This is a genomic window from Halopelagius fulvigenes (assembly GCF_055398025.1).
Genome location: NZ_AP043843.1, coordinates 113,987 through 196,528, shown reverse-complemented (window position 1 = coordinate 196,528; position 82,542 = coordinate 113,987). Strand labels below are relative to the sequence as shown.

Below are 82,542 nucleotides of genomic sequence, written 5' to 3'. Positions count from 1 at the left end.
AATCAGTCCAATCGAATAAGTAGCTAATTTCTAAGTGTTCCCACTATAATAGTATTCAGACATAAAATTTCGCTTTGGTAGTATGTCTGGGCCCTCGGTATCGGGATTAACGCGGCAGTAAACGAGTCGGGGGCGGTGAGAGAGTTGCGAGACACGGCCGTTCTTGGGGGAATACTCAACGGACCTCGTCGAGAGTCGAGAGGCCGTCGCCCAGCGAGACGGTCGGTTCGTATCCGAGTTTCCGCCTCGCTCGACCGATGTCGGCGCAACTGCGCCGGATGTCTCCGTCGCGGGAGTCGGTGTGGACGACGGGCGAGTCGGACCCGACGGTGGCTCTGACCTCCTCGGCGAGTTCGTTTATCGTGACGGAGGTGCCGGTGCCGACGTTGTACGCCTCGCCGACCTCGTCCGTCGTCGCGGCCAGCAGGTTCGCCTGCACGATATCGTCCACATGGACGAAGTCCCGCGTCTGTTCGCCGTCGCCGTGGATAGTCAGTTCCTCGCCCGCGCGCGCCTGTTCGAAGAACACGTCGATGACGCCCGAGTAGTCGCCCGCCGACTGCCCGGGCCCGTAGGCGTTGAAGTACCGGAGCGCGACCGTATCGAGCCCGTACAGGTCGTGGTATCGGCGCGTGTAGTAGTCCACCGCGAGTTTGTCGATGCCGTACGGGGACGCGGGGTCGGTCGGTTCGGACTCGCCTATCGGCGTACTTGTCGGCGCGCCGTATATCGCCGCACTCGACGCGACGACCGCCCGAGCGTCGTGTTCGCGCGCCGCCTCCAACACGTTCAGCGTCCCGTCCACGTTCACCTCGTGGCACGGACGTGGCGTCTCGACGGACTGGGCGACGTCTACGATGGCCGCCTCGTGGAACACCACGTCGCGTCCCGCGACGGCGTCTGCGACGGCGTCGGCGTCTCGAACGTCGGCCTCGTGAACTTCGACGGACGCCGGAACCGTCTCCTTCGTACCAGTCGAGAAGTCGTCGAGGACGGCGACGTCGGCCCGGTCAGCCAGCGTTTCCGCGATGTGGCCGCCAATAAACCCCGCGCCGCCGGTGACGAGAACGGACGCACCCTCCAACTTCGATTCAAGCATCGTATCGGACGGACAAATCAGCGACACTTGCTTCTTCGGGCCACCCGCCGACGCTGCGAGGTGTCCCCAATTCGGTGAGTCGAGACTCGGTCCCTCCGGTCGAAGCGAGGAGTCCGAGGTTCGTACGAGCAGAAGGGGTTCGAGCAGGCGCGCCGTATCCCGTACGCGCCTGACGCCGTCGACGATGCTCTCGGTGTCGAGACTGGTGTTGAAGTTCGCAGCAGAGCGCTAGGAGGAGATTAACAGGCTATTAATCGACGCTCCATGCGCTCAGCATTACCGGGAGGTGTTCCGATTCGACGTCAGACAGGCCATCAATGCGATGGGCTACGCACAGGTTCTCGTTGAGAACCCGGGGATAGCGAACATCGCGGAGTCACGTCACCACGGCCCGTTCAACATGGTCATGTTCCCCTACGCGGACATCAACCTGATGGGGACGTCACAGTTCGACCGAAGCGAACTCGGCGAACTTCGGCACCTGCTCTTAGACCTACAGCGGATGACCCGTATCGGAAACTGGGTAACCACCTGGGAACGGGAACTCGTCGAGGGCGACGACACGGCGGGCGTCGTCGTCGACGCACTCGAACAAGGCATAATCTCCCTCGAAGACGATTCCGAGACGGCCATCGATGTAATTCGTGACCACGGGATACGAGAGCAGTTCGAGGCCGAGTGGGAGTCGAGTACAGCGAGGCTCTCGGCCGAGAGTACGACATAGAGAGCCTCGAGGTGAACGAGTTGGTAGCGGGGATGCGGACGGTCATGGAGTACCACCTCGCGAGTTACGGCCAGAAGTAACGGAGCGGGGACTTCGGATACCCCTCTGCTCGTTCAGCGTTCGAGATCGGGTGTGGAAGCGGCCATCGGTCAGTCTCACTAGCCCTATCCTGCAGTTCAAGTAGGAGGAGTGCAAATCTGCGTTTATGCCCGTTGTCGAAGTGTCGCTCCCCGACGAACTGCTCAGCGAATTCGAACACCTCGTCGACGAGGAGTTCGTGACAGAGGAACAAGCGGTAGAGGAACTGATAAGCATGGGTATCGACGCCTACAACGTCGACGTCGTCGACGACTCGCCCCCCGGTGACGACTTCATGGAGGGAGCGGAGAACAACCTGTTCGACACCGCCGACGACCCCGGAAACATCGAAGACGACCGCCTCTGAGGCGTCACGACGGCGGCGGCGGTTCCGCCGATTCCGGCGAACTCCCTTCGCCGTCGGCCGGTTCGGGGTGAGCGACGGACGCGGCGCGGCCGGCGGCGTCCGGAACGCGGACACCCGACTCAGGGAGACTTACACCCGTCCCTGAATGTAACTGAGAGGCGACTTTTCTCCGCCGTTTCCGGCAGATTCGATTATATAAGACATAACAATCGCCCTCGCGAGGGCTACGTGATACTCACTACCTCTATGCGCGACAGAGTGCGAGTCACCGTCCGGCGGGTCGATGGGTCGGGAGACCGGTCGGTGAACCGTGCGCCGACGAAACGTCCGGAGACGGGTCGGGGGCACGCGACGTGAGTCGGAGCATCGTCAAGGGCTTCCTGTCGATTTTCAGCGGGAAGATGCTCACGTCCTTTATCTCCATCGTCACCCTCCCCTTCGTCGTCCGCGTTCTCGGCCCCAAGGGGTACGGCGATTACGCCTTCTTGCTCTCCGTGTTCTCCATGATGATGATATTCTTCAGTTCGGGCGTCACCGAAGGGGTACAGAAGTTCGTCGCTGAGGAGAGAAGTTTCGATGGGTGGCGGTCGAACGTCGTCGGATTCTACCTCAAACTGGCCACCGGACTGGCCGCCCTCGGCGTCGTCTGCGTCGTCGGCGTCACGCAACTCGGCATCGTCGAACGGCGACTGGGCGCGCGCTTTGACCTGTACTTCTACCTCCTCGCGGGGTTGGTCGTCGCGGCACAGTACCGCGCGTTCGCGCGGCGAACCCTCATGGGACTCGGCTTGGAGGAGTACTCCGAACCCCTCCGCGTCGTCGGAAAGATACTGCTCTTTGGCATCGGATTGGGACTGGGCTACTTCTTCGGGTTCGGCGTCGAGGGGTTCCTCCTCGGCAACATCGTCGGCGACGCCGTCGTCGCCGTCGTCGGACTCTGGATAATCTTCAACCGGGTGTCGCTCCGGGAAGTCCTCACGCGAACCGCCGAGTCGGTATCTCAGAACGAACTTCTGACCTTCAACGTCCTGAACATCGCACTCGTCCTGTTGGTGATGTCGCTGTACCACACGGACATCATCATGATGCGGATGTTCCTCGGGAGCGAACAAACCGGGTACTACCGCGCGGCCCTCTCCGTCGCCGAGTACATCTGGTTCGTCCCCATTGCGTTGCAGGCGCTGTTGCTCCACTCCGCGTCGACGCTCTGGTCGAACGAAGAGCACGCCCGAATCAGCTCTCTGACCACGCGCATCATCCGGTACACGGCGCTTTTGACCGTCGTGATGGCCATCGGCGTCGCCGTCCTCGCGGACCGATTCGTACCCTACTACTACGGCGAGGACTTCGTGCCGATGATTCGACCGCTCCTGTTTCTGCTTCCGGGTGTCGTCGGGTTCGCCCTCGCGCGGCCGATTTACGCCGTCAGTCAGGGGAACGGCGACCTGAAGCCCATCATCGTCGCAACCTCCGGATCGGCGGTGCTGAACCTCGTGTTGAACTACCTGCTCATCCCCCGGTTCGGGATGATAGGCGCGGCGACGGCGACGAGCATCGGGTACGGGTCGATGCTCGTCATGCACGTCGGATGCGCCCGCCACCTCGGCTACTATCCACTCCAGGACTTCCGCGCGGCGCGCATCCTCGCCGCGGGCGCTATCGCCGCGCCGGTCATTTATTTCGCCGACCAACTACTCACGGGCGACGTGGTGGCACTCGTCGTCGTTCCCGTCCTCGGGTTTGTCGTCTACGCCTTCGCAGCACTCGGCGTCGGCGCGGCAAGCGTCGCCGAGGTACTGAACATCCTCTCGTACTTCCCCTCGCCCATCGACAACTGGTCCCAAAGCGTCCAACAGTGGCGACAGGAGTGAACAGGTTATTTAACCGACTAGTAAAGTCGTTACAGCGAGAAAAACCATGTGTCTGTCGAAATAAGCGTAGGTCACTTCCGAGGAACGTTCGGCGCGTGTCGGTCCGAACCCCTCGAAAATTGATATAATGTTCGTGCCTACCGAACCGACTGTTCGTCTCCGTTGGCTCGACGGACGCGACCCGGGGCTACCGCCCTGGTTCGCCGACGACGAGTGGATCCCGCAGGGCCGGAAGGAACTGTACGCGTACGGGCGAACGGGCGTGTACGCCTTTTTAGAGAATCTCGACCTGAACGACGGGGCGGCTCTCGTCCCGGCGTACGTCCCGGAAAGCGCGGTCTGGCCGTTCCGGAAGGCGGGACTGGACATCGAGTACTACCCGATTTCGGAGTCGCTCTCGTACCCGTTCGACGAGGTGTCCGACAGAATCCGGGAGGTGCGGCCGGAAGTCGTCCTCTTTACCCACTACCTCGGCTTCGCCGACCCGAACTTCCGGCGACTCGTAGACGTCGCCCGAGAGGAGGGAGCGACCGTTATCGAGGACTGCTCGCGGGCCGCGTTCAGTCGGGACGCCGACGGACGACTGCTCGGCTCTACGGGCGACGCGGCGCTCTACAGCCTCCACAAGACGCTTCCGGCACCGAACGGGGGCCTCCTCGTGACGCGCGGTACTGCGCCGGTGCCGCCGGTAGAGCAGGTGTCGGAGACGTCGGACCTGCTGACGCTGGCGGCGACGACACTCATCGACAGCGTAGACGCCCGGCCGTTCGTCAGGTCGCTCAACGGAAACGGTTCGTACCACTCCTTCGAGTACCACTACGACAGGATATCCGACCCGCCGGCGGGGGCGTGGCCGCCGAAGCTGCCGGGGTGGATATCGAACGTCGGCTTCTCCCACACCTCGCCTCGGGAGGTGCAGCGGACGCGACGCGACCTATACGAACGACTCAGGACCCGTCTGGAGAGCATAGAGGAGCTGACCGTCCTGACGCCCGAAGCGCACGAAGGTGCCTGCCCCTATGGCGTCGCGGTTCGACTGCCGGGCGGACACAAGCGTCGAGAGACGCTGTATCAGGCGCTTCGGAAACGGGGGTTACCCGTCACTCGGTACATTTGGCCGCTCGAAGAAGGAAAGCGCGTTCTGGAAGCGTACTCAGCAACGAGCGTCCTCCGCACCTCGACGCTCGTGTTCCCCGTCCACCACCAGATGCCCGACGGAACCGTTGACTGCCTCGTTTCGGCTATCGAATCCGAACTGTCCGCCGTTGGTCGGTCGGACGTCGGTTCGAGTGCCGTCGACTACCTGTAAGCGGTGTTACCGCGGGTGGCCGACGTCGGACGCCGGTTCGTCGGAGCCGTAGTGGTTGTTGTTGAACTCGACGTTCTGCCAGCTGTCCGTGTGGACCTGGATGATGGCCTCGTCGGTCCACCCGCTCGGACTGCTGCGCGGTTGCTTGTCGTTGTAGAACCAGTTGTCGTGAATCTCCGCGACGTCGCTCGGGGTGCCTCGGATGGCGACAGCCGGCGCGTTGCCGCCGCCGCCGTCGCGCCCGCCTTTGTCCTTGGCCACGCGAACCGTGTTGTGGTGAATCTTCATCGTCTTGCCGCCGGGGCGGTGCTGGTCGAATACGTGGCTGATGCCCGGCACGTCGACGACGTTGTACCGGATTTCGTAGCCGCCGCCGTTCCCCTGGACGCTGTGGCGGTTGTGCTCGAACCGGTTGTACTCGATGATGGGGTAGTCGCTCCCTTCGGTCGCGATCCCGTAGCCGTGACCCATCCGAGAGCAGTGGTGGAGGTGACAGTGATGGACGTGCGTGTCGTCCGCGGTTCGGGCGACGGCGTAGCCCCATCCGTACCCTTCGATGTTGTCGATTTCAACCCCGGAGCCCGACGCGTCGAGGCCCAGTTCCGTGGTCTCCGTCTCGTCGACCCAGTCCCACCGGGGACCGGCGATGCGGAGCCCGGTCACGCGGACGTTCGACTCGAGGGTGAGCATCCCCCACGGGTGGCCCTTGGTGTAGAGTCGGCCGCCTTTCGCGCCGCCGATACCGCGGTTCGAGGCCAACGTGACGCCGCTCGGGACGGTGAGCTGCGATTCACCCAGGTTGATTTCGGCGTCGCCCGCGACGTAGACGATGTCGCCGCTGGACGCGCCGTTGAGCGCACTTTTGAGCTCCGAGAGGCTCGAAGCGACCGTCGTCGCCTCGGACTCGGGGACGACGTTCGAGTAGCCCTCGCCGCCGCCGATGTGGGACTCGTTACTTCCGCTGGAACTGCTGCTGCTGCTGCTGGAGTCGGAGTCGGAGTCGGAGCTGGAATCGCTCGAAACGTCGCCGAAGTCATCAGGCGAGACCTCCTTCCCGTTGAGGAGGAGCTTCAAGTCGCCGGAGTTCGGGGTGAACGCCTTCAGTTCGCCCTCGAACTCGAAGCCATCGCCGTAGCCGTTACCGGTGAAGCCCGACGCGGACCACGTTCCGTCGTCGTTCTCCGTGACCGAGTCGTTCCCCTCCTCCGCGCTCTTCTTCCCGTTTTCGAAGAGTTTGGTTATCTTTCCGGAGGTGGTGAACTCGTACTTTATCGAGCCGTCGCTGACGACTTCGATCTTGTTCTTGCTCGTCTCCTCAGGTACGAGGTCCGACGAGACGTCCTTCAGCGTCGGCTTGGTGGTCACCCTCGCCGAACCGTCGAAGTCGAAGTCAACGACGTGACCCGTGTACTCGTAGGCGTCGACGCCGTCGGCGATGCTCCCCTCGACCCGAGTGTCCGAGACCGAGTCCGACAGCGTGTCTGCGATAGAAGTGTTGATTTTCTTTATCGAATCGCTCACTTCGATGACATAGTCAGTTTTATCGGTTCCCCCTCGTCCATCGACGACGACAACGGACGTCTCTGCCGCACTTGCACTCGAACTCCCGAGGGCAATAGCCCCGACCGCCGCACCCGCGAGTTTGAGATAGGGTCGACGGCCCATGAAAGAGCCACCCTCTGTGTCGTCCGTGCTTCGCGCCGCGTCGGTTTCACGCCTCATTACACCCGATTAGGATGAGCATTAGCTTATAAATTTTCTCATCCACAAATAGTTCAGAATCTAGTATAGTGACTAAAAGTAGGCAAAGGATCAAATAAATTTTCTTAATATAGTTAAAATATTAAAGTATGAATTTGGTGCTTTAAGACTCGGCGGAGAGCTCTTAACAGAGACTTATCGGGGGACCCGAGCGCCCCGACCCGTCCATATCCGCACGGATTGTATCGAGACTACATATTCGATAAACTGAACACACTTAACACATTAATTACCATTTCCTGTCAGATGGTCTACTTCACCTGACGGCCGCGCAGAACCCGTTCACACTCGGAAATATTTGCCAGTAAGTAAAGTTTGCTTGACAGTAAAGGGAGGATTAGAACCGAAAACGGGGGCGAAGACGCGGGCCGAACCGGGCGCGCGGGCCGGTGCGAACCGAGGGCTAGGCGAACCGCCGGTAGAGGTCGACGAGCATCGTCGCCGGCGCGGACCCGTGTTCGATGTCGTAGAACAGCTCGAGCTCGGGTCCGAACTTGGATTTGTACTCGTTGAGTCGCGGGTTCCCCGCGCCGACCAGGTCGTACTGGTCGAGGCCCCGGTCCATCGCGTCGCTCATGATGTGCCAATCGAGCAGGTCGTTCGTGGGGATGTCCACGTCGAAGTCCGGCTTGACGCCCCCCTGCCAGCGGTGGGTTCGCCCGTCGTACTCGAACGCGAGGATGCCCGTGAGGTACTCGCCGTCGGAGCGGCAGACGTAGGGTCGAACCTGTCCGTCCGGAAGCGCCTCGTACAGGCTCCGACCGAACCCGCGGGCCATGTTGAACGCCTTCCCCTGCGCCTCGTACCGGTCGCGCACCTGTTCGAGGATCCGGTCTACGTCCTCGACGGTCCCCTCTTCGACGGTGTAGGAGTCCTCGTCGGTGTTACGGATGTTGCTCCGGGCGTCGCTGCTGAACTGCCCCATCAGCTCGTCCTCGTCGACGGTCAGGTCCACGACGTAGGTGTACTCCGGGGTGACCTCGCTCCCGTTCCACTTGAACGGGCGGGCGTCGTGGTAGTCGCCCGCGGTTCGAATCTCCGCGTAGTCGTGGCCCACGTTCTCGTCGAGCCACTCCACGCAGCCGTCGATGAACCGCTTGAGGCGGCGTTCCCGCTTCCGGCGCTTCAGTTTCTGCATGTTCAGAAGCGCCGGCCCCTGCCGGGGTATCCACAGCTTCGGCGGCGGCGAGAACACCGCGGTGAACGGCCCCTTCTCCATCTCGAAGAGGGGGAACAGCCCGACAGGTTCCTGCCCCTTGTACCCGACGAGGGGGTGTACCTCCGCGCCGGAGAACTCCGCTTGGAGCTCCAGCGCCTTCGACTGGTGAAACAGGTTCGAGTTCGGCGACTGTTCGACGTAGCTATCCCACGTATCGTACTCGTCTCGGCCTATCTCTTCGATTTCGATGCTCATTGTCAGTAGACCTTCTTCCGGTAGGCGCTCCGAGCCAGCTTGTACGCGCCCCACAGCAGCGGCGACTGTCCCTTCTCCCACTGGAGCGTCGGAATCGGTCTGCCGCCGTACTTCTCCTTGTACCTGAACACACCGTCTTTGAACGTCGAGCCGGTGCTCCCGAAGTCGTAGTAGTTGTACCCCTGCTCTTTCCCCCACTTGATGGCGTGTTCGTGCAGGAGTTCGGAGGGGTAGTGCTCGAAGTTCGACTCGTCGCCGATGGCCGGGAAGTAGTAGTGGAGCGTGTCGCGTTCGTCGTCGAGGAAGTAGACGTACCGGCCCACGTCCTCCCCGTCGGCCTCGGCGGCGAATATCTTCGTCCGGTCGGGGATCTCCTCGGCCAGTCGCTCGAAGAACTCGAAGGGGTAGACGTGGCCGCGGACGCGCGTCATGTTCGCCCGGTACTGGCGGTACGTCTCTCGAAGTTCGTCCGTCGTCAGGTCCACCTCGCGGACGGTCGTCTCCGACTTCCGGCCCTTTCTGATCGCCTTGCGCCGTTCCTTGGCCATGTTCGCCTCGATGTCGTCCCAGTCGTACGTGAGGTCGATCTCGAAGCGACAGTCGGTCAGTTTGGGCTGGTACCCCTGCTTTGCGAGGTACTTCCCGTACCGCATGTACTCCGTCTCTTTCGCCTTGATGACGTGATTGAGCACGTTACCGTCGCAGATTTCGTCGACGCTCTCCATCAGGAGGTCGAGAACCTCCTCCTCGTTCGTCGTTATCGCCGGGCCGCCGTACCCCGGCGTCGCGGAGATGACACGCCTGAGCGGTACCTCGCCGAGCGACGGTACCGACGCGGCGTCTCCCACCGCCGAGAGGGGCGTGTTCTCCAACAGCGACGAGACGGACGGGAGGTCGATGTCCGTGACGAAGTTCGGAAACACCGCGACCGGGTTCCCCTTCTTCTCGACGGTGACGTGCTTCGGATCGTAGCTGAGACTCTCCTCCACCGCTTTCAGCCACTCGTAGCGGTGGAAGACGCTCCCGTTCGTCGAGTGTTCGACGACGTGATTCCACTGATTTTCGTTCACCGCGTCGATGCTGTCGTGTACTCGAAACGCTAAGTCTGCCATTGTTCTGTTAGTTGTCGAGGTACCCCAAATCGGAGAGACGCTGCTCCACCGCGTCGTCGTCCGTTTCGACGGTCTCGCCGGAGTCGAAGTCGGGGTACTCCGTCTCGCCGGCGGCCTCCACCGCGTCCAACGGGTCGCCGTCCATCCGTTCGTCCGCCGGGAGCCCGAACGTCGCCAGAACCGTCGGCGCGACGTCGAAGAGGTGCGCTCCGCGGACGCCGGCCGACTCGTCTATCGCGTCGCCCCGCGCGGCGACGATGCCGAACCGCTTGTGGTTCCACGGTTCGGTCGGTTCGCCGAACTGTTCGCCGTAGAGCTGCGCGCTGAGGTAGTGGTCGAAGTTCGACGGGACGGTCACCACGTCCACCGCGTTCTCCGCCTCCGGGCCGTAGAAGTACTTCTCGCGGCGGGCCACGTCCTCGAAGACGGGGTCGCCGTCCGGCGTCCGAACCGACCGGAGGGCCTCGATGAGTTCGTCCCGGACGTCCTCGTACTTCGCCTGCGGAACCGTCCCGTCGGGCTCCCGCCCTTCGAGGTTGATTCTGACGCCGAGTTCGATCAGGTCGCGCATGTACGCCTTCGACTCCGGAAAGGAGACGCGGGACATCCCGGCGCTCTGGACGTTCTCCGGGACGACGCGCGCGACGGCGGCGTCGAGGCCGACTTTGCGGAGGGCGGCGGCGACGCGTTCCGTCGTGAGTCCGAACCTCGCCGCCGTCGAAACCGCGGTTTCGAGCGGACTTCCGCGGCCCGCGTCCGTGTCCGCGTCCGCGTCCGGGGGTTGGTCGCCCGCGTCGCCCTCGTGGAGTCGGTTTTCGCGTATCTTCACCCACGAGGGCATCCCCTCACCGCCCTGCGTCGCCTCGACGTAGCCCTCGTCGCGGAGGAACTCGTTGACGCGGAACTCGTAGCGGTCGTACGGTCCCATCCCGTGGTCGCTGGCCACCACGACGTTGGCCGGGTCGTGTTCGTCGAGGATGCGACCGACCTGTTCGTCCACCTCGCGGTACACCGCCCGAACCAGTTCGTCGTCCCCCGGGTGTTCGTGGAACACGGAGTCGGTCTGTTGGAACTCGACGAAGCCGAAGTCGGGGTCGAACCGGTCAGCGAGGTAGCGGAACGCCTCGCCGCGCGACCGGACGAGAGAACGGTACGTCGCTTCGTCTTTCGTCTCGTCGATGTCCGCGTACACCCGGTACTCGCCGAGTTCGTCGCGGACGTCTTCGAGGAGGCCATCGGGGTGACACGGCGGGTTCTCGGGCGCGACGTAGCCCGGAACGAGGGCCCCGTCGAACGACTTCGGAGGGGAGGTCACCGGAACGTTGACGACGACGCTCGTCAGGCCGTGATAGTCGAGGAGTTCCCACAGGGACGGCTCCCGAACCCGAGTCGCGTTGACGACGTCCTCCTCGTAGCCGTCGAAGTGGAGAAATCCGAAGACGCCGTGTTTGCCCGGGTTCTTCCCCGTGTACATCGAGGGCCACGCGCTGGCCGTCCACGGCGGAATCTGCGATTCAAGCGGTCCGCTGACGCCCCCCTGAAACACCGACCGGAGGTTCGGAAGTTCGTCGGCCTCGAAGAGGGGCTCTAACACGGACTGACAGCCCGCATCGATTCCGACCAAGAGCGTCGTCAGGTCAGTTCCGTGGCTCCCGTCCATCACTCCTTTCCATTCCCGTATTTCGCTTTGTTATACCGTTCCTATGGGCGAGATGGAATATTCATGCCAGCCAAACCGAGCGTCGCTCGGCCGAGTCTCGGAAAAGCGGCGGTGACGAATCGAGCCGACTTTCGAGGGATGGTCGCGCTGATGCCGTAGGTGTGGGACGCGACGTTCGCACCGACGCCGACAATCGGCTCAGAGTGACTCACAGTCGCCGAGACGGGTTTTTGAGTCTATTCAGGAGACTGTAACTGGGATCGTTCGCCGTCGAGCGGCTACTATGAGACGGCTAACAAAACACCGTCGCGGGGAAGGCACGATATCAATCGAGCGATGTCGCGCAACCGAAGAAGCGTCTGATACCTATGTTTACCCACCCATGAGCGAGCGCAACGGCCGAAACGTCGATTCGGAACCGGTAGCGGAGAGCGACGCGTCGCAGTCCGGAGACGGCGGTGCGACGGACCCCACCGTCTCCGTCGTCGTCGTCACGTACAACGAGGCGGACCGCATCGGCCGGTGTCTCGACTCGGTGTTCGAACTGTGCGAGGAGGTGCCGAGCTTCGAGGTCATCCTCGTGGACTCGAACTCGTCGGACGACACCGTCGATATCGCGCGCGAGTACCCCATCACGGTGTTACGGATACCCTCGGACGACCTCTCGACGCCCTCCGCGGGGAGGTACGTCGGCACGAACGTCGCGGACGGCGAGTTCGTCCTGTTCGTCGACGGCGACATGGACGTGACCGACGGCTGGTTACGGCGGGCATGCGATCTCCTCCGGGAGTACCCCGACGTGGCCGCGGTGGACGGCCACCTCAACGAGAACCGCGACCACGACGAGATAGTGACCGTGGGCGCGGTTCGGGGCGTGGCCCTCTACGACGCCCAGAAGCTTCGGGCCGTCGGCGGGTTCGATCCGTTCCTCCGGTCCCTCGAAGATATCGACCTCGGCTTCCGACTCGGCGAGTCAGGGTACCGCCTCTGTCGCCTCCCCGTCGTCGTCGCGGAACACCCGGTCGCGTCCGGGCCGACGGAACCCTTCCGGAGGCTTCGGAACGGGTACGTCACGGGGGCGGGACAGGCGATTCGAAAGTCGATAGACTCGCCGCGGCGATTCGTGCGCCACCTCTATCGGATGCGGAACAAGCTGTTCGTCGGGGCGTGGGGTGTGCTCGGCGCGTTCTCGCTCCTCTCGCCGATACTCCTCGTCGGGTGGCTCGGAATGACGGCGGCGGGGTTCTACGTACTCGCCTCGGAGAGAGGACTCACCGAAGCCGTGACCCTCATCCTCGGACAGATGCTGACGCTGTGCGGAATGATCTGGGGATTCCGCGACCCGGCGCGCCCGGCGAGCGAGTATCCGATCGACCGAATCGAGACGGTTCAGGTCGCGGAACCGCCGGTCCACACGTCCGCGAGCGAGTAAACGGGGCAGCGAACGCGGGGTCAGCGAACGTCCTCCGCGACGGAGCGCATCGTCTCGACGGTCAGCGCGGAGTCCCGACGGCGTTCGTCCAGATACTCCAGGATCGCTCGCACGCGCTCTCTGGTGTACTCGCGCCAGACGTTGTTCGGGTGGAGCCAGACGTGAAAGACGCCGTCTCGTTCGGCCGCCTGGTCGATTCCGCGCCTCGCCGCCCGGACGATGGGGTCGCCCACCACCGGTTCGGCGATTCGCTGGGCCGTCCCCTCGAAACTGAACAGGTACAGCGACGCGGGGACGTTCACGAGTCCGCGTTCGTCGACGCGCGGCGCGACGAGCAACGACCGCCGGTCGAGGGCCGTCCCGCCGGTCAGCGTCCGGAGGGGTTTCAGCGGCGAGTCGGCGTCGGTGACGGGCGAGACGCCCCGGTAACAGGTGAATCCGTGCTCCGCGAGTACGTCCCTGTGTCCGACGCTGTTTCGGGGGAAGGCGAACGAGTCGAGGTCGTAGCCGCGTTCGCGCGCGAGTTCGACGCACCGCCGCAGTTCCGCGTCCGCCCACGCGCGGTCGATTCGGTCGAACTCCGGGTGCGAGAAGGAGTGCGAGCCGAGTTCGTGGTCCGCCGACGCGTCCTCGACTGCCTCGACGAGGCCGTACCCGAACCGCTGGTCGGGGCCGAACCGCCCGGAGTCGCGTTCCTTCAAGAACCACCCGTCCGAGGCGGGGACGTCCGCGTGTTCGCCGTCGCAGTCGTCGAGCATGAGGTGACCGACGACGGCCCACGTCGCGGGGATATCGTACTCGTCGAACATCGAGAGGAGCGTTCGCCACCCGGAACGCGCGTGCCGGACGCGGTCGGGAGGGTCGTCGTAATCGACGTAGCCCCATCCGAGTTCGGCGTCGAGGGAGATGACGACGGAACCCATAGTACGTTCTCACCCAATCGAGAGATTGTTATTGGGCGCGTATTCGGCTAAATATACAACATTATTGAAACGACGAATCGCCCGCATCGAAGCGCTACCGGCCGCTGCGCCCGTCTCGCGGCACGGAGGATCTACCCATTGTATAACAAAGGCCGCCGGCCGACACCGAGTTTACGAGCGCGCCGTAACGCGCACCAGGAGAGACACATGATTCAACGAACGGACGTCGGGCGAGAGTCTCCTCCCGCGGACGGACCGCTCGCAACCGGACGAGGGAGCCGCCTCGCCGGGGCGAGCGGTCGAAACGACTGCGCAGGGAGCGTTCGCCGACGACGACGAGAACGGTCGGAGGGAGCGTATCGCGTGGTGAGCGACCGATGATGGGGGAGTTCACCTTCGAGAAGTACGAGGCACTCCTGCGGGCGAGCCTCGACGCCGGGTACGACCACCTCACCGTCCGCCAGTACCTCACGCGGAAGCGGGCGGACGAACTGCCGGAACGGTTCGTCGTCCACCGCCACGACGTGGACCGGAAGCCGGAGAACGCGCTGGCGATGGCGCGTCTTGAGGCCCGACTCGACGTTCCGAGCACCTACTACTTCCGGACGATAGAGAAGGTGTTCCGCCCGGAGTTGATACGCCAAATCGACGCTCTCGGCCACGAAATCGGCTACCACTACGAGGACATGGACCGGGCGGAGGGCGACGTGACGGCGGCCCACGAGAGCTTCGGCACCGAACTCGAACGCCTCCGCGAACTCGCGGAGGTTCGGACGGCGTGCATGCACGGCAATCCGCTCACGTCGTACGACAACCGCGACATGTGGGCCGCGGACCCCGAGGGGCAGTTCGAGGAGTACGGCCTCCTCGGGGAGGCGTACCTCTCGATGGACTTCGCCGACGTCATCTACTTCTCCGACACGGGCCGGACGTGGGAGGACGGCGCGTTGAAGATAAAGGACCACACCGTGGGCGAGGACGGAAAGCGACGGCAGGTCGGAGAGACGAGCGAACTGATTCGCCTCCTCGAAGACAGGGAGATTCCCCGCCTCTGTCTCCTCAGCCACCCGAACCGGTGGGCGAAGGACTCCACCGAGATGGTCGTCGAGAACGCGAAGGACTTCACGATGAACGCCGGCAAGCGCGTGCTCAACTTGGTGAGATGAGATGAGGGTACTGTTCGACGTCAACCACCCGGCGCAGGTTCACCTATTCAAGAACGCGTACTGGGAACTAGAAGCCGACGGACACGGCGTCCACGTCACCTCCCGCGAGAAGGAGATTACGACCGACTTGCTCGACGAGTACGGCATCGACCACACGCCCCTCACCGCCGAACGCGACGGCGGCGCGCCCGCACTCGCCGCCGAGTGGGCGAAGCGAGAGGCGAAGATGCTGTCTCTGGCCCGATCGTTCGACCCGGACGTGGTGGTGAGTCGCCTCAACCCGCCCGCGGTGCACGTCTCGCGGATGACCGGGAGCCGGAACGTCATCTTCAAGGACACCATCCTGCGCTCGCGGGTGATACGAGCGCTCTACCACGGCGCGACGTGCCCCTTCGTGGACAAGATATGCACGCCGCCGGGGTTCGACGTGCCCGTCCCCGCGCGGAAACACGACATCGTCGGCTTTCAGGAACTGTCGTACCTCCACCCCGACTGGTTCGAACCCGACGCCGACGTGCTCAGGGAGTACGGCGTCGAACCGGACGACCCCTTCTTCGTCCTCCGCTTCGCGGGGTGGGACGCCTACCACGACGTGGGGAGTCAGGGACTCTCGCCGGACGGGAAGCGAGAACTCGTCGAGTACCTCTCGGACCGGGGCGACGTGTACATCACGAGCGAGGAGGAACTCCCCCCGGAGTTCGAGGAGTACCGCATCTCCGTCCCCGCGCACCGGATTCACGACCTGTTGTACTACGCGGACCTGTACGTCGGCGACTCCCAGACGATGCCCACGGAGGCCGCACTCCTCGGCACGCCCGCGATACGCGCGAACTCCGTCGTCGGCGACGGCGACATGAACAACTTCGTCGAGTTAGAGGAGGAGTACGGACTCCTGTTCTCCTACGCCGACGAGGACGCGGCGATGCGGAAGATAGCCGAGATCGTCGAGAACCCCGAGAGCGACGACGCGTGGAAGGAGCGCCGACGACGACTCGTCGAGGACAAACCGGACGTGACGAACACGATGTTGGACCTCATCTACGACGCCGCCCACCGATGAGCGAGAGTACCGCACCGACGGACGAGACGGCCGAACCGTCGCACGAAACGAGCGAACCGCCGGAGCCAGACTCGCCGCCGACGGTGATGATTCTCGGTCGGCACCACGTGTACGCGCTGCAGATAGCCGCCGAACTCTCCCGCGACTTGGACGCGAGAATCGTCGGCGTCGGCGAGGAGCGGACGAACCCCATCGTGCAGTCGCGGTACTGCGACCAAAGCGTCGTCGTGCCGCCGGCGGAGGAGGACAGAGAGAGGCACGCGGCGTCCGTCCTCCGGGCGATAGAGCGATTCCGCCCCGACGCGGTCCTGCCCGTCGGCCACCTCACCGTCGAGGTGTTGGACGAGATTCGAGACGAGATTCCCGACGGCGTGGCGTTCCGCCTCCCGTCTTCGGACGCGTTGGAGACGGCCTTCGACAAGGGCGACACCGCCGCCGTCGGCGAGAGCGTCGGCATCCGGACGCCCGAGGAGTACGGCCGCCTGCCGACCGGTCCCGACGCCGACCCGCAGTTGGACGCGAGCGAACTGTCGTACCCCGTGTTCCTGAAGGCCGAGAAGGAGGCCGGCCGGAACATCGTCTCGAAAGTCGAGAGCGAGGCGGAACTGTGGGAGGCGTACGAGGAACTTCGCCACCGCGAGGAGGGCGGCGACATCATCGTCCAAGAGTACGTGGAGGGCGACGGCCACACCTACGCGATAGGGTTGCTGTTCGACGACGGGACGCCGGAGTTGGAGTTCGGACAGGACGAGGTGCGCTCCATCCCCCGCGAGGGCGGCACCGGAACCAGAGTGCGCGTCCTGCGCGACGAGGAACTCGCCGCGAAGTCGAAGGCACTCCTCGAAGCGCTAGAGTGGGACGGCGTCGCGCTGGTCGAGTACAAGCGCGCGGAGAACGGTGAGTGGGTGCTGATGGAGATAAACCCCAAGTTCTGGGCCTCCTACGCCCTCGCGAGTCGGTACGGCTACCGCTTCGCGAGCACCCTCGTGGCGAGCAGTCTCGGCCTCTCGCGGGAGTCGTTCGACGGGTCGCCGTCGGAGACGGGCGAGATGGTGTTCCCGCTTCGCGAGGTGTACTTCTCGCTGAAACACGACGAGGAGTCGCTTCCCCGGTCGCTCGCGTCGTTGGCGTGGCCGCCCGCGCGCGTTGATATCGACCCGAGGGACCTGCGCGCGTGGATCGCCCCGGGCGGACTGGCGACGTCGATGGGGTGGGCGCTGGACCTCTGGAGGGGCGGCGATGACCCGTTCTGACGCCCGAACCGACGGCGGGGACGGGGACGAGAGCGAGTTCGGCGGCGAAGGAGAGTCCGACCGTCGAACGCTCGTGCTCCTGATGCCCGCGGACGCGGTGAAAGCGACGGTCACGTTGCAGAGTCTCCTGTCGAGTGCGTCGTTCAGAGAGCGGTACGACCCGCGGGTGGTCGTGGACGGCGCCTCCGGGCGACTTGTCGATGCTCTCCGGCGGCGCGGCGTCCGGTACGCCGTCGCCGACGACCCGAGTTCGCCCGCCGGAGACGTGGCGGCGGTGACCGACGACGAGGAGTCGTTCGCGTATCTCGTCTCCTGCGGGTGGACGAAGCTGATTCCGGGCGACGTGATAGAGATGCCCGAGGTGGCGGCGCTGAACTGCCACGGGTCGTACCTCCCGGACTACCGCGGGCCCGCGATGCACCGCGTCCAGTGGGCCAACGGGAAGCGGTGGGGCGGCGCGTCCGTCCACTTCCTCACCGAGGAGTTCGACGATGGCCGCATCCTCTGTCGCGACAGGTTCAAAATCGGGCTGTTCGACACGCCGAAGGACATCCTCTGGCGGTCCGCGGAGACGACGGCGACGTTGCTCCGTGAGGCCCTGCTCTTGGTCGAAGACGGCTACGAGGGCATCGAGAACGCCTCGGGCAGTTACTACTCGCTGGCGGAGTGGCGAACGGTCCTCGTCCGCGGCGCGGTCAACCGAGCGCTCTGGGCCCTCGGGTCGGACGCGCGGTGGGAAATCCCGCCGGAGTGAGCGGCGGACCCCTCGTTATCGCGGACGGTCACGGGACGAGAACTGTTATCCGGCCGTTAGTGCGGGGGTGACGGTGTAGTCCGCTATTAACAAAACATCCCGAAGCCGCTACCTTCGGATATGTTTAGAGAAGTCTCCGCCGCTCACCGCCTCCCCAGGGCGGGTGAGAACGTGATGTCCCCGGTTCGTCACCAGCGCCGCGTGTCCGGAAAGCGCGAAACGACGGTCGAGTCCCCCCGTTCGCCGACACACCACAGATGATACGAACGTTGCAACTCGTCACGACGCGGAGGCCGTTCTTCGAACAGCAGGTGGACGTGTTGGAGGACGAGGGCGTCGTCTGCGACGTGGTGACGGTGCCGCGCCCGCCGGAGGGCACCCGGTCGCTCCGGCAGTACGCCTCGTTCTACCGCGACACGCTCCGAGAGGCGTGGAACGGCGACTACGACATCGTACACGCGAACTACGGGCTGACCGCCCCCGCCGCCCTCGCCCAACCGACCCGTCCGGTCGTCCTCTCGCTTTGGGGATCGGACGTGATGGGACAGTACGGCGCGCTCAGCGAGTGGTGCGCGCAGTTGGCCGACGCCGTCATCGTGATGTCCGAGGAGATGCGCGACGAACTCGGCGTCGAGTGCACCGTCGTCCCGCACGGCATCGACATGGACCTCTTCTCGCCCGCGCCCAAGGGACGGGCGCGCGAGGAACTCGGGTGGGCGCGCGACGGGAACCACGTGCTGTTCCCGTACGACACGACGCGCGACGCGAAAGATTACCCCCGGGCGAAGCGCGTCGTCGAACGCGCCGAGGAGCGACTCGGCGAGGACATCGAACTCCAGACGATTTCGGGCGTCCCGCACGACCGGATGCCGACGTACATGAACGCCGCCGACGCCCTCCTTCTCACCTCCAAGTGGGAAGGGTCGCCGAACTCCGTGCGTGAGGCACTCGCCTGTAACTGCCCCGTCGTCACGACGGACGTGGGCGACATCGCGGAGTACGCCGACGAGATACCGGGCGCCGTCGTCAGCGACGACGACGAGGAGTTGGCCCGCGGCGTCGCCGACGCGGCGGCCGGCGGCGAGGAGTTCGACGGGCGGGAGTACGTACAGGAGTACAGCCTCGAACGGATGGGCGAGAACATCCTCTCGGTGTACGAGAGCGTTCTCGACGCCCCGAGAGCGGGGGCGGGGGTGAGCGCATGAAGCACACCCACGACCTGCTGAGCCGCCAACTCGACGTTCTCGCGGCGGCAGTCGGACTGATACTCGCCTTCCTCCTGTTCTTCCTGCGGTTCTACTCCTCGCAGATATACATCACGACGATTCCGGTCCTCCTCGGCGTGGCGTGCCTGCTCTACCTGTTCATCGCGTGGTACGACAGGCAGGAGACAGAGCTGCCGCGCCTCGGCGTCGCGTTCACGAAACTCTCCGTCGCGGCGGTCGCGGTCGGCATCGCCGGCTTGCTCCTCATCGCGCTTCAGGCGGGGACGCGGACGCCCCTGTTCCTCCTTTCGAGCGGCGTCGTCGCCTCGCTCATCCTCTTTCAGGCGCTCTTCACCGACGAAGCCGAGTTCAGGCCGTGGCTGTTGCTCGCGGAGATAACGGCGCTCGCCGTTGTCGTCCGGTTCGTCGGACTGTACACCACGCCGGGGTTCATCGGCATCGACAGCTGGACGCACATCGGCGAGTACGCCGCCTCGATTCTCCGGGCGGGGTCGCTGTCGGCCATCTCGGACGTGAAGTACGTCGCCGCGCCGTTGTACCACCTCCTCGTCGTCGTCGCCACCGAGTTCCTCGGCGTCTCGATGCGGCAGGCCCTGTTCCTCACCGTCGGCACGGTCATGTCCGTCTTCTTCCTTCTCGTCTACAGCATCGCGCGGTTCTTCGTCACGCCGCGGTGGGCGGTGTTCGCGGTCGGACTGTTCGCCGTCGGCGACCACATCGTCCGGTGGGGACTGCACCTCATCCCGACCAGCCTCGGTCTGGCGCTGTTCCTCGGCGTCGTGTACGCGTTGGTCCGCGTCTTCCACCTCGACGCGACGGCGCGCGACTACGCGGCGGTGCTGTTCTTCGGTATCGGCGTCATCCTCACCCACCAGGTGTCTGCGTTCGTGACGCTCGTCCTCCTCCTGTCCGCGGGGGTGGCGACGCTCCTCTTCGCGTTCGACGTGATGCCGCGGACGGGGTGGTCGAGCGTCCGCGCGACGGACCCGAAGAAACTCCTCGGCGTCGTCGGCGTCTACACCGTCGCGCTCGCGGTCAACTGGATGTTGACGCCGATAAGCGGAACGTCGTTCGTCACGCGGATGCTCGTCCTCGTGCAGGTGACGCTCGCTCGCTCCGCGGGCTTTCTCAACCTCGCCGGCGGGAGCAGTTCGGCCGCGGCCGGGGCGCAGGGTCCGCTCGCGCCGTACATCCCCTACATCAACGAGCTCGGCTTCTTCCTCCTGTTCTTCCTCACGGTGTTCGGCTCGCTGGTCGTCCTCAACCGCAACCGCCTGCGCGAGTCGGGCGTGACGCTCATCGTCGCCACCGTCGGGATGATGGTCTTCGCGTACATCCTGCCGGTGTTCGGCATCCGGACGTTCCTCCCCGGACGCTGGATAGCGTTCATGTACGTCCCGATGGTCGTCATCGGGACGGTCGGACTGTACGCGCTCTCGCGGAATCTCCCGTCGAGGGGCATCGTCGCCGCCGTCGTGGTGTTCGCGTTGGTGTTCCCGGGCGCGATGCTCGTCGCGGACAAGGCGACGATAGACGACCCCGTGTTCGACAACTACACCCCCCGGTACTCGAACACGGAGTCCGAACTGGCGGCGATAAACACCATCCAGGCGACGAACCCGTCGCCGAGCGCACCCATCTACACGGACCACCCCTACCGAGCGATGATAACGCGCGCCGGGGGACACTTGGCGGTGCCGATAGAGTTGAACGACAGGGGTGAACCCGTCGCGCAGGGCGTCACCGTCTACAGGGAGTACCAGTCCTCCGGCGCGTCGATGTACGCGACGGGCGAAGGGGACGCGGTGGTGATACGCGACTTCTCGGCCCGAGAGATCTGTCCGTCGGACCAGAACCTGCTGTACGACAACGGCGACGTGCTGATGTGTTCGGTCGCGACGGGGTGACGCCCCCCTCGAACGCGGTTTCGCGGGCGCGACGGCGTCGACGTCCGGCGCTATGCGTCGTATAACAAAGCCTCCTCCCCCATCACGCCGTGCTATGGCAGAGAAGCGAACGTCGCAGACGTCGCGCGCTGGCCGCCCGTGGGACTTGGTCGTCGTCGTACTGGCGACGCTACTCGCCGCCGCGATGGTCTTCGTCCCATTCTTCTCGGGGTCCCTGATTCAGATCGTCTTCGTACTACCGCTCCTCATCTTCTTGCCGGGGTACGCCTTCGTATCCGCACTCTACGTCAGGCAGGCCGCGGTGCGGGAGACGACGGACGAAGAGACGACGGACGAGGAGACGACGGACGAAGAGGTGATTCCGCGGTTGGCGCGTGGACTCGACTCGCCGGCGAGGGTCGTCCTCTCGGTTCTCGCCAGCGTGATACTCGTCCCGATGACCGCCCTCCTGTTGAACTTCACGCCGTTCGGCGTTCGGCGCATCCCGGTTCTCGTCGCGGTGACGGCGCTCACGCTGGCGTTCGCGATAATCGCCGTCGCGCGCCGGTCGTCCGTCCCCCGACGGGAGCGATTCGCTCCCGCCGTCCCGTCAGTCGGCGCGGGCGGGTGGTCGTTCCGCGGCGACTCCGCCGTCGGAACGGCCCTGAACGTCGTCGTGGTGGCGAGCCTCTTTCTCGCACTCGCCACGACGGCGTACGCCCTCGCCGCGCCGCCGGCCCCGCAGGGGGAGTCGTTCACCGAGTTCTACATCCTCTCGGAGAACGAGACCGGAGAACTCGTCGCGAACGACTACCCGAAGGACCTCACCGTCGGCGAACCGACGCAACTGACCGCGGCGGTGGAGAACCGCGAGGAGCACTCCCAGCAGTACACCGTCGTCGTCCTCGAACAGCGCGTCGAATCGAACGGGACCGGAAACGATACGCGGGTGGTCGAGAGCGAGGAGTTACGGCGTCTGAACGCCAGCGTCGAGAGCGGCGAGACGGCGTACCTTAACCACTCGGTGACGCCGACGATGAGCGGAGACGACGTCCGCCTGACGTACCTGCTGTACCGCGGCGACGCGCCGGCGAACCCGACGGCGGAGAACGCCTACCGGAACCTCAGGCTGTACGTGGACGTCACCGGGGGTAGTTCCGGTTCCGGTTCCAGTTCCAGTTCTGGCTCCGGTTCCGGTTCCTGACTCCCCGAACGACCCTCGCCGCCGAACGTCGTATTCTCACCCCTGTTAACGCCAGGTTAGCGACGGAGCGATGCGCCGAAATCCCGGACGCGGGTTGTATGTAGAGAATAACAATGCCCTGAGGAGGGGTACGCTGACCGTATATGGGACACCGCCGCGGTCGGACGCAGTTCGCGGCGCGTACTTTCACCACAATGTACAAGGAACACGCAGTTGGCGTCGTCGTACCAGCGTACAACGAAGAACCGTTCGTCTACGACGTTCTCGCGACGGTTCCCTCGTTCGTAGATAGGGTGTACGTCATCGACGACGACTCCACCGACGGGACGTGGGACGAGATTCGGCGGTTCGTCGAGGAGGACGACGAGGGGCGAGTCGTGCCGATTCGACACGAGGAGAACCGCGGCGTCGGGGGTGCCATCAAGACGGGCTATCTCCGGGCGAGAGACGACGAGATGGACGTGACGACGGTGATGGGCGCGGACGGGCAGATGGACCCCGACCAGTTGAGCACCGTCATCGAACCGATAATCGAGGGCGACGCCGACTACGCGAAGGGGAACCGACTGCTGGACGCCGAGGACAGGGAGGATATGCCCACGTTCCGGTTCGTCGGCAATGTCATCCTCACGTACCTCACGAAGATATCGAGCGGGTACTGGGGCATCGGCGACCCACAGAACGGCTACACGGCCATCTCGCTGCGGGCTCTCGAAGCCGTCGACGTAGAGGAGATGTACGAGTTCTACGGCTACTGCAACGACCTGCTCGTGAAACTCAACGTCGCGGGGATGCGCGTCGTGGACGTGCCGGTGCCCGGGATATACGAGGACGAGGAGAGTCACATCCGGTACTCGACGTACATCCCGAACGTCTCGCGGATGCTGTTCCGAAACTTCCTGTGGCGCATCACCGTCCAGTACCTCCCGGCGGGCGTCTACGCTCCGGCGGCGCTGTACGGACTGAGCCTGTTCGCCGGACTCGCCGGAGTCGCGAGCGTCGCGCGTTCCGCCGTCGAACGCGACGGTAAGTCGAACGGCGGCGTCGTCAGGTTCGCGCTCAGCGCCGCGTTCGTCCTCGTGGCGATGGTGGCAGACAAGCGCATCAACGACCACCTCGACTCGCGCTACGACCGCGAGGAGGAGGCCTAGCGGCCGGCGCTGTCACTCCTCGGTATCGTCCGCGAACGACGACGCGTCGGGCAGGTCGGCCACGTCGTCCTCCACGCCGACGTACGTCGCGTCCGCCACGCCGTCGTCGAACGCCTCGCCGTTCGGGTACTCTTTGACCGTCAGGATGCGCCCGTCCGCCAGGGCGAAGACGACTTCGCGCGTCCCGTCGGTGTGGCGGTACTCGTCACCCTTCGAGGTGTCCTCCGGCTCGTACGTCATACGAACTATTAGAGTTCTGAAATATATAGTCTTTTGTGCCGCGAGATTCGGCTTCGGTCGGTCGAACAACACCTTCCGTGCGGCGACAGTCCGGAGAAGCTGACGGCGAGCGGGCCGTTCGCCGGAATGGTCAAAAACCCGAAGCTAATCGCCGAAACGTCTTGTTTTTCCGACCGGAAGAGGAGTCATAACGATTGGCCTCGTAGGGGAGAGTACAGACAATGTTGGAGCCGCAGGTACGTACTGGCGTCGAGACGAGTTCTGTGCACGGGGAGGACGCGGCATGAACCGCCGCCAGTTCCTGAAATACGGCGGGCTGTCCGCCCTCGGCGTCGCTGTGGCCGGATGCGGCGGAAAGCAGGAGACCGGGACGACGGAGGGACCGCAGAGTCCGGTCAGCGTCGAACCTGACGTCGAGAACCCCAGTTCGTTCCGCAGTCGGTTCAGTACGGTCAAGAACGTCATAGACGCCGGAATCGATCCGAGTGCCGACGGTCCCATCGACGGTGAGTTGAACGAACTCCTGGGGGACGACACGCTGCTCATCTTCCCCAAGGGCGAGTACACGCTGAAGAAACTCCGCGTCAGCGGCTACAACAATCTCGGCCTCGTCTCGAAGAAGGGAGCGACGCCGACCATCGTTCCGGCCGCCCCGTCGGACGAGATAAACAACCAACTCGTCCAGTTTCTCGACGTCAAGCGGTTCTACATGGACGGGTTCGACTTCGACTTCACGAAGGACGGGTTCGGCGGCGTCGTCCGCGTCCGCGGGGAGGGGAACTTCGTCGCGCGGAACCTCACGATACGGGGGAAGATGCCGGACAAGGACCTCCCGAGCAACCCGGCGGCGTTCCACTTCGAGCAGTTCGACAGGTCCAGTCGCGGCGTCGTCGAGAACGCCGTCGCGAAGGACGGCGGCCACCAAGGCGGGAACGCCATCGGAATCTACGTGGGGAAGGACCACTCGGGCGAACTCGTCCTGCGGGACTGCGACATCCGGCAGTTCCCGAACAACGGACTCTACGCCTCCGCGCCCGGCCGAAACGAACCAAACTTCGTGGGCAAAGACGGCCCCGTCCACGTCGAGGGCGGACTGTACAAGAACAACAACATCGCCAACATCCGCATCGGTTCGACCAACTCGACGGTCAAGAACGCTCGCGTCGTCGCCGACAAGGAACCGCCGTACCCCGAGGGGTCGCTGAACGTGCGGGGAATCCGCCTCAGGGGAAAGCACGGACAGGTCGTCGAGAACTGCGACATAAAGTTCGGCAAGAACGGCGGCAGGGGGTTCGGCGCACTCGTCTTCCACCCCGATGCGGGACGTGCGACGGTTCGGAACACGAAGATAGAGGTGAACAGGGACGACATCCCCGCCATCAACGCGCTTCCGCTTCAACGGTCCGGCGCGCCCACCGGTTCGACGTTCAAGAACGTCGAGGTCACCGGCACCGCCGCGAACGGCCGCGCCGTCTCCATCGAGAGTCGCGACGGCGTCTCCTTCGAGAACTGTCGCGTCGTCCAGCGCGGACGGAAGCGGACGGGATTCTCCTTCTTCGACTCGGACAACTGTTCGGTCACCGGGACGACGATAAAGGTGACCGGAAAGCCGATACTGAAGGTGAACTCCTCTATCAACACGAAGGACCTCTCCATCGAACGGATTCGGTTCAGCGCGTAACGCCGGCGGCGCGTCGTCAGTCGAAGTTCCGTCGGAGGGTCTCCTCCGACGGCGTCATCCGCTTCCGATGGTGTAGACTCTGTGCCCCGTCTCTGTCCCGGCGAGGGCGTCCCGTCCGTCGATTATCACGAGGTCGTCGAAGGCGTCCCAATCGAGCGTCAGGAACTCCTCGTGGGGCGTGACGAGGACGACGGCGTCGGGGTCGGTCCCCGTCACCTCGTCGCTCTCGACGGGCGTCGCGTCGAACTCCTCGAAGTCAGACCCCGAGAGCATCGGGTCCGAAGCGAGGACGTTCGCGCCGAGGCCGGAGAGCCGTTCGATGATGGGTTTCGCGGGCGTCGCCGCCGTCTCAGCGACGCCGGGACGGTAGGTGAGACCCAACACGAGGACGGTTGCGTCGGACGCGTCCCGACCGGTCGCGTCGAGTTCCTCGCGGACCTTCCGGACCGTGAACTCGGGCATGCTGTCGTTGACCTCCCGAGCGGTGTGGATGAGCGGCGTCTCGCTCTCCACCCGGCTGGTGACGAAGTACGGGTAGTAGGGGATGCAGTGACCGCCGACGCCCGGTCCGGGGTCGTGGATGTCGCAGAACGGTTGCGTGTTGGCCGTCTCGATGGCCTCGTTCACGTCGATGTCGAGTTCGTCGCGGATGCGGGCCAGTTCGTTCGCCAGCGCGATGTTCACGTCACGGTAGAGCCCCTCGAACAGTTTGACGGACTCCGCCGTCGTCGCGTCCGAGACGGGGAGCACCTCGTTTGAGGTTATCTCGCCGTAGACGACCTCCGCCACGCGGGTGCTCTCGTCGTCGATGCCGCCGACGACTTTCGGGTGCGACCCGCGGATGTCCTCCAGCGCTCGTCCGCTGGAGGTCCGTTCCGGGCAGAACGCGACGCCGTACTCGCCGGGTTCGAGGCCGCTCTCCTCGCGGACGAGGGAGGTGACCATCTCCTCGCACGTCCCCGGCGGGACGGTGCACTCCACCACGACGGTGTCGCCGGGGTCGATGCCCGCCCCAATGCCGCGGACCACCGCCTCCAACGCCGAGAGGTCCGGCGTCCGGTCGTCCGTCAACGGCGTCGGGACGATGACGACGTGGTGGGCGGCGTCGGCCGCCGCCTCGTCGATGGCCGTCGTCGCGCGGAGGTGGCCGCGTTCGACCTGTTCGGCGACGAGTTCGTCCAGTCCGGGTTCCCGGTCCACGTGGCACTCCCCGCGGTTGATTCCCTCGACGACGTCCTCGTCGATGTCCACGCCGACGACGTTGCCCGTCGTCTCCGCGTAGACGCCCGCGAGGGGGAGTCCCATCTTCCCGAGTCCGTAGACGGCGACCGGAACCGACCCGTCGAGGAACGCCTCGCGCCGTTCCGCCTCCGAGAGGGGGGCGTCGTAGAGTCCCGTCACGCTACCACCGCGCCTCTATCTGTTCGGGGCGCTTCCCGGTCGCCTCGTCTCGAATCCGCTGTGCGACTTCGATGGCGCGGATGCCGTCTTCGGCGGTGACGACGGGTTCCTCGCCGTGTTTCACCGCCTCAACGAACGACTGGAGTTCGCGCTTCAGCGGTTCGCCCGTGTTCACCATCGGCCGTTCGGTGACGCTCTCATGTCGGTAGCGGATGGTGCCGTCGTCGCGCCTGTACTCGGGGTGCGACTGGCGGTGGATGCGAACCGACTGGTCGATGTAGTCGATGTTGACGAGGCAGTCCTCCGCCGTGATTTCGAGCGTCCGAATCTTCCGCTGCGTGATTCGGCTCGCCCGGAGCGTGCTGACGAGTCCGTCCTCGAACGCTATCTGGGCCGTCGCGTACCGTTTGTCCTCCGTTCCGGTGGCCGACAGCGACTCTATCTCCGACCCGGCCATCGCCAACAGCACGTCGATGTCGTGGATCATCAGGTCCATCACGACGTCGTCGCCGCTCTGACGACCCTCCACCGGCGGACCGAGGCGGTTCGCCGTGACGGCGACGGGTTCGATGTCCGACAGCAGGTCGAACAACGCCGAGACGGCGGGGTTGAACCGCTCGATGTGTCCCACCTGCAGCACCACGTCCCGTTCGTCGGCGAGGGCGGCGAGTTCCCTCCCGACCTCCACGTCATCCACGAACGGCTTCTCCACGAGGACGTGCACGCCGGCCTCGATGCAGTCGCGGACGATCTCCGCGTGGTACTTCGTCGGGACGGCGACGGACACCACGTCCGCGCGTTCCAACAGTTCCGCTCGGGAGAGCGCCGACGTGCCGTACTCCTCCGCGACGGACCACGCCCGTTCCTCGTCCGCGTCCGCCACGCCCACGAGGTCGGTGCTCGCGAGTCCGGAGTACACCTGCACGTGGTTCTGCCCCATCGACCCGACGCCGACGACGCCGGCGGTGACGTCCGGGTCTCTCATCGAACCACCTCCCGAACCGCGCCGGCGATGTCGCGGGCGTCGTCGGACGAGACGCCCGGATGCACGGGTAAGGAGAGAACCTCCTCGGCCGCCCTCTCGCTCTCGGGGGCGTCGGCGGTGGCGTCCTCGTAGGCCTCCTGTCGGTGGATCGGAACCGGGTAGTAGACGGCGGCGTCGATGTCGCGTTCGGCGAGCGCCGACTTGAGGCCGTCCCGGTCCTCGTACCGAATCGTGTACTGGTGGAAGACGTGCGTACGGCCGTCCGGAACCGTCGGCGTCCGAACCGGCGTATCGGCCAGTTCCTCCGTGAGAGTCTCGGCGTTCGACTGGCGACGCTCCGTGTACGTCGGCAGGCGGTCGAGTTGGACGCGCCCGATGGCGGCGGCGATGCTCGTCATCCGGAAGTTGTGACCCACCTCCGCGTGCTCGTAGCCCTCCGTGCGCCCGTGGTCCACGAACTGGGCGGCGTTGGCGGCGACGTCGGGGTCGTCGGTCGTTATCATGCCGCCCTCGCCGGTGGTCATGTTCTTCGTCGGGTAGAAGGAGAAGCAGGCGGCGTCGCCGAAGGTACCGACGCGTTCGCCGTCCACCGTCGCGCCGTGCGCCTGCGCGGCGTCCTCGACCAGCGCGAAGTCGTACTCGTTGGCGAGTTCCCGGAGTCGCTTCACGTCCGCCGGGAGGCCGTACAGGTGAACCGCCACCACGGCGTCCACCCGGTCGCCGTCGCGGAGGCGTTCCTCCAGTCGATCGGGGTCGATGTTGTACGTCTCAGGGTCGATGTCGACGAACGCCGGTTCCGCGCCGGCGAGGGTGATGGCGTTGGCGGTGGCGATGAACGTGAAGGGCGTCGTCACGACTCGGTCGCCGGGACCGACGTCGAGCGCTTCGAGCGCGGCGTGGAGCGCCGTTGTCCCGTTCGCGGTCGCTACCGCGTACTCCGCACCACAGTACGAGGCGAACTCGTCCTCGAAGGCCCGGACTTCCGGGCCGTCCGCAAGCATACCGCCCTCGATGACCTCTGTTACGCGCTCTATCTCGTCTTGCCCGAGTTGCGGGTTGGAGATTGATATCGTCATTACCGGATGTGGTTTTCTTCGTCGAGTGGTTCTGGGAGCGGACGGTGCTCGGCGGGGACACCGATGGCCAACGTCTCGGGGGGTACGTCCTCGGTGACGACGGCCCCCGCGGAGACGAACGACCCCTCGCCGACGGTCACGCCGGGGAGAATCGTCGCGTTCGCGCCGACCGAAACGTCGTCTTCCAACGTCGGCCCGACCAACTCCACGTCCTGTCGAACCGGGTAGGGGTCGTTCGTCAACACCGCGCCGGGGCCGACGAACACGTCGTCGCCTATCGTCGTCTCCGCCGGGACGTAGACGCGGGTTTGGAGGCTCACGCCGGAACCGATGGTCGTCCGGCCGTCCACGACGGTAGCTGTCCCAACCAACACGTCGTCGCCGATAGTAGTCTCTTCACGGATGAGGACGTTGTGGCCGGTCGTGAACCGGTCCCCGATCTCGACGTCCGAGTAGACGATGCTCCCGGAGCGAATCGTCGCTTCGTCGCCGATTATCGGGTCGGCTCCGTCTCCCTCCCCGATCGTCACACCGTCGTGTATGTCTGAATCCCTACCTAATTGATTAGTCATCTATCGCTACTCTCAGGACCGGAATTCGGGGTCTTTTGGCCGTGATTCATTCATTTCTAAATTTCTCTGAGTCCGCAACGTCTTCTGAAGTGATATTGTTCTGACAGACATACAAATACACAAGTCCGATCCGCTTAGTTACCCCGAATGTAATGGGTGAGACGGAGGGCGGCCCCGGAAGCCCCTACATTCGCCGCCGTAGGGCGCGTACCGCGTCGTCTCCGACAATAAACGGAGATGTACCTTATTTAAAACGTGAATTTAATGCGGTAGAGTGAAAGACCCCCGAACGGCCGACTGAGGGACGTTTCGGGACTCGTAACGTTCTTTTCCTGCGGTCGCTCAGTCAACGGGCGTGGAAGTTACTATTCGGTGTTACGGGGGGGTCGCGGAGGCGGTGGGGGAGCGTTCGCTCTCCCGCGTCCTCGAACCCTCGTCCACCGTCGGCGACGTGGTCGACGGCCTCGCCGCCGAGTTCGACGGCTTCGAACCCCGGACGTTCTCGGACGGGTTGACCTACCGGGTGAACGGGGGGCACGCGGACCGTGCAACGGGTCTCAGCGACGGCGACGCCGTCGTCCTCTCGGAGGCGCCGCGGGAGGAGTGACCGGCGGACGGGCCGAGGTAACGTCACCTTATGCGACGATAGTCGAAAAATTCCGAGTATCTGTTTAAATTCTTCGTTCTATAAGAAATAATCGAGGTAAATGTCAAATAACAAACCCACCCCGGTACATGGACACGGTGTGGAATACGACCAAAACGAGGACCGAGAACGGGCGGACGGCGCGGAAACTAACGACAGTCGCAGGCGATTTCTCGCGGGATCCGCGGGCGCGCTTGGAGCAGTGGCGCTCGGCGGTGCGTTCGGCACCGGGTCGGCGCTGGCCACCGACAACGAGAGCGACGAATCGGCACCGCAGGAGCCGATGGACGACGTCTTCGAGGACGACATCGCCGTCCTCAACTACGCGCTGACCCTCGAATATCTGGAGGCCGCCTTCTACCGGCGGGCTCTGGAGAAGATGGACCAAAACGAGTTGCTGTGCAACTACCTTGATGTACTGCCCGAGTCGGTCCGAGAGCGGATCTACGACGAACTCACCGTCATCCGGGACCACGAGGAGACCCACGTGGAGTACCTCACCGAGGTCATCAATGACTTGGGCGGCGAACCCGTCGAAGAGCCAGAGTTCGACTTCGGGTCAACCGTCGAAGACCCGGTCGAGTTCATCCAGACCGCTGCGGTACTCGAGGACACGGGCGTCGGGGCGTACGCGGGCGCCGCGCCGTCCATCGAGAACCAGGACCTCGTCCCGCCGGCACTCAGTATTCTCAGCGTCGAGGCCCGCCACGCCTCGTTCGTGCGCGAACTCGCCGGTGAGATAGGGTTCCCCGAAGCGTTCGACGACCCCCTCCCGAAGGACGTGGTTCTCGAACGGGCGAGCCAGTTCATCGTAGAAGAGTAGACCGGACGCGACGGCGAGTACCGCAACGACCCTCGGACCCTCCTCGTCCCCGTTTTACCGAACCCTCTTCTCGGATAGCGGAACGCCCGTCGAAAAATCGGAGTGGGTCGGAGACGTGGCCTCGCATCGAACGCGCCCTCGAAGCGGTGCGTTACTCCTCGTCTTCCTCGTCGTCGCGCATCTCACCGAGTCGGCTCACGAGGTCGTCGGTCGAAACGTCGGACTCGACGCTGACGGAGCCGTCGTGGTCGTTCTCGTGGACGCTGACGCCCTCACCTTCGTCCTCGTCGTCGTCGGTCGGTTGCTGTTGCTCGGACTCGTCGTAGCTTCCAAAACCCATACAACAACATCGCGGGGCACACAAAAAAGCAGTCCGGTACGACGGCGACGGAGCGTCCTCAGTCGTCCGCCGGCGCCGGACGGGTGAGAGATCCCTCCTGCCACGTCCCCCGCCGGTACCACGCGACGGCGATGACCGCGCCGATGGCGTTCGAGACGGCGAAGGCGAGCCAGATACCCGACGAACCGAACTCCTGAGCGCCGAACCACGCCACAGGGAGGCGGATGAGGCCGAGCATCGTGATGGAGATGGCCGCCGCGGTGAGCGTCTCGCCCGCGCCGCGGAAACTCCCCGTGTACGAGCGCATGATGCCGATGAAGCCGAACGTCGGCGCGACGTAGCGGAGGAACGACGCGCCCACGTCTACGACCGCCGGGTCGGTGGTGAAGACGGCGATGACCGGCCGCGCGCCGAACCACGCGACGACGCCGAGCAGGCTCAACACGACGAACATCACCTTCGCCGCGAAGTTCGCGCTCTGTGCGGCCCGGTGCTCCTTCCCCGCGCCGATGTTCTGACCGGTCATCGTCTCGACGCCGCGGGCGACGGCTATCGCGGGCAGGAAGATGACCGAGAACACCCGCGTCCCGATGCCGTACGCGGCGACAACGGTGGGCGGGAACATCGCGACGATGATCAAGAGCAGGTTGATAGAGAGCGCCCGCCCCGTCACTTCGACGGAGGCGGGGACGCCGATATCGACGAGTTTCCGCGCGAACGCGACGTCCGGGCGCATCTGCGAGAGGCGAATCTGGACGCCGCGGACGCCCCGAAACATGATAGCGAGGCCGACGATGAGCGCCAACGCGCGCGAGAACACCGTGGCGATGGCCGCCCCTTCGATACCCGACCCGGTGAATCCGGTCATCGCCAGCAGTTGCGACTCGACGCCGCGGAGTCCGAGCATGCCGAACAGGGGGTTGTTCTCGAACCCGAAGATGAGAAACGGGTCGAGGAAGATGTTCAGCACCACCGACCCGAACATCACGAGCATCGGCGTGATGGTGTCGCCGTACCCCCGCATCAGCGATATGAACACGAGGAAACCGAACATGAACGGCAACCCGAGCGAGATGACCTCCATGTAGTCCGTCGCGAGGGGGAGCACCTCTGGCGACGCGCCGAGAACGTCGAGGAACGTCTCGACGGCGAAGAAGCCGCCGACGCCGAGGAACACCGACCCGACGAGCGTGATGACTACCGTCTGCGAGGCGGCGTACTCGGCCTCCTCCTCCTCGTCTGCGCCCGTGTGCTGGGCGACGAGAACGCTCCCGGCGACGGAGAGCCCCATCCCGAGCGCGATGAGCAGAAACACCATCGGGAAGCCGAAACTGATGGCCGCCAAGGCGTTCGTGCTGTACTGGCCGAGCCAGAACGTGTCCGCGAGGTTGTACGCCGTCTGGAGGAGGTTCGTGATGACGATGGGGAGCGAGAGGTAGAAGAGCGGCCAGCCGATGCCGCCCTCGGTGAGGTCGAACTCCTCTCGCCCCTTGAACACGCTCCCGAGGCGGTCTCTGAGGGTCATTCGAGGGTCACCACCGTCGTCTCTCCGGCGACGAGTCGTTCGTCGATGTGGCGGTGGATGACGGCCGCGCTCCGTTCGAGGGAGTGACCGGCGGCGACGTGCCGCATCTGGACGCCCTTGAGGTACGTCGCCAGCAGCGACGCCGCTTCGTCGGGGTCCACGTCGGCGCGGAACGTGCCGTCTTCGACGCCCGCGGCGACGAGCGACCGAAGCCGCGAGACGAACGCCTCGTCGAAGCGTTCGAGCCGTTCGCGGTAGTCCTCGTCGTGGGGGGCCTGCGCCTGAATTTCGAGCAGCGCCGTCTGGAAGCCGTCGCTCCGCGGTTCCGGCGGCGTCACCATCGTATCGACGAGAGAGTGGAGACGCTCGGCCGGGTCCTCGCCGTCGGGGGCGGCGATTCGTTCCTCGAACCGGTCGAGGAGGTGTTCGAGAAAGGAGACCAACAGGTCGTGTTTGCCGTCGAAGTGGTAGTGGAGCGCCGACTTGCTCAGTTCCGACTCGTCCGCGATGTCCTGCATCGTCAGCTCCGCGTACCCGCGTTTGCAGAGCGCGCTGTGCGTCGCAGCCATGATTTCGTCAACGGCGTCTGTCGTCATTCTGTCTCTGACTGACCGGTTAGTCAGTGTCTGTGCTAACTGACTGGCCGGTCAGTGAAAAGCCTTGCACCTTCGGACGAACGGTCGGCGGGCCGCCGACGCGCCCGCCGAACGGTCTGCCCCTTCGTCAAGCGTTTTGGTGACGGCCCGCACACCGAGTTCGCATGGACCTTCGACTCGACGGAAACGCGGCGCTGGTGACGGCATCGAGCAGCGGCCTCGGAAAGGCGGCGGCGCGGGCACTCGCCGCGGAGGGCGCGAACGTCGTGATGAACGGGCGCGACGAGGACCGACTGGACGACGCCGTCGCGGACGTCCGAGCGGACGCCGCCGAGGGCGCGACGGTGGTCGGCCAACCCGGCGACCTGACCGTCCCCGAGGACATCGAGGCGTTGGTGGACCGGACCGTCGAGGAGTTCGGCGGCATCGACCACCTCGTCACCTCCGCGGGCGGCCCGCCCAGCGGACCGTTCCTCGAGACGACGGACGAGGACTGGTACGACGCGTTCGACCTCCTCGTGATGAGCGTCGTCCGCCTCGTCCGCGAGTCGGCGGACCACCTGCGCGCCGACGGCGGCGGAACCATCGTCAACATCACCTCCCGAAGCGTCAAGGAGGCCATCGACGGCCTCGTCCTCTCGAACTCGGTTCGGATGGGCGTCATCGGACTGGAGAAGACGCTCTCGAAGGAGCTCGCCCCCGAGGTTCGTGCCAACGCCGTCCTGCCGGGGTCCCACGAGACGCCGCGCATCGAGGAACTCATCGAACAAGGCGTCGAACGCGGCGACTACGACTCCTACGAGGAGGGATTGGACGACTGGGGCGACGACGTTCCCCTCGGTCACATCGGCGACCCGATGGACCTCGGCCGGACCGTCGCGTTCCTCTCGTCTCCGCTCTCGGAGTACCTCAACGGCGTGGCCGTTCCCATCGACGGCGGGGCCGGGGCTTCGAACCTCTGAGCGGCCGAAAATCGTCGGACGCGGCGCAGGGATCCTACGGCGTCACTGCACGCCGCGGACCTTGTCGCCGAACTTCTCTTTGACCTTCTCCAGTTTCGGCGGAATCTGCACCGCGCAGTAGGGCTGGTTGGGGTTCTTCTCGTAGTAGTCCTGGTGGTGCTCCTCGGCCTCGTAGAACGCGTCCAACGGTTCGACTTCGGTGACGATGCCGTCGTAGACGCCCTCGGATTCGAGTTCCTCGATGGTCTCCTCGGCGACGCGCCGTTGCTCGTCGTCGTGGTAGAATATCGCAGAGCGGTACTGCGACCCCACGTCCGGCCCCTGCCGGTTCTCCGTCGTCGGGTTGTGGACGGCGAAGAACACGTCGAGCAGTTCCCGGAAGGAGATGGTGTCGGGATCGAACTCGACCTGTACGACCTCCGCGTGACCGGTCGTCTCCGAGCAGACCTCCTCGTAGGAGGGGTTCTCCACGTGACCGCCCGCGTACCCCGAGGTGACCGACTCGACGCCCTCCAACTCCTTCATGGGGGCTTCGACGCACCAGAAGCATCCGCCCGCCAGCGTGGCGGTTTGAGTCTCGCTCATACCCGTTAATTGGTCTCTGAAGCGAAAAGCCCCGCGACACCGGAAGGCGCGGTCGACGGCCGACGGGCGGACAGCCGTCGCGCGCGTTCCGCGGACGACCGCCTACCATCCCACGTCGTCCAACGCGTCGAGGAGGAGGTCGACGTCCTCCTCGGTGTTGTAGACGTGCAGTGACGCTCGTATCGCACCCTCGGGGAACGGGAGCGACCGGAGGACGAAGCCGCGCTCCTTCAGGCTCTCGACCGTGCGTTCGGGCTCTGCGACGGTGAACGAGACGAGTCCCGACTCGGGGGACGCCGGACTGACGAGGCGGCCCTCGGGGACGCCCGTGGCGAGTCGCCCGGCCAGCTCTTCGACTCTGCGTTCGACGGTGTCCAGCCCCACGTCCTCCATCGTCCGAATCGCCTCCCGAAGCGCCGCGTAGGGGGCGAGGTTCGTCGTCCCGACTTCGAACCGGGGCGCGCCCCGCTTGAACTCGTACCCGTCGTCGGTCGGCGTCTCGACGCTCCGGTAGCCGACCGCGCCGGGGTGGAGGTCGTTCGCCACCGACTCCTCGACGTAGAGGAAGCCCGCCCCCCACGTCCCGAGAAGCCACTTGTGCCCCGCGGCGGCGACGGCGTCCGCGCCCCAGTCGGTCACGTCGAACCGGGCGTGGCCGGGCACCTGCACGGCGTCCACGAGGACGAACGCACCGGCGTCGTGGGCGATATCGACCAGTTCCGAGACGGGGAGGTGGGTGCCGTAGTTCCACGTGAGCGCGCTCAGACAGACGAGTTTCGCGCCGCGAACCGCCTCGGCGTACGCCTCGCGGTCGATCCGGCCGTCCTCGCTCTCGACGACGCAGACGTCGACGCCCTCGCGTTCGAGGGCCGCCCACGGCAGGATGCCCGCCGGGTGTTCGAGGTCGGTTCGAACAACCGTATCGCCGGGTTCCCACTCGATGGCGGAGGCGATTCGGGTGATGCCGTCGGCGGTGCTCTGCGTCAGCGCGATTTCCGAATCGTCCGCGCCGAGGAACTCCGCGACGACCCCCCGAACGTCGTCGTACGTCTCGGACGCCAACGGGTACGGCCCCTCCTCGGCGTGGGAGTCGAACTCGTGTCGCCGGAGCATCGACTCCGCGGCTTCCACGACGGGTTTCGGACTCGGTCCGCTCGCGCCGGCGTTCATGTACCGAACTCGGTCGAGCGTCGGAATCTGCGCGCGGAGGTCGGCGGGCGAGGTCATGGCCGCCCGTTCGTCGCCTTCAGTTATAGGTCCCCGCGCGAGTGTCGGAACTCGTCGGTCCGGCGGTCCCTCTCGTCCGATCCGACGCGACGGCAGCCGTCGAAGGGTGCACCTCGGAGGAGAGCGTCGCCACTCGGAGTCGTTGGTCCATGAAATTAGGGGCGGGCGGCGGACACGTTCGCACTAAGTACCCCTACCCGTGCGCCCGACGACCGACGCCCGAAACCGTAGGAGAATGGTACGTGAGGTTGAATAAAAGTCTTGTGTCGTTGTCCGCCGTTCGTCAGACGTTCAGGCGGTACGTACGCGGTAACTGTTGTCGTGGCACGAGGACGAGATCGGACGTCGAGTCGGACCCGTCTCGGCCGGGACAACTCGTCGGTTCCCCACACACCATCCACTGCCCAACCGTTTAGGGAAACCCGGCCCGTCGGGGGAGCCATGACGCTTCGCAACGAGAGCGACACCTTCGATATCGGCGGCGAACTGACCGTCCACCGCCTCGGTTTCGGCGCGATGCGACTCACCGGCGAGAACATCATCGGCAGACCGGACGACGAGGAGGAGGCGAAGCGAGTCCTCCAGACGGCGGTGAATCTCGGTGTCGACCTCATCGACACCGCCGACTCCTACGGGCCGGGCGTCAGCGAACGCCTCATCCGCGAATCGCTCGCGCCGTATCCGGACGACCTCGTGGTGGCGACGAAGGGCGGCCTCCTTCGGAACCGCGACGGCGATTGGCTCCCCCGCGGCGACCCGGACTACCTCCGCAACGCGCACCTCGCAAGCGCGGACCGACTCGGCGTGGACGCCATCGACCTCTATCAACTCCACCGGCCGGACCCCGACGTGGACTTCGAGGAGTCCGTGACCGCGCTTGCGGAACTGAAAGACGAGGGGGTGATACGGCACGTCGGCCTGAGCAACGTCTCCGTAGAGCAGTTGGAGACGGCGCGCGACATCGTCGAGATAGCGACCGTACAGAACCGCTACAACATCGCCGACAGGGAGTCGCAGGACGTACTCGACGCCTGCGAGGACTACGGCATCGGCTTCATCCCGTGGTCGCCCATCGCCGCGACGGAGTTCGAGGACAAGGAGGCGGCGTTGGTCGAGGTGGCGAGCGAACATGACGAGAACGAGTACCAGATAGCGCTGGCGTGGTTGCTCGAGCAGTCGCCGGTGATGCTCCCGATTCCGGGCACGTCGAGCGTCGAACACCTCAGGCAGAACGTCGCCGCGACGCAGGTCGAACTGCGCGAAGACGAGATGGCGCGACTGAACGAGTGACCGACGGAGCCGGAGCGACGAACGCGACGCCGGCGGCGAACGACGGATAGTCGGCGCGAGACGGCACCGCAGGTCCGTCTGCGCTCGTTTTTCGGATCACTCGCTACGGACGACTACGCGCGTTAGAACGGAGAGACGCATCTACGGGGTTGTATCGTTACTCTACAGTTGTACTGTCACTCTAAAGGGTGGGATTGCCCGCACATACGTGACGGGCAGGGGGTTCGGTCCGAGGTGGGGGACCTCGGATAGATGGCAGGGAGGCGACGACCCACCGGGGAGCGTAGCCTTCCACAGGGGGCGCCGGGACACGGATGGGGGAGTCGTGCGGCCGGTGCCCGCGTTCGCCGTCGGCGCGACCGACGAGGGTGAACGGCGCGATGGGGGGCGCGCCGAACGAATCGGTGGGTGCTGGGGTGGGATGTGACGGGATTCTACCGTCGTTCGCGCCGCGCGGTGGCGGTGAATTTGGCTCGCTCGGATGCGATGACTGACATTCGCGTGCTGGGGATGGGACGAGGCTCCCGCCGAACGCGGGCACCACTGTGGGCCAGCGAACTGGGGGGTTCCTCTCCGGTGGGTCTGCTCGTCGTCTCGATGGCGGCCGACTGCGTCGTCGTCGTAGCCTGCGTGGTCGTCTCATTCGGGCGCGTGCCCACACCATCGAGGTCCGCGCGGGCGTCCCCGAAGGGAGCGCACGCGGAGCCTACGAACGGTGTTCGTCGCAGTGCCATCGATTAGTAGCAAGAACGCTAGACGTATAATGCCGGACAGCCGTTGCAGTTTGTTGCACTGTTTCACTACTGTTTCACCTTCTGACCGGTCGTTAATCGGTCATGAAGCCGGAAACCGGCTCAGAACACCTCTCCTGCTCCCGAAGAATGCGTCCGATATCGACTCGAAGAGAAGTAGGGACCACATACAGTGGCTTTATCTAACTAGTATGAATAACATACATTCTTCGTAAAACGAATGAATTATGCTCACGTTATTGTGAGAAGCCCCGTAAAGCCAGTAAGTTTTTGAATCATTCACACCGTGGATACTCACGATAGGGACGACACCCATATGACCCACACCATTCTCCGCTTCGTGTTCGCGTGTGCGGTCCTCATAGCCGGGATATCCGGTGCCCTCGTCGGGCCTGCGGCGGGCGCGGCGGCGGAGGGGACAGTAACGGTCACCAACGGGACCGTGGCGACGGCCGACGGAACGTCGTACGTCTGGCGCACGTCCGCGACCGACGTGCGCGTCGAGACGGCGGCCCCGATTCCGTCGTCGTCGTCGATATGCATCGCGCCGACCGGACAGAACACGACCGCCGTAAAGTGCGTTCCCGGCGACGGAACCAACAACGTCACGCTCAGCGTCCAGTCGTGGTCGACGGACGCCGCGGGGACGTACACGGTCTACGAACAGACCAAGAACGGCCGGAACGTCATCGAACGCGAGGCGATACACGTGATGTCGCAGTCCGGCGACATCGACAACGACGGCCTCTCGAACGCCGACGAAGTGAGCGGCGACACCAAGTTCCGAACCGCCGACACGGACGGTGACGGACTCAACGACGGCAAGGAGGTCAACACCCACGGGACCAACCCCACGAAGTCCGACACGGACGGCGACGGACTCTCCGACTCGATGGAGGTCAACACCTACGAGACGAACCCCACGAAACCCGACACCGACGACGACAGTCTCCCCGACGGCAAGGAGGTCAACCAACACGAGACCGATCCGACGAAGGGCGACACCGACGGCGACGGGTTGGACGACGCCCCGGAGTTGGAAACCTACGGGACGAACCCGAACAAGCCCGACACCGACGGTGACGGCCTCGAAGACGGCGCGGAGATAAACCAGTACGAGACGAACCCGAACAACCCCGACTCCGACAAGGACGGACTCGACGACGCCGCGGAGGTCAAGGAGCACCAGACGAACCCGAACAAGCCCGACACGGACGGCGACGGCCTCAACGACAGCCAAGAGGTCAACGTCCACGGGACCGACCCGACCGACCCCGACACCGACGACGACGGGCGGGACGACCAACTCGAAGTAGAGGAGGGAACCGACCCGGTGGAGTCCTCGCGGGCGGCCAACATTCCCGACGAGGCCCTCGCGGGCGCGGGCGTCATCATCGCCGCAATCGCCGTCGGCGGGTACTACTGGCGGCGGCGCGGCGGGGCCACCCTCCCCGAGGACGACGGCGACGACGGCGACGGCCCGCAGGCGGCCGTCACCCCGACGCCGCCCCTCGAGGAGGACCCCGACGCCGAGGGTACGGGGTGGATGGAGGCCCCCGCGAAGCGCACGCTCGGCGCGTCCGAGGACGAACAGGCGGGCGACGGCGAGTCGAGGGTCCCGCGACCCCTCACTCGGGAGGACGAGGTAGTGATGCTCCTCGAAGAGGCCGGCGGGCAGATGGAGCAGAGCGAAATCGTAGACCACACCGACTGGTCGAAGGCGACGGTGAGTCGCGTCCTCTCTTCGATGGCGGACGACGGCAGAATCACCAAGATATCGCTCGGTCGCAGGAACCTCATCACCCTCCCCGGCGAGGAACCCGAGGGCGCGAAGTCGCCGTTCGAGCGAGAAGCGTAACCGCTCCGAGACGACCCGAACCGCCACAATTTTTACAAATTCTGCAAATTCTGGAGTGGCGACTCCCGTCGCCACCTTGAGGGACGGCGGGGCGAATCCGAACCCATGGGACGCATCAGCGCGGACTTCTCCGGCGAGACGGTCGTCGTAACGGGTGGGAGTTCCGGCATCGGCCGCGCGGTCGCACTCGCGTTCGGCGACGCGGGGGCGACCGTCGTAAACGCCGACGTGGAGGAACGCCCGAAGGACGTAGACGCGGAGACGCCGACGCACAAACTCGTCCGCGAACGGGGTGGTGAAGCGGCGTACGCGGAGGTAGACGTGTCCGACCCCGCGGAGGTCGAGGCCCTCGTTGAGTACGCCCGGGAGTTCGGCGGGGTGGACGTGATGGTGAACAACGCCGGCGTCTACACGAAGTCCCGGTTCCGGGACGTGACGCCCGAGGAGTTCGACCGGGTGTACGGGGTCAACGCCCGCGGGGCGTTCTTCGGGACGCAGTACGCCGCCGAGGACATGATAGAGAGGGGCGTCGAGGGCGTCGTCGTCAACACCACCTCGGACACGCAGGGGCGGGCGTCGTGGGACCACTCTCACTACGCCGCGACGAAGGGCGCGGTCAGGATGGTGACTCGAAGCGCCGCCCTCGAACTCGCCCCCGAGGGCGTCCGCGTCAACGCCGTCGCGCCGGGGCCGGTGGCGACGGAGATACGCGAGGGGTGGTCCGAGGAGGCGTCGGCGTTCGGTCCCGACGGCGAGACGCCCTCCCTCCCCCTCCGCGCGGCGACGCCGGACGAACTGGCGGACGCGTACCTCTATCTGGCAAGCGACGGCGCGTCGTACGTCACCGGCGAAACCCTGTGGGTGGACGGCGGCGGGCACGTCTGTTGAACGGGCGGCGACGATTGCGGAGCGTCGAACGAACCCGTTCGTCCTCTTCACGAGTCGCGGCAGCGAGGAGGTGACGAGCGAAGCCGTCTCGGCGGGCATGGCCGACTACATCCGAAACGCCGTCGAACACTACCGGACCGAACGCACCTGTCGGTTGACGGGGTACGACATGGCGGAACTTCCGGAGACGAACATCTGGTCGCTCGTCCACCCGGCGTACGCGACGGCGACCGCGCGGTGCGGCGGGGCAGGGCGGGGCGGCGACCGTGAGGGGGTCGGGAGGGGGAGCGCGAGGGGGAGGGAAGGGGGAGCGTCCGCCCACTGCCAAAAACGTAAGAGAAGAGTAGGTTAACGAATAGAAAACTATTCAAATAGAATTACACACAGATGGGACGCTGGTCGAACGCGCCATGGGCAGGGCCGTTTACGAGAACACCAGCACCGGCACCGAGCGGGCGAGAGTTAGGGGGCTCGCCCCCGGTGCCACGCTCGCCGCGTCCGACGCGGCGGCGCCCTACCGGCGGCGGAACGGATTCCGCCGCCACGACGGGTGAAGCGGTTCGACCGCGAACCGTTCTCTTTCGTTCGAAGCCGAGAGCGTCGGCGACGCGTCCGCGACCGAACCTGTTTTGATACGTACATTAACTGGTAGAACACAGCCACAAACTGTATAGAGTGATAGTATACACAGGAAGATAGTGTTCGAAAGAGGACTATACGGGAAACCATCTGACGAGTTCGGAGGCGGCTCGTCGGAGGCGGGAACCGCGAGGAAGGCGTGATTTCGGGGTGGCGTGAGTGGGTAGCCGTCACGTTGGTTACACTCGTCGTGCTGGCGGGCGTCGCCGCTCCCGTCCTCGGTGCCGGTAATGACGGGTACGAGGTAGGTAGTGCGGCCGACCGCTCCCTCGACGGGGCGGGAGGGATCACCGCCACGCAGACGACGCAGACCACGGAATCCGCGACGCCGACACCGACCGAGTCGGCGACGCAGACCGTCACGTCGACGCCGACGGGGGGCAGTTCAACCGACGGGGGGACGAACGGGTCGGCGGAGATCGATCCGGAGGCGAAGATGGATTCGTCGCTCGGAACCGCCGGCGGAACGACGCGGTCCGACGGAGGCGACGGAGGCGGTGCCGTCGTCGCCGCGGCGTCGAGCGACGACGCCGAGCGACTGGAGGTGGTCGTCGAACTCGACCCGAACGCGACCGGCGCGGGACGCGACGCCGTGCGCCGCGTCCTCGGTTCCGGGGCGATTCGCGGTGGCCACGGGCGGTACGTCGAGGTGACGGCGACGGAAGCGCAGATTCGCGCCCTCGCGAACGAGTCGAGCGTCTCGTACCTCCGCGCGCCCGCCCGCCCCGTCTCCTTCGCGGGGTCCGACGGGACGACGGGGGCCGTCGAGACGATGAACGTGAGCGGACTTCACGAGGCGGGGTACACCGGCGAGAACGTGACCGTCGCCATCATCGACGTTCAGCAGTTCGACCTGAACCATCCGGCGTACGCCGACCGAATCGTGGCGACGAAAGACTTCACGAGGAGGGGTATCGGCGGACGCGGCGGCCACGGGACGGCGACGGCGGAACTCGTCGGGGAGACGGCCCCGAACGCGTCGATCGTCCTCGTCCGCGTCAACCGCCTCTGGCAGTTCTACGAGGCCGTCGAGTGGTTGGAGAGGAACACCTCGACCGACGTGGTGTCGATGTCGCTCGGGTGGTACAACGCGGGCGCGTTGGACGGCACCTCGGAGATGGGCGACGCGATAGACCGAAGCGTCGCGAACGGGACGGTGTGGACCGTCTCGGCGGGGAACTCGGCGAACGGGGAACACTGGAACGGGACGTGGAACGACCCCGACGGCAACGGCCGGTTGAACGTCTCCGGGCCGCGCGAGTACTTCACGCTCGACGCGCGGTCCTCCGGCGACCGGATACCCCTCGGAATCTACGCGTCGTGGAACGACTGGCCGGGGACCGACCAAGACTACAAGATCTGTCTGTACCAGACGTCCGACCTCGACGCCGCGGGGCGTCTCAGGTGCGCGGACGGAACGCAGAGCGGGAGACAACGACCGACGGAGTCCATCGGCGGGGCGGTCGACGACACCACCGCGAACAGGACGCTGTACCTGACCGTCGAGAACGTGAGCGCGACCGAACGGGCCGACTTCGACATCTTCCTCGGAAACTACCTCACGTTCCGCGAGTCGTGGACGAGAACGCGGAGCCTCACCCTCCCCGCGACGGAACCGAACCTGCTGTCGGTCGGCGCGGTGGACGTGACGACCGGGAGACTCGAACGGTACTCCTCGCGCGGGCCGACCATCGACGGGCGGCGGAAACCCGACCTCGTCGCCCCGGACAACGTCACCTCCAGCGCCTACTACCCGACGTTCCGGGGAACGTCCGCCGCGGCCCCCCACGTCGCGGGCGTCCTCGCGACCCTCATCGACGCGAACTCGCGTCTCTCGCCCGCGGACCAGCAGGCTCGACTGCGCGAGAGCGCGCGCCTCGTCGGGGCCGAACCGAACAACGGCACCGGGTACGGGGCCGTGGACGCGACGCGCGCCGTCGCCGGACTCGGGTCGTACGACCTGCCGCCGGACGGCCGCCTCGCGTGGAACGGGACGTACCGACTCGACACCGGCGGCGGCCCCGCGCCGGACGCCCTCATCGTCTCCGCGCCGAACGCGACGCTCGACGGTGAGGGTATGACGTTCGACGCCGGGCACGCGGGCGGAACCGCACTCTCCGCCACCGACAACGTGGCGACGCTGACGGTGCGGAACCTGACGGTTCGGGGCGGGACGGGCGGCATCGACGTGTCGAACGCCACCGTCGTCCGCCTGTCGAACGCCTCCGTGGACGGCGACGCGACGGTTCGCTCGGCGACGACGGTGAACGCGACGCGCGTCCGATTCGGCGCGAACGCGTCGCTCGTCGGTCGAACCGGCATCGACGTGCGAGACGCCGCACTCGGCGCGGAGACGACGCTGGACGCGCGAACGGGGAACGTCACCGTCGTCAACGGCAGCGCAACGGGAGACGTGACGCTGGACGCCCGAAACGGCACGGCGAACGTCACGAACCTCTCCGTCGCCGGGATGCCGTCCGTGGACGCCTCCGGGCGGAACATGACGCTCGCCCTCGGTGACGCCGCGGGAGCGCCGAGTTCGAGCCTCGCTCGACTCTCGGCCGCCGCCGCGACGACGTACCGGACGAACGAGACGGCGAACCTCACCCTGCGCTACGACGACGAGTACGTGAACGAGTCCGTCCTCGGCGTGTGGGTCCGTTCGTCGGGCGAGTGGACGGAACTGAACGCCTCCATCGATTCGGATGCGAACGTCGCGACCCTCGAAGCGGCCGAGAACGGGACGTACGCCGTGTTCGGACGCGGCATCCCGGCGGTGTCCGCGCCGGACGGTGTGGCCGTCGAGTCGGAAGTCGAGTCCGAGACGACGGCGAACGTCGCCGTCGAGAACGTCGGCAAGGCTACCTTCACCGTCCTCGGTTCGGACGTGGAGGGGCCGGACGCCGACCAGTTCTCCCTCGCCGACGACGGTGCGGGGAACGTCACGCCGGGCGGGGCCGCGACGGTGTCCGTCTCGTTCGCGCCGAACCGAACCGGGGCGGCGAACGCGACGCTGTTCGTCTCGACGGACGAGTTCGGCGTCCTCGAAGTCCAGTTGAACGGGACGGCGACGGAGAAATCGACGCCGACACCCACGCCGACTCCGACTCCCACGCCCACGCCGACTCCGACGCCGAAACCGACGGAGGAACCGGACGACGGCGGTAGTAGCGGTGGCGGCGCACCCGCACCCGCGCCGACGCCGAAACCGACACCGACGCCCACGCCGACTCCGACGCCGACTGCGACACCGACACCCACGCCGACGGCGACACCGACACCCATGCCGACTCAGACGACGACGGAGAAGAAGACGCCCGTCGCGAACCCGACGATAACGCCCGTTCCGGAGCGAACGGACGCCGCGAACGGGACTCGGACCGACGGAACGGCGGCGCGACCGACCTCCGCCTCCCCGGACTCGTCGGGCGGCGAGTCCGCTGACGACGGGAGGACGGACACGAGAGCACCGGGGTTCACGCCGTTGACGGGCGTGGCCGCGGTACTACTCGCGACGCTCGCACTCGTCGGGCGGCGCGACTAACTACTCGGCGACCGAGGAGTTCGCGTCCAGCGTCGCCGGAGAGGTGCCGTTGGCGCCGGCGAACTGCGAGAGGGGCGCGTCGACGACGATGGCATCCTCGATGGAGCGAAGCGAATCGAACGGCACGCGGACGCCCTTCCGTCCCGCGTCGAGGTTGGGGAACCTGTCCGTGTCCACGTCTCCGACGAGTATCTCGGTGACGCGGTCCGCCTCGAAGTCGAGGACGAAATCGACCGCAGTGCCGAGTTGGTATCCCTCACACCCGTACACCGGCTTTCCCGAGATGGCGGGGAGGGGGGTCACGTCGTTCGAACTGTCGTAGGGGGCAGGGCCGAAAGGCATACCTGTCATTCTGACCCCCGAGAGACAATAAAACGTCGGTCGTTCGAGGGGAACGTTCAAAAGGTGGTCCGTCCAACCGCCGGCATGGACGTACAACGGGCCGCCTCCACGTGCGACGACGTCGTCGCCGCCGTCGGCGAGGCGGTCGTCGCCGACCGCTCGTTCCTCGAAACCGTACTGACCGGCGTTCTCGCCCGGGGGCACGTGCTCTTGGAGGACGTGCCGGGGACGGGCAAGACGCTCACCGCCCGAAGCGTCGCCGCCGCACTCGGCCTCTCCTTCTCGCGCATCCAGTTCACGCCGGACCTCCTGCCCTCCGACATCACCGGTTCGACCGTCTACGACGAATCGACGGGGACGTTCGAGTTCTCGCGCGGCCCCGTCTTCGCGAACGTCGTCCTCGCCGACGAGATAAACCGCGCGCCGCCGAAGACGCAGGCCGCGTTGCTGGAGGCGATGGGCGAGAGTCAGGTGACGGTGGACGGCGAGACGTACGAACTCCCGGACCCCTTCTTCGTCATCGCGACGCAGAACCCCGTCGAGCAGGAGGGGACGTTCCGCCTCCCCGAGGCCCAACGGGACCGCTTCGTCGTCAAGACGCGACTCGGCTACCCCGACCGGGCGGGCGAACGCGAACTCGTGGACCGCCGGGCCGACCGGACGGCGCGGTCGCCCAGCGTCGAACGCGTGGTCGAGGGCGACGACGTGGCCGCACTCCGCCGCGTCCCCGAGACCGTCCGCGTGGACGAGAAACTCCGTGACTACGTGGTGGATCTCGGGCGCGCGACGCGCGGCGACGACCGAATCGAGGTGGGCGTCTCCCCGCGCGGTGTCCAACGCCTCTTCGAGGCGGCCCGCGCCCGCGCCGTCGTGCAGGGGCGCGACTACGTCGTCCCCGACGACGTGAAGACGGTGGCGGGGCCGGTGTTCGGACACCGCCTCGTCCTCAGTTCCGCCGCGCGCGTCCGCGGCACCGATTCGGTCGAAGTCGTCGAGGACGTCCTCGACGAGGTTCCGGTTCCGTCGGTCGAGGCGCAGCGACGCTGAGGAGGCGCTTCCGCCCGCCGTTCTCCGCTCACCTGAGCGCCGCGGCGAACAGGAGGACGCCGAGGAACGCCGCGCCGAGTGCGACGGAGACGACGCCGGTCGGGACGGACGGGACGCTCCCGACGACGCCGAGGAGGCCCACCGCGGCCGCCGCACCGACGACGCCGATCGAGAGCGACGCGCCGAGGTGGACGAGTTCGGGGCGTCTCGTCGGCGCTGTTCGACCGACTTCGGTCCCGAGCGTCGAACCGTGCGCGCCGGCGTCGCGGACGACCAGACCGGCGACGAGACCGGCGAGAACGAGCGCAGTGCCGGCACCGAGCGTGCTCGCGACGGCCGCGGCGACGAAGACGCCGCCGCCCGCGAACGCCGCGCCGGTCGCCCGGTCGGTCACCGCACCCGCGGCGACGGCGACGTACACCGCCGTGACGGCGACGGACGCCGCGAGGAGGAGTGCGACGGCGACGCCGAGGAGGACCACCTCCGCCCCGTAGAACTCGGCGACGGCGACCGTCTGCGTCCGGAACGTCGCCGCGAGTTCGCCGGGGAGAACGTCGACGACGGCCGAAACGAGCGTCGAGAGGAGGGGGCCGCGGAAGGCGAAGACGCCGGCCACGACGGCGAGGGACGTGGCGAACGGCGCGCCCGTCTCCGCCGCGTCGCGCGCCGTCGCGGCGTGCAGTCGGCGGACGGACCACGACCCCGCCGCGAGGATGAGACAGACGCCGCCCCCGACGAAGAGGAGAGCGCGGAGGGCAGAGACGGACGCGAGGTCTGCCACCGTTCTGCGAACCGCGGCGGGGAGGAAGTCGAACCCGTCGGGGTCGAGCGTGAGAATCGCGAGTGCGAACAGAACGGCGGGACCCCACCGCGAACAGACGCCCGCAAACGCCCGAATCGGGTCCACGACGCGCCGCGCGGAGTCGGGGTCGCCCGGCGAGAGGAGGTCGGAGACGGGGTACGTCCGGAGCGCCGACCAGAGGCCGAGGGCGGCGACGTAGCAGACCAGACCGAACGAGAACAGGTGCGGCCCCTCGTGGGTCGGGTCGAGGAGGAACCGGACCGCGCCCGCGAGGAGTGCGCCGGGGAACTCGGCGGCGGGAACCGGGTCGGGGACGAGAACCGGGAGGTACAACATCTGCGCGAACTCCCCGACGACGGGAGCGACGGCAAGCGGAACGAACACCGCCGCCGTGAACGCGGTGACGACGATTCCGACCGACGCGGCCGCGCCGAGGGCGTCGGCGGAGACGGTGGCGCGGACGGCCGCCGCCGCGCCGAACGCTGCGACGGCGAGTGCGGCGACGACGAAGACGGACCCCACGGGGAGCGTTCCGCTGACCTGCTTCGAGAGCGCGTAGCCGACGCCCGCGACGAGGCCCGCGCCCGCCGGGAGGAAGAGGGCCGCGGCGACGGCGCGGGTTAGCGGTCGGTAAGCGTCGGCCTCCGCGAGAACGACCGCCGCCGCGAGGACGCCCGCGCCGACGACGGCCGGCAGGACAGCCTTCCAGAGGCCCGTCGACGCGGTGAGCGCCGCACCGACCAGCGCCGTCGCGAGTGCGACGAACGCGACGCTCGTTCGCGTCGGTCGCCAGTTCGAACGGGGCGGTGCGGCGTCGGTCGGTGCGAGTTCGGTCGCGTCTGCGTCTCTCGTTCGTTCCTCCATCATCGCCGCTCCAGTGCGCGGCCGAGCGATTCCGAGAGCGGTTCGGTCGGGTCCCAATCGACGACGCTCGCGCCGGCGTCGCGGAGGGCGGAGCGCCGGAGTCGGCGTTCGAGACTGGCCACCGCGACTCCGGGCGTCTCCGCACCGGTCACGTCCGGCGAGAGCAGGGTGACGCGGCGTCCGCGGCGGCCGAGCGCGCGACAGAGCGCCACCGGAACGCCGTCCAACAGCGGCGAGAACAGCACGACGCTGGCGTCGCCGGGGAATCGGGCGTCCATCGACGCCGCGATGTTCTCGACGGCCGCCGCGTCCGCCGCGTCGGACCCCGAACCCGCCGAACCACCGTCCGGGGCCGCGTCCCGCGCCCACTCCGACGCGTCGCCGGCGCGGGCGTCCCCGTCTCGGCCCGTTTGGGCGTCGTCGCCGTCCGCGCCGGTCCGTTCCGGTTCCGCGCCCGCGACGACGGACGCGACTTCCAGAACCGCCTCCGCCGCGTGCGGGCCGTCGGGCCACGGGAGTCCCTCGGGGCCGACGGCGGCGCTCTCGGGGATATACGCGGCGTTCAGACCGATGACCGTCACGTCGGCGTCATCGTTCGCGGCGAGGAGGGCGCGGTGCGTCCGTCCGGCGGCGTGCGCGCACAACTCCGCCGCCGTCGGGTGCCCCGGGCGCGCGACGACCCTCGATTCGGGCCGGACGTCGGCGACGAGAGCGACCCGCGTCGCCCGTTGCTCGCGGAACTCGACGGTGGTGAGTTCGCCCGTCTTCGCGAGGTGCCGCCAATCGACGCGGGAGAGGGGGTCGCCGCGTCGGTACTCCCGCGTCGAGTGGAACTCGATGCCGGGCCCGCCCGAGTCGGCGGCGAGGGGCCCGGCGCGGACCGGGGCGGCGTCCGGCGCGGGCCGCGAATCGAGCGCGTTCGTGCAGGAGAGCGTCGCCTCGCCGCCGACGGGGACGGACGCCGTGGCGACGCGAACCCCCGAGAGCGAGCGCAGGCGCACGAGGGCGTCGTCGAACGCGTGGTCGCCGCGCGTGCCAACGACGGCGTACTCGACGGTCCGTTCGTCGCCCGGCGCGAGGGAGAGGGCGGCGCGCGGCGACCCCTCCGTGACCGCCAACGCGTCGGGCACGCCGTCGACGACCCGGAGGTCGGCGAGCGTCGAATCGCCCGCGTTCCGGACGGCGAGCGTGACCGTCGTCGTCTCGCCCGGCGCGGGCGCGTCCGGGTCGAGTTCGCGTTCGAGTTCGAGCGTCGCGTCGGCGGGGAGCGACGAGAGCAACCCGTAGAAGACGTACGCGAGGGGAACGGCGGCCGCGGCGACGAGTTCCGCCGACGCGTACGCGAGGCCGAGGCCGACCAGAGAGAGCGTCCCGACGAGGCCGGCGTTCCACCGCGGGTCCCGACGGACGTTCATTCGCCCCCTCCCGTCTCGCGGAGTTCCCGAACGGCGTCGAGCGTCCGTTCCACCCGGCGGCGGCGTTCCCGCGCCGGGTCGAGCCACAGTCGGAGGCGGGAGACGAACGGGTACGACGCGCCGTCTCCCTCGGCCGCCGTCGCCGCCGCGAGTTCGTCGTCGGTCCACTCGCCGGACTCGACGGCCCGCGTCGCCTCGGCGACGGTAGCGTTCCGAACGTCGGCGTACGTCTCTGCCGCGAGCGTCCGGAGTCGGTCGCGGACGGCCCGCATCGACCCCTCGGAGCGTCCGTCCGTCGCCGCCGCGAGGAGTCCGTCGAACCGACCGCCCGGACGGGGGGCGGTCGAACCGGTCGCGGCCTCCGGCGGCGCGTCGCGGAGCGATTCGAACCGCGCCTCGGCGTCCGTTCGGGGGAGAGGGGCGGGGCGACGCCGAGAGAACCACGCCCCCGAGAGCACCGCGACGGTTGCGAGGACGAGCAGGTACGTCCCGGTATCGACCGACGAGACGGCGCTCTCGACGGGTGCGAACGCTCCGTCGGGGACGACGCCGGCGACGAACGCGCCCGCGACGGCCACCGCGGCGACGCCGAGGAGGCCGGCGAACCCGCGAAGTCGGTTCACGCCTCGTGACCCCCGTTCGGTCGTTCCCCGACGGTCCCCGCCGCTTCCGCCTCCTCGCGGTCGGCGAGCGTCTCGCGTATCTCCCTCGCGGCGGCCTCCATCTCCGCGGACCGGTCGGCGGGGGAGCGTCCGCCGTACTCGACCTCGCGGAACCCGTCGCGGAGCGTCCGAACCGGACCGGCCGGGAGGCGGTCCACCTCGACGGCGTGGGTCGCGACTTCGCCCGGCGTTCGGGACGCCTGTCGGGGGACGCTCACGCGTCCGCGGAACTCGTCCCAGCACTCCCGGACCGTCCGGGCGTCCGGGTTGCCGCGAGCGTCGGCGTCGGCGTCGCCCGCAGTTCCGACGGTCCGACGCCGAACCTCCCGTCCGCGTTCTCTGACGTCTGCGAACCGCGCGGCCGCCCACGCGAGGAGCATCGCCCGAACCTCGGTCGGCGAGTGCGTTCGGGCGACGAGGCCCCGGGCGACGGCGACGACTCGGCGGCGGAGGCCGCGGAGGCGGGCGAGAACCGCGTCTACGACGCTCGCCCCCGAGAGGAGGGTCGCGAGGAAGCGGTCGAACAGGCGGGGGACGCCGCGCGCGAGTGCGAGAGCGAGCGTCCGCGGCGTGAGTCCGCGCCGGTACGCGCCGCCGCCGACGGCGACGAGGCCGACGAGACCGACGCCGAGGAGTGTGAGACCGTTCGCGAGCATCCCGGAGACGGTCGTGCTGCGCGACTGGCCGTAGCGTTCGACCGCGACCGTCGCCGTCCGCGAGAACGGGAGCGAGACGGTCGCCGTGCCGTCCGGGCCGGTCGTGCCGACCGCCCGTCCGTTCATCGTGACGGGGACGCCCGTCGCGTTCTCGTCGCCGAGCGTCGTCCGCACCGTCGCCGTCGTGAACGGGAGCGAGAGGGGGAGCGACCGTTCGACGCTCACGTTCAGTTCGGGGAGCGAGAGCGTCTCGCTCCCGCGGACCGGGCCGCGGGAGACGTTCACCGTCACCTCGCCGGGGTCGGACGGGAGCGTCACCGCGACGCGCCCGCGGTCGTTCGTCCTGCCGGCGGCGTCGCCGCCGACGGTGACCGCCGCGTCGCGGACGGGAATCCCGTCTACGGTCGCGACGAGGAGCACTTCGCCCCCGGTCACAGCGTCGCCGACGACGGAGAGCGTCGCGTTCGTCTCCAACTCGTAGGAGGTCGAGTCCTCGGCGGCCACCTGCGCGATGATCGGCGCGCGGACGGCGTACGCGGCGTCGCCTCTCGTCCCGCTGGTCGGCGGAAGGCCGCCCGCACTCGTCCGGAGCGACGTTCGCCCGTCGCCGTCGGAGTCGGCGAGTTCGACGGTCAGCGTCTCCGCGTACGGCACCTCGCCGACGACTCTCCCCTCGGCGTCCGTCGTCCCGACGGGGCGGCCGTTGAACGTCACGACGCGGCCGGAGACGGGGTCGTCGCCGCGCGTGACCGTCACTTCGACCGTCGCGCCGGGCGCGGGCGTCCGATTCGTCTCGAACGTCACGGACCGCGGGGCGGTCATCTCCCCCGTCGTTCCGCCGTCCGGGGACACCTCCCCGTCCGCCGTTCCCGGAGACTGCGACCCGTCGGGCGACGCCGCGTCGTCGGTCGATTCCGAACCGTTCGGCGTCTCCGCAGTCGGTTCGGGGGCGGCGGTTTCGTTCTCGCCCGCCGCGTCGTACGTACCGTCCTCGCGTTCCTCGTAGGCCCGTCGCTCGGAGTCGATTCGGTCCTGCCCCGGCGTCGGGTCGAATCGCACCCACCCCGTCTCGGGGAAGTACACCTCGACCCACGCGTGGGCGTTCATGTTGCGGACGGTGTAGGTGTCCGGTCCGGTCCGTTCGCCCGTCGAGTATCCGACGACGTAGCGGGCCGGAACGTCCTGCGACCGGAGCATCACGGCCATGGAACTGGCGAAGTACTCGCAGTAGCCCTCGTCCATGTCGAAGACGAACTCCTCGACGACGGTTCCGCCGTCGTCGTCGTGCGAGGCGGACAGCGAGTACTCCTTGTTCGATTCGAGCCATCGCTCTATCGCGACTGCCTTCTCGTACGGCGTGGAGGCGTTCGCCGTGATGTCCGCCGCCAGTCGGGCGACTCGCGGCGACGCGTCGTCCGGGAGACTCGTGTATCGGGATTCGACGGCGTCGGGGTAGTCGGTGCCCGCGGTTCGGAGGACTTCGGGGTTACGCGTCTGCACGGTGCTCTCGCCGACGTAGGAGGTACCCTCCGGGAGAGCCGTCTCCGCGACGACTGCGCGCCCGTCGGTGACGCGCAACGAGGGAGACGCCCCCGAGACGGAGACGGTGTTCGGCCGCCAGACGGTCGGAAGCGCCGTCGCGGAGCGATTCAGCGTCACAGAGTAGGAGACGCGTTCCCCGCGGGCGTCGGGGGAGACGTCGCCGTCGTACGGCCGGCCGTCCCCCGCTTGCGTCCACCCGTCGCCGATGTACGTCGCGTACGCGCCGGTTCGCCAGTAACTCGGAGTCTTGCTTCGGACGGTGAAGTGGACTTCCGTGTCGAGGGAGCGGTACGGGCTCTCCCCGTCGACGACTGCACCCCCGACGTTCGTCGAGGACGCGGGGTCGAGTGCGCCGAGTCCGCCGCCCGCGCCGTCGTCGGTCCCCTCGCCGAACACGAGATGCGAGTGTACGGGAGAGGAACCGAGCGACGCTGAGGCGGGGCCGAGGAGGGCGGCCGAGAGGACGACGGCCACGACGCAACAGCACGCGAGGAAAATTCGACCGAGGCTCGGGCTGTCCGAACCGGAGAGCAGCGTTCGAGAGTCGTCTGGCATCGTTGGAGGGTGGGTAGACGGGCGGCGTTCAGGTATTCGAACTCGTCGTACCGACGAGTCTCGTCTCCCGATATAAATACTCTCGTCTGCGTTCGGGACGAAAATCCGAGACGGCGCGAACATCTCGCACAACGTCGGCTGCGTGCCGAGTCTGCAATCCGTGAACATTGCAGGACGTTGTGGAAGTTGGGGCATTTCAGACATTCTATAAATTTTAAAATTTGTGCAGTTCGTGGGGGCCGAGTTAGTTCCGGATGGTTTAGAAAGTTATAAAATTCTAGAAATTGTGGGAATTCCACGCTGTCCGGGAAGTCTTAGAATTGCGCGAATCGGTCCTGAGGTGAAGCCTTCACAAAATCCGGTCGTGTCGAGATAGAGCAGCGAAATTAGAGAGGGAGATGCCGAACATCCCACATTCTGTGTGCTGTTTAGAATTCTTACAAATTGTAGAAATTGTGGAATTTCCCAAAACTGTCGCCGAGTTCGAATATCCGGGGAGGAATTATATGGGAAGACGCGGAAGGGGAGAACGATTCGCGGACGGTAACGCCGTTCACAAATTTCACAATGTCTACGATGTGTGCAAGGTCCGAACGCGCTGGAACGGGAGGAAAGTAGGATGGCGAGGGCAGTGAGCGTCTCACTCCAAAAGGGCGGCGTCGGAAAGACGACGGTGGCGATTAATCTCGCCGACGCGCTCGCCGCACGGGGGAACGACGTCCTCCTCGTGGATCTCGACCAACAGGGCAACGCGACGGAGGGCGTCGGACTGAAGGAGTGCTACGAGGACGCGACGCCGAACATCGGCGACGTGTTGACCGACGACGAACCCCTCGACGTCCGCAAAGTGATTCGCGACCGAGAGGCGTTCGACGTCGTTCCGGCCCACGTGGACTTAGACGACATCGAAGACCGGATTCGGAACTCCACGTTCGGCGTCCTGTGGGTCCGACGCCGCATCATCGAACCGCTTCTCGGCGACGACTACGACTACATCGTCATCGACTCGCCGCCGAGTCTGGGCCCCCTCTCGGACGCCTCGCTCATCGGCGCGGGGAACGTCATCGTCCCCCTCCTCATGAGCGAACCGAGCGTCAGCGGGTTCGAACGGATGGTCGAACAGCAGATCAAACCGATTCGGAGCGAAGTCGGCCTCGAAATCCTCGCCATCGTCCCGAACGACCTCAGCGGGAACAACGAGGAGCGCCGGATCATCGCCGACTTGGAGGACTCGCCGTTCGAGGAGTACCTCCCCGAGTTCGCGGGGTCGGCGAAGTTCGACGAGACGGGGACGCCCGGACCGGGCCTCCGACACCGCATCGCCTTCAGTCGCGCGTGGCGCGACGGACAGACCCTCCGGGAGTACGACCCCGAGAACGACATGTTAGACCGCCTTGACCAACTCGCCGCGGTCGTAGAGAACGGGGGGGCCGCCGATGCCTGACGAGAACCGATTCGCCAAACTGGGCGAGGCGATAGGGGAGTCCGACGGGGACGCCGACGCCGAGGAGGCGGACGACCCCGGATCGCCCGAGTCGTCCGCGTCGGCGCGAACCGACTCCGAGTCCGCCGAACCGACGCCGGAGCCCGAACCCGAGCTAGGCGAATCGGAAGCGGAAGCCGACGACGCGGAGAGCCCAGAGGCGTCCTCGGAACCGGCCGAAGGCGACGAGGACGACGAGACGGCGAACGACTCACCCGAGGAGACGGCCGGCGGACCGGCGTTCGAGTTCGAGGACACCACCGCCAAGAGCATGTACGTCCGCCCGGAGACGGTGGCGGTGTTGGACGACGCGGAGTTCGAAGTCGAGTCGCACCTCCGACGCGAACACGAGGTGCGGAACTTGACGGGGCGGGAGTTCCACGACGCCCTCGTCCGCGTCGCCGCCAAGTACCCCGAGGAAGTCGCCGACGCGATTCTCGACGCGCGCGAGGAGACGAAGTAAACCACACAGCGCGATATTTCTCGTCTGCCCAGCGGTCAGGCGCGTCATATGATCGAGTCGTGCTATCGAGTCGTGTTCGTGACGCGGAGGGAACGCATCTCGCGACTTCGGGTCGTGACTGGCCTCGTATCGCGGAGTGGAGTGTATAGATTCCGAACGAGTCGTCGCATCACGTCCTCGGTGAATTTCCGCAGTTCTGAGAGAGAATTCACAGTCTGACGCTCCTCGCGGTCACTATATGCGCTCGTACTGTGAATCAGACCAACCGGACCATCGCCATGATCGGACTCGAAATCGGGGAGACGACCGTAGAAGTCGGCGACGACGTAGTCGGCCGAGCGCTGGTCGACCAGTTCGACCGCGTCCACCGGACGAGCGTCGCCGAGGCAGACGTTACCATCGAATTTCGTCGGGGGTTCGTCCGACCGCCCGACGGATGCGTGGAGATACACGGGGGGTTGTGGGTCGACGGCGACGAACTCTTCGTCGACGGGAGAGGCGGGTCCGTCGCGTTCGGCCCGTTCGGTGAGATTCTGGACCGAATCGGACGGGCGGGTCACCAAGCGCGGATACGGGGGAATCCACTCCGCGGGCCCGTCGAGGTTACCGTGTTCTACGACGAACGGGCGGTCGGGTCGGATCACCGGCTACTGCGACAACTCGTCCGGAGTTACGACAAGAACTACGCGAGTCGGCCCGAGGTCGTCGCAGTCAAACTAATAGAGGACCTCGTCGAAGCGCTCCTCCATCAGCGATTACTCTCCCGCGGGAGCGGACTGTTCCACGCCAGCGGTGTCGTTCGAGACGGCGAAGCGACTCTCTTCGCCGGGTGGGGCGGCGTCGGGAAGTCGGACGTGAGCGGGGAACTCGTACGCGAGTACGGGTACGACCTGTTGGGCGACGACCTCGTTATCGTCTCCGAGGACGGGACCGCGTCGCCGTACCGAGGACGGATGCGAGCGTCTCCCGAGTCGATAGCCGACGGGGAGGCGACCTACGAGGAGGTGATGAACGGGCGAGGACTCCTCGACCGAGGCCAGTGGCGGATTCGAGAGCGACTCGGCGGATCGACGGCCGTCCGCCGGAACGTGCTCCCGTCGTCGCTCACCGGTCACTCTGCGGACGCGGACGAACTCTCGCAGAGTCCGGTGGCGACGGTCGTGAATCTGATCGTCGAGGACCGCGAGACGATTCACGTCGAGCGTACGACGCCCGAAGACGTCGCAGAGCGCGGGGCGTCCACGGTGATGGCGGAACTGCAACCCTTCACCGACAAGATGCGGGCGGTCCACGCCGCAACCCCGACGCACTGGCCGGATTTACGAGAGGTCGCAGAACGGTCAGACCAGACGTACCGAGGGGCGTTGACAGCGGCCGATACGTACCTCGTCTCGGTTCCGCCGGAGGTGTCCGGACCGCAACTCGCAGACGAACTGTCGAATCGAGTGCTGTCGGACGCGGATTGACCGCGGACCGACGGCCTCGGGGAGTGCCGGGCCGGGTAGCCCGTCGGAAGTCGCACGAGAAACACGGAGAGCGGGCAAAACAAACGTTTTATCACGTTCTCTCACTCCCGATTACAACACGAATGAATATGACCGACGGTACGGGGGTGCTTCGGAGCGACAGTCCCTCAGAGAGGGCGTCTCTTTTCCCTCCGGGTTCCGGTTTCGTACGTACATCGTCGAACGTCTCGCCGGGGACCTAACCGAGGGAGCCGGTACCGAAGGTCACTATGAACTACGTAGATACCCTCTCTATGGACGATATCTCGCCGTTGGCGTGGCGACTGCTCCGCGTCGCCGCCGAGTACGATCAGCGAGGGGTCGAACGGGAGGTAGACGACCTCGTGCAGGCGCACCTCTCGATGCTCGAAAACGGGACCCGCGCGCTCTCTCAGTCCCGCCGGCAGGTCCTGTTGGACCTCTACGCCGCGGAACTCTCCGAGGAGCAGGTTCGAGCCCTCGTCGAGAATTTTTAGTCCGGTCGTTGTAAATCAATATGTGAACAAACACCAAGAATTAAAAACGATGATGTAGAACTACGGGTGTATCAATGATACGAGGCCGCACGACCCGAGTTCAGGTACGATTGGCTAAGTTCGGCGTCGCGGCCGTCGGGGCGGCGGCCATCGCGCTGGCACCCTCGCCCGAGGGACTCTCGACGGCCGGACAGTACGCGCTCGCGACGATGTTCTTCGCCGGGTCCCTCTGGGTGACCGGGACGCTTCCGCTCGCGGTCACCGCGCTCACGATACCTGTTCTCTTGACGGGGACGGGGGTGTACGACGATATGGACACCGCGCTCGCGGGGTTCGCCGACCACCTCATCTTCCTCTTCATGGCGGGGTTCATGCTGGCGAACGCGATCCAGAAGTACGACATCGACCGCCGCATCGCGTTGTACACGATGGCGAAGATGGGGAGTTCGCCGCGCCGCCTCATCGGGGCGGTCATGCTATCTACCGCCGGACTGTCGATGTGGGTGTCGAACACGGCGACGACGGCCATGATGACCCCCATCGCCGTGGGCGTCCTCTCGCAGGTACTCAGCAGCGAAGACGTCGTCGCGGTGGGCGACGCCGCGGCCGACGAGGCGAACGCCGAAACGGTCGCGGACGGCGGACTGGCGCAGGAAGACAGATTCACGAACATGCAGATCGCGATGCTCCTGGGCACGGCGTACGCCGCGAGCATCGGCGGCGTCGGGACGATAATCGGCACGCCGCCGAACGCCGTCCTCGTCGGGCAACTCAACGCCACCTTGGGCTACGAAATCGGCTTCGTCGATTGGCTGCTCATCGGCCTGCCGGTCGTCGCCGTCACCCTCCCCCTCGTTTGGTACATCCTCACGTACGTCCTCTATCCGCCCCAGATAGCCGACGTTGACGAGGCGCAGGAGCAGGCCTACGAGTACCTCGAAGAGGAGGACGGACTCGGAAAGCGAGGCAGGCGGGTCGCGGCCATCTTCGCGGCCACCGCCTGTCTCTGGGTGGTGGGCGGACTGGGGAGTTTCCTGAACCCGTACCTGCCGAACGCGTGGATGAACACGCTGTTCGGCGGCGACGGGGCGACCGTCCTGGGAATCGACGGGCATCAGGGCCTCCTCTACTACGTGATGGTCGGCGTCGCCGCCATCCCGGCCCTCGTGTTGGCTGACACGATGGAGTGGGACGAACTCGTCGATATCGACTGGGGGACGCTCCTCCTCTTCGGCGGCGGTATCTCCCTCGCGAACGCACTCGCGGACACGGGGGCGACGGAGTGGATAGCGAAGACGGTGTTCGGCGGACTGACGGGGACGCCGGTGGTACTCGTCATCGCGGCCGTCGTGCTGTTGGTCGTCTTCCTGACCGAGATGACGTCCAACACCGCGACGACGAGCATCATCGTCCCGATTCTCATCGGCTTGGGCGGAATCTTCGCGGCGACGCTCGGCCTCTCGGAGTTCATGACGGCGATATTCCTCGCGGTGTCCGGAACCATCGCCGCCAGTTTCGCGTTCGCGCTCCCGGTGGCGACGCCGCCGAACGCCATCGTCTTCGGAAGCGGGTACGTAAAGCAGAGCCACATGCTTCGGGCCGGGACGATCCTCAACGTCCTGATGACGGGCGTTCTGACGGTTCTGATCTGGGGCCTATTCGAGTTCGTCTGGCCGCACCTCCTCTGGTGACGGGACCCCCGCACCCGGAGGCGGTCGAACCCGGGTTCAGAACTCCACGCCCTCGGCCGCGTCGAGGTTCGTCAGGAAGGCGACTTTGCGGACGGCGGGGACGCCGTCCACCGTCGCGTCCTCCTCGACGCTTCCGTACAGCGTCCGGTGTTCGTTCACGTGTTCGACGCAGGACGTCGTGGGCGCGAACAACAGCAGGAAGTGAGTTCCCGGCCCGTCTCAGGCCAGCTTCGGCCCGATGGAGTGTTCGTCGTCCTTGTAGAAGTACCGCTCCATGCGCCGGTACTGGCGGAGAATCTCGTTCGCGCCGCCGGCGATGCGGACCGCCGGGTCGGCTTTGAGCTCCACGAGGTAGTCCACCCGCGCGGGCGTGCGAACGCGCGCGTACACGTCGACGGAGCCCCGATTCCCGTAGTGGTCGTACGGTTCTTCGAGGCGCACCGTCGACCGTTCGAAGGCCGCCTCGAAGTGTTCGACCACCCGCGTCGCCAACTCGTCTTCGCGCATCGCTCTCGGTCGAGGAAACGCGAGGACGGATATAGGTCCGCCGATTCGGGGACACCGAGAGGGCGACCTTCGAGTCGGCGTTTCGGCGCGTTCGTGCTTTCGAGACCGACGTTCGTCGGGAGGATAGATTCACCGCCTCTGTTATTTTCGATCGTTATCCCCGTCAAAACTATTGGTATCAATACCACTAAAGAGAGGTATGGACGCACACGAACGCCTCTTCCTCGAGGAGATGGTCGAGACGTTGGCGGTGAGCATCGCGAGCGGGATGAGGAGCGAACCGAACGAGCGTCTGGTCGCGTCGCGGGACGAACTCACCGACCGCGGGCGGTTCTGGGTCCACGGCTACCTCATCGGTCGCCTCTCGATGCTGAAGAGTTGGACCTCCGGCAACCCCAACCTCTCGCAGGACGACGTGGAAGAGGTAATCGAGATGGTAGATGGACACGAATCGAGCATCGCGGCGGAACTTTACAGTTAATTAATCGTGGATACGGGAACAGAACTCTAGCGTTAAGTAGCCTGGGACGCGGACAGTATCCTAGATACCCAAATGCCGCGGCCCATCACCGTAATGTCGTACAACATTCGATACGACAACCCGAACGACGGGAGGTACGCGTGGCGAATCCGCCGAGACAACGTGGCGGGCGTGATTCGATTTCATCAACCTGACATCGTCGGACTCCAAGAAGCGCTCCACGACCAACTCCAGGACTTGCGCGAGCGACTCCCATCCTACGAGTGGCTCAGCGCCGGCCGGGCGAAGGCGGAGAACGCGGGGGAGTACGCCGCCCTCGGCTTCGATAAGGAGCGATTTAATCTCGAAGAATCGTCGACGTTCTGGCTGTCGGAGGAACCCGGGGAAGTCGGAAGCGTCGGGTGGGACGCCCGCTTCCCGCGACTCGTTCGATACGTCAAGCTCCGAGAGCGACGGACGGGAATCGAGCTCTACCACTTCAACACGCACTTAGACCACGAGGGGGAGACGTCTCGTCTCAAGGGCGCGAAACTTCTCCAACGGCGCATCGACGAGTTGGCTCCGAACGAACCCGTCGTCGTGACGGGTGATTTCAACTGCCGGCAGTCGTCGCCGCCGTACCGACATCTGACGAATCGCACGCAGGCGTGCGAGGGGCGGAAGCTCAGGGACGCGATGTTCGCCTCGACGGCGCCGCACCACGGCCCGACGACGACGATGACGGACTTCCAGAACCTGATTCCGGACAAGAAGATAGACCACGTGTTCGTGACGAGCGAGATCGTCGTCAACCACCACGGCGTCTGCTCGGACAGTTACCTCAACGGGCGCTACCCCTCGGATCACCTCCCCATCGTGGTGAACCTCTCGTTTCCAAACCACGTCCGCGAGGAGGAGACCAAAACACGTAGCCAATCGACGTTTTACCGAACGGATTCAATTCAAGAGTCCGTTCAGGTTCCGTCGAAAGAGGTCGAATAGCCGCCTGCGGCGGTGTTCGCCTCGACGACGTTGTAAATACTGGTAGAACCTTAACGGGGCTGGGAGACGCATATCGTAAGCGCCGAATTTCAGACGTAGAAGCGCTGAAACCCGTCATTCGGCCAGACCATCCCCCACAGGTGATAGTATGGTTTCCATCCTCTACACATTCGACAGAGAGTTCATGAAGAAAACGTTCGAGGCGGTGGACGGGCACGTCGATGTCCCTTCCGCGTACCTCCCTCTCGCGCCGGAAGCGCGGGGATGCTCGGACGAACTACGCGAAGTGGAAGTCGACGACGTCGAGGCGGTCGACGAGAACGTCTTCGACGTGGACCCGGACGTCGTCGTCCGCAACAACACCTTCCGCGCGGGCGAGTTCCGCTACGAGGACGAGTACCCCGTCGTCCACGTCCGACACGGGGCGTCGTTCGGCAGGGACGAGGTCGAAACGACAATCTCGCGCCTCGAAGGCGCAATCGACGCGGCGTTGGCCCCGGGAACGTGGTGGGCCGACCGCTACCGGGAGGGGTTCTCCGACGACACGCACGTCGAAGTCGTCGGCATCCCGGAGGCCGACCGACTCGTGGAGGCAGACGCGCCCGAGGAACGGCACGTCCTCTACGCGCCCACGAACCACAACTACGGCGGCGGAAGCTACCTCGACACGGCCGAACACGTCCTCGACGTCTTCGAGGACACCGACTACCGACTCCGCTTCCGACCGCACCCCATGGACCGAACGGAGGAACCGGGCCGGTCGGTGACCGAACGGTGCCGGGAGCGAATCGCCGACCTCCCGAACGTCGTCTTCGACCGCAACGAGACGCCGACGGAGAGCCTCCTCGATTCGGACGTTCTGCTGTCCGATTACTCCGGCATCGTCACCGAGTGGTTGCACACGGACCGGCCGTTCGTCCAGTTCACGACGCTGGCCGCCGACGCCGAGGTTCCGAAACTCGGCTACCAGACGCGCCGCCTCGACGTCGAGACGGTGGACGAGTTGTACGAGAACGGACTGCCCGAGGAGGTTCTGCGGCGACAGGAGTCGTTCCGCGCCGAGTTGGGGATTCCGATGGACGGGCGGGCGGGAGAACGCGTCGCGACGGAGGTGGCGGCATGCACGCAGTAATCCTCTCCGCCGGCGACGGCGGCCGCATGGGCCACCACACCGAGAAGGTGCCGAAGACGTTCATGAAAGTCGGCGACCGCATCCTCTACGAGTACCAGAAGGAGGCGATAGAACCCCACGTGGACGCCGCCACCGTCGTCCTCGGGTACCGCCACGAGGCGGTCGAAAGCCAGTTCTCGCCGCGTCGAACGGTCGTCATCGAGGGGTGGGACGAGTACGAGAACGCCGAATCGCTCCACCGGGCGCTCCGCGAAATCGACGACGACGTACTCGTCCTCAACGGCGACGTGGTCGTCACGCGAGACGTCATCTCGAAGATTCGCCGCGCCCACGAACGAACCGGCGGAAGCGTCGTCGCCTGTCTCCCCGGCACGCAGACGGAGCACACCGCCGTCCAGTTGGACGACGACGGGCGAGTCGTCGCCTACGGGAAGATTCCCGGCCACCGCCACGCCGGACTCGGCATCATAGACCAGGCCCACCTCGACGCGGCGGTCGAACACCTGCGAAACAACCGCCACGAGTGGTACCCGACGGTGTACGAGGAGATAGAGACGCGGGGCGTCCACATCCCCGCCGACAGTCACCTCGAAATCAACCGCCCGGCGGACAAACGGGCGGCAAAGGAGCGACTTCCGCTGGATTCGCCGCGCGAGACGGCCCCCTCTCAGTCCCAACAGGACAGTTCGCTGTAACCGGAGTCGAACGCTCGACGCCGCGCCGCGATCTGAAACGAGACGGTCCGTCGCTACTTCTCGTCTCCCTCGTCGAACCGACCGAGAGCCCCGACTCCGGATCTCCTGCAAGTAGAATTATGTCAGCGGGCCGCGTCGTTCCGGTACGTTCGCGATTTTTCGAGGCGAGAGACAAACGTGACAGACGAAACCGACACGAACCGGTCGACGGGGCTTCGAGAGCGCGGTAGCGCCGCCTTAGACGGTATCGAATTCCGTCGCGGGCGCGTCACGCTGTGGATACTCGCGGTGTTCCTGATCGGGGTATTGCTGTTCGTCTCGTGGAAGTACGTCGGGACGGTCGTCCTCGGCCTGTTCGCCTACTACGTCACCCGCCCGGTGTTCCACCGCATGCTGAACCGCACGTCCTCGCGGACGGGCGCGGTGGTCGCGTCGCTTCTGTTGGTGGCGTTGCCGGTCATGGTTCTGATCGGGTGGACGCTCATCGTCGCCGTTCGAGCGGTCCAGAACTTCGGAAGCGAAGGGACGTTGGGACAACTGGAGGACGCCCTCACGCCGTACTTCGACATCGAAGCCTCGGTGGAGGGACTAGAGACGACGATCGAACAGGTCATCGCCGACCCGAGCCAGTTGAACCAACTGAACATCGGGGCCATCACCACGAACCTGGTGGACGTGTTGAGCACGTCGGCCGTTATCCTGCTCAACGGCGCGCTTCACCTGTTCATCGCCCTCGTCATCGTCTTCTACCTCCTCCGCGACGGGCACCGAATCGCCGAGTGGGCCCGAGACACGTTCCTCGAACCGGGTGGCGTCGTGGACGCGTATCTCCGCGCGGTGGACCGCGACCTGAAGAACGTCTACTTCGGGAACATCCTCAACGCGCTCTTCACGGGACTCCTCGGGGCGATGACGTACTCCATCCTGAACATCTTCGCCCCGGAGGGCGTCGCCATCCCCGAGGCGGCCCTCATCGGACTCCTCGCCGGCGCGGCGAGCCTCATTCCGGTCATCGGCATCAAACTCATCTGGGTTCCCACCGGGTTGTACCTCGTCGGACTGTCGCTGGTCGTCGGTCCGGAGACGCTGTGGTTCCCCGCGGTGTTCATCGCCGTCTCCGTCGTCATCGTGGACTACATCCCCGACCAGTTGCTCCGCCCCTACGTCTCCGGACGGTCGCTCCACGTCGGCGCGGTGATGATCGCCTACACGCTCGGTCCCCTGCTGTTCGGGTGGTACGGCATCTTCCTCGGACCGTTGGTCCTCGTCGTCGTCTTCGAGTTCGGGCGCATCGTCTTCCCGTGGTTGATCGACCCCGACCGTCCGGTCACGGACGCCGACTCCCTCGCGGAGACCGACGAGGCCGAACGGTCGGAAGCGGAGGAATCCGCGTCGGACGCCGGCGAACGCGAGTCGTCCGCGGACTCGGCGGGCGGGCGCGACGTCACCGACACCGGTCGCAGAGAGACGGGCGACTCCGCGGGCGAGTAACCGACCGTCACGTGCGAAATTACTTGGTCACCTCTTCCTGAACGTCAGCGAGAGGATGACGTCGACTACCGAAGCGTCGCCGCCGGAACGAATCGAATCGGGCGATTGCGTCCCCGTAGACGAAACCGGACGTTCGGGCCCTGCATCCGCCGATATCGTCGTTCCTCCCGCCACATTCGAGACGAGAGAGTCGGAGATCGGCGATTCGGGCGTCTTCGCCCGTCGTTCCGAGTCGTTTCGACCGAAGAGTTCTCGATAGATCGGGCGTTCTACCGGTCAGAAAGCCATTTTCACGGAACGGCGGCGGACGGAGAACCGTCGGTCGGACGACGTTCGTCTCGCCCCCGAACCGACGCCGTAATCGAGAACGAGGATCGACGGTGTGAGTCGAGTATAATCCGAACATTTTCGTACGTTCCGTCCGTTCGGTTTCGGTTCTCGTTCGTCTCCGTCCCCGTCGAAACCGGACGGTGCCGGCCGGTCCGTCGGGTCTCGACACGCTTATGAGCAGTGGTACGTCATCTCGGGGCATGCCCACGATAACGTTCCTCGGGGCGGGGAGCATGGTCTTCGCGCGGAATCTCCTCGGAGACGTACTCTCGTTTCCGGAACTCTCCGATAGCGACGTTCGACTCGTAGACATCGACGAGGACCGCCTCGCGCGGACGGCGCGCGTCGCGGAGGCGATGGTCGAAAACGAGGGACTCGACGCGACGATTACCGCCACCACCGACCGGCGGGAGGCACTCGACGGCGCGGACTACGTCCTGAACGTCATCAACGTCGGCGGGCGCGAACCGTTCGAGAACGAGATTCGAATTCCGGAGCGATACGGCGTCGAACAGGCCATCGGCGACACCATCGGCCCGGGGGGAATCTTCCGCGCCCTGCGCACGATTCCGACGATGCTCGACATTGCGCGCGACATGGAGGAGTTGTGCCCCGACGCCCTCCTCTTGAACTACACGAATCCGATGGCTATCCTCTGTCGGGCGATGTTCGAGGCGACGGACGTGGAGACGGTCGGTCTCTGCCACTCCGTCCCCCACACCGTCGAGGCGATCGCGGCGTACCTCGACGTGCCGCAGGGGGAACTCGACTACTGGGTGGCCGGAATCAACCACCTCGCGTGGTTCCTCGAACTCGAACGCGACGGCGAGGACCTCTACCCGGAACTCCGCGAGGCGATGGCCGAGGAAGATATCTACCGGCGGGACACGGTCCGGTTCGAGATGCTCGACCACTTCGGCGCGTTCGTCACCGAATCTAGTCACCACGTCAGCGAGTACGTCCCCTACTTCCGGACCGATCCCGAGACGGTCGCGGCGATGGCCGGCGAGGGGTACGCCGACCGGATGCCGACCGCGTCGTACTTGGAGGGGTGGACGGCGCGGTCCGAGGAACGCGACGACCCGAGCATCGAGTCGGACCTCTCGGAGGTGGGCGTCGAACGCTCCGAGGAGTACGCGGCCCGACTCGTCCACTCGATAGAGACCGGCACCCCGCGGCGGTTCAACCTCAACGTCTCCAACGGGACGAACGCCATCGAGAACCTCCCCTCGGACGCCTGCGTCGAAGTGCCGTGTCTCGTGGACGGTATGGGCGTCCGTCCCTGTTCCGTCGGCGAACTCCCGACCGAACTGGCCGCCTTCGACCGACGCCACGCGTCCGTCCACGAACTCGCCGTCCGCGCGGCGTTGGAGAACGACCGCGAGGCGCTTCACCGCGCCGTGAAACTCGACCCTCTCACCGCCGCGTCCTGTTCTCTCGACGAGATTCACGAGATGACCGAGGAACTGATAGCGGCGAACGAGGCGTACCTTCCCGAACTCCGCTGAGCGTTCGGACGAAGCGCGATTCGGCGTAAAACGAAGTGGATGAGTCGGGCCGCGTGGGTGAACCAACCGCGACCGCTCAGATCTCCGTGACGCGTTCGTACTGGTCGCTGACCGCCGCGGCGTCCTCGGGGAGGAGGGCGGCGACGGTGTAGTCGGCGTGATCGCTGATGTAGTCGATGAGCTGCGCGATTCGCTCGGAGTCGATGGCCTCCAGGGAGTCCAACAGCATGAACGGCACCGTCTCGTGCACGTCGTGGACGAGGTAGCCCGCGAGGGCGAATACGAGTCCGGTCACTTCGCGTTCGCTCTCGGAAAGGTGGTCGATGGTGTCCTCGTATGACGTGCCGCCCTCGGAACTGCGGATGATGTGCATGTCGAAGACGGACTTGTCGACCTTGCGCCGGCCCTCGCGGACGGTCTTCTCGGTCCGTTCGATCCAGATGCGGTCGAGGTTGGCGTAGTCGAGGATGTCGAGGACCGTGTCCATGTGAGTGTTGAACTGCTCGATGGCCTCGCGTTCGATGCGTTCGATGCGGGTGCGGAGTTCGCCGAGTTGCTCCGAAATCTCCTCGCGGCGTTCTTCGAGGTCGTCGCGTTCGTCGAGGCGCGACTCGACCTCCTCCATCTCGTCTTCGACGTCCTCGACTTCGCTCTCCAGACGGCCGATTTCGAACTCCAACTGGTTCGCCTCGCGGTGCAGTTCGAGCACGTCGCCGTAGTCGCGTTCCTCGAGTTCCTCGACTTCGCCCTCGAGGTCCTCGATGCTCTCGGAGAGTTCCTCGCGGCGGGACTTCAGTTCCTCGCGGCGGTTCTGTCGGCGGTCGAGTTCGTCCTCGATGCTCGCGATTCGGTCGTCGAGTTTCTCGCGCCGTCGCCGCATCGAGTCCAGTTCGGCGCGTTCGTCCTCCAGTTCGTCGATGCGCGAGCGCACGTCGTTTCGGCGATCGAGTTTCTCGCGTCGCAGGTCGCGCAGACGGTCGATGGTCGCCTCTATCTGCGACGTCTCGACGTCCGTCCCGCACGTCCAGCAGACGACGGTGTCGGACTCGACGAGTGCGTCCGTGACGGACCCGTGGTCGTGGTCCTGCCCGTCGCGAAGCGCCTCCGCGACGTCCGCGCTCGTCCCCTCCAGCATGTCCTCGTTGAACTGGATGACCGTCTGGAGTTCGTTGACGGTCGAATCGAGCGTCTGCATCCGGTCGCGGAGGTCGGAAATCTCAGACTGGATGGCGGTTCCGTCGTCGAGTTCGTCGGGTATCTCCGCGCGTTCCTCTCGAAGTTCCTCCTGTTCCTCTTCGAGGGCTTCGATGCTCTCGGCTTCCGCGTCGAGGTCGTACCGAACGTCCTCGAGGTCCGACCGCGCGCTCTTCAGTTCGTCGAGTTTGTCTTCGAGTTCGGCCCGGTCCTCGCGGGACTGCTCGATGTTGGCGTCGGCCTCCTCGATTTCTCGCTCCTTCGCCTCCAGTTCGTCGCGCTTCTCCTGAATCTGGGACTTCACCTCGGTTCGGCGCTGTTCGAGTTCGGGAAGGCGGCCGTCAAGCGAATCGAGGTCGTCTATCTTCCGGTCGAGCTGCCGTTTCTCCGTCTCGAGTTGTTCGACCTCGGCCTGAATCGCGTCGGTGTCGATGGGCCGCATGATGAGTTCCCGAAGGTCGTCACCCCGGGCGACGGCCTGCCGCGCCTCGTTCGTCTCCAGGAGGAACGCGAAGAGGTCCGCGAGCGTCGAGTCTTCGAGGTACGGGTCACCCTCCGTGACCACGGTGTCGCCGCGGCGCTTCAGCGTCCGCGAGTACGTCCGGTCGCCGATGGTGAGCGTGACGGACCCCTCCTTCGCGTCGCCTTTCAGCGATGCGCGGTCGCTCCCGAGAGCGGCCATTATCGCCTGCAGCAGAGACGTTCGGTTCGTCGCGTTTCGCCCGGACAACGCTGTGACTCCGGGTTCGAGTTCGACCGTCGTTTCGGATATTCCACCGATATTCTCGACGTGAAGCCGAGCGGTCGTTTCTGTGGACTGCGCGGAACTCATACACCGACAATCAGAGGGCGCGTATATAAGACTTCATCTGTTTCCCCTCGCGCTGTTACAGGTATAAGGGTGTAATGGACGCTGTAACAGCGAAAGAGAGCGTCCGTGGCGGGGAGAGAATCGGGTTATTCGTTCGCGTCCGTGTCTACGTCTACGTCCGTATCTACGTCCGCGCCGATGTCTACGTCTGCGTCTGCGTTCGTCTCCGGGTCCGCGTCGGCGTCCGCCACGAGGTCTCCGCCGCACTCGCACCCGCCCCGGTTGAGCAGTTCCTGCACGTCGTACTGCGTGCCGCAGTCGCGGCAGAACACCCGAACGTCGACGAGAACCTCGAAGTCGCCGAGGTCGATTCGCTCGGTTCCCGCGAGGTTCTCCACGATGTTCTCCGAGACGGCGGAGGTCCGACTGCGGAGACGCTGAATCGTCTCCAACCCCTTCTCGACCCTGTCTACGTCCGCCTGTTCCTCGCGACTCGCCTCGCGGTACTTCGTGAGGTAGGTGTGAATCGCCTGGTGAGAGACGAAGTCCGACCGGAGCGATTCGACGTCCACACCCTCGCGTTCGAGGGTCTGGCGCGCCTGCGTCTGCATCCCACGACTCACGTCGTCGTCGGTCAACAGGCGGTACGTGTTCTCCACCTCGCCGTCGAGCGGATTCATCCCCGCCGCCTCCATCGTCGCGCGGAGGAGACGACGGTTGAAGTAGTCCGCCAGCTCGCGAAGACTCCGACGGTCTTCGCCGTCGGTCGTCCAATACGTTTCGAGGCGCTCTCCCTCCCCTTCGAGTCCGTACTCCCCGATGAGTCGTCCGACCTTGCTCCCCCGACCGGTGGTGGACGAGTTGTTCCCTTCAGTACTCATTCACGGTTTAAATTAGCGTTCGACTCGGTATATACGTTTCCGTCCGCGGCGAACCACGGGTCAAGAGAGAGGATCGACGGGGGTCCAGAGAGAGCAGACGACCCTCCGTCGAGGGGAACGGCGGTCCTCCGTCGGGGAACCGACGACCGTCCGACGGCATACGACGGGGGCCGAATCGCCGTATCGAACGGGACGGGCGCTCAAACGTCGAGTTCGCGGAGGAGACGCCGGACGTGGCCGAGGGAGTAGGAGACGTCGAACGTCCGTTCGATGTGCTCTTGGACGAGTTCGGGTGTCCACTCCGTCGCGTCGATTCCGTGGTCGGTCGGTTCCTCGCGGAGGTGGTCGCTGAGGCGGCGCCTGTCGTCGTCGCCCAGTTTCCGCGGCCGTCCCGGCCGGTCCTCGTCTGTCACCGCCTCCTCTATGGACTCCTCCTCGAATCGGTCCAACCAGTAGTACAGCGTCGAACGAGGGATGCCGTAACGCTTCGAGAGCGTCGATACCGGAACGTCGTCGAGATAGTCCAGAGCCACGACGAGTCGTTTGGCGGCCTTCGCGGAGTCCACGTCGGAGAGCGACTGACGAAGATCGTCCGGGTCGACGCCGTCCAGTTTCGCCATGACTACAGTTCGAATCCGCGCCGGATAAGTCTAATCACTTCTATCACCCCCGTGTCGCCTCTCCGAACGCTCCCGGGGAACGGGACGGCGCCCCCTCGACGGTTCGCGTTCGGCGCTTTTCGCCGAATCATTCGGCGAAGCAGCTTTCGAACCGGCTCAAATCCGTCGTTCGCTCGACTCCTCCGGGCCGACTGTGAGGCGAATCGCTACCGGTAACTCCGGACGATGTGGTGTCGGTCGCCCCTCGGACGAGAAGCGGTCCGACGGAGGACTAGCGACACCCTCTCGTTCGACCGAGAAAGCTGCCGTCGGGACTGTCGTTCCCTCGAGCAATTACAGCGGACATAGTGGTGTGAGTCGTCGGGGAGCGACTGTTTCGGAGGCGCTCACCGAGTTTCGATGACGTCGGGCGAACACGGACACCGCTCGGAGAACACCAGCGTGTCCGCTGTTCTCGGCGATTATCGTTCGGACACTCCCCCCGCGAAGGACGAGTTCGTTCGAGTTCGTCTCCCCCCGCGGTGAGGAATCGTCCCTCGCAGTGTGGGGTCAGTTCTTCGATGCGAGCGTACACCCCGACCGTCGAGACTGTCTCTCGGATCGACCACACACCACCGTGTCCGCTGTTCCGGGCGGCGGTCGGACGTCGCCGGCGTTCCGAGTCGCCCGGACACACCCCCTCCACTTTGTCCGCTGTTCCGCCTCGAAGGGGACCCCCCCTCGCCGAGAAGGCGCGAGTTAGTTCGGACAGGGAGGCGGCGAGACTCGACGGAGCTCTCGCTCCGATCGTCGAGGAGAGCCGGCGGAAACAGCGCCAGAAACGGCCGCAATCGCCGGTCCGGAGAAAGCAACGTCGAGCGCCGTTTCCCGGGTACGCCGAATCGACGGGCACACCCACACCATCGTGTCCGCTGTTCCGGGGAAGAGGTGGGTGGCGGGTGGGAGACAGATTCGTTTTTTCCACGGAGGAACGACTCTCCACTCGGTCGGAACGGCATCGATTGGTTCTCGGACGCGCCTCTCTCCGGCGAGTGACCGCAGTTCTCGATTCGCCGTTCAGCCGCCTCTCGAGCTTCCAACTCTCCGTCTTCGCTTGTCGCTCTCTTCTCACCGCCCCTTACCGCAACCGCACTAGTTGGTTTGCGGACTAACTTGCGTTGTTACAACATAAAACCATCGGTATAGAATAACCCTCCGTACCGCTCTCCCTTCACCCCCACCTTCGGACGGCAGAACAGCGGACATAGTGGAGGGGGTGTGTTCCACCCGTCTCTTATATACTCGAAGAACAGCGGACACTGCGGACACGGTGGTTTTATTATCGCGGTACGAAATTGGAACCTATGGCGCTGTTCGAGCGAGACACGGATATCTATCGGGACCGTGATGCTCTCCGGGAGGATTACCAACCGGAGCAACTCGTGGGGCGCGACGAGGAGTTGCAGACCTATCAGGCGGCCTTTCAGCCCGTAATAAACGGCGAACAGCCGAACAACGTGTTTCTCTACGGGAAGACCGGCGTCGGGAAGACGGCGGCGACGAAGTACCTCCTCTCTCACCTCCGCGAGGACGCGGCCCAGTACGACGACTTGGACCTCACCGTCATCTTGCTCAACTGCGACGGACTGACGAGTTCGTACCAGATAGCCACTCGCCTCGTCAACACCCTCCGCTCGGAGTCGAACCAAATTTCGACGACCGGCTACCCGCTCGCGTCCGTCTACGAGATGCTCTGGGAGGAACTTGACGAGTGCGGCGGAACCATCCTCGTCGTTCTCGACGAGATAGACCACGTCAACGACGACAGCATCCTCTATCAGCTCCCTCGCGCCCGCGCCAACGGTAACCTCTCGGAGGCGAAAATCGGTCTCATCGGCATCTCGAACGACTTCTCGTTTCGCGACGACCTCTCGCCGAAGGTCAAAAGCTCGCTCTGCGAACAGGAGATTCACTTCCCGGCGTACAACGCGGAGAACCTCCGCGCCATCCTCGAACAGCGCGCGGAAGTCGCGTTCCACGAAGGCGTCCTCAGCGAGGAGGTCATCCCGCTTTGCGCCGCGTACGGCGCGAAAGACGCGGGCGACGCTCGCCAGTCCATCGACCTCCTGATGAAGGCCGGCGACCTCGCCCGCGACGAACAGACCGACAGCATCACCGAGGAACACGTCCGCCGCGGACGCCGCGCGCTCGAACGCGGGCGGATCAAGGAAGGTATCAACGGACTTACCGAACACGGCCACCTCGTTCTGTACGCGCTGTTGACGCTCGATTTGGAGGGAGAGACTCCGATTCGCTCGCGCGACGTCCGGCCGCGGTACACCCGATTCGCGGAACTGGCGAACCGCGACCCCCTCGTCCCGCGTCGGATGCGCGACCACCTCAGCGAACTCGCGATGCTCGGCATCGTCTCGGTGACGGAACGAAACGAGGGCCGACGAGGGGGAACGTACCGGGAGTACGCACTCGACATGGACGTCGAACTCATCCTCTCGGCGATGGCGGAGACGATAGAGCTCGTCGGCGTCCACGACTCCGTCGCACCATACGTCGAAGGCGACGAGGAGATGACGACGCTCAACGACTTCGGAAGCGCCTGACCGACCCCACTCCTCCCGCGACGGTCCCTCCTGCGACGCTCCCCCGGTGACGCTCCCTTCGGCGACGCCCCGTTTAGTAAACCGCGTATGCTAGTCCTTCTCTGCGGATGTTACTTCGGACATTGTGGTGTTCGAACGTATCTACTCGGCCGAAGGAACACCACCGTGTCCGCTGTTATGGGGCCAGTAATTATAAGAGAATGTAGCATATTTTGACTAGTCAACTAACATGCTACTGTGTCCTACTCAACGATATCTGCTGTCCTTCGCCGATAAATCTGGATTTAACACCGCCATAACTCGGCAGCTTCGAACTACGTCGCTCCCGCCGCGACGCTCTGTTCGCCGGATGCGCTCTCGTCGTTCTCGGGACGCACCTCGAGGCGTGGCGAGTAACGCACCCGCGAGTCGCGGAACCCGGCGTTGGGCGTGGATTACTTATGCCGGTCGGACCCGACGGACCGGACGACGAACTCGAAGCGGACGATTTAGTGGGGGACGACCCGAAGGAGAGTCCGAATGAATCGACGGAGAACACGGACGACTCCACGGAGACTACCGCGGCGTAACACGTTCGCAACGGAACCATGTCACTCGCAATAACTCACTTCGTCGTCGGCGCGACAGTGACGATGCTCGTCGTCACGTTCTTTCTGCCGCGCGTCCGATTCCCGCGGACGCTGATGGTCCTCGGCGGTCTGTGGGCGATGATCCCCGACCTGAACAAGATCGTCCCGGGACTCGGCTTCGTTGACGCCGTCCACGATAGCGCGTGGGCGAACGTCTTCTGGGCGCACCACTTCCTCGACACTGTCGACCCGTCGGACACGACCAAGGCGGCGGTCGTCGCCCTCGCAGCCTTCTTCCTCGTCTCGTTGGTCGCCGAGGGCGTCGGCTACCACCTCCGGTTCTCCAAACCCGCTTCGGGGGGTGGTCGGACCCGGACGCCCTCGCCGTCCGAAACCGCTTCTGAGACGAGGACGTCCGCCTCTTCCGGCGCTTTCGCGGCGTCTCCCCCGTTTCGACTGGCGTACGGGGTGAGACAGGCGGGCGGACTCTGTTCCGTCGTCGTCGGCACGGGTCTACTCTCGTTCGTGTTCCGAACGCCGGAGTACACCGGTCTCGTCGTCGGAATCGGTCTCTTGCTCGAACTCTCGGGCCTCGTCGTCTTCCTCGAGGGTATCGACTCGGACGAGTTCGCACGTCTGGTCCCGAGTTGGCTCTCGACGGCGACGAAGACGGTGCTGACCCTCGGGTCGTCGTTCGTCGTCGTCGCCCTCCTCGTCACCCTCTCGGACGTCACCCCCCTCAGCGTCGCCTACGCCGGCATCTCCGTTCTCGTCCTCCTACAACTCGTCCGACTGTGGGAACTCCCCGTTTGAGTAATTCCCTGGGTATCACGCGCGCGCGGACACGCGCCCGCACAAAGAAACGTTAATTAACAGGGCTCGTTCCGTCCGCAAAAGTGACTTCGACGTCGTCGAATCCCCCTCGACACGCAAACCGCCCGTATCCGCCTCCTCGACGTTTCGCTCGAAACGAGTCAGGCGGCGACTCGTCCGAGTCTACGACGAACTCCGTTCCGCCTCCCTGTGACCGCGCGTCCCCCGAATCTGCTCCCCCATCCGGTCTCGTCCGTTCCCCCGCGTCGGCTTTCCGTTCCCCCTTCGGATTCCCCAATCCCCGCTTCCCCCGCATTCCCCGCATTCCGTTCCCCCACGTCTCGTTCCCCCGCGTTCCGCAGTTGGTACCTCTGGTCGTCGTCTCTGCTGTGTCCCCCGACACAGGTGCCTCCGACGCGCGGCGGCACGGGAGACGACGTTTGTCTCTGCGTTCGAGAGGTGGCGACCGAAGCGGACGTTCGCTCGACGGCACGCGTACGATCGGGAGCGACGGTGACAGTCGCGGCAGCATCCGTCCCGTCGAGTCGCGTCCGACGGCGGTCGCTCTCTCTGCGTGTCGGGCGCGAACGGAGAGTGGTGACGAAAGTAGCGTCGCGCCCAGCGTCGGTACCCGCAGATTGGCACACCCGCGAGTACGTCGGGATGGCGTGGGACCCTCTACTCCGAAGCCGTCGCGGTGCGACGGCCCGTCGGAGCGTAAGCGAGGACCATCGACCGACGCGATACGCCGGTCGGTAGAACGGGCGAGTAGTCGCCCGCGCTTCATGCCCGGAAGCGGTTTTCCACACCATCCACTCGGTTAATAGCCGGTTAATTACAAAAACCTTCCGATGAAATAATGGTCTAGCGTGATGAAAATCACGGTTACCGGAACAACCTTCGAGAGGACGTGTTCGGGAGAGTGAGCGTTCGAGGGGCGGATTATTCGGGCGTTATTTCTGATTTAACGGCCGGGTTGATGGACCGCTTCGGTGCTCGAACCGCTGCCGAACCGGGAACGGTCGCGGAGGCCGCGCGATTCGACGAAGCAGTCGAGGGCGTGTCGGAGTGCCCGGTGGACGGGGAGGTTCTCGCCCGACCGGTCCCGAACTCCGTCCGCGTCCTGACTCCGGTCGTACAGGCGTTCGCGTCCGTCGGACTGCCGCCGGACGAGTTTCCACCGGCCGTTGCACACCATCACCTCCGGCGGGTCACCCGTCGTTCGAGCGAACACCTGTCGCTCCGTCACCCGACGGTCGGTGAGCGACCCGAGGTCCGATCCGGCGCCGACCTCCGGCGGTTCGCGGTTCGCCGCGCCGATGAGCGTCGGGACGACGTCGACGGCCGACACCGCGAAGTCGTACCGGCCGGGGTCGCACGTCGGACCGTCTACGAGGACGGGGACCCGAACGCAGTCGTCGGACAGCGAACGTCCCTGCTCGTGCCACCCGTCTCCGTCGCCGAGGGCGCACCCGTTCGTTCCGGCGAACGCCACCGTACTCTCCGTGCGGTCGAGTCGAGCGTCGAGGCCCTCCAGCAACGAACCGATGCACCGGTCGAGGTGCTGCAGTTCGCCCCGGTAGAGTCGCCTCAGGTCCGCTTCGTCCTCCTCCGAGAGGTCGGCCGAGTCGCGTCGGCACGCGTGAGCGAGCCTCGTCGCCCGACGCGACGTGAGCGACTCGCTCTCCGTCTCCGGTCGGGGCTGGTGCGGGGGAAGCGCGTCGCCGTAGTGAACCCACAGGAAGCGAGGGCCGTCCGTCTCGTCCATCCACTCCAGCGCGCGGTCCGTGAGGACCTCCCCGGGAACGAACGACGACGAGGCGATGTTGACGCCGAACGACGACCCGAGCGTCCGGTTCGTCGCTTCGAGCGCGCCCGAGAGCGTCGAGTCGTCGGCGATTCGCCGCCCGACGGCGCGACGGACCTTATCGGAGACGCCGCCTTCCCGGCTCTCGCCGTCCGGGACGGTGAACCCGCGCGACGTTAGCTCGTCGTCGTCGGGGTTACCGTGGAAGGCGGCGGTGGCGTACCCCGCGTCTTCGAACCGTTCGAGTAACGTGGGCAACTCCGCCGCGCTCTGACCCGTGGCGTGAGTCCCCGTGAGAAGTACGCGCATCGTAGTCTTCGAGGCCGGTGCCCCGGAGTAAGCGCAGGAGAAGACTGCCGAATCGGACGCGAGCGTGGAGAGCGCCGGAAGCGAATCGGTCACTCGTCCTTCGCCGTCGAACACGTAGTCGTGTCGAGCGGCGGCCGCGGTGATGAGAACGACGTCCATACTTCCCCCTAGAAGTCCACCCCAATGATTATGAATCTCGTAATGACCTGACCGACCGAGTCGCCCCGGTCGTCAGGTCGGGAGTCGGGGTACGCGCCGCCGCACCGCGCGCCACAGTTCCGCGGCACCGGGCGCACCGTCGAGGAGCCACCACAGGCCCACGAGTCCGGCCAACCCCATCTCGAAGAGGTACCGGACGGTCAGGTCGGGAGTCAGGAGGTAGCTGATGATGCCGACCGAAGGGGTGTGGCCCTCGGGGACGGAGAGCACCGGCCAGAGGAGGAACCCCAGTTTCTCGAAATCTCCCGTCGAGAGGGGGATGAGCACGTCACCGACGAGGTGCGAGTAGTACCCGACGGCGAACGCGCCGCCGCCGTCGAAGTCGAGACGCCGGAGAAGCGCCGCGGCGAGGCCGACGAGTACGGTGCCGAAGATGAGCGAGTGCGCAAACGACCGACCGCTGGGGAGGACGCTCAGCGTCCACGCCAGCGGTTTGTCCACGAGGTCGGGCGCTTGGGTGCCGAGAGCCAGAAGCAGGACCGCGGGCCACGCCGGCGCGCGACCGCGAGTGATTCGTGAGACGAGCGAGTAGACGACGTATCCGAACGCGAGATGTCCCCACGGCCACATGGGTCACGTTCCACTCGCTGCCCTCATCTACCTGTCGGTCTGTGTGACAATTTGACAGGCGAGCCGCCCGACGGCGGACGCTCAGCGACCCGACTCTCGTCCCCGCAGCTCGGGTTTTTCGAGAGTATTAGCCGTCTGTATACGATGGTAGATCAGCATAATCCTATGAACTGTATGGAGAACAGGAATGTTTATATACGATAGTCAATACCCGTCCTATAACTCAGCCAATGACCGCACAGTCCGAAGAATGGGGGCGGAGCCGCATCGATTACGACAAGCGTGCCGACTCGTACCACGTCGCCTGCGAGGACTCGGAACTCGTCAGCACGAACGTCGTTCTCAGCATCGCCGCTCTGGAGGGGGTGGGGCCGATGGATCTGCCGCCGCTGGCAGAAACGGTCGACCCGGACGCGCTCGACCGGGTGTTCGCTCCCTCGGCGGGCATCGTGGGTTCCGTCTCCTTCGAGTACGCCGGCTACGACGTCACGGTCGCCTCCGAGGGCAAACTGGAAATCGTCCCTCAACGCGACGCGATGCGCCGCCGCCAACGACGAAACTGACCGCGAGAGGACCTCGCATACGGTGTCGGAACGCCGGTCGGCTTAGGTGACGCATACCAATACTGCCGCCACGTCAGACTCCCTGTATGTTCGGCACCAGCGGTATCCGGGGAGCGGTCGGTGAGACGGTCACCGCCGACTTGGCGCTCCGTATCGGTCAGGCCGTCGCGGCGGACGCGGACCGCGTCGTCCTCGGGACGGACGTTCGAGACAGCGGTCGAATGTTGGCCGATGCGCTGAGCGCGGGGCTCCGCGAGTGCGGAACCGACGTCGTCCGCATCGGCGTCGCGTCCACTCCGACGGTCGCCCGCTCCGTCCGGTGGCTCGACGCCGACGCCGGCGTCGCCGTCACCGCCTCTCACAACCCCGCGCCCGACAACGGCATCAAACTCTGGAACCCCTCGGGCCAGGCGTTCGACGGGGAGCAGACGGACGCCATCACCCGACGCCTCGAATCGGACGACGTCGAACGCGCGCGGTGGGACGAACTCGGCCGAGAGACCGAGGACGGCGACGCCGCCCGCCGCCACGTCGAAGCGCTCTCCTCCTCGTTCGAGTCGATGGACGGTCTCGACGCGCTCGTCGATTTAGGCAACGGAACCGGCCGCGTCACGGTCGATGCGCTCTACGAACTCGACGCGAACGTGAACACGCTCGACGGTCAGACCGACGGACGGTTCCCGGCGCGCAAGAGCGAACCGAACGCGGAGACGCTGTCGCTTCTGCGCGCCGCCGTCCCCGCCGCGGATGCCGACGTCGGCATCGCCCACGACGGCGACGCCGACCGGATGGTCGCCGTCTCCGAGACTGGTTCGTACGTCCCCGGCGACGTACTCCTCGCCCTCTTCGCGCGCGACGCCGTCTCCGAGGGCGACAAAGTCGCCGTCCCCGTCGATACGAGTCTCCTCGTCGGCGACGTCGTCGAGGCGGAGGGCGGGGAAGTCGTCTACACGCCCGTCGGCGACGTCCACGTCGCGGAGGCCGTCGCGCAGTCGGGGTTCGTCTTCGGCGGCGAACCGAGCGGTGCGTGGATCTGGCCCGACGAGACGCTCGCGCCCGACGGTCACTACGCCGCCCTCCGCCTCGCGGATTTGGTCCGCAGGGAGGGTCCGCTCTCCGAACTCGTCGCCGAACTCGACGAGTTCCGGTACGAGACGTGTCGGGTGAACGTCACCGTCGAGGACAAGGCGGAGTCGATGGCCCGCATCCGCGAGTCGCTGTTGGCGGAGTACGACCGCGTGGACACCACCGACGGCGTTCGCGTCGAGACCGACGAGGGGTGGTTTCTCGTTCGAGCGAGCGGTACCGAACCGCTCGTCCGGGTGACCGCCGAGGCGAAGGGCGAAACGGCGGCGAACGACATTCTCGAAGCCGCTCGCGACGTCGTGGAGTCCGAGGGAATCATCGCTTAATCGAGGCGAATGACTTCCTAACCCTTTCAAGTCAACTATCATTCACGCATTGGTGTAATACTATTTATAATGCTTTGGGCCGTTTGTGAATTCGTTCAGGCCCACTCGTCGCACTCGGCTTTTCCCCAATTCGCTGCCGCGACGTGAGGCCCGAACGTGAGCTTATCTGCCTCGGCCCGTTGGAAGGGTTCGACACCGCACGCCGGTGGATGTGGCGCATCACTGCGCCGCTATCCGCCGTATAACGATACGCCGACTACTCCTAGCGAATCGTATGAAGGCAGTCGTACTCGCCGCCGGCAAAGGAACTCGTCTCAAACCGCTGACCGACGACAAGCCGAAAGCGCTGGTCGAGGTGGACGATAAACCAATAATCGAACACTGTCTCGACGACCTCGTATCGCTGGACGCCGACGAGTTCGTCGTCGTCGTCGGCCACAGGAAAGAGCAGATAATCGGGCGGTTGGGCGACGAGTACCGCGGCGTCCCCATCACGTACGCGCACCAACGGGAACCGTTGGGTCTCGCGCACGCCGTCCTCACCGCCGAACAGTACATCGACGACGACTTCATGCTCATGCTCGGGGACAACGTCTTCCGGGCGAACCTCGAAGACGTGGTCGAAGAACAGCGAAAGGAGGCGGCGGACGCCGCCTTCCTCGTCGAAGAGGTGCCGTGGGAGAAGGCGTCCCGGTTCGGCGTCTGCGTGACGAACGGGGACGGCGAGATAACCGACGTGGTCGAGAAGCCCGACGATCCGCCGTCGAACCTCGCGATGACGGGGTTCTACACGTTCTCCCCGGCCATCTTCGACGCGTGTCACCTCGTCCAACCGTCCGACCGCGGGGAGTACGAACTGCCCGACGCCATCGACCTACTCATCCGCTCCGGGCGGACCATCTCCGCGGTCACGCTGGACGGGTGGCGCGTCGACGTCGGCTACCCCGAGGACCGCGACGAGGCGGAACGCCGCCTCCGCGCGGCGGACGGCGACGCCTCTGTCGAGCGGTCGGACTCGGCGCACGCATCCTCGAAAGAAGTGTCCCTCTCCGGCGAGGGCGAAGACGATTGACGGTCTCCGCACCCTTCGCGCCGGCCGTGAGCTAGTTACGTCCCTGTTCGTAGACGACGAATCGCCTCCCTGCGTCTTATCCTAGCCGTTGGCCGTCGAGGTACGCCTCGGCGGGTCCGTTGACACGAATGTGGGTCACGTCCCCCCGGACGCGGTAGTGTCGAACGGACTCGACGATGGCGTCCTCGGCGCTTCGGCCGGCGGATATCGTCACGTCGTGCGCGGGCGAGAGCGCTTCGATGCGCTCGCTCGTCGTCACCTCGAACGTCGCGACGCCGTCACCGATCGGTTGGATGGTGAGCGTGCGCGAACCGTCGTCCGGTTCGACGAACTCTTCGGTCGTCGCGTCGTTGCCCGCAAACGTCCCCAGCGTCGGCGTCCCCATCATCGATTCGGTGTCGAGCAAACTGTACTCGACCCCAGATTCGTTGTTCGTCTCACCCTCGCGGTTACCCTTGTTCTGTTCACATCCCATACCTCACAAGTGCCCCATTAACGAAATAAGTCTTGTGGTAAAAGAGCAGTCAGAAGGGCTGAAAGTGCCAAATTCGTGTTTTTCACCAATTTCTCAAACGAACGACAAAAACGTCTCCCAGAGCGGAATTACCGCGAGAATTAATACCGGGTTAACAACTATTCTCGCGCCGTGAGAGGCGCTCGAACCGACGCCCGCGGCCGAATTCAGAGTCCGAGATAGTCGAACCCGGCCGTTCGCCAGTTCTCCTCGTCGAGGGTCGCCGTCGCGTCCACGACCAACGGATTATCCACGAGCGACGCCGCGCGTTCGGGGTCGATGTCCTCGAAGTCGTCGTGGTCCGACGCGACGACGACGGCGTCGGCGCCGCGGAGCGCATCGTCCAGCGACTGGAGGTCTATCACCTCGTCCTCGACGTAGGGGTCGTGGAGGCGCACCTCCGCGCAGGTGGTCTCCACGTAGCTTCCGCCGTCGGTGACGGCGGACGCCCGCTTGTCGGACGTTCGGGGGGAGGATAGCGACCGGGCGAGTCGCAGGCCGGGACTCCGCCGCGTGTCGTCTACGTTCCCCTTGTAGGCGACGCCGAGGATGGCGACCCGAGCGTCGTCGAGCGTTCCGAGCTCGGACTCCAGTAACTCGACGATGTACTCGGACATCCCGTCGTTGACGCGGCGAGCGCTCTTTACGAGGTCCAACGAGTCGGACGACTGCCCGAGGAACCACGGGTCGATGGGCAGGCAGTGACCGCCGACGCCCGGGCCCGGGTTGAGGATGTCGACGCGCGGGTGGTTGTTGGCGAGGGCGATGGCGTCTCGGGAGTCGATTCCGTAGTCCGCCGCCACCCGCGCCAGCTCGTTCGCGAAGGCGATGTTCACGTCGCGGTAGGCGTTCTGCGACAGCTTCACGAACTCGGCGGTCGTCGCGTCCGGCGCGCGGTGAATCGTCCCCTCTGTCGCGGGTTCGTACAGGGCGATGGCCCGGTCGGCCGACTCCGCGTCCACGCCGCCGACGATGCGGTCGTTGTGGACGAGTTCGTGCGTGATGTTCCCCGGGAGGACCGTCTCCGGGCAGTGCGCGAGGGAGAAATCATCGCCCGGAGCGAGTCCCGACTCCGCCAGCACGGGCGCGAGTACCTCCTCCGTCGTCCCCGGCGGGACGGTCGATTCGAGGATGACCGTGTCGCCGGGACGCAGGAGGTCAGCGACGGTCCGTCCCGCCGCCTCGACGTACGTCAGGTCCGCCCGGCCCGCGTCCTCGTCGTAGGGCGTCGGGACGCAGATGAGGTGGCAGTCGGCTTCGACCGGTTCGGTGCGCGGTTCGAAGCCGTTCTCCATCGCCTCCAAGACGTACTCGCGCAGGTCGTCCTCGGTGGTCCGAGGTTCGCCCGCGCGCAGGTCCGAGACCAACTCCTCGTCGGGGTCGTAGCCGACGACGTCGTGGCCGTTGTTGGCGAACAGTGCTCCGGTCGCGAGTCCGATGTATCCGATTCCGTGTACGCAGAATTTCATGTAAGAGCCTCCATCTTCTCGGCGTCGGCGCCGTCCGTCGCGACGAGTGCGTCGAGAATCCGCTTCGACGCGTTTCCGTCGCCGAACGGCACCGTCCAGTCGCCGTCCTTCTCGATCATCGTCTCCGCGGCTTCGACGATGTCGCCCGGTTCCAGTCCGGCGAGGCAGTTCGCCCCGACGTGAACCGTCTCGGGACGCTCCGTGCTGTAGCGAAGCGTCACGCAGGGGGTTCCGAGGATGCACGTCTCCTCTTGGACGCCGCCCGAGTCCGTGAACGCCAACGCGGCCTCCGACTCCAGACAGAGGAAGTCGAGGAACTCCAGTGGTTCTATCGCCCGTATCGGTTCGGGTATCTCGATTCCGAGTGTCATCGACTTCGAGAAGAACCGCGGCGATATCGAACTCAAGCCGATGGCCGAGCAACTGGAACCGTACCTCGGTTCCTCGACGCCCGCGGACGAGTCCGCGTCCGGCGCTCCCAAGCGGAACCTCGCCGTGGCGTCCACCGTCGGCGCCGTCGTCGCCGCCGGACTCCTCGGCGTACCCGGATTCGCGCTGGTCCCCGACGCCGGGTGGGCGGTCGTCAGCACCGTCGCCCTCGTCGTGTTGACCGCGATGGAGACGTACCGCGAGATGCCCGACGAGGAGTAACTCGACGCTCTCGTCGGTCGCTCGGTCGCTCTTTTCCGTTTTCCGTTTTCCGTCGTCTGCGCTCCTGGTTTTTCCCGCCTAACTCTCCGCTCGTCCTCCGCGACGCCGTCGATTACGCCCCCTCAGTCGGAGTTCGACCGGTCTCGAGCGCCGGACGAAACGGTAAGTTGTAAGTCCCGGGAGTGTCAACTCCTTTTCTAATTACCGGGCCTATCATGACATCTTATTGATGAATTGGCGTGTTTCGGGCGTGTTAGGCCTCGTACCGCTGTTTGAGGTCCATTATTCAGTTGAAAACGCACGTCCTAACGGACAGACCCCCCGGTCGCATACTGCCCATAACAATGGACGTCCATCACCGTTACTGGTAATATGTCCTCACAGTCCGTCCGGCCCGATGGCGCCGTGACGATACACGAGCGTCGGGAGGCGAACGGATGAGCGATATCACCGAGGCAGTCGTCCTCGCTGCTGGGGAGGGACGACGGCTCCGACCGCTGACGAAGTACCTACCGAAGCCGATGCTGCCCGTCGCGAACCGTCCCGTCATCGACTTCGTGCTCGAATCGCTCGTCGATAACGGCATTGAGCGCGTCGTCGTCGTCGTGGGGTACCGGAGCGACCGCATCCAGACCCACCTCACGGCCGAGTATCCCGATACGGAGATAGAGTTCGTCCAACAGCCATCACAGCTAGGCAGCGGTCACGCCCTCCTCCAAGCGAAGGACGCCGTCGGCGGTGACTTCGTGGTCGTCAACGGTGA

70 protein-coding genes and 2 pseudogenes (1 of these 72 running past the window's edge) are annotated in these 82,542 nt (G+C 65.6%); 42 read left to right on the top strand and 30 right to left on the bottom strand.

Annotated features, from left to right (window positions below; all coding sequences use genetic code 11):
• Positions 1-175 precede the first annotated feature (175 nt).
• Positions 176-1,099 (bottom strand): NAD-dependent epimerase/dehydratase family protein, encoded by a 924-nt coding sequence (locus ACZ522_RS01545; RefSeq protein ID WP_464391658.1) that lies wholly within the window; start codon positions 1,097-1,099, stop codon positions 176-178.
• 286 nt (positions 1,100-1,385) lie between these two features.
• On the opposite strand from ACZ522_RS01545, the gene ACZ522_RS01540 reads away from it, so the two are divergent.
• The 4 genes from ACZ522_RS01540 to ACZ522_RS01525 all read left to right on the top strand — a co-directional run bounded on the left by ACZ522_RS01540 (position 1,386) and on the right by ACZ522_RS01525 (position 5,448).
• Positions 1,386-1,823, top strand: coding sequence for a hypothetical protein (locus ACZ522_RS01540; protein WP_379691822.1), 438 nt, complete (start codon positions 1,386-1,388; stop codon positions 1,821-1,823).
• Between the two features lie 205 nt (positions 1,824-2,028).
• Entirely contained in the window at positions 2,029-2,268 is a 240-nt protein-coding gene (locus ACZ522_RS01535; protein ID WP_092539191.1) for a DUF7120 family protein, read from the top strand.
• A 353-nt stretch (positions 2,269-2,621) separates the two neighbouring features.
• Entirely contained in the window at positions 2,622-4,139 is a 1,518-nt protein-coding gene (locus tag ACZ522_RS01530) for a lipopolysaccharide biosynthesis protein (RefSeq protein ID WP_379691821.1), read from the top strand.
• A 127-nt stretch (positions 4,140-4,266) separates the two neighbouring features.
• Positions 4,267-5,448 carry a DegT/DnrJ/EryC1/StrS family aminotransferase gene (locus ACZ522_RS01525; RefSeq protein ID WP_379691820.1) on the top strand — a complete coding sequence of 394 codons (1,182 nt, stop codon included), beginning with the start codon at positions 4,267-4,269 and terminating at the stop codon, positions 5,446-5,448.
• A gap of 6 nt (positions 5,449-5,454) precedes the next feature.
• On the opposite strand, the gene ACZ522_RS01520 is transcribed toward ACZ522_RS01525, so the two are convergent.
• The 4 genes from ACZ522_RS01520 to ACZ522_RS01505 form a co-directional block, all read right to left on the bottom strand.
• Positions 5,455-6,969, bottom strand: a complete 1,515-nt coding sequence (locus ACZ522_RS01520) for a hypothetical protein (protein ID WP_464391657.1) — start codon at positions 6,967-6,969, stop codon at positions 5,455-5,457.
• A 643-nt stretch (positions 6,970-7,612) separates the two neighbouring features.
• On the bottom strand, positions 7,613-8,623 hold the full coding sequence (locus ACZ522_RS01515; RefSeq protein ID WP_379691884.1) for a lipid II:glycine glycyltransferase FemX: 1,011 nt from the start codon (positions 8,621-8,623) through the stop codon (positions 7,613-7,615).
• A 2-nt stretch (positions 8,624-8,625) separates the two neighbouring features.
• A complete protein-coding gene (locus ACZ522_RS01510; protein WP_379691883.1) occupies positions 8,626-9,735 on the bottom strand; it encodes a lipid II:glycine glycyltransferase FemX in 1,110 nt (369 codons plus the stop codon).
• 7 nt (positions 9,736-9,742) lie between these two features.
• Complete coding sequence (locus ACZ522_RS01505) at positions 9,743-11,395, bottom strand: alkaline phosphatase family protein (RefSeq protein WP_379691881.1); 1,653 nt, start codon at positions 11,393-11,395, stop codon at positions 9,743-9,745.
• A gap of 382 nt (positions 11,396-11,777) precedes the next feature.
• On the opposite strand from ACZ522_RS01505, the gene ACZ522_RS01500 reads away from it, so the two are divergent.
• A complete protein-coding gene (locus ACZ522_RS01500) occupies positions 11,778-12,827 on the top strand; it encodes a glycosyltransferase family 2 protein (RefSeq protein WP_379691880.1) in 1,050 nt (349 codons plus the stop codon).
• Between the two features lie 20 nt (positions 12,828-12,847).
• Here the strand turns inward: ACZ522_RS01500 and ACZ522_RS01495 are convergent, their stop codons facing one another.
• Positions 12,848-13,750, bottom strand: a complete 903-nt coding sequence (locus ACZ522_RS01495; protein ID WP_379691879.1) for a polysaccharide deacetylase family protein — start codon at positions 13,748-13,750, stop codon at positions 12,848-12,850.
• Positions 13,751-14,127: 377 nt separating this feature from the next.
• On the opposite strand from ACZ522_RS01495, the gene ACZ522_RS01490 reads away from it, so the two are divergent.
• The 8 genes from ACZ522_RS01490 to ACZ522_RS01455 all read left to right on the top strand — a co-directional run bounded on the left by ACZ522_RS01490 (position 14,128) and on the right by ACZ522_RS01455 (position 23,450).
• Positions 14,128-14,916 carry a polysaccharide deacetylase family protein gene (locus ACZ522_RS01490; protein ID WP_379691877.1) on the top strand — a complete coding sequence of 263 codons (789 nt, stop codon included), beginning with the start codon at positions 14,128-14,130 and terminating at the stop codon, positions 14,914-14,916.
• 1 nt (position 14,917) lies between these two features.
• On the top strand, positions 14,918-15,976 hold the full coding sequence (locus ACZ522_RS01485) for a DUF354 domain-containing protein (RefSeq protein WP_379691876.1): 1,059 nt from the start codon (positions 14,918-14,920) through the stop codon (positions 15,974-15,976).
• Positions 15,973-17,229 carry a carboxylate--amine ligase gene (locus tag ACZ522_RS01480; protein WP_379691875.1) on the top strand — a complete coding sequence of 419 codons (1,257 nt, stop codon included), beginning with the start codon at positions 15,973-15,975 and terminating at the stop codon, positions 17,227-17,229. The genes ACZ522_RS01485 and ACZ522_RS01480 overlap by 4 nt, the downstream gene beginning before the upstream one ends.
• A complete protein-coding gene (locus tag ACZ522_RS01475) occupies positions 17,216-17,983 on the top strand; it encodes a formyltransferase family protein (protein WP_379691874.1) in 768 nt (255 codons plus the stop codon). Before ACZ522_RS01480 ends, ACZ522_RS01475 begins: the two co-directional genes overlap by 14 nt.
• 257 nt (positions 17,984-18,240) lie before the next feature.
• Complete coding sequence (locus tag ACZ522_RS01470; RefSeq protein WP_379691873.1) at positions 18,241-19,188, top strand: glycosyltransferase family 4 protein; 948 nt, start codon at positions 18,241-18,243, stop codon at positions 19,186-19,188.
• Positions 19,185-21,116, top strand: coding sequence for a hypothetical protein (locus tag ACZ522_RS01465; protein ID WP_379691872.1), 1,932 nt, complete (start codon positions 19,185-19,187; stop codon positions 21,114-21,116). Before ACZ522_RS01470 ends, ACZ522_RS01465 begins: the two co-directional genes overlap by 4 nt.
• 94 nt (positions 21,117-21,210) lie before the next feature.
• Positions 21,211-22,299 carry a DUF1616 domain-containing protein gene (locus ACZ522_RS01460; RefSeq protein ID WP_379691871.1) on the top strand — a complete coding sequence of 363 codons (1,089 nt, stop codon included), beginning with the start codon at positions 21,211-21,213 and terminating at the stop codon, positions 22,297-22,299.
• 194 nt (positions 22,300-22,493) lie between these two features.
• Positions 22,494-23,450, top strand: a complete 957-nt coding sequence (locus ACZ522_RS01455; RefSeq protein ID WP_379691870.1) for a glycosyltransferase family 2 protein — start codon at positions 22,494-22,496, stop codon at positions 23,448-23,450.
• 12 nt (positions 23,451-23,462) lie between these two features.
• Here ACZ522_RS01455 and ACZ522_RS01450 read toward each other — a convergent pair whose 3' ends face one another.
• Positions 23,463-23,690, bottom strand: a complete 228-nt coding sequence (locus tag ACZ522_RS01450; RefSeq protein WP_379691869.1) for a hypothetical protein — start codon at positions 23,688-23,690, stop codon at positions 23,463-23,465.
• Positions 23,691-23,973: 283 nt separating this feature from the next.
• On the opposite strand from ACZ522_RS01450, the gene ACZ522_RS01445 reads away from it, so the two are divergent.
• On the top strand, positions 23,974-25,371 hold the full coding sequence (locus tag ACZ522_RS01445) for a twin-arginine translocation signal domain-containing protein (RefSeq protein WP_379691868.1): 1,398 nt from the start codon (positions 23,974-23,976) through the stop codon (positions 25,369-25,371).
• Positions 25,372-25,425: 54 nt separating this feature from the next.
• Here the strand turns inward: ACZ522_RS01445 and ACZ522_RS01440 are convergent, their stop codons facing one another.
• From ACZ522_RS01440 to ACZ522_RS01425, 4 genes are read right to left on the bottom strand one after another with little or no spacing between them, the layout of a single operon-like run.
• The gene (locus ACZ522_RS01440) at positions 25,426-26,772 is read right to left on the bottom strand and encodes a nucleotide sugar dehydrogenase (protein ID WP_379691867.1); all 1,347 of its coding nucleotides are present in this window, start codon (positions 26,770-26,772) and stop codon (positions 25,426-25,428) included.
• 1 nt (position 26,773) lies between these two features.
• Entirely contained in the window at positions 26,774-27,757 is a 984-nt protein-coding gene (locus ACZ522_RS01435; protein WP_379691866.1) for a Gfo/Idh/MocA family oxidoreductase, read from the bottom strand.
• The gene (locus tag ACZ522_RS01430; RefSeq protein WP_379691864.1) at positions 27,754-28,833 is read right to left on the bottom strand and encodes a DegT/DnrJ/EryC1/StrS family aminotransferase; all 1,080 of its coding nucleotides are present in this window, start codon (positions 28,831-28,833) and stop codon (positions 27,754-27,756) included. The genes ACZ522_RS01435 and ACZ522_RS01430 overlap by 4 nt, the downstream gene beginning before the upstream one ends.
• Positions 28,833-29,405 (bottom strand): acyltransferase, encoded by a 573-nt coding sequence (locus ACZ522_RS01425; protein ID WP_379691863.1) that lies wholly within the window; start codon positions 29,403-29,405, stop codon positions 28,833-28,835. The genes ACZ522_RS01430 and ACZ522_RS01425 overlap by 1 nt, the downstream gene beginning before the upstream one ends.
• Positions 29,406-29,760: 355 nt before the next feature.
• Here ACZ522_RS01425 and ACZ522_RS01420 point away from each other — a divergent pair, with 355 nt between their 5' ends.
• Together ACZ522_RS01420 and ACZ522_RS01415 are read left to right on the top strand one after the other, a co-directional pair.
• Positions 29,761-30,012 (top strand): MoaD/ThiS family protein, encoded by a 252-nt coding sequence (locus tag ACZ522_RS01420; protein WP_379691862.1) that lies wholly within the window; start codon positions 29,761-29,763, stop codon positions 30,010-30,012.
• Positions 30,013-30,151: 139 nt separating this feature from the next.
• The gene (locus tag ACZ522_RS01415) at positions 30,152-30,874 is read left to right on the top strand and encodes a ferritin-like domain-containing protein (RefSeq protein ID WP_379691861.1); all 723 of its coding nucleotides are present in this window, start codon (positions 30,152-30,154) and stop codon (positions 30,872-30,874) included.
• 151 nt (positions 30,875-31,025) lie between these two features.
• Here ACZ522_RS01415 and ACZ522_RS01410 read toward each other — a convergent pair whose 3' ends face one another.
• The 3 genes from ACZ522_RS01410 to ACZ522_RS01400 are packed head-to-tail and all read right to left on the bottom strand — an operon-like array spanning position 31,026 to position 33,308.
• Positions 31,026-31,214 (bottom strand): DUF5786 family protein, encoded by a 189-nt coding sequence (locus ACZ522_RS01410; RefSeq protein WP_379691860.1) that lies wholly within the window; start codon positions 31,212-31,214, stop codon positions 31,026-31,028.
• Positions 31,215-31,272: 58 nt separating this feature from the next.
• Complete coding sequence (locus ACZ522_RS01405) at positions 31,273-32,739, bottom strand: MATE family efflux transporter (RefSeq protein WP_379691859.1); 1,467 nt, start codon at positions 32,737-32,739, stop codon at positions 31,273-31,275.
• On the bottom strand, positions 32,736-33,308 hold the full coding sequence (locus ACZ522_RS01400) for a TetR/AcrR family transcriptional regulator (RefSeq protein WP_379691858.1): 573 nt from the start codon (positions 33,306-33,308) through the stop codon (positions 32,736-32,738). The genes ACZ522_RS01405 and ACZ522_RS01400 overlap by 4 nt, the downstream gene beginning before the upstream one ends.
• A gap of 191 nt (positions 33,309-33,499) precedes the next feature.
• On the opposite strand from ACZ522_RS01400, the gene ACZ522_RS01395 reads away from it, so the two are divergent.
• On the top strand, positions 33,500-34,297 hold the full coding sequence (locus ACZ522_RS01395) for an SDR family oxidoreductase (protein WP_379691857.1): 798 nt from the start codon (positions 33,500-33,502) through the stop codon (positions 34,295-34,297).
• Positions 34,298-34,339: 42 nt separating this feature from the next.
• On the opposite strand, the gene msrA is transcribed toward ACZ522_RS01395, so the two are convergent.
• Positions 34,340-34,882: a peptide-methionine (S)-S-oxide reductase MsrA gene (gene msrA / locus ACZ522_RS01390; RefSeq protein ID WP_379691855.1), complete on the bottom strand. Its 543-nt coding sequence runs from the start codon at positions 34,880-34,882 to the stop codon at positions 34,340-34,342.
• Positions 34,883-34,984: 102 nt separating this feature from the next.
• Positions 34,985-36,109, bottom strand: coding sequence for an aminotransferase class V-fold PLP-dependent enzyme (locus tag ACZ522_RS01385; RefSeq protein WP_379691854.1), 1,125 nt, complete (start codon positions 36,107-36,109; stop codon positions 34,985-34,987).
• 441 nt (positions 36,110-36,550) lie between these two features.
• On the opposite strand from ACZ522_RS01385, the gene ACZ522_RS01380 reads away from it, so the two are divergent.
• From ACZ522_RS01380 to ACZ522_RS01360, 5 genes are all read left to right on the top strand, one after another.
• Positions 36,551-37,399 carry an aldo/keto reductase gene (locus ACZ522_RS01380; protein ID WP_379691853.1) on the top strand — a complete coding sequence of 283 codons (849 nt, stop codon included), beginning with the start codon at positions 36,551-36,553 and terminating at the stop codon, positions 37,397-37,399.
• Positions 37,400-38,467: 1,068 nt separating this feature from the next.
• Positions 38,468-40,009, top strand: a complete 1,542-nt coding sequence (locus ACZ522_RS01375; protein WP_379691852.1) for a helix-turn-helix transcriptional regulator — start codon at positions 38,468-38,470, stop codon at positions 40,007-40,009.
• Between the two features lie 105 nt (positions 40,010-40,114).
• Positions 40,115-40,897: an SDR family NAD(P)-dependent oxidoreductase gene (locus ACZ522_RS01370; protein WP_379691851.1), complete on the top strand. Its 783-nt coding sequence runs from the start codon at positions 40,115-40,117 to the stop codon at positions 40,895-40,897.
• 70 nt (positions 40,898-40,967) lie between these two features.
• Positions 40,968-41,249, top strand: a complete 282-nt coding sequence (locus tag ACZ522_RS01365) for a hypothetical protein (protein ID WP_464391656.1) — start codon at positions 40,968-40,970, stop codon at positions 41,247-41,249.
• Positions 41,250-41,711: 462 nt separating this feature from the next.
• Positions 41,712-45,080 carry a S8 family serine peptidase gene (locus ACZ522_RS01360; RefSeq protein WP_379691849.1) on the top strand — a complete coding sequence of 1,123 codons (3,369 nt, stop codon included), beginning with the start codon at positions 41,712-41,714 and terminating at the stop codon, positions 45,078-45,080.
• Here the strand turns inward: ACZ522_RS01360 and ACZ522_RS01355 are convergent, their stop codons facing one another.
• The gene (locus ACZ522_RS01355; RefSeq protein ID WP_379691847.1) at positions 45,081-45,422 is read right to left on the bottom strand and encodes a PRC-barrel domain-containing protein; all 342 of its coding nucleotides are present in this window, start codon (positions 45,420-45,422) and stop codon (positions 45,081-45,083) included.
• 84 nt (positions 45,423-45,506) lie between these two features.
• Here ACZ522_RS01355 and ACZ522_RS01350 point away from each other — a divergent pair, with 84 nt between their 5' ends.
• Complete coding sequence (locus ACZ522_RS01350; RefSeq protein ID WP_379691846.1) at positions 45,507-46,469, top strand: AAA family ATPase; 963 nt, start codon at positions 45,507-45,509, stop codon at positions 46,467-46,469.
• A 28-nt stretch (positions 46,470-46,497) separates the two neighbouring features.
• On the opposite strand, the gene ACZ522_RS01345 is transcribed toward ACZ522_RS01350, so the two are convergent.
• The 4 genes from ACZ522_RS01345 to ACZ522_RS01330 are packed head-to-tail and all read right to left on the bottom strand — an operon-like array spanning position 46,498 to position 52,965.
• Complete coding sequence (locus ACZ522_RS01345) at positions 46,498-48,135, bottom strand: DUF7519 family protein (protein WP_379691845.1); 1,638 nt, start codon at positions 48,133-48,135, stop codon at positions 46,498-46,500.
• On the bottom strand, positions 48,135-49,550 hold the full coding sequence (locus ACZ522_RS01340; protein WP_379691844.1) for a DUF58 domain-containing protein: 1,416 nt from the start codon (positions 49,548-49,550) through the stop codon (positions 48,135-48,137). The genes ACZ522_RS01345 and ACZ522_RS01340 overlap by 1 nt, the downstream gene beginning before the upstream one ends.
• The gene (locus ACZ522_RS01335) at positions 49,547-50,173 is read right to left on the bottom strand and encodes a DUF7269 family protein (RefSeq protein WP_379691843.1); all 627 of its coding nucleotides are present in this window, start codon (positions 50,171-50,173) and stop codon (positions 49,547-49,549) included. Before ACZ522_RS01335 ends, ACZ522_RS01340 begins: the two co-directional genes overlap by 4 nt.
• Positions 50,170-52,965, bottom strand: coding sequence for a transglutaminase TgpA family protein (locus tag ACZ522_RS01330; protein ID WP_379691842.1), 2,796 nt, complete (start codon positions 52,963-52,965; stop codon positions 50,170-50,172). Before ACZ522_RS01330 ends, ACZ522_RS01335 begins: the two co-directional genes overlap by 4 nt.
• A 619-nt stretch (positions 52,966-53,584) precedes the next feature.
• Between ACZ522_RS01330 and ACZ522_RS01325 the strand changes: the two genes are divergently transcribed.
• The 5 genes from ACZ522_RS01325 to ACZ522_RS01305 all read left to right on the top strand — a co-directional run bounded on the left by ACZ522_RS01325 (position 53,585) and on the right by ACZ522_RS01305 (position 58,583).
• Positions 53,585-54,409, top strand: coding sequence for a ParA family protein (locus ACZ522_RS01325; protein ID WP_379691841.1), 825 nt, complete (start codon positions 53,585-53,587; stop codon positions 54,407-54,409).
• Complete coding sequence (locus tag ACZ522_RS01320) at positions 54,402-54,911, top strand: DUF7970 domain-containing protein (RefSeq protein ID WP_379691840.1); 510 nt, start codon at positions 54,402-54,404, stop codon at positions 54,909-54,911. Before ACZ522_RS01325 ends, ACZ522_RS01320 begins: the two co-directional genes overlap by 8 nt.
• Before the next feature lie 251 nt (positions 54,912-55,162).
• Entirely contained in the window at positions 55,163-56,377 is a 1,215-nt protein-coding gene (locus ACZ522_RS01315) for a hypothetical protein (protein ID WP_379691839.1), read from the top strand.
• A 269-nt stretch (positions 56,378-56,646) separates the two neighbouring features.
• A complete protein-coding gene (locus ACZ522_RS01310) occupies positions 56,647-56,892 on the top strand; it encodes a hypothetical protein (RefSeq protein WP_379691838.1) in 246 nt (81 codons plus the stop codon).
• A 74-nt stretch (positions 56,893-56,966) separates the two neighbouring features.
• Positions 56,967-58,583, top strand: coding sequence for an SLC13 family permease (locus tag ACZ522_RS01305; RefSeq protein ID WP_379691837.1), 1,617 nt, complete (start codon positions 56,967-56,969; stop codon positions 58,581-58,583).
• 54 nt (positions 58,584-58,637) lie between these two features.
• On the opposite strand, the pseudogene ACZ522_RS01300 reads toward ACZ522_RS01305, so the two are convergent.
• Positions 58,638-59,090: pseudogene (locus ACZ522_RS01300) on the bottom strand (hypothetical protein); the annotation flags it as partial.
• A 199-nt stretch (positions 59,091-59,289) separates the two neighbouring features.
• Here ACZ522_RS01300 and ACZ522_RS01295 point away from each other — a divergent pair.
• The 6 genes from ACZ522_RS01295 (at position 59,290) to melA (ending at position 65,708) form a co-directional block, all read left to right on the top strand.
• Positions 59,290-59,571 carry a hypothetical protein gene (locus ACZ522_RS01295; RefSeq protein WP_379691836.1) on the top strand — a complete coding sequence of 94 codons (282 nt, stop codon included), beginning with the start codon at positions 59,290-59,292 and terminating at the stop codon, positions 59,569-59,571.
• Between the two features lie 93 nt (positions 59,572-59,664).
• Positions 59,665-60,552 (top strand): endonuclease/exonuclease/phosphatase family protein, encoded by an 888-nt coding sequence (locus tag ACZ522_RS01290; RefSeq protein WP_379691835.1) that lies wholly within the window; start codon positions 59,665-59,667, stop codon positions 60,550-60,552.
• A 184-nt stretch (positions 60,553-60,736) separates the two neighbouring features.
• Positions 60,737-61,684, top strand: coding sequence for a CDP-glycerol glycerophosphotransferase family protein (locus ACZ522_RS01285; RefSeq protein WP_379691834.1), 948 nt, complete (start codon positions 60,737-60,739; stop codon positions 61,682-61,684).
• On the top strand, positions 61,672-62,379 hold the full coding sequence (locus tag ACZ522_RS01280; protein WP_379691833.1) for an NTP transferase domain-containing protein: 708 nt from the start codon (positions 61,672-61,674) through the stop codon (positions 62,377-62,379). Before ACZ522_RS01285 ends, ACZ522_RS01280 begins: the two co-directional genes overlap by 13 nt.
• 177 nt (positions 62,380-62,556) lie before the next feature.
• The gene (locus tag ACZ522_RS01275; protein WP_379691832.1) at positions 62,557-63,870 is read left to right on the top strand and encodes an AI-2E family transporter; all 1,314 of its coding nucleotides are present in this window, start codon (positions 62,557-62,559) and stop codon (positions 63,868-63,870) included.
• Between the two features lie 530 nt (positions 63,871-64,400).
• On the top strand, positions 64,401-65,708 hold the full coding sequence (melA, locus tag ACZ522_RS01270; RefSeq protein WP_379691831.1) for an alpha-galactosidase: 1,308 nt from the start codon (positions 64,401-64,403) through the stop codon (positions 65,706-65,708).
• A gap of 76 nt (positions 65,709-65,784) precedes the next feature.
• Here the strand turns inward: melA and ACZ522_RS01265 are convergent, their stop codons facing one another.
• The 3 genes from ACZ522_RS01265 to ACZ522_RS01255 form a co-directional block, all read right to left on the bottom strand.
• Positions 65,785-67,734 (bottom strand): archaea-specific SMC-related protein, encoded by a 1,950-nt coding sequence (locus ACZ522_RS01265; protein ID WP_379691830.1) that lies wholly within the window; start codon positions 67,732-67,734, stop codon positions 65,785-65,787.
• A gap of 125 nt (positions 67,735-67,859) precedes the next feature.
• Entirely contained in the window at positions 67,860-68,594 is a 735-nt protein-coding gene (rdfA, locus tag ACZ522_RS01260) for a rod-determining factor RdfA (RefSeq protein ID WP_379691828.1), read from the bottom strand.
• A gap of 200 nt (positions 68,595-68,794) precedes the next feature.
• Complete coding sequence (locus ACZ522_RS01255; RefSeq protein ID WP_379691827.1) at positions 68,795-69,214, bottom strand: helix-turn-helix domain-containing protein; 420 nt, start codon at positions 69,212-69,214, stop codon at positions 68,795-68,797.
• 1,343 nt (positions 69,215-70,557) lie between these two features.
• Between ACZ522_RS01255 and ACZ522_RS01250 the strand changes: the two genes are divergently transcribed.
• The 3 genes from ACZ522_RS01250 to ACZ522_RS01240 all read left to right on the top strand — a co-directional run bounded on the left by ACZ522_RS01250 (position 70,558) and on the right by ACZ522_RS01240 (position 73,193).
• Entirely contained in the window at positions 70,558-71,811 is a 1,254-nt protein-coding gene (locus ACZ522_RS01250; protein WP_379691826.1) for an orc1/cdc6 family replication initiation protein, read from the top strand.
• Between the two features lie 440 nt (positions 71,812-72,251).
• Positions 72,252-72,380, top strand: coding sequence for a hypothetical protein (locus ACZ522_RS01245; protein WP_379691825.1), 129 nt, complete (start codon positions 72,252-72,254; stop codon positions 72,378-72,380).
• A gap of 18 nt (positions 72,381-72,398) precedes the next feature.
• Positions 72,399-73,193 (top strand): hypothetical protein, encoded by a 795-nt coding sequence (locus tag ACZ522_RS01240; RefSeq protein ID WP_379691824.1) that lies wholly within the window; start codon positions 72,399-72,401, stop codon positions 73,191-73,193.
• 964 nt (positions 73,194-74,157) lie between these two features.
• Here the strand turns inward: ACZ522_RS01240 and ACZ522_RS01235 are convergent.
• Both ACZ522_RS01235 and ACZ522_RS01230 read right to left on the bottom strand, forming a co-directional pair.
• Positions 74,158-75,468 (bottom strand): sulfatase-like hydrolase/transferase, encoded by a 1,311-nt coding sequence (locus tag ACZ522_RS01235; protein ID WP_464391655.1) that lies wholly within the window; start codon positions 75,466-75,468, stop codon positions 74,158-74,160.
• 72 nt (positions 75,469-75,540) lie between these two features.
• Complete coding sequence (locus tag ACZ522_RS01230) at positions 75,541-76,098, bottom strand: metal-dependent hydrolase (RefSeq protein ID WP_379699995.1); 558 nt, start codon at positions 76,096-76,098, stop codon at positions 75,541-75,543.
• A 230-nt stretch (positions 76,099-76,328) separates the two neighbouring features.
• On the opposite strand from ACZ522_RS01230, the gene ACZ522_RS01225 reads away from it, so the two are divergent.
• The 3 genes from ACZ522_RS01225 (at position 76,329) to aglF (ending at position 79,145) form a co-directional block, all read left to right on the top strand.
• A complete protein-coding gene (locus ACZ522_RS01225) occupies positions 76,329-76,661 on the top strand; it encodes a HalOD1 output domain-containing protein (protein ID WP_379699992.1) in 333 nt (110 codons plus the stop codon).
• A gap of 86 nt (positions 76,662-76,747) precedes the next feature.
• The gene (gene glmM / locus ACZ522_RS01220) at positions 76,748-78,073 is read left to right on the top strand and encodes a phosphoglucosamine mutase (RefSeq protein ID WP_464391654.1); all 1,326 of its coding nucleotides are present in this window, start codon (positions 76,748-76,750) and stop codon (positions 78,071-78,073) included.
• 274 nt (positions 78,074-78,347) lie between these two features.
• Positions 78,348-79,145, top strand: coding sequence for a UTP--glucose-1-phosphate uridylyltransferase AglF (gene aglF, locus ACZ522_RS01215; RefSeq protein ID WP_464391653.1), 798 nt, complete (start codon positions 78,348-78,350; stop codon positions 79,143-79,145).
• 76 nt (positions 79,146-79,221) lie between these two features.
• Here aglF and ACZ522_RS01210 read toward each other — a convergent pair whose 3' ends face one another.
• The 3 genes and pseudogenes from ACZ522_RS01210 to ACZ522_RS01200 all read right to left on the bottom strand — a co-directional run.
• Positions 79,222-79,620, bottom strand: coding sequence for a hypothetical protein (locus ACZ522_RS01210; RefSeq protein WP_464391652.1), 399 nt, complete (start codon positions 79,618-79,620; stop codon positions 79,222-79,224).
• Positions 79,621-79,826: 206 nt separating this feature from the next.
• The gene (locus tag ACZ522_RS01205; RefSeq protein ID WP_464391651.1) at positions 79,827-81,128 is read right to left on the bottom strand and encodes a nucleotide sugar dehydrogenase; all 1,302 of its coding nucleotides are present in this window, start codon (positions 81,126-81,128) and stop codon (positions 79,827-79,829) included.
• Positions 81,125-81,526 (bottom strand): annotated as a pseudogene (locus ACZ522_RS01200) (UDP-N-acetylglucosamine 2-epimerase); the annotation flags it as partial. The pseudogene ACZ522_RS01200 and the gene ACZ522_RS01205, both read right to left, overlap by 4 nt.
• Before the next feature lie 13 nt (positions 81,527-81,539).
• Here ACZ522_RS01200 and ACZ522_RS01195 point away from each other — a divergent pair.
• Both ACZ522_RS01195 and ACZ522_RS01190 read left to right on the top strand, forming a co-directional pair.
• Positions 81,540-81,779, top strand: a complete 240-nt coding sequence (locus ACZ522_RS01195) for a hypothetical protein (RefSeq protein WP_464391650.1) — start codon at positions 81,540-81,542, stop codon at positions 81,777-81,779.
• Between the two features lie 437 nt (positions 81,780-82,216).
• A protein-coding gene (locus tag ACZ522_RS01190; RefSeq protein ID WP_464391649.1) for a sugar phosphate nucleotidyltransferase crosses the window boundary here: on the top strand, positions 82,217-82,542 show its start. The gene runs 847 nt beyond the window's last position; only the first 326 of its 1,173 coding nucleotides appear in the window; it begins with the start codon at positions 82,217-82,219; the stop codon falls past the right edge of the window.

Excerpts from the sequence above, each read along its gene's own strand:
- ACZ522_RS01545 (WP_464391658.1), bottom strand. The coding sequence starts at position 1,099 with ATGCTTGAATCGAAGTTGGAGGGTGCGTCCGTTCTCGTCACCGGCGGC.
- ACZ522_RS01535 (WP_092539191.1), top strand. The coding sequence starts at position 2,029 with ATGCCCGTTGTCGAAGTGTCGCTCCCCGACGAACTGCTCAGCGAATTC.
- ACZ522_RS01525 (WP_379691820.1), top strand. The coding sequence starts at position 4,267 with ATGTTCGTGCCTACCGAACCGACTGTTCGTCTCCGTTGGCTCGACGGA.
- ACZ522_RS01515 (WP_379691884.1), bottom strand. The coding sequence starts at position 8,623 with ATGAGCATCGAAATCGAAGAGATAGGCCGAGACGAGTACGATACGTGG.
- ACZ522_RS01510 (WP_379691883.1), bottom strand. The coding sequence starts at position 9,735 with ATGGCAGACTTAGCGTTTCGAGTACACGACAGCATCGACGCGGTGAAC.
- ACZ522_RS01505 (WP_379691881.1), bottom strand. The coding sequence starts at position 11,395 with ATGGACGGGAGCCACGGAACTGACCTGACGACGCTCTTGGTCGGAATC.
- ACZ522_RS01500 (WP_379691880.1), top strand. The coding sequence starts at position 11,778 with ATGAGCGAGCGCAACGGCCGAAACGTCGATTCGGAACCGGTAGCGGAG.
- ACZ522_RS01495 (WP_379691879.1), bottom strand. The coding sequence starts at position 13,750 with ATGGGTTCCGTCGTCATCTCCCTCGACGCCGAACTCGGATGGGGCTAC.
- ACZ522_RS01490 (WP_379691877.1), top strand. The coding sequence starts at position 14,128 with ATGATGGGGGAGTTCACCTTCGAGAAGTACGAGGCACTCCTGCGGGCG.
- ACZ522_RS01485 (WP_379691876.1), top strand. The coding sequence starts at position 14,918 with ATGAGGGTACTGTTCGACGTCAACCACCCGGCGCAGGTTCACCTATTC.
- ACZ522_RS01480 (WP_379691875.1), top strand. The coding sequence starts at position 15,973 with ATGAGCGAGAGTACCGCACCGACGGACGAGACGGCCGAACCGTCGCAC.
- ACZ522_RS01475 (WP_379691874.1), top strand. The coding sequence starts at position 17,216 with ATGACCCGTTCTGACGCCCGAACCGACGGCGGGGACGGGGACGAGAGC.
- ACZ522_RS01470 (WP_379691873.1), top strand. The coding sequence starts at position 18,241 with ATGATACGAACGTTGCAACTCGTCACGACGCGGAGGCCGTTCTTCGAA.
- ACZ522_RS01465 (WP_379691872.1), top strand. The coding sequence starts at position 19,185 with ATGAAGCACACCCACGACCTGCTGAGCCGCCAACTCGACGTTCTCGCG.
- ACZ522_RS01460 (WP_379691871.1), top strand. The coding sequence starts at position 21,211 with ATGGCAGAGAAGCGAACGTCGCAGACGTCGCGCGCTGGCCGCCCGTGG.
- ACZ522_RS01455 (WP_379691870.1), top strand. The coding sequence starts at position 22,494 with ATGTACAAGGAACACGCAGTTGGCGTCGTCGTACCAGCGTACAACGAA.
- ACZ522_RS01450 (WP_379691869.1), bottom strand. The coding sequence starts at position 23,690 with ATGACGTACGAGCCGGAGGACACCTCGAAGGGTGACGAGTACCGCCAC.
- ACZ522_RS01445 (WP_379691868.1), top strand. The coding sequence starts at position 23,974 with ATGAACCGCCGCCAGTTCCTGAAATACGGCGGGCTGTCCGCCCTCGGC.
- ACZ522_RS01435 (WP_379691866.1), bottom strand. The coding sequence starts at position 27,757 with ATGAGAGACCCGGACGTCACCGCCGGCGTCGTCGGCGTCGGGTCGATG.
- ACZ522_RS01430 (WP_379691864.1), bottom strand. The coding sequence starts at position 28,833 with ATGACGATATCAATCTCCAACCCGCAACTCGGGCAAGACGAGATAGAG.
- ACZ522_RS01425 (WP_379691863.1), bottom strand. The coding sequence starts at position 29,405 with ATGACTAATCAATTAGGTAGGGATTCAGACATACACGACGGTGTGACG.
- ACZ522_RS01410 (WP_379691860.1), bottom strand. The coding sequence starts at position 31,214 with ATGGGTTTTGGAAGCTACGACGAGTCCGAGCAACAGCAACCGACCGAC.
- ACZ522_RS01405 (WP_379691859.1), bottom strand. The coding sequence starts at position 32,739 with ATGACCCTCAGAGACCGCCTCGGGAGCGTGTTCAAGGGGCGAGAGGAG.
- ACZ522_RS01400 (WP_379691858.1), bottom strand. The coding sequence starts at position 33,308 with ATGGCTGCGACGCACAGCGCGCTCTGCAAACGCGGGTACGCGGAGCTG.
- ACZ522_RS01395 (WP_379691857.1), top strand. The coding sequence starts at position 33,500 with ATGGACCTTCGACTCGACGGAAACGCGGCGCTGGTGACGGCATCGAGC.
- msrA (WP_379691855.1), bottom strand. The coding sequence starts at position 34,882 with ATGAGCGAGACTCAAACCGCCACGCTGGCGGGCGGATGCTTCTGGTGC.
- ACZ522_RS01385 (WP_379691854.1), bottom strand. The coding sequence starts at position 36,109 with ATGACCTCGCCCGCCGACCTCCGCGCGCAGATTCCGACGCTCGACCGA.
- ACZ522_RS01380 (WP_379691853.1), top strand. The coding sequence starts at position 36,551 with ATGACGCTTCGCAACGAGAGCGACACCTTCGATATCGGCGGCGAACTG.
- ACZ522_RS01375 (WP_379691852.1), top strand. The coding sequence starts at position 38,468 with ATGACCCACACCATTCTCCGCTTCGTGTTCGCGTGTGCGGTCCTCATA.
- ACZ522_RS01370 (WP_379691851.1), top strand. The coding sequence starts at position 40,115 with ATGGGACGCATCAGCGCGGACTTCTCCGGCGAGACGGTCGTCGTAACG.
- ACZ522_RS01355 (WP_379691847.1), bottom strand. The coding sequence starts at position 45,422 with ATGCCTTTCGGCCCTGCCCCCTACGACAGTTCGAACGACGTGACCCCC.
- ACZ522_RS01350 (WP_379691846.1), top strand. The coding sequence starts at position 45,507 with ATGGACGTACAACGGGCCGCCTCCACGTGCGACGACGTCGTCGCCGCC.
- ACZ522_RS01345 (WP_379691845.1), bottom strand. The coding sequence starts at position 48,135 with ATGGAGGAACGAACGAGAGACGCAGACGCGACCGAACTCGCACCGACC.
- ACZ522_RS01340 (WP_379691844.1), bottom strand. The coding sequence starts at position 49,550 with ATGAACGTCCGTCGGGACCCGCGGTGGAACGCCGGCCTCGTCGGGACG.
- ACZ522_RS01330 (WP_379691842.1), bottom strand. The coding sequence starts at position 52,965 with ATGCCAGACGACTCTCGAACGCTGCTCTCCGGTTCGGACAGCCCGAGC.
- ACZ522_RS01325 (WP_379691841.1), top strand. The coding sequence starts at position 53,585 with ATGGCGAGGGCAGTGAGCGTCTCACTCCAAAAGGGCGGCGTCGGAAAG.
- ACZ522_RS01320 (WP_379691840.1), top strand. The coding sequence starts at position 54,402 with ATGCCTGACGAGAACCGATTCGCCAAACTGGGCGAGGCGATAGGGGAG.
- ACZ522_RS01310 (WP_379691838.1), top strand. The coding sequence starts at position 56,647 with ATGAACTACGTAGATACCCTCTCTATGGACGATATCTCGCCGTTGGCG.
- ACZ522_RS01305 (WP_379691837.1), top strand. The coding sequence starts at position 56,967 with ATGATACGAGGCCGCACGACCCGAGTTCAGGTACGATTGGCTAAGTTC.
- ACZ522_RS01295 (WP_379691836.1), top strand. The coding sequence starts at position 59,290 with ATGGACGCACACGAACGCCTCTTCCTCGAGGAGATGGTCGAGACGTTG.
- ACZ522_RS01290 (WP_379691835.1), top strand. The coding sequence starts at position 59,665 with ATGTCGTACAACATTCGATACGACAACCCGAACGACGGGAGGTACGCG.
- ACZ522_RS01285 (WP_379691834.1), top strand. The coding sequence starts at position 60,737 with ATGAAGAAAACGTTCGAGGCGGTGGACGGGCACGTCGATGTCCCTTCC.
- ACZ522_RS01280 (WP_379691833.1), top strand. The coding sequence starts at position 61,672 with ATGCACGCAGTAATCCTCTCCGCCGGCGACGGCGGCCGCATGGGCCAC.
- melA (WP_379691831.1), top strand. The coding sequence starts at position 64,401 with ATGCCCACGATAACGTTCCTCGGGGCGGGGAGCATGGTCTTCGCGCGG.
- ACZ522_RS01265 (WP_379691830.1), bottom strand. The coding sequence starts at position 67,734 with ATGAGTTCCGCGCAGTCCACAGAAACGACCGCTCGGCTTCACGTCGAG.
- rdfA (WP_379691828.1), bottom strand. The coding sequence starts at position 68,594 with ATGAGTACTGAAGGGAACAACTCGTCCACCACCGGTCGGGGGAGCAAG.
- ACZ522_RS01255 (WP_379691827.1), bottom strand. The coding sequence starts at position 69,214 with ATGGCGAAACTGGACGGCGTCGACCCGGACGATCTTCGTCAGTCGCTC.
- ACZ522_RS01250 (WP_379691826.1), top strand. The coding sequence starts at position 70,558 with ATGGCGCTGTTCGAGCGAGACACGGATATCTATCGGGACCGTGATGCT.
- ACZ522_RS01245 (WP_379691825.1), top strand. The coding sequence starts at position 72,252 with ATGCCGGTCGGACCCGACGGACCGGACGACGAACTCGAAGCGGACGAT.
- ACZ522_RS01240 (WP_379691824.1), top strand. The coding sequence starts at position 72,399 with ATGTCACTCGCAATAACTCACTTCGTCGTCGGCGCGACAGTGACGATG.
- ACZ522_RS01235 (WP_464391655.1), bottom strand. The coding sequence starts at position 75,468 with ATGGACGTCGTTCTCATCACCGCGGCCGCCGCTCGACACGACTACGTG.
- ACZ522_RS01230 (WP_379699995.1), bottom strand. The coding sequence starts at position 76,098 with ATGTGGCCGTGGGGACATCTCGCGTTCGGATACGTCGTCTACTCGCTC.
- ACZ522_RS01225 (WP_379699992.1), top strand. The coding sequence starts at position 76,329 with ATGACCGCACAGTCCGAAGAATGGGGGCGGAGCCGCATCGATTACGAC.
- glmM (WP_464391654.1), top strand. The coding sequence starts at position 76,748 with ATGTTCGGCACCAGCGGTATCCGGGGAGCGGTCGGTGAGACGGTCACC.
- aglF (WP_464391653.1), top strand. The coding sequence starts at position 78,348 with ATGAAGGCAGTCGTACTCGCCGCCGGCAAAGGAACTCGTCTCAAACCG.
- ACZ522_RS01210 (WP_464391652.1), bottom strand. The coding sequence starts at position 79,620 with ATGGGATGTGAACAGAACAAGGGTAACCGCGAGGGTGAGACGAACAAC.
- ACZ522_RS01205 (WP_464391651.1), bottom strand. The coding sequence starts at position 81,128 with ATGAAATTCTGCGTACACGGAATCGGATACATCGGACTCGCGACCGGA.
- ACZ522_RS01195 (WP_464391650.1), top strand. The coding sequence starts at position 81,540 with ATGGCCGAGCAACTGGAACCGTACCTCGGTTCCTCGACGCCCGCGGAC.